Raw genomic sequence first — 109,193 nt, forward strand, 5'->3', positions numbered from 1 at the left:
ATAAAACTCTAACTTTTAGGGGTCACTACATTGTGGAGTACGCGTCCTACTTCTTTTTATCCGCCCATCAAGCATAATGCTCTTGGATCGCCTGGGTAATAGCAGGTTCTCGGATAGAATAATGGGTTGCCTGCCAAACTACATTTCCATTCTTCATCAAAAATAGTTGTGGTGATTCGTGGCGAATTTGCATATCCCGCTCGATTTCCCGAGATAGCGGCTTACTTTTTTGGACGATCAGATAATACTTGGGCAAATCTGTTTCAACACGCTGAAATGCGTCAAATGCAGCTAAACTGATTGGACAGGTAGAACTATGCTTCATTAACAGGATAGGTACTTCATTGGATTGATCAAGAAGATCATCCCATTGTTCTGTCGTAAAGATTTCATGCATATGGCAACACTCCTTTTTACTAGTATACCTCATCTCACTTCCACGGAAAAAGTGATTGAGCTCACAAATTCCAACCTATCACTGTACATTTTTTTTGCAATCCTTCACAATATAGTTACTATAGAAAGGATGTTATGGAACGTGCGTGACCTCTCACTTCGCCTATTGCTCACTTGGATTGCCAGTTTGATTTTGATGGGTTTATTTGTTTTTGTCTCTGCTGCTATTCACTTACATACGATCACTAGTTTTGATGAAGTGATTATCGCTTTCGTGCAAGGCTCTGAAGTTCCCTGGCTGACGGCCACGATGAAGGCTTTCACAACCATTGGCTCTACCGGCATCGTCGCACTCATCTCCTTCGCTAGTTTGGCGATCCTACTATGGAAGCGTCACCGCGCACAAGCTGTTTTACTAGTCGCGGTTATTGGCGGTACAGGAATTCTGAATCAAGTCCTGAAGTTCATCTTTAAACGAGAACGTCCAGAATTCCATCGTTTGATCGATATTGGGGGATACAGCTTTCCGAGCGGTCATACGATGATGGCATTTAGCTTGTATACCATCATCGCTTATATTGTTTGGCGCAACCTGCGGACTTCCTGGGGCCGTGCAGCAATTATCACAGCCGCTGCATTGATGATTATGATGATTGCGGTTAGCCGAATCTATTTAGGCGTACATTTCCCTAGTGATATTGTCGGGGGTATACTGGCAAGCGCTGTCTGGGTAATAGCTTCGATTGCCGTTTATCAACGTTTCCAACGTAAAATGCTAAGCGCTTGGAAAGAGTCCGGGGTTAATTGAATTTTGTTATAAAAGGAATGACTGTATATGTGGAAAGAGTTTAAAGAATTTGCGTTTAAAGGAAATATTTTTGATTTAGCTATAGGCGTTGTTATTGGAGCTGCTTTCAGTACGATCGTATCTTCACTTGTCGATAACATCATTGGACCGATTATCGGTATATTATCGGGTGGTCTAGATTTCTCAGGATTGAGCTTCGAATATAAAGACGCAGAGATCATGTATGGACTGTTCATTCAATCAATTATCAATTTCATGATCGTGGCGGCTTCACTCTTCTTATTCCTTCGGTTGCTCATCAAACTGAAAATAAAAAAAGAAGAACCTGTCGAGGAAGAGCCTGAAGAAAAGCCGTTAGACATTAAGGAAGAATTACTGACCGAAATTCGAGATCTATTGAAAGAGCAAAGATAAAAGAAGATGTGTAGAAGGCGGTCAATCCGCCCCTGCACCCCCACCTCCGTCACCTCCGCCTCCGCCAGAGTATACACCGCCTCCATCGTATGACGTTCCACCCGAACTGTCTGCTTGCACTTTTAGTGACGGTCCCCAATTAGAATATACAAATTGCAGCGGATCTTCAGGCAACATGAATAACGTTGCCAACGCTGTTGTCGCCGTTCCTACACCTGCTAATTGAGGCAGTTTCTTTTTAGAAGTTTTAAGCAAATAGGCTCGAATCAAAAATTGTTGCTGTTCTTCCTCTGACAATCCTTCAGGCATGCCATATTTCATCTGCCTGCGAAACTTATTCATGCTCATCTTTGCATAGAGTGCTGTCTTGGAACTAAGTATAGTCTTTGGAATTAAGTAAAATGCGATAAATGCCACTATAATAAAAATACTTAAAGCCGTTACTAACTCTCCATACTCTATAGAATTAACTAAAAATAACAACACGACGAAATAGATAATCGACGGCCATTTTTGGATCTTTTCTTTGATGCTATAGAGGGCTATGAAGAAGAAAATTGCCGGTAACACTAGGTTCCAACCCCACTCTTCATCACCTGTTACATAAAAAGCCCCAGCCGCTACAAAGCCAGTAACGATTAAAATTGAAAGCTTTAAAAGGTTTGAAAGCCGTTTGGACAATGTTCCCGAATCCACTAGTAACTCCTTAACTTCTTCATGCCATTTTCCATGTTCTACTTCAAATGCATGCTGTTTTCTCAAAGCTGCTTTGGATTCCTTACCTTCCGCAATATCGTGCAAATGAAACTGTCTTTGTGATTTCCGTATCTTAAATAACCACGTCACTAGTGTACGTTCAAACTCCGATAGTCCGCTTCTTCCCTTTAACAAATGAAATTGCAGCGACTTTGGAGGCGAGCCCGGATGGTCTAGAAAACGGTCAGCACTGTCCGCCAACTCTACATCGACCTCCCCTTTATCGACTAATGAAAACAAACCCGCCAAGAAACTGCTTCTAAACCAACTGCCGGAATGGTCCACAAAACTGAGGTATAAAGGATCCGTCTTCATCACATAGTCGACACTTCCAAAATATCCACGGCCAGGTGAACGCATCCAGATGAAAAAAGCTGCGAACAGCCCGAGAAGGACACTTAAAACTAGGGCAATCTTTTCGAGGTTCGGAATCTGCGCAGCCTTCCAAGCCTCATGCTCTGCCTTTTGTTGTTCTTCTGCCATTACTTCTTCCAATGGAATTGGTGCCTCACCTTTATTCTGAGCTGTCATTATAGATGAAGGAAACAGCATTCGTGTCGCTGTCAGGGTATTTGCTTTAGATACAGGCGTGTAAAACTGAATTCCATTTTCATGAACAACTGGCTCTTCTCCGTTAGAGGCCTGTAAATAGCCATGAAGATTTTGTTCACTTACGCCTTCCGGCAAAATAAAGGAAATCTGCAATTGTTTCATATCAATATTATGATTTGAACCCTTTTCGAAAAGGGTTAATTGCAGATCACTGTATGTATCATATGAAACTACCGCATTTTTCATGTAATAAATATACATTACTTGAATCGTTCCATCTGTTTGTGCTATTTTCGTTACCCAATTTTCTTTGTTTAATGAAACAGGAAGTCTGTGCATCTTACTTTCATCGACAAAGCCCACTTCCGCATGACCGTCTTGTACTTCAAATGCTTTGAATCCTGAAATTTGCTGTCGATGCTCAGCTGGAAAAGCTCGTGTCAGCTTTGTAAAATCTCCGTCAAATGAATAGGTGAATAATTCATTCACCAGCATCGTCCCGTCGCGATCAATCCATCCTCGGATCTGAACTTCATCTATCGAGTACGACTTCGCTGCTACCGAACCAATCGGCAGCCCTACAACTAATAAAAATACGCATACTGCGAAAATTCTCTTCATAACAACCCCTCCGCCACCAGTCTGTTGAATTGCTTACGAACCAAGTCATGCAACAGTTTCATCCACTGGTAAAGTTAGGAGTTAAGGGGGTAGTATATGCGGAAACAACTGTCTATTTTCCCACGGAAATGATCTATGCCTACAGTCGCACATCCGACACAGTTGTCCGGTGAACGCCATTGCAACGCACCTGCCTAGGTGATACAATAAAAGGCAGGATACTGATTAAAGGAGTGAATATTCATGTGGTTCATCTACATCATGTATGCGTTGTTCGCATTTATTCTCGGTGGAACAGTACTCGGCCTAGTTCGTACATTCAGTAGCGATAACTAAAACAAACAGCAGTGAATGAATTGGTAGTTACCATTTCATCTCCTGCTGTTTTTTGTTTATGCCCGAAAAAGAGAAACTAACCAAGAAGTCGCATCCATTCCATACACGTCGCGAATCTCGTCGATTTCCTTATGAGCCAGAATCCGTCCTTCCTTTAACACAATTAGCTCATCCAGCAGCGGTTCCACTTCTTTAATCTCATGCGTGGACATCAATACGGTTTGCCGTTCGGTATCTGTAAAGCGAATGAGACCTTTCGAGATATCTTCGCGAACCATCGGATCCAAGCCCGAAAATGGTTCATCCAATAAATAATAATCCACTTCCCGACCGAGTGTAACTGCAATTTTGACACGTCCCCGGTTTCCCTTCGACAGCGTACTGATTTTGACATCCAACGAAACTTTCAGAAAGTCTGCAATCTCTTTCGCCTTCTTTAGTTGAAAGTCTTCAAACTGCGAATCATAAAATTCAAATAACTGGCCCACTGTGAAATATGGGTAAAACAAATCGGTATCTGGCATATAAGCAATTTTCGCTGCAACTCTTCTTGTAATCGTCTTTCCATCTAATGCAACCACTCCTGCATTGGGTGACAGTAAACCTGCCATCAACTTGAGCACGGTTGTTTTCCCGCTTCCATTTTCACCAACTAAGCCGATGATTTTCCCTTTTGGCAACGCAAGCGTCACTCCGTTTAGTGCGTGCTTAAAACCATAACGCTTTGAGACAGTTTGCAATTCAATCATCATTCCCACCTCTTTTCGACAGATAGTTGACCATTTCATTCGTCGTAAATCCGAGAGCCTCTACATTTTGGATAAATGACTGCACGAGCTGCTCCTTCATCTCTTCACGAAGCTCCTCAATCCGCTCTTTATTCTCTGTCACGAATGATCCCTGCCCCCTTCTTGTCTCCGTAATCTCCATTTGTTCCAATTCTTTATACACGCGCTGCATCGTATTGGCATTGACACCGACTGCAACAGCATATTCTCGAACAGATGGCAGTTTCTCTCCAGCTGCGAGAGCCCCACGAATGATGTCACCGATAATATGATCGATGAGCTGCTGGTAAATGGGTTTATCCGGAAGAAACTTCATGCTCATCTTCACAACCTCACTTTCTTCTCAAACAACCTCGATCCAGCAGCCACTAATAAATAGCTGAGAACCAAGTAAAACAACAGACTTCCTATGGAAAATACGATTCCGTTCGGCACAAATCCTGTAAAAAAATAACTTGTTTGTTCATTATAAAAAGATTCATTCGTTAATCTCAGCGGCACTAATGTACGAAGCCAGTTAAAGAAGTTGTTTATCCTGAGGACTTCCCATAAAATACTTGCAACCACGAAGAGAAACCCTGTAATTGGTACAGCAAAGAAACTTGTTCGGCACCGCAACACTTGATATACGCTCCAGAAGAAAAACCCGATAGTCATAACGAAGATCAATTTCAATGAAATTGCCAGTAAAATGCTAACCAATGCCAAAAATCCTTGCCACGCGGAGGAAACGGTCCAATCTTCTAAGAAATAAAGTGTAACGCCTAGCAATGCTCCTCCGAAAAACAATGTAACAATTGATGTACAGGCAGCGAACAGCGACTTTGCTCCGACTAACTGCAACATAGATCTTGGAGAATGCAGCCACATTTCCGGGCTTTTCATTTCCTTCGTCAAACTTACGGACAAAATCCCAGCACCCATAAAGGTATAGAAAGCAAACCAGGTTCCACCTAGCACATATGTGTTTTCATACAATTTACCTGGAATGCCTACGAGGTTGCTGATTAATGAAGGTACCACTAAAATTACCAACACGTTCAGCAAAACAACCCATACCACCGTCCACTTCAACAAAATCCATTCTTTCTTGAACAATCCGCGCCATGTAGAATCCATTCTCATAACCTCACCTTCTTTTCAAATAGCCAAGCGGAGGAAACAAAGAGAAACGCTAGGAATCCGACTACTACAAAGATCTGCCCTGCATATAGCGCCATAGTACTTTGAGCAAAATAAAAATTTCCTACTGAGATATTTCTCGAGTCAGTATAAGTGGAAAATTGACCAAGATGAACAATCTTTTGATACAACTTGGATTCCAGTGCTGTCTGAAATAGCCACATCAAAATGAATAGAACAATCAGCCAGATGAAGAAAGCTCCCCGGCGAACATATGACTTGATCACTCGGTAGACAACTGCAAGAAATAAGCCAATCAGCATTAAACCGACTGCTCCTAAGTAAACCGAAGAGATGAAGGTATACATCATTCCGATAAACTTTGCCACCCCTACTTCTGTAATAGAAGCGTCAAAAATAGAGGCATATAGAGCAAGAGTAACGCCTGGGACAATCATGCTGACGAACCCAATGACTGAGGCAAACACCGTTTTACTTCCAAACAATTGGTAGATGGTTTGAGGAGAATGCAGCCACACATCCGGTCGTTTCCATTCTATCCATAAGCTATTCAGCAATAAAGACACCGGGACGCACACAACGATTAATGTCATCATCATCAATGAAATACCGAGCATAAATGAAATCACTAATTTGCCTTCAACTAAAAGTGACAATGCGGATGACGAAACAATGATTAACAAAATAGCTATAACCGTCGTTGCGGAAAGCCAGCCTCTCATCATCTGCCATTCCTTTTTCCATAACCCTTTCCAAGTCTTCATACTCTAATCATCTCCTTTCGTTCTAGTGTGTTAGTTACATAGTACACTATATGAAAAAAAGTAACAAGTGGTTACAAATTAAAAACGCAAGGATGGACAGAAAAACTGTTCCTTCCTTGCGTTATTTTAATGTTTCATCAAACGTCGTTGCTGCCGCAGCTCTCTTCTAGCCGGCGCCGAGTCGAAAAGACGCTTTTCGGCTTCTGTTTCCGGATAAATCGGCGCTACCGATATAGGTCGGTTCGTCTCGTCCACCGCCACCATCGTACAGAATGATTCGGTAGTTAACCTCACTTCTCCTGTCACCAAGTTCTTGGAATGGACCGATACGAACACTTCCATTGACGTATTACCAACAGAAGTGACGATCGCTTCCAATTCAATCATATCTCCCAGCAATGCTGGCGATACAAAATCGACTGAATCGATCGACGCCGTTACAGCTGCTCTCGTACCCGCATGTTTCATCGCAGCAATCGCAGCAATTTCATCAATATGGGCAAGCACTTTCCCTCCAAAAATGGACTGAATGTGATTCGTATCAGGCGGTAATACCAGCTTACTTTGAATGGTCCTTGATTGACCCATTGATTTTGGTTCAGACATTTTGACAGCTCCCTTATGTATTCCTTTTATCAGTATACCGAAAAAAGGTTGTACTTCTCCATTAAAGAATTAATTCAATAAGAATTTCTAGGCTCTTCAGAACATATAGAAACGAACACAAAAAACCGAACGCGCTACTGAGTTCGGTTTTTCCTATATTCAAAAAGAACACTACACGCCTCGACAACTCACTTGCACACTCTGCGTACACGGCATAATTTATCGGCATAAACAGATGAAGCCAGTTGAATTTGCTCTACTGACTTTCCAGTCGACGGTGCATGAAGCATCTGTCCATTCCCAGCATACATGCCAACATGGCTCACAATGGCATCTTCCTCTTCTCTGAAGAACAATAGATCACCTTGCCGCCATTCGGTCTGATTCAGCGAAACAGGTATCCCTGTCTTCTCCTGGTCAGATGCATCTCGTGGTAATAGGACTCCGCACGCCTTCCAAAGATTAAAGATGAAGCCTGAGCAATCAAAACCCCATGCTGACATGCCCCCCCATAAATAGGGAAGTCCTAAAAACTGTTTGCCTACAGTCAACGGTTTATCGCAAGATAATTCTTCAATCGGCTTGAACCGCTTCACATCTGCATTGCTGATCAGCTTCCAACCATGGGGTGTCCAGATATGCGTCCTGTCGGCTTGCTGTGCACCGCAAGGAAAAATTGTATTGAAAGATACACGCAAAAAAGGGTCTCCCGACTTCTCCAACACCCAAGCTTTGCGGGCAGACACGCGAACAAATTCTTCAGTGTGTACTTTTTTGGCTGCTGATAATTGTACAAGCGGCACCCAGCCAGGATAGCCGCGCGGATCTTTGCGAGACGGCTGTCGGCAAGCGATTACTTTCGCCCAATCCCCCACCACTTCATCAATTATCACCGACTCGCCATATAAAATCTGTGTTTGAATCTGACCTTTGTCACTTAAGGCTAAACGCTCTTCAAACGATAGCTGTGCTAACCACTTTTCCAACTGTACCGGGTAATTCAACGCAGGGAGATCTACGAGCCTAGGTGAATTCGGATCCGACCAAACCGTTGCTGCACTCACCGCGCACACCCACCGCTCATTCACAGGCATGTTCCTTCATCCACTGCCCCATCCGATTCGAGTCAAAACCTAATCCAGGTCCGCTGCCCAATTCAATGGCGGAACCATTGTATTGAAGACCGCCACTTTCAAAACCCTTCGACAATAAAAGCGGTGCATCTAAATCAACTCGTGTAATATTCGACTGACTCGCTGCAAAATGAGCAGCTGCTGTCACTCCTACAGCCGTCTCCATCATACTGCCCATCATGCATTCGATCCCAAATGCTTGAGCCAACGCATTGATCTTCAAGGCTTCGTGGATTCCCCCCGACTTCATCAATTTGATATTCAGAACATCGACTGCACGTATCTCCAGCAATCGTCTAGCATCAACAGTTGAAAATAGTGATTCGTCCGCCATGATGGATGTCTGTGTCTGCCGCGTCACTTCCTTCAACCCTTCGATATCATATGCAGCAACCGGCTGTTCGACCAATTCAATATCCATCCCGTCGTCTTCCAACTGCTGAATCATCCGGATGGCTTCTTTCGGTTTCCAACCTTGATTGGCATCGAGACGAATGACCACATCTGCCCCAACTTTCCTGCGTATCTCCCGAACTCGCTTTCTGTCCTCCTGAAGACTTCCTGTACCGATTTTCACTTTCAATGTAGTGAAGCCTTTTGCTACATGCTTTGCTGCCTCATGCGCCATTTCAATCGGCGTCCCAACACTGACGGTCAAATCGGTCGACAAGCTCTCGCGATATCCCCCTAACAATTGAACCAAGGGCAATTTGCATAGTTTTCCAAATAAATCATGAATCGCCAAATCAACCCCCGCTTTGGCGCTCGGATTGCCTACGAGTGCTCGATTCATGCGTTCAAATAAAATCTCGCGCTTTGTCACATCCTGCCCGATCAGCTCCGGCGCCAACACTCTTTCAACAGCATAGCGAATACTGCCAATTGAATCGCCAGTTATGACATGCGTCGGTACAGCTTCTCCCCAGCCGATCAACCCATTTTCTGCGGTCAATTTGACGATTACGGACTGCACCGTATGCACCGTCCGTAATGCTGTTACGAACGGTTTCTGAAGCGATGATTGCACCAAAAATGTTTCTACGGTGCGAATTTTCATTCATTCCACTCCCGGTAAGATAGTCAGCGTCTTTTCCTCCGCATTTAAACGTCCCTTTACACCGAGCGGGATTGCGATATTCGGTTCGCAATGCCCGATCTTAAATCCTTTAACAACCGGCTTGCCAAGCCCATCGAAGTAATGAGCGAACACTTCATCCAGCGACAGAGTTTTCTCTGGATTGGAAGGTTGTGCTTTCGCAAAATCCCCAATGATGATGCCCGCTGCTTCGCGGAGCTTTCCTGCCAAACGTAATTGATTTAACAAACGATCTACTTTATACGGCTCTTCTCCGATATCTTCAATGAAAAGCAATTTTTGGTTAGTTTTAATCTCTAACTCACTGCCGAGGCTGTTCGCAAGCTGTGTCAAATTACCACCGACTACCTCTCCTTCTGCTATTCCTCCACTCAGTGATTCTAGCGGTGAAATTTCTTCCGTGTAATGAACTTCCACAGGTTCAAATAGCTGTCCGAACATTTTCCCCGACAGTTCATGAAATTCATCCTTCGCAACACAGGAAGCGAGCATCGGACCATGAAAGGTCACAAGTCCGGAACCTTGTCGGATCACTGTATGTAAATAAGTAATATCACTGAATCCCCAAAACACCTTCGGATGCTCATGAATTAATTCCATATCGATTTGATCCGCGTAACGAGCCGAACCATACCCTCCACCCGCGCAAAAAATCCCTTTCACTTCAGGATTGCTGAACATATTATGCAAGTCGGCAAGACGCTCTTCATCAGAGCCTGCCAAATAGCCATTTACTTCGTATATAGACTTGCCCAATACATAGCGAAGTCCCAGCTGCCTGAGAAATGAAAACGATCGCTCTACATCTTCGCGCGCAACCGGGCTGGCCGGCGCCACAATCCCTATCAAATCACCTTTTACTAAACGCTTTGGACGAATCATCCTATTCATCACCCTTTCTACGTCCTACTCTATCATATTCAGAACAGGACAGAGATAATACCACAAAACGACGGTATGATACGTGGGGGATATGAGCGCAGGTGGGATGTTTAGGAGCGCGAGCAGAAGTATTATGATCGCTAAGGAAGATGGTATGAGCGAGTATGGATGAATTATGAGCGCCTGCACAGATATATGATCGCGTCTCAGGAGTTTATGATCGCCGGCCAAAAAAATTTATTACGCCGACACACCCCACTTCCACACATGACGATTTTCCGAATTTGCATCGATCGAATAATTCACCACTCGCGTATTCACGCCGATCAACTCATAACGGTACAATGTTGGCACCAGTGGGACGTCCTCCACCATCAACGCCTGCCATTCCTTATAAATTTCTCGTCGTTTCTCCGTATCAAACGCCTGTTTAGATGTGCCCGCTTCTAGCAGTGCATCATTCCTTTCGCTCGTATACCGAGAATAATTGAACAGCGCTTTGCGACCGTATAAACCGGACGGATCTGGATCGGAACCTGTGCCCCATGCTCCCTGGAAGATATCCACTTTCGGATCATCTGATTTTACTAGCTCATAAAACGCATTGAAATCGTGCAAACGGCCGTCCGTCAACTCTACTTTCAATCCGACATCCGCCCAGTTTTGTATATAGTACTTCGCGATCGGCTCAGCGACATCGCCTCCTGCCATTGACGCGAAGTGAAGAATGAATGGCTTGCCGGCAGGATCTTCACGAAAGCCATCTCCGTTCTTATCGATATACCCTGCTTCATCCAGCAAGGCCCTCGCCTTTTCAGGATCATACGGACGTCCGAGATTTTTTGCGTCATGATACGATTCAAATCCAGGTACGATGAGTGTCGTGGCAGGAAAGCGCAGATGATGATATAAATAGGTGCCGACTGACTCGTTATCCATAGCATGCCACATTGCTTGACGCACCAATTTATTGGCCAGTTTCGACTTTGGATCCATCCGGTTCTCTTTCTTTTCATCATCCCACTTGCCTATTTTGAATCCAATATAGCTATAAGCCAGATCCAAGTCACCGAGCAACTCGATATTGTCCAACTTCTTCACCGTTTCATATTGATCGGCAGGGACTTTCGCCAAATCTACATCCCCTTTTTTAAGCGACTCCACAACAATGGCTTCGTTCACTGTTTTCAATACCACGGATTGCAGCTGAGGTCGGCCTCTCCAATAGTCCTCGTTTCGTTCCAAGAGCACCGATTCACCCGGCACGATTTTCACTATGATATAAGGACCGAACCCGATCGGCGTGACACGAATTTTCTCAGACGACTCCAGTTCTTCCATCGTCAACTCGCCCGCCGTCACATCTCCTACGTGATGCCGCGGAACTGGAACGGACCAGAATCCCGTCAGAATGGAAGGAGATGCAGTTTTGAATGTCACGCTAATCGTCCGTTCATCGTGTACTTGAATTCCCGAAATTGTCTTCGTTCGCCCAGCATGATAGTCATCCATACCTTCGATGTTTTCGACTGTGAACGTATAGCGCTCTCCTGCATAATCGGGATGACCTAGCAATTCATAGGCATACAGTAAATCACTTGCCAAAACCGGCTCACCATCATGCCAATAAACTCCCTCTTTAATGCGAAGCGTAATCGTTCGTTTATCATCTGACAGCTCATACGTCGCTGCTCCTTCATTCGTAATCTCAAAATTACTGTCAGCGGAAAGTAGAGCTTCATCAAACCAATTCATAATTTCCGCGTCAAATGAACCGCTGTAAAAAGGCCGGCTTAGTGTACCTTCAAAAGGGTCTGAACTGACCAATGCAACAATCATCTCTCCATCCTCTATCGGCTTATCTTGATTGGATACTTCCAATGGAAATACAGGCGGTTCAGTCTCTCCTTGAACACGTGATTGTGCCTCCGAACAGCCCGCCACCACACACATTAGCAAGATGAGCATCCACTTTTTCTGCAAGCCATTCTCCTCCTTTACGCAATTCGCTGTCTCGCATCTGAAGCTCGTTTGACTGCTTGACCGATATAATTAATACATAGCATGATCACTAAAATGAGCAGTGCAGCAGGAAGCCAAACCCACCATTTGTTTTGGACAATATCAGGGTTCTTTGCCAGCGCAATCAGTGTGCCGAGTGATGGGGTCCCAGATGGCAGACCGAATCCGAGAAACGTCAAACCTGTCTCCAGCCCGATATTCCCCGCTAACGTCAGGGTCATGTTGACGATGATCAATGAACTCAAATTCGGCAACATTTCAAAGAGCATAATTTTCCAATCTGGTGTGCCGAGTGTTTTGGAAGCATGAATATAGTCCAGCTCTCGTTCCGCCAATCCTCTCGAGCGGATAAGGCGAGCCTTGCCGAACCAAGCAAAGATGCTCATAATCAGAATGAAATTGAAGACACTGTAATTCGGTACCATCACAACAAAAACAATGATGATCATCAAAGACGGTAAAATCATTAGAAAATCAAGTACCCTACAAATGATCTGATCAACAATTCCACCATAAAAGCCGGCAATCAAGCCAATCGTCAAGCCGTACAGACTTGCCAGTAATGTGACGCAAACTCCAATCGTAAACGAATTCCGTGCACCGAGCAGCAGCTGACCAAAGACATCCCGCCCTCCGTCATCCGTCCCAAGCCAATGCACAGCAGACGGTGCCAAATAAATGCTGGATAAATCGATTCTCGTCACACGGTCTATGGAAAGAAAGAAGGGGGAGATATACGCAATCCCTACGATGCAAACGAGCACGATCAACGATACTAACGCCATCCCGTCATGTCGAATTTCCCGCCAAGCCGCAGACAGAAACGATTGATTGTTCATTTTTGCCTGTCGCAAAACTTCATTCGTAAGCTCCATCTCCATCTCCATCTCCCTTTCATCCAAGACGAATCCGCGGATCCACCATGCGCAAAATAATATCCGACAACATCGTCCCTACGATAACCGCTGCGCCAGAAATAAGAACAAGTGCTGTGACCACCGTGAAATCACGTGTCATAATCGAGTCGATGAAAAGTCGGCCGAGTCCTGGATAACTAAAGATCGTTTCAATAAATACCGAACCTGCAATCAATCCCGTAATCTCATAGCCTAAAAACGCTGCAATCGGCAATATCGAATGCCGTAGGATATGTCGATGATACACTACATTTTCCGATACGCCTTTCGCACGAGCCGTCTTCACAAAGTCTTTCATTTTGGTCTCAATGATTTCATTGCGCAAATACTGCACAGTCGAATAAGTCAGCAACAGCGAGCCTGACAAAACAGGCAGCACCAAATGTTTCAGCTTATCCCACACATACTCTGCAGTTCCTTCCTCAACCCGGATGTCCACGCTGCCTCCGCTTGGAAACCAATTCAGCACAAAGCCAAAAACATATAACATCAATAAAGCGAAGACGAAAACAGGTGTTGCAAATGAAACATAGTTATACGTCACGATGAACTGATCCGCCCAGCTTCCAGTCCATCTGCCCGCAATCATGCCAAGCGGAATCGCAATCAAATACGTAACCACAAGCGTTGCCACCGACAGCCAGATCGTATTTTCAATACGCCCAGCCAGCAGTTGTGTAACCGGCTGCTTATGCACAAATGACTGCCCAAAATCTCCGCGTACTGCATCTCCTATCCAGCGCCCATATTGCACAATCCATGGATCATTTAAACCGTGCTGTTCACGGATCTTCTCCATTTGTTCTGCCGATACATTCGGTTTTCCCATGAATGCACCGGTTACTGCATCGCCTGGCATCTGTTTAGCCAAAAAGAAAATGAGGATACTCAGTAAAAGCAACTGCGGAATCATCAGTAAGGTTCTTCTTACAATAAAAACAAGCACTTCCTTACCTCCTCACTTCAAAGCTGCCCTGTGGGTATCTGAAATCTTCCGCAGCTCTATAATTCTGCCCGACGAATCAAAAAATTGATCTGCAGCCAGCTCATATTGCTCATTTATCTGCCGTCTTTGCTTCACTTTTTCCGAACGTTTTTCTGGATTCAATTCCGGCATCGCCGCCACTAGACGTTTAGTATATAAATGACTGGGTCGTTCATAAATGTCTTCGACTGTCCCTTCTTCAACCAAACGTCCTTTATACATGATGCCAATCCGGTCACACATATGGCGAACAATTCCTAAGTCGTGAGAAATAAATAACACTGTCAGATCAAACTCTTCTTGAATATCTTTCATGAAATTCAGTACTTGAGCCTGCACAGAAACGTCGAGTGCAGAAACCGGCTCATCCGCAATAAGTAACTGCGGACGCAATGCGAGCGCACGAGCAATGCCGATACGCTGCCGCTGTCCACCTGAAAATTGATGAGGATACTGATATATTGATTCAGCATTCAAACCTACTCGCTCCACCAACTCTTGAACTTTTGCCAGCTCTTCTTCTTTGGAGAGGCTTTCGAAATTACGCAGCGGTTCCGCAATAATATTCCAGACATTTTTTCGTGGATTTAACGAAGAATAAGGGTCTTGGAATATCATTTGGATATCTTTCATCCGCAATTTCCGTGACGCTCGAGACATCTGGTATAAATCGTCACCTTGGAATAAAATCTGTCCATTCGCTAACGAATTCAAGCCCATGATCGCTCTCGCTGTTGTCGACTTGCCACATCCAGATTCCCCCACGAGACCATAAACTTCACCTTGGAAAATTTGAAAACTTACTTGATCCACGACAGAACGCGGTGGAATAGTCCGTTTCAAAAAACCACCTTTCTCAGGGAATTGAACCGTCACGTCATGTAGCTGTAATAGAGGCATTGCTTTCGTCTCCCATTCTTTCCGCAGGCAAGTAGAAGTGTTCGTGACATCGACAACGAACGAAATGATCAGCAGCAATTTCATGCAATATCGGTTCGCCTTCATGCAGTTCATTCGAAATCCACGGAATACGAGAGGCAAAACGACAGCCATTCCTTTTAAGATGTTCAATGGCTGGAACAATGCCTTCAATGACATGCAATTTCTGCTTCTGACCGGTGGCCGAAGGAAGTGATTGAAGAAGCGATCTTGTATAGGGGTGTTTTGGGTTGTAGAACAACTCACGAACCGGTGCCAACTCGACAATTTCTCCTGCATACATCACTGCCACACGATCGGCCATCTCCGCTACTACACCCAAGTCATGCGTGATCAATAAAATACCCGCTTGCGATTGGCGTTGCAAATCTTTCATCAATTCCAAGATTTGCGCTTGAATCGTCACATCGAGGGCCGTTGTCGGTTCGTCCGCAATAAGCAGCACAGGATCACAGGCAAGTGCCATCGCAATCAGTACACGTTGCCGCATACCGCCAGACAGCTCGTGGGGATACTGTTGATAGACTTGTTCGTTATTTTGAATACCCACACGTTCAAGCAACTGTAATGTCCGATGCTTTTTCTCTTTTGTGGATAAGGTCAGATGTACATTCATTGGTTCTTCAATTTGCCTTCCCACAATCATTAGTGGGTGTAATGCTGTCATCGGATCTTGGAAAATCATCGCTAGTCGCTTTCCGCGGATTTGATTGAGTTCTGCTATCGGTAACTGCAACAGATTACGGCCTTGAAACTCGATAATGCCTTCCACAAGTGTTCTATCAGATGGATGTAAGCCCATGATTGACAACGCAAGCGCACTTTTTCCACAACCCGATTCACCAACGATCGCCAACACTTCATTTTTTTGAATCGTCAATGAAATTCCGTCAACGGCTGGGTAAAATTTTCCATGAATCTGAAAAGATGTCCGGAGTTTGTGGATAGTTAATAAGATATCTTCCATACCATCAACTCCTTTGCGGATAGTGTGAATAAGTAACGGGAAATTATGCGTTGAATTTTAAAAAGTTGCCCACATTCCCGTCGTTGTGGATAGTTTAGAACGTATAAAGTAATGTTCGTACATATTGTACACAAACAAAAAAACCGAACGACTGAATTTCTCCAGTCATTCGGTCTAGCATTATATTTGCGAAACTTGATTTTTCGAAGCATCGATCAGCGTTCGAATTGTCGGCAAATCACCTTCATGAAATGCACTCACAATCGCACTTCCGACGATGACACCGTCAGCTAACGCACCTAAACTTCGTACATGCTCTGGTGTGGAAATTCCAAATCCAGCGAGAACAGGAACGGAACTTGCAGCTTTCAAACGTTCCAAGTGGTCTTCTAAACCTTCAGTGAAGGAATCACGAACACCGGTAATGCCATTAACTGTCACAGCATAAATAAAACCTTCCGCCGCTTCAGCAATTGCGTTAATACGTTCAGCCGGACTCGTTAACGACACAAGTTGAATCAGCGCGATATCCGTACCTTCTAAAGCAGATTTCAGCAGACCACTTTCCTCTAAAGGCAGATCCGGCACAATCAGACCATACACTCCGCTGTTCTCACAGTCAGCAGCCATCGCTTGCAATCCGTAACTCAGGATAGGATTCAAGTACGTCATGATTACGAGCGGCACTGTCACTTCTTCTTTGAATGAAGCTAGTTCAGCCATCACTTTGCGAAGCGTTACGCCTTCTGTCAAAGCCCGCTCACCTGCTTGCTGGATCACTTCACCATCGGCCACCGGATCAGAAAACGGAATACCTACTTCAATCGCGGCTGCACCTGCCTCCTGCAAGAATAAAATATTCTTTTTTAACGTCTGCAAACCACCATCGCCTGCCATAATATAAGGAACAAACGCCTTATCGCCTCGTTCATTACATTGCAAAATTGCCTGCATTACCTTTTGTTTTGTCATTATGCTTGGCCTCCTAACGCATCCCGTACAGTTTGGACGTCCTTATCTCCACGGCCCGATAAACAGATGACGAGAATTTCTTCTTCCTTCATTTTTTTAGCCAATTGCACAGAATAATAGACCGCGTGCGCACTTTCAAGAGCAGGAATGATGCCTTCCACACGAGACAATAACTGCAAACCTTCTAATGCTTGTTGATCGGTCACAGAATCGTACTGGACACGATCAATATCGTGCAAATGGCAATGCTCAGGACCAACTGCCGGATAGTCTAAACCGGCCGAAATGGAATGTGCTTCCTGAATGAATCCATCCTCGTCTTGCAACACATACATATATGCTCCGTGTAAAACGCCTTCTTGTTTACCTGCAATCGCTGCCGCATGCTTTCCTGTTGAAATTCCGCTTCCTGCCGCTTCAACTCCATATAATTTAACATCTTCATCGTCAACAAATGGATGGAACATGCCAATTGCATTACTGCCACCTCCAATACACGCGACAACTGCATCGGGAAGGCGATTTTCCTTCTCCATTATCTGTTGTTTCGTTTCATTTCCGATGACGCATTGAAAATCACGGACGATTTGCGGAAATGGATGTGGACCGAGTGCTGATCCGAGAATATAATGCGTATCCTCTACATTGGATACCCAATAACGCAGTGCTTCATTGACCGCGTCTTTCAGCGTGCCTGCTCCTTTATCGACAGAAACAACGGATGCACCGAGCAGCTCCATGCGAAAAACGTTCAATTCCTGACGACGAATATCTTCTTTCCCCATGAAGACGACACATTCTAAACCAAGCAAAGCACAAGCCGTTGCCGTAGCGACACCGTGTTGACCAGCACCCGTTTCTGCCACGATCTTCTTCTTGCCCATTCGGATCGCCAGCAATGCCTGCCCCAATGAATTATTGATCTTATGCGCACCTGTATGATTCAAGTCCTCGCGCTTCAAATAAATCTTGGCTCCGCCTGCATGCTTCGTCAGATGCTCTGCAAAAAACAGCGGAGTCTCCCGTCCAACAAAGTCCTTCAAATAGCCGTTCAATTCTTCACTAAATGCAGGATCTTGCTGCGCTTCCTCATAAGCCGTTTCCAATTCCTGCAACGCTGTCATCAATGTCTCAGGAACAAATTGTCCGCCAAACTTTCCATAACGTCCTTTAGTTTCTGTCTTCTGCATCTTGATCACTCCTACCCTTCGCTCTATGAATAAACGCCCGAATACGTTCCGCATCTTTTTGCTTATCAATTTCTACTCCGCTCGATACATCTACCATATATGGATGCACTTGCTGGATCGCCCTTTGCACATTCCCGGCATGCAAACCACCTGCCAAAATCGTTTGCTCTAGTGAAACACCTGCGTCTGCGAGCAGCGACCAGTCAAACGTCTTGCCACTGCCACCTTTATACTCCACACCTGGCGTATCGAATAAAAAGTAATCCACATCATAGGCAGCAGCACGTTTAGCATCCTTTTCATCGCGGATCGCTAATGCCTTAATGGATGGCAAACCGACCTCCCGAATGAATTCTGGTGATTCATTCCCATGATACTGAATATAATCCAGAGGCACTTCCTTGAATGTTCGTTGCAGTTCTTCCTTTGATGCATTCACGAATACACCAATCTTCAGGACCGATTCCGGAATGCCTTTCGCAAGTTCCCGCGCCTGCTCAATCGTCACTTCCCGCCGACTCGGCGCAAAGACAAATCCTATTGCGTCTGCGCCTGCATCTACTGCCGCCCGCACATGTTTTGCCTGAATCAGACCACAAATCTTCACCTTTGTCATGAACGGATCCCTTGCTTTTCCACTTGTAGCGCCCGTAATGCATCTTTCACTGAATCACTGCGCATCAACGATTCTCCAACCAACACCGCGCTCGCCCCCGCTTTCGCAGCACGTTCCGCATCTTCAGGGTTCCAGATGCCGCTTTCACTGATGAAGACACGTTCTTCATCAAATGGGAACTGTTCCGCGATCAGCTCGGTCTGCGCTAAATCAACTTCAAATGTACGCAAATCTCGATTATTGACTCCAATAATTTTCGCATCAATTGCCAACGCACGCTGTAATTCCTCCACACTATGGACTTCTACTAACACATCCAATCCAAGTTCGTTTGCATACGTATACAGACTCCCAAGCGTCTGATCGTCTAATGCCGCAACAATTAATAAAATAACGGACGCCCCCGCACTTTTCGCCTGGTCGATCTGTATCGGATGAATTATGAAGTCTTTACATAACAACGCAATCGGAACCACGTCTGCGACAGCCGCCAAATCCTCAAATGAACCTTTGAAAAATTCATTGTCCGTCAGTACCGATATACACGCAGCGCCCGCTTCATAATAAGCAATAGCCTGCTTGACAGGATTAGCTCCTTCAGCAATTAAACCTTTAGAAGGCGATGCACGTTTCATTTCGGAAATCACTTGGAGCTTCTTTGCTTTTCGCAGTGTCTTATATAAGGATGGACGGGAAATTTCTCTCTCTGGAAAAATGACATTGCTCGCGAGCAACCGTTCCACTTCTATTTTCTTCTGTGCAATAATTTTATCTAAAATCGTCATTGGACAACCGCCTTTTGCCGAATCGTTTCGCTGAATGCGACAACGGCTTCTAATTTTTCTAATGCTCTTCCCGACAAAATACTATCGCTCGCTCGTTTAACGCCCTCTTGAATCGTCTTCACTCGACCGTTTGCAAACAATCCAATGCCGGCATTTAAGACGACTGTATCATACTTAGGACCGCGCACTCCGTTCAAAATCGCCCGGGTCGTTGCAGCATTTTCCACTGCACTTCCACCTTTGATTGCAGACAATGGTGCATATTCAAGCCCCACATCATCCGCTGTTAATGAAAATGGAATCAAATCGCCGTGATCCAACAGGACAAATTCATTCTGCCCGGCAAGAGAGGCTTCATCCATGCCGCCTGCTCCACTTACTACGATCGCCCGCTCACGACCAAGCATCCGCAACACAGACGCATATTCCATTATGAAGTCTGGGCGGTTGATGCCCGTGAACTGGGTTTCTAAGGAAACTGGATTCGTTAGCGGGCCGACTAGGTTGAAGATCGTCGGCTTGCCAATTTTATTGCGGATTGCGCCAATACGCTTCATTTTCGGATGAATCGCTGGTGCGAACAGAAATGCGATACCTTCCTGTTCCAGCAGACGCTGCATATCGTCTGTTTGGTAGTCGGAATGAATACCAAGTGCGTCAAGCACATCTTGGCTGCCGGCTGCACTGGAAATTTTACGGTTGCCGTGTTTGGCCACTTGTACACCTGCGCCTGCAAGTACAAATGCAGCGGTAGTGCTGATGTTGAATGTGTTGACGCCGTCTCCGCCTGTTCCGCAATTGTCTAGGTATCGTGCAGATGTTGGTGTTAGATCCATAGCGTATGATTTCATAACAGCTGCTAGTGCCGCAACTTCGTGTGAGGTCTCTCCCTTATTGGATAGGGCGATTAGGAATTGTATAATTTGTTCCTCATTGGTTTGTTCGCTGAATAGTAATTCGGCTGCTTCTCTCATTTCTTCGTACATTAAGTGACGTTTCTTCTCTACTATGCTCAAATACTTTTCCAAGCTCATCTCTCCTCATCTATATAAACTGAGATAAATAACTTACACTCAAAGTAAAATTTAGATCCCGTTGATTTCCATTCCAGGTGGACGCTTTCCGCGAGGCGTGGTCGAACCTAATCATCACTGCAAAAAACTATCGACTGTTCTAAACATAAAACTCCAACTACCATTTCATCTACAGATTTACAGGTTACTTCACCGTTTCAGTAGCCTCGAGCAATGAACGGGCTTTGTTGGACGTTTCTTTGTATTCAAGCGCCGGGACGGAAGCTTCTACTATTCCGGCTCCTGCTTGCACGTAAGCTTTCCCTGCTTTAACTAGCATCGTACGAATCGTCAGGGCGAAGTCGATATTACCGTTAAGGCCAATGTAACCGATCGCACCTCCGTAAATGCCGCGGTGCTGGTCTTCCAGTTCGTCGATGATCGTCATTGCTGCTTGTTTTGGTGATCCTGTTACGGTTCCTGCCGGCATTGTTGCTTTCAAGGCATCTAATGCATGTAAGCCAGGCGCTAGGTCGCCTTCTACTTCGGATACTAAGTGCATGACATGTTCGTATCGTACAGTTTCTAAGTACTTCGCTACTTCAATCGTTTCAGGGCGGCATACTTGCTGCATTTCTTTTTTGCTCACTTCTACTAGCATATCGTGTTCTGACAGTTCTTTCGGATCGCTGCGCAATTCTTTTTCCAGCCCCAGATCTTCCGCTCCGTCACGGCCTCTTCTTCGAGTACCAGCAATCGGATTCGTCAGCACCTTGTTTTCTGAGACACGCACTAAACTTTCCGGAGATGTACCGATAACGGTATGATCGTCAAATTCCATGTAATACATGTAAGGCGATGGATTGCTTCGGCGCAGTTTGCGGTACAGTACAAATGGATCGCCTGCAATATCTGCTTCTAATCGACGAGACAACACGACTTGTTCTGCCTGACCATCTTTTATTGCATCAACGACGAGTTGAACACGCCGTTCGAATTCTTCTTTCGAAATCGCACATCGATAATCCGAAAGCGCCACCTCTTCTTCTTTTTCTACCGAACCATTGATGATCATATCCTCGATGGCATCTAGATCAGGTGTTTCATAGACAGGATTGATCTCAGTATGCAGCAACGTCACTTCATGCTTATGATGATCGTAAATGACAACGGTATCGTAAATATTGAAGTAGACATCTGGTATATGCAGATCGTCCGCTGTGCGCTTTTCACCATTACGTGCGGCTCCATATCCTACGTAACCAACCGCACCGCCTGTGAAGGGGAATCCAGCATCTTCTGTAATACGTGGCATCAAGCGCTTCAATAATGTGTAAAGTTCTCCTTCATGCGTATACGTCTTATTTGATGAATAAACGATTTCCTCGACTACGCCGTCGCGTCCGCGGTACGCTTTCTGGGGATTCAGCCCAATAAAAGAATATCGTCCTGCCCCCCCTGCCTGCGAAGAACTTTCCAGCAAAAATTTATGGCTTCCTTTTAGTCTTCTGAAGATCAATATAGGCGTTAACGAATCGCCCTCAATTTTTCTTGCTGTCACTCGTAAGTTCTTCTTTTCTGTCGTCATGTCCATTCTCCTCTTTTCCACTAAATATCCGCCTAGTTTTCTCCAAATAAAAAGCCCTCTGCAAACAGACAGATTAAGCCTGTTGCAGAGGACGATCGATAACCGCGTTGCCACCTCAAATTGAAGCGCCGCAGCACTCCCACTTTATGTGTTTTCACACTGCCCTTAACGCGAGCACACGTCTGTTTTTCATTAGAAAAAACAGCTTCCATAAGTCCATTCACGACTGCCGTGTATCGGTTCCCACCATACACCGACTCTCTAGCAAGCACGCACAATCGCTACTCTTCTTATTCATATCTTTTCGCTATTCTCTTCTCATCTATCTTTGCTCGTCTACCGTGGACGATTCCGCTGTCGAAATCTTCTGTCCATCTTGTTAAGTACATTTATCTTAATATGCAGAATCTTTAATGTCAACATCTTCTTCAGTTACGAATAAGTAAAAATGATATAATCACCTTATCATAACAAGCTCGGAAGGGGAGTATTTATGCGTATCAATAAATTTTTAAGTGAAGCAGGCATTGTATCGAGACGCGGTGCCGATAAGTGGATTACTGACGGCCGTGTTAAAATTAACGGACAGCCAGCAGAGCTTGGCAGCAAAGTCGAATCAGGCGATCAGGTTGAAGTAGATGGTAAACAGGTACAAAAAGAAGAACAGTTGGTCTATATCGCACTTAACAAACCCGTCGGTATAACGAGTACAACGGAACGGCATATCGAAGGCAATGTAGTGGATTTCATTAATCACCCACTGCGCATTTTTCATATCGGTCGATTGGATAAAGATTCGGACGGATTGCTTTTAATGACCAATGATGGTGATATCGTCAATGAAATTTTGAGAGAAGAACATAATCATGAGAAAGAATACATCGTAACTGTAGATAGTCCATTGACTTCTTCTTTTATTTCAAAAATGGAGAATGGTGTGAAAATCCTCGATACTGTAACCAAGCCTTGCACGGTGACAAAGCTAGGTCCACGGACCTTCTCCCTCGTGCTGACACAAGGCCTAAACCGACAAATCCGCCGAATGTGCGCAGCTCTCGGCTATCATGTACGTCGTTTACAGCGAGTACGAATCCTCAACATCGAGTTAGGAAATCTGCCGATTGGCGAATGGCGTGAATTGACAGATTCAGAGCAGAAAGAATTATTTCATACATTGGACTACCAGCCAAAAAGATAAAAAAGAGGGAGGTAACTAATACTTCCCTCTTTCCATATTTTCAAAAGTAGTTATAATCTAACACTCAACCCTCTAAAAATCCTTATATTCCCTCTATAACTAGTTCAATACTCTCTTTTTTTATGGTATAATTATCTAAAATAACTGCATAATATGGCTTATTCAGTATATCAATATAACTTCAGGACTAATGTATGGTTCATACTTTGCGACAGGAGTCTTGAGAGAGGAAGTTAGTATGATGCCCTTACGAACGCCTACATTCAATCCATCTTTAACTACTTTATTTGAAGAAACATTCTGCGTCTCACTGATCGATCTAAATGGTCGTCTGACCTACGTGAATCAAAACTTCTGCAAACTGACGGGCTACAGTGAGGAAGAGCTAATCGGGAATACGTGGGAATTATTAAACAGAGGATTAACTATTGAAAACTCAATCCTTATTTTTGAAAAGCATTTTATGACCCATAAAGTATATCAGGAGTCCGTGCGGATTTTTTCGAAGGATGGAAGGAAGTATTGGCTGGATACAACGGTCGTTCCTATTTACGATGTCGATGGACATTTGACACATTATTTATCTCTGGATATTGATGTGACGGGACCTGAATTAGTTTCTCGTGAATTTGCAAAAGCACGTACTGACTTGCAAAATTTCAAATATGCGCTGGACGAATCGGCTGTTGTAGCGATTACCAATCCACAAGGCATGATTACTTATGTGAACGACCGCTTCTGTGAACTGTCAAAATACTCGCGAGATGAACTCATCGGCAAAACACATCGGGTTGTTAATTCCGGGACTCATCCTAAAAGTTTTTTTGAAGAGATGTGGAATACAATCCAGCAAGGAAAAGTCTGGCGTGGAGATATACAAAACTTATCCAAAGACGGAGAGTTTTACTGGGTCAACACGACGATTATCCCCTTTGTAGGAGCGGACGGAAAGCCATTTCAGTATATATCTATTCGTCAAGATGTCACCTCTCATAAAGCAGCTGAGAAATCCTTGGAGCTGGCGCTGAAAAACGACTTTACCACAACAGTAAAGAACCTTCAGAATGCGATTTTCAAATACTCGCTTGATAAATATGAACAAATTCACTTCACGTTACTCGAAGGAAAGATCACTGAAAAACTCGGCATGACCAAAGACACTCTTAATGCTTTTCTCTATGAGAAAAGTTTGAACTTGACGTCAATTAAACGGCATCTCCAAGAAGGACTGCATGGTCTTAGCTCGCAGTTCGAAATAGAGTATAAATCGTATACATTCCTCGTCTATCTGTCTCCGATTTTCGAAGAAGACGAAGTAGCAGAAGTCGTAGGTACTGCTATTGACATTACAGATCGAAAAGAAGCAGAGCGGCTAGTTAAGCATATGGCATTCCATGATCATTTAACAGATCTACCAAATAGACGCTTACTCAAGCAAACTGTAGAGAATGCGATCGAAGACCGAGCAAAAAGCAAAGAGCCTTTTGCCTTATTGTATATTGACTTGGACCGATTTAAGAATATTAATGATTCGATGGGCCACTACGTAGGTGACCAGCTGTTGAAATCAGTTGGAGAACGCTTAGGTTTACTCGTTCGGCAAAATGATCTAGTAGCAAGACTAAGTGGTGATGAGTTTATCGTATTATGTAAATCCACAAATAAAAATGGGGTTCGATTAGTTGCTAAGCGTATAGTTGAAGAAATATCAAAATCATTTCTCATCAATAATTTGGAGGTCTTTATCGCTCCAAGTATCGGAATCAGCTTATTTCCAGAAGACGGTGAAGATTATGATACCCTTATGCGCAACGCGGACTCAGCCATGTATTTGGCAAAACAATCCGGCAAAGGTACATATCAATTTTTCACTGAAGAACTTTATAATGATTTAATCGAACGGACCTTACTTGAGATGGAACTGCGACAAGCTCTCAAAAAAGACGAGCTGTCCCTCCATTACCAGCCGCAACTCGATTTCACGACCGGTAAAATAAAAGGCGTGGAAGCACTTTTACGCTGGAATCATTCTTCCCGTGGAATGATTTCTCCTGGTCAGTTTATTCCCATTGCAGAAGAGACGGGTTTGATACTGCCGATCGGTTTATGGGTGTTGGAGACCGCGTGCAAGCAGGCAAAAGAATGGCAAGACCTTGGATACCCTCCTCTCCGCATGAGCGTCAATGTTTCATTGCGTCAGTTTAAGAGCCATACATTTGTCTCAGATGTGAAAGAGACCTTGCGCACTACTGGATTGCAACCGAACTATCTGAACATCGAAATTACAGAGAGTATGACATCGGACGTAAACAACTGCCAAAGAGTGTTACAAGAACTGCGAGAGATTGGTATCAAAGCAAGCATCGATGATTTCGGAACCGGCTACTCGTCTTTGAGTTATTTAAGTAAGTTCCCGATTACTCACTTAAAAATTGACCAGTCATTCGTCAGAGAGCTGACCAACAATTCCGTTATCGTCAAAGCCATCATTGATTTGGCTAAGAACTTGCATCTTCAGGTAATTGCAGAAGGTGTGGAGACGATAGAGCAGGCGGAATTTTTGAAGACTCTTAATTGCGATGAAGCACAAGGTTTTCTTTATTCCCGACCAGTGCCAAGTGAAGAGATTGCAAAATTGTTAGAAGACAATATATTATAATATTGCAGCAACCCAGCAGACATTTCGTCTGCTGGGTTGTTTGTCTATTACAGAACAGATGTCTAGAACTCTTAGATCATTAAAATTGTTTTTGAATCCGCAAGTAACCATACTAATTCAATTGCTAGTGTGCTATAGTTTTCACTATATTTAAACTCTTTAATTAAGTCAAAAATCGTCAAAAAGTATTCACAGGGGGAGATGTTTGGTGGGAACAAATCAGATGCGGTATTCCATTACCGCGTTAGCAGGATTTCAATGGCTCTTTTTCATGTTTGCCAATACGGTCGTCATCCCGATATCAGTGGGCACGGCATTCGAACTAGAACAAATTGAAATTGTCTCTGCGATTCAACGTTCATTTATTTTCACAGGAATTGCCTGCCTATTACAAGGTACATTGGGACATCGTTTGGCATTGATGGAAGGTCAATCTGGACTATGGTGGGGAGTTGTACTTAGCTTGGCAGGAACAGCAAATGCGATGGGACTGAGCCTAGCCACTGTGGGGGGCAGCATTGCGGTAGGTGCAATGATTTCAGGCGTGCTCGTTGCCATTCTTGGCGTTCTAGGTATGGGGGAAATACTGAAAAAGTGGTTTACGCCAGCAGTGATGTTCGTCTTTCTATTATTATTAGCAAATCAGTTGATCACCATCTTCTTAAAAGGGATGATCGGTCTCAATAATGGAGATTACATAAATTTGCCGATGACGCTATTTTCATTTGCTTTAGCAGCCTTGACCATTCTTGTTCACATTAAAGGCAAGGGAATCATTAGCAGCTTGAATCTTTTGATTGGAATGACTGTCGGATGGATCAGTGCGGTGTTGATTTTTCCTCAAGAGGCCGCTGAAACGATTAAGACAACTCCCTTTATCCAGTGGTTCCCTTGGGGTGAGCCAACAATTGAAATGGGTATCGTCATCACTGTGATCATTACAGGGCTATTAAACACAACAAACACGGTAGCGACTTTAAAAGGGGCAGAGGACATTTTTGAAAAGGAAACAACAAAACAGCAGTACAAAACGTCTTTCTTCATCACAGGGGGGTTGAATGTCGGGGCAGGTGCTCTCGGGCTCGTACCGTACGCTCCTTACGCTTCTTCTATTGGTTTTTTGCAGTCCAGCGGTATTAAAGAACGAGCTCCTTTCTTCATTGGTTCGATTCTCTTCATCATTCTTGGGCTCGTGCCGCCTTTAAGTGCATTCTTTTCCACCATTCCACAAAGCGTTGGGAATACGGTACTTTTCGTAGCGTATTTGCAATTGTTCCGGTCTGCATTGCGTAATGTAGAAGGATTGACCTTTGAACCTAAGACAGTTTACCGCGTGGCATTGCCTGCATTACTTGGCTTGTCGATCATGACGTTGCCGGCAGATGTGTTTGCCTCGTTACCTGAATTGCTGCAGCCTCTTCTTTCAAGTGGACTGCTTGTCGGGATTTTGGCAGCGCTTCTAATGGAACTACTATTTTGGATTGGTCAACGTTTCAGTAAGCGCAACATTTTATAAACTTCAGACTGCAGCCAAATGTTAAAGTTATAAAGGAAGAAATGCAAGAAAAGAATACAGGGCGTGCGGTCCGGGGATTTATGCTCCAGATGGGACGCTTGCCGCCTGGCGTGCGGTGAGCCGCTTCCTTCTAAGTGCGTGTGCTCCTAACGCTTCGCTTTCGCTCAGTCCAGTGTCTCACCTGTCACGCTAATCCCGCTGGAGTCGCCCATCTTCCGCTACAATCCCTACGAAGTATGCTTTACTACATAGCGAATTCACTGTAAGTAGTGTGAGATTGTGCTGCCATTTCCTGAGACAAAAAAACGAAACACACATTCGCTTGGATGGTGCTTCTTGTGCCTACAACGCTCAGTGAATAGTCAATGGGCTCATTAACATTCTGAAAACACATTGAGCAATTGAAGTTTATCTAACGAAGCCTTTAACGTATTTTAACTGTGAGAAGGTAGGATGCCAATTATATACTACGAGCTAATTCTACCTTCTTAGATTTTAGAAAACTACAAAGGGCTTTCTATATGTTTACACTTCACAAACTAAGGATTGGAGTGAAAGACAGTCGAAAGGCAAAGATGTGCTCCCAACGCTTCGCTTATGCTCGCAAAAGCCGTTCTTCGTGACGGCTTTTCCTGGGGATTAGCGTGCGTCTTGAGACCCCACAGGAAGCGCAGCGAACGAGGAGGCTCAAGGCCACTCCCCCTCCCCCCCCCCCCCGAAAAGCGTACCGTCTGGAACGGAAATCCCGGTGCACTTGCTAGCTGTAATTCCACATATCTATTCGGATAAGTAACCACAATTCTTATCTTTTATTTTAACAAAACTCTTGATTAGAGGTAAAAAAGCGTCCGCCTGAAATATAGATCAACGGCGTCATTACCCACTTGCCAATTCTTTTATCCATAAACTTCAGCCCTGATCTAGTCGATCAGGGCTTTTTATAGGTGTAGACAATAAACCGTTCCTGGTCGTCATGGACCTGTAAATGGGCAATAGGGATTTCCGCCGTCTTTTCGAATAAAGAATGGTTGTGCAAAAGTTGTTCGTAGTCTGCCGTTGGATAATATAAAATCACCTCTACGGGACGTGCAACCAATTCGATCGAGCGCACAATATTTTGAATGACCCTCCGAAAAATATCGAGAGAAAAAGGATTGAAGAAATAGAAAGTAGAGGCATCGTCCGGGAGTTCATAACGTTCTGCTAAACAGCATTCGAATGACAGCATTCCTCTTTTTTTAGGAAAAGCTTGCCGATAGTCTATTAGATTGTTCATCGCATCCTGATATAAGACACTATTCATCTCAATCCCAATTACGTCTATCGAATAGCGATGATGCACATAAAAAGGTACTCGTCCTTTACCACATCCGAAGTCGACAAAACTACCACTTACCAGAATTTCATGCTGAGCAAATAAAAAATCCATCCCTTCATACGGCGTAGCTTCATAACGATTGTAATGTGATGACTGATGCACCCACTCACGCACCCCTACAGTTTGGATATGCAAACGTTTATCCAGCTCTCGTTCCTCCACCCTTTCATCTCCTTTACAAATTCTCCTGTCGACCGAGAAGACCACAGCATATATTACTTCTGCTGTGGTTCATCTGACACGACGACCGTTCTATTCCGACCCGTACGTTTTGCTTCATATAAACACCGGTCGGCCAGTTCAATGAGACGAGCAGGATGATCCGCATGCACGGGATATGCAGCTACACCTGAAGAAATTGTGACAACTTCTCCACATGGACTGACTGTGCTCTCTAATTTTTCACGAAGCCGCTCCGCTGTTAAAAAAGCCCTCACTTTATCCGCTTTTGGTAATAAAATCACAAATTCTTCTCCACCATAACGGCAACAGATATCATCTTTTCTTACAGCTTGCTGCATAAGATTCGCCAAATAGATTAGGACTTCATCCCCTACAGCGTGCCCATAGGTATCATTCACTCGTTTAAACTTATCGATGTCTAGGATGATCATAGAAAATGGCGTCTGATTCTCTATCCACTCTTTCACGTAATCATCCATCGACCTGCGATTCATCAGTTTTGTCAAAGGGTCTGTCGTCGACTGGTGAATGAAGTAGTTCATTTCTGTTTTGAAATAATCCAAACTATGCAGCATTGCTCCTTTTAACTGTTTGGCCTCATAATACCAATCAGAAACAGCTTCCATTTTCTCTTTATGATCTGTTTTCGTGCTAGTTTCAGTATAGTAAGCCAGCTTCTGCAAGGGCAGCGCAATTTTCTTCGATAAAAACCATACTAAGAAAAAAGCTAGCAACAACAAAGGCAGTGATTTCCACACCATCTCCAGTACCATGCTTTTTGCAGGAGCGACAGCAGCACTGATGGGCCGCTGGGATATGATGCCCCAATCAGCAATCGGTATATAAGAGTAGCCGGCGAGCATAGGAATGCCTTTCGTATTAACGATTGCCTGCGCACCGCTTCCTCCTGCTACGACCTTTTTAACTACTTGGTTCTCAGAAACGTCATCATTCAGCCGATCTTTAAGTTGGTGGTAAATCAATGTCCCCTTTCCGTCGACAACATAGACATATGATCCATTTTCATAGAAATGATCCCCAAGAATCTTTTCTAAGATATTCGGTTGATTCAAATAGATAGCTCCACCCAAAAACCCGCGATACACACCATCTTCTGAAATTAACGGGACACTGATGAATATCAAAAACTCTCCTGTAATCCCCATGTAGGGATGAGAAATCAATGGTTTTCTTTCTTTCATAGCCTGTTCCGCCCCCAAAGACGTCAATCGTTCACCAATCAAGTCTAGGCTCGGAGGGGAAATTCCTATTACCATACCCTCCGGGGAAGCAATTGCAACAGAATTGAAGGTACTCGTCTGTGTTCTAATTCGTTCTGCTATTTTATTTAACTGTACCTGAGAATCTGAGTTGTTGAGTAAGGGGATGACTTCTTCTGCATTCACTTGAAGTGTCTGAAGGATCTCACGTAAATATGTATCTGTTGTAGCAGACAATTTCTCAGCATATGCTTTGTTCGTCTCTAAAGTAGAATCGATTAAAGTTTGCTTGTGCACACGATAACCGACAGTTGTACTAGTAAGAAAGGTCAGAACGATTGCCAATAATGCCACGACCTGAATCAATTTTTTCAAAGACCATCTCATCTATCTTCCATTCTCCTTCTCCCTATGATGCTATCAACCTATTATATCATAAGAAAAAGGCAACGTTAGCAGTTATTCACCATGTTTTTGGTTCTAATGATTTATTCAAGAACAACTCAATTTCAAAATACCTTCATATCAATAGGAAAGTCCTATACGATGACCGATATGCTCTCCTGCAATCAATTCTCGATAAGCAAATTCTGCCGTATCACCAACCGAAATCTGTTTTCCATCAACCGGGAGGTAATCACGCTCTACGCGGTAATTTCCTACTGCTTCACCATCTGGCAAATATGTAGGACAGACAATCGTCCAGTCCAATGAAGAACTACGTAATATATCAAAGACTTTATGGTGTTCCTTTGCCGCGAAAGTGAGCTTACGATTAGAATCTCCTGCTTCGTATCGCAGCTTTGATGGATCGGTGCGACTCTGCAGTATTCCAGCAGTTCCAATAGTCAAAATACGCGCGACGCTATGAAGTTCCATCTCTTCTACGATTACCGGCATCGCTTCCGTCAGTGTAGTGGTCCGATCTGTCCCCAAGGCGCTTACTACAGCATTCGCCCCCTCAATCAATTGCTTCACTGTTTCAGTATCGCGTACATCTCCTTGAAACAAGGTTAAACCTTGACGCGGCGTACATTTCTCTGGCGTCCGTACAAGTGCTTTCACTTCATGGCCGTCCCACAATGCCCGACGAACGATTTCGCTTCCCGTCCGTCCCGTTGCTCCGAATATTACGATTTTCATCTGACATCCCTCCTCTTTTTACTTTACAATAGACTTCCGAAGCTTTGCATGCTCTACGCTTATATAAGAAAAGACGCTGCTCAGTTACCTGAACGGCGTCCTATAATTAATATGTTGTAAGCTTCACCCAGCGCTGTAACGCATAGATGCCTCGTTGGAAAAATGTCAGGCCGTTTTGAAACTCTTCTACATTCAAAGTATAAAGAGCATCCCCATTTTCCCACAGTCTATCAAAATAGTCATTAATTTCATTCGTCAACACACTGTCTGTTGGCGCAATAATCCTTAAATTCGCTTCTAAATTATAATCACGCAATGTACGTTCTGTTAAATTTGAAGAGCCATTTGTAATGAAAGTCTCCTCGTCTGTTTGGATTGTAACTAATTTCGTGTGATACTGTCCAATCACGGTATTATACCAGCGCACTTCAATCTTATTGTCAGTGTTTTCCCTTATTTCTTGGACAACCGGTCGATTTGGTAAGCCAGACTTTTTACTGCCGAATGAATTTTCATTAGGATCCAGAATCATTTCCACCTGCACGCCTCGATTCGCTGCGCTTACCAAAGGCTGAATAACTTGCTGTTCAGATAGATAGAACATTCCCATGCGGATACGATCACCTTTTTTCGCTCGTTCAATATCTTTCACTAACGCATCCAATACTTTACGTTCCGTCAAATACTGAACTTGATAAGGACCCGTTTCTTCTTCCAAATTCTCGACACGCGGCAACTTTCCGCCTTCCGTATACCGCACGACAGCTTCTTCTGCTTCCAATATATCGTTCTGCACTGGACCTTTGACTTTAAATGCCACATTTCCATGGAGACCACTGGCTGCGTGGGGATTAGATGATGTCACCAATGCTGCTTGATCCGTCACTATTGTTTTACGGTGATTGGATTTGACGTTCAACAGTTTTAAATAAGAAGTGAATTTTACATTTGGAGCATCACTTGCCAAGAAGTTTGGAAAATGGGATTTGCCGTCAATTTGTATCCATTGGAACAGCGTACGATATAATCCCGAATAAATCGGCATTGAGTCGCGTAACGGTTCCAAATCGGTATAGACTACCTGGACGCCAGCCTTTTCTAAGTCCTTGAACCAACTAGACTCATACGATCCATAACCCGTATTTAACGGATCGGTAATGTAGACGATGGGCATGTCCGGATTTTTCTTCTTTTTTTCTACAAGAGCATTTGTTAATTGATCAGCAAGCTGTGGGAAGTCTTCTTTCTCATCGTAATAATCATCCATCAAAAAGAAGTCTAGGACGATGAATTCTTTCGCTTCCTGAATCATTTTTGACACTTCATCGAAAATATGAAGTTCTGATTTGTACTGTTCTTTGGATTTTGACTTGGAGTAGGTCAGATCGTAAATAAATTCGATGTCTTCTACTTGATGTAGTTCTCCCTCATACGAGATGCCTGCAGGCAATGGTTTGTAAGTATGCCAAAGCATGACACCAGCGTAGAGAAGAGCAAATAGGAGCAAGGCATACGAAGCAATCCGTTTCTTCGTCCATTTTCGTTTCTTCTCCGCCATCGCATTGCTCCTTTCCGGAATATTCAGTCTATATGAAATTCCCTCTTCGCCTATCTATGAAAACTTTATTTAATGGAGAGGTACGGACGTTCTGCACGCCATTCTACAGATACTGGCACTTTGTAGGTTTCGGATAACAGCTCGTTGGTGAGGACTTCATGTTTTGGACCAGATGCTACTACTCTACCTTCTTTTAACAATAGTACGTGTGTCATCTCAGCAACTAGTTCTTCTATATGATGTGTGACGTAGACAAGGTGAACGTTGTTTTTCGTAGCAATCTCTAGCGCCTCTAAAAATTGCTCTCTCGCCAGAATATCCAGTCCAGAACATGGTTCATCAAGGATCAGCAAGTGCGGCTCACCCATTAGCGCCCTCGCAATTAATACTCGACGCTTTTCTCCTTCTGATAGTACCCTGAACTTTTTCTCTTTTACATGTTCCAGCCTAAATTCCTTCACTAAGTAATTTGCACGTGTCCAATCTTCTTCAATGACCTGTTCATAAATACCGAAGCTGGCGAACTTTCCACTGACGATGACTCGTTCGATCGTTTCATTCCAGAAAAAGTCCGAAAACTTTTCTAATGAACTGCTGACATACCCAATCTCCTTCCGCAACTCCGGCAAGTACGTACTGCCAAAACGATTTCCCAGCACTTCCACTTCACCTGAAGACGGGAATTCATATGTAGAAATAATCGATAACAACGATGTCTTTCCAGAACCGTTTAACCCGAGCATCCCCCATTGCTCTCCTTCTGAAATCTCCCAATCGAGACCTCGGAGTATTTCATTGTCGCCTCTTCTAAAATAGATGTCCTCAACTTTCACGACCGCCATTTGAATTCCCCTTTCCCTATACAGAAAACCGGCTCAAGCAGTGTGCAGCGAACCGGTCTACTATTTACCCTTCTTCGTTTTCGTTTTCTTTCTCTTTCTCGTATTCCTGGTATTTTTTCTTTTCAAGTTCTTGGTATTTCCTAGCTCTTTTTTCTTTTTCTCTCTGCTTTCTTTCTTTTTCCTTACGTTCTCTTTTTTCCTTTTCACTTTCTCTACGTTTCCGTCTCTTTTTAACTTCTCCTTCCACATGCTCGAATTGACGAATATCTGTTGGTCGGACCGTGATCGGTTCACGCACCAATAGCTTGCTCAATGAGAAGATCAGCAGCAGGAGAAGCAATGTAAACGGTAAAGCTGATACGAGGGAAGCCGATTGCAATGCTTCCAGTCCACCGGCAAACAGAAGAACTGCTGCAATTGCAGTCATCAAGAAGCCCCAGATAAACTTTACAACCAGTGGAGGAAACAAACTGCCACGAGTTGTCATACTAGCTAAAATATACGTTGCAGAGTCTGCGGACGTAATCAAAAATGTAAAAATAAGGACAATCGCTAAAAATGACATAACATTAGTAAATGGTAAATGCTGAAGTGTCGCGAAAATGGCAGATGTTACGTCCTGGTCAACAGCTTCGGCAATCTGCGTGCCATTACGCAAGTCACTGTATAATGCTGTTCCACCAAGTGTTGCGATCCACATACAGGAAAATGCCGGCGGAATAACCATGACCCCCATTATAAACTCGCGAATCGTCCGTCCTTTTGAAACGCGCGCTACAAAAGCGCCCACAAAAGGAGACCATGCAATCGTCCAAGCCCAATAGAAGATCGTCCAATCCTTCACCCACGTACCGCCTTGGTATGGCTGCAACCGTAAGCTATACGTAATGAAATTATTGATGTAATCACCAATGGCTAATGTAAATGTTTCAAGTATGAATACTTTCGGTCCAACAATGAAGAAAAACACCAGCATGGCAATCGCCATTCCGAGGTTAAAATTCCCCAAGTACGCAATCCCTTTACTCAATCCGGATGAAGCCGATGTCATATAGGCTACAAATACGACGGCAATTATGAGAAGCTGAATTGTAAATGTACTCTTAATGTTGAAAACGTATTCCATCCCGCCGCTCATTTGCAGAACGCCCATGCCAAGGGAAGTAGCAATCCCCATGACAGTTGCTATAACAGCAAACGAGTCAATCCCTGTTTTGAGATGGCGATTGCTGCCGATCAGCGGCTCTAAAGCGGTAGAAATCAGCCCATCCTTCTTCTTTCTAAACTGTAAAAATCCGATGACTAAACCGACAATACCAAAGATTGCCCATTGTGAAATACCCCAGTGAAAGAAGGAATAACCCATTGCGATCCGTGCCGCTTCCTCGGTCTGTGCCTCCACACCTGAAAGAGGGGAACTAAAATAATGACTCATCGGCTCTGCAACGCCCCAGAATACAAGCCCCACACCAAAGCCAGCTGAAAACAGCATACCAATCCAAGTAAAAAACGGATATTCGGGACGTTCGGTATCACCGCCTAGACGGATTGCCCCGAATTTACTGATGGCTAGTCCTACTAAAAATATAATAACAATAAAAACAACAAGCAAATAAAACCAACCAAATTTATCTGTCGTAAAGTGGTAGAGTTTTTCGGAAATCACTCCAAATGGTTTTGGCTTCATGGCACCTAATAGTACCAGTAGTAAGATAAATACTGCTGATATGGAAAACACGGGGTTTTTCCAAAACTTTTTATTCACAACTATATCGACTCCTAGTGTTCATTTGGTAACTTACTTACTAAACCTCATACCCTATTCTTAAGAAATGTAACGCATTTTCACTGGTACAATTATGATATGAAAAGCTACCAAATAGATTGTAACTGTTTATAATACACACCAAATAAGGCATCTTCAAGCGAAAATGCCTTTCATGATGTATTCAGCTAAAGTGTTCTTCAATTCCCTGCGACCAGCGCAAAGCACTCAAGGAAATTTCACTTAGTTTCTTTTTAGGGATTCTCAACTGCTCAGTCAGCTTCTTCACTTGTTCCCACTCAAAGCGCTCGACTGCTATAATGAGCTGCATGTAGGGAGTCATTTCGGTTTCTTTACCATTCAATGTATTAATAATGACATCTGACAGTGACAAGAGCGGTAAAATATCTTCCCATTTCCTACCCATGACTGCATCGATCATTGAAAACATCCCCGTCAGAAAATACTCATCCTTATTGGGCTTGCCTTTATATTTTGCCAATAGTTCACAAGCCCTTGCACGTCTAAGTGAAAGCTCTACAAGTGCCGTCACACGACCGCTTTGCAAGTCCTGCCCCAAATCATGGAGCATCAGTACTTGTAACCATTTTTTTGTTTCATTTAAGCCAATCAATACGATTGCTTGCTTGATCGAACTGATTCTTTTTGGCACCTCGAATGCCAAAGTGTTGATGAAACGCAAAAGTTTATAGGAGATCGATACGTCTCGCATAATCAATTCGGAAAGCTCGTTGATTGACTGTGTATCTTTTTGAAAAAACTCAATGATTTGCAAATGAACTAAAGTATTGGCTGGGATTTCTTTGCTTTTGATAATTTCTGGCTTGGCGAAGAAATAACCTTGGAACAAATCGTAACCACTTTTCAACGCCAGCTGATAATCCGCGTCTGTTTCTACTTTTTCAGCCAATAAAACAATCGATGGATATTTTTTGAAAAACTCCTTAATCTTTGTCTTTTCAGCCGTGTTAGTCATCATAAAATCCACTTTTACTATATCTACAAGTTCGAATAACTGAGGATATGCTATGTACTGGTCTTGTAAAACAAAGTCATCAAGCGCTAACTTGAAGCCTGCTTCCTTAAACATTTGCAAACGTCTTAACAGCGCAGGCGTAATTTCCACGTTTTCCAGAATTTCAATAACGATTTTATCCGGATTCAAACTCATGAATATATCCTGCGCCAATAATTCACCAGAAAAATTGATGAAGGAAGGCACACCACTAGTAACTTGATCAACCCCTATAGTCAGAAACGTATTGACAAGCAGACTGATTGTAGCCTGTTCAGGATTTATGTCTGGGAAAACATTCTTTTCACTGTTTCGATATAACAATTCATATGCATAGATATTACCTTGCCGCCCTAAAATGGGCTGTCTCCCGATAAATATCGAGTACTCATTCATTTAATTCATCTCCAAATCCCATTTTAAAGCTTGTGCAACCGTCCGACTACCTTGTTCTCTAGACGCTTCTCCCAAGAGTCTATCGGCTTTCTCTTCATTGTACGTGATCGAAAGAATTTTAGAAATATAAGTTGGGATAAAAGGATGTTTTTTCTATAATACCTTTGTCATAACATCCTGTAGCAGACAGCATACGCAACTCCTAAGAATCCTATCTAGTCCCAGTCCTATTATGGGTTTAGGAAATCATATTCTATGGTATGTTTTGTAAGGAGGGTGTACACGGAGGTGTTCTCTATGTTGAAAAGAAAAATGAAGAATGCACAACGTTCTCAAGAAATCTTAAATGTATTTTTAAAAAATGGATTTAGTCATGTTTTATTTCGATTAGGTATAACAGATCGTAAATTCTCCGCCACAGACGAGGAAGCGGATTTGAATTTATATCACGTCGGAAAAAAATTACGAATCGCATTGGAACAACTTGGGCCTACATTCGTCAAACTTGGTCAAATCGCCAGTGGACGACGTGACTTAGTGCCTGAAGAAATCGCAGTGGAACTTGAACAGTTGCAGGATCATGTGGAAGCATTTCCTTTTGTGGAAGTACGGGAAATTATCGAGCATCAGCTAGCAGGGACCATGGAAGAGTTTTTTCAAGAATTTGATGAAGAGCCTCTTGCTTCTGCATCAATCGGGCAAGTGCACCGAGCTCGATTGATCTCAGGTGAACTGGTTGCGGTGAAAGTGCAGCGCCCAAATATCCAGCGTCAAGTGGAAACAGATTTGGCGATACTGCATGATTTAGCGAGTTTTTTGGAGAAGAATATGGCGTGGGCCAAGACCTATCGTCTGCGTGATCTCATCTATGAATTTTCCCATTCATTGCGGGAGGAATTGGATTATCAGTTAGAAGCCCGCAATTCGGAACGAGTTGCCCGGCAATTCACGAAAGTACCCGAAATTCAAATTCCATACGTTTATGACGAGTATTCTACACGTACTGTGTTAACGACAGAGTTAATTACTGGTATAAAAGTGAGTAATACAAAACAGTTGGATGCGGAGGGCTATGACCGCCAGCTCTTAGCTGAACGAATAGCCGACTCCATGCTCTCGCAAGTGATGGAACACGGCTTTTTTCATGGCGACCCGCATCCAGGCAACATATTCGTGACCTCAGGAAACGTCATTTACTTTATAGACTTCGGTATGGTCGGTCAACTTAGCAAGGAAATGACATACCATTTTATCTCTCTTATGTTCGCTTTACGGAAAGGAAATATCGAGCGACTGATCGATGTGTTTTCTGACATGGATATTCTTGACGAAAACACCAATATTGCCGCCTTATATCGTGATTTGCAAATCATTCAGCGAAAGTATTACGAAGCTTCTTTGAACGACTTGAAACTCAGTGATGTGTTCATGGAAGTTTTTTCAATCGCCTACCGTTATCGCATCCGACTTCCAAATGAAATTGCAATTCTTTCAAAGGTCATTCTAACGTTGGAAGGTGTTCTCAGTAAACTAGATCCTTCCTTCAGCATTATGAAAGCCATTGAGCCTTATGGTAAGAAGATGATGCTAAGACAATTCGATCCCCGCTATCTAGTTGAAAATAGTTGGCATTCGTTAGTTAAGAATGCGGAAATCATAGCAGAACTGCCAAGCGATATTAAGAAAGCCGTCAAAACCATACAAAAAGGAAAAGTCGATTTGGACGTCGGGCTGAAAGAGTCAACCATCATTTTTCGACGATTTGACAAGATCGCTAATCGACTATCATTCAGTATCGTTTTGCTGGCGTTCAGTATCCTGATGGTCGGTCTCATCATCGGATCTGCTATCGCTGGTCAGACCGCCATGTTCTTCCGCCTTCCACTCATAGAAGTAGGTGCTTTGATTGCGACGCTTCTGTTTGCATATCTGCTGTTCTCTATTGTGCGTTCGGGGCGTATCTAGTTATTGTTTACTCCTATTTAATTCGGGAATAGAAAAGCAGACAACTATTTTACGTTGGGAGGATTTTTTGTGAACAACAATCGCAAAATAAACAGTAACAGCAAAAATAAACAGTTGGAAACCTTTCGTATACATGACCAAAAGAAACCGATGACGACCAATCAAGGTCTAAAGATTACGGAGGATGAACATTCATTAAAGGCAGGAACACGCGGCCCCACTTTAATGGAGGACTTTCACTTCCGTGAGAAAATAACGCATTTTGACCATGAACGAATTCCAGAGAGAGCTGTCCATGCACGTGGGTATGCCGCACACGGCGAATTCGAATTATATGAGTCGATGAAAAAATATACGAAGGCTGGTTTCTTGCAAGAGCCTGGCTCGAAAACACCGGTCTTCACTCGCTTTTCTACAGTAGCTGGAAGCAAAGGATCTGCTGAAACCGTGCGCGATGTACGTGGTTTTGCTGTGAAGTTTTATACGGAAGAGGGAAACTACGATCTTGTCGGCAATAATATGCCAGTATTCTTCATTCAAGATGCCATTAAGTTTCCTGATTTAATCCATGCAGTGAAGCCTGAGCCACATAACGAAATGCCGCAAGCCGCTTCAGCTCATGATACATTTTGGGATTTTGTTGCCAATAATCAAGAATCTGCACATATGGTCATGTGGCACATGTCCGACCGCGCAATTCCAAGAAGCTTCCGGATGATGGAAGGGTTTGGAGTTAATACATTCCGCTTTATCAATGAACAAGGCAAAGCACATTTCGTAAAATTCCATTGGAAACCGAAGCTAGGCGTTCATTCACTAGTTTGGGATGAAGCACAGAAGATCAGCGGGAAAGACCCTGACTTTCATCGACGTGACTTATGGGAATCAATTGAAAATGGCAATTTCGTGGAATTCGAGCTCGGCGTTCAGCTGTTAGAGGAGAAAGATGAGTTCAAATTTGATTTCGATATTCTTGATCCGACGAAAATTTGGCCTGAAGAAGAAGTGCCAGTGAAGATCATCGGGAAAATGACATTAAATCGCAATGTGGATAATGTTTTTGCGGAAACTGAACAAGTAGCATTTCATCCAGGCAGTGTGGTGCCAGGTATTGATTTCACAAACGATCCATTATTACAGGGACGATTATTCTCTTATACAGATACACAACTAATCCGGCTTGGGGGTCCGAACTTCCACGAGCTGCCAATCAACCGTCCTGTCTGTCCATTTCACAACAACCAACGCGATGGCTACGGTAGACAAACGATTAACGTAGGACAAGTAAGCTATCATAAAAACTCGCTCGCTGACAACAAGCCGAACACTTCTTCAGAGGAAGACGGCGGCTATGCGCATTACCAAGAAAATGTTGACGGACGGAAAATACAAGCGAGAAGTGATTCATTCAAAGATCACTTCTCGCAAGCCCGTTTATTCTGGAAGAGTATGTCCTTGGCAGAAAAGCAGCATATTATTGAGGCTTTTAGCTTCGAAGTTGGGAAAGTGAAGAACATGAATGTGCGACAGCAAGTCGTCGACATGTTTGCCAATGTGGATGTAGATATGATGACAAAGGTAGCACAGGCAGTCGGTGTCAATGCTCCGTTGAATGCAGAACAATCCGATGTAAGGAAAGCTTCCCCTGCCCTCAGCCAGGAAAACAAGGCGAAGTTGCCCGATACACGTAAAGTAGCGGTGTTGATTGCAGATCAGTTTGACGAAACTATTCTGGAGCCAATCATAAAAACGTCGTTGGATGCAGGCATGTCAATTCATATTATAAGCGAGAAATTCGGTACGTTGACTGGTAAAGGTGGATCGACAGTAGTTGTCGATGAAACTTTCTTGACTGTCCATTCTGTACTGTATGATGCTCTGTATGTCGCTGGCGGACAAGCACAGCAGCAAAATAAGTTTGAAAAGGATGTAGCTGATTTTGTGAACGAGGCATATATGCACTACAAGCCAATTGGCATAGCGCCAAATGCTAAAAGCGCTGTTTGAGAAAACGCAAGCCAAACCAGGGCCAGGAATACTGTTAGACTTGACTGTTTCAGGAGATGGCAAGCAATGGGTAAATACTGTTGCAGAGCACCGCTTCTGGAATCGTGAAATCTATTAATAAGAACATACTAAAGTCGGATGAATTTGATTCTATCCGACTTTTCTTATCTTTTTCCATTCAGTCTTTCTCAAGAATCTCAATGAATTTAGACGCGGAAGGTGACAAAGAAACACCTTTTAAATAGCATACTCCTATGCTTCTTTTCGGAATAGGTTCCAGAAACTCTACTTCCTGCAGCTTGCCTGAGTCCAGATAGTCTGCAGAAAACTCCTTGACCACACACGCAATACCTAAATTAATTTGCGCAAATTCCAGCAGCAATTCATGCGACCCCAACTCGAATTCGGGATAGATCTTCACTCCTTTTTCTGATAGAAAGTCTTCTACATATTGGCGCGAGTTAGATTTCGATTCCAATAAAATTAACGGCAACTTTGTTAACTCCTGTAATGGGACAGGTCGCAAGAATAATTTTTTGAATCGATCACCATAGACAAACGCATCTTGCACATCAAAGCATACTCTTTTTTCTAATGTTTCATCCTCTACAGGGAAATTGCAAACCGCGATATCCGCTTCTCCGGATTTTAAGGCTGCAATCAACTCCACAGTCGTTCCGTTAATAATTTTAAAACGAATACTTGGATAATTGGTATGGAATGCTTCCAAGTAGGGCAATAAATAGTAACGGGAAATAGTATCTCCTACACCAATTTTCAGTTCACCCGCCGATAAGTTCTTCAGCTCGTATAATTTTTCATTGCCTGCATCAATCAAATTTAAAGCTGAGTTGACATATTCGAATAGCAATGAACCTTCATCTGTCAGCGATACACCTTTAGATGTCCGGTTAAACAGCCGTGTATCCAGTTCTCGTTCGAGCTGAGATATGATCTGGCTGACGGCTGGCTGCGTCATGAATAATTGTCTTGCCGCCTTGGAAAAGCTCTCATTTTGGACGACTTTGCGAAAGACTTTATACCACTCCAAGTTAATCGACATATAACCACCCCTTATACCACCTATTAAGTATATTAATTTTACTTATATCACAAAAGCACGTTATAATACAAAGAAGAGTGATCAAATTAAGTTTCACTAAGGAGCGATTGATTTGGAAAGAGTAGTAGGGACGGTTGTCAGAGGATTGCGTTGCCCGATCATCAATGAAGGTGACAATATCGAACAGATCGTAGTAGACAGTGTATTGGAAGCTTCTAAAGTTGAAAATATTTCGTTTCAGGATAAGGATATTGTCTCGATTACTGAATCGATCGTGGCACGTGCACAAGGTAATTATGCAACGATTGACCACATCGCAAAAGATATCGAAACAAAATTCGGTGACGATACGATTGGCGTTATCTTCCCTATCCTCAGCCGAAATCGATTTGGGAACTGTTTACGTGGAATCGCGAAAGGCGCAAAGAAAATTGTTTTGATGCTTAGCTATCCTTCCGATGAAGTCGGTAACCACTTAGTAGAGCTTGATCGTTTAGACGAAAAAGGAGTCAACCCGTGGACTGATGTTTTGACAGAGGAAGAGTTCCGTGCGCATTTCGGCGATAATAAACACCCTTTCACCGGCGTTGATTACATTGAATACTACAAATCATTAATGGATGAATTCGGCGTCGAACATGAAGTGATTTTCTCCAACAATGCTAAAACAATTTTAGATTACACAAAAACAGTATTAACATGTGATATTCATACACGATTCAGATCGAAACGCATTCTTGAAGCAAATGGCGCCATAAAGATCTACAGCCTGGACGATATACTTACAGAATCGATTGACGGCAGTGGATATAATGAACAGTTTGGCTTGTTAGGCGCAAACAAAGCACAAGAAGATAGCATCAAGCTTTTCCCGCATAATTGTCAGCCTGTTGTGGATAATATTCAAGCCATGCTGAAAAAGGAAACAGGAAAACATATTGAAGTCATGATCTACGGAGACGGTGCGTTCAAAGATCCTGTCGGTAAGATTTGGGAACTGGCAGATCCTGTTGTTTCTCCTGCCTATACTGGTGGATTGGACGGCATTCCTAATGAAGTAAAACTGAAGTACTTGGCTGATAATGATTTCTCTGATTTACGTGGAGAAGAACTGAAAAAGGCAGTTTCAGCCTATATAGAGAAAAAAGACACGGACCTTATGGGCTCCATGGCTTCGCAAGGTACTACACCGCGTAAGCTGACAGACCTGATCGGCTCTTTATCTGATTTAACTTCAGGCAGCGGTGATAAAGGAACACCTATTGTCTTTATTCAAGGCTACTTCGATAACTATACGAACTAAACCACATTGGTTATGGCATTGCCTTTCCATACAAAAGACACTACGAATTTATCGTAGTGTCTTTTGATGTGAGTGCCCTTCATTTATTCTCATGATTATTCAACTGTTACTCGCTTGGACTTAGATTGTTGAATTTTACTAAACAACATAAATAGAGCAAGTGCCGCCAATACAACAATCATCAGGACTACATACAACTTCCGGTAACCGATGATCGGTACGAGTGACCCTATTACATATGGTCCGAAGCCAAAGCCGAAGTCCAAAAAGATGAAGAACGTGGAAGTAGCTACACCAAGACGTTCAGGTTTTACTCCCTGCAATGCAATCGCCTGTGCACATGACTGGAAATTACCAAAACCTAGACCCAAGATACCTCCAGCCAGAAGCAACATCCAGCCGGCTTGTGCTCCACTCAGTAATAAAAGGCCTCCTGCAAACAGAACAAGTGATGGATAGATAACGAACTTATTTCCTTTCACATCCAGCAACCGACCAGTAAACGGTCTAGAAAACAGCACGGCAACAGCATACACTAAAAAGAAGAAACTCGCGGCACTTACCAAATTGATTTCTTCCGCATAAAACGAAATAAACGATAATACACCTGAATAGGCAACGGCAGCCAATAACGTCACAAATGCAATAGGCAACGCCCTTCTTTCCAATAAACCATGTATCCCCAACTTTTCTGTTTTTGCTTGGATATTCTTTGCAGGCATGACCATTGGCGATTTCTTGACGAAAAAGAACATCGCTGCGCAACATATACTAAGCGCTAAACAGAACAAAAATAACACTTGATAGTCATAGTGTTGACTAAGGTAAATTCCAAAGAACGGACCAATTGCCGTTGCCAAAACTGCACTAAGGCTGAAATATCCAATTCCTTCGCCTCTTCGCGAAGGCGGCAGCATCTGCGCAACCATCGTACCGGTAGCTGTAGATGAAATTCCTAAACCGATTCCATGGAAAAATCGATTCGCCATCAGTAAAGGCAAGTTATCAGCTCCAAAATAAAAGACAGAAGCCAGAACAATGATCGCCAATCCGATCAATAAAAGTCTTCTGCTGCCGATTTTTTCAATTAGTCCACCGATAGCTAGCCGGGACATAAGAGTTCCGATGATGAATATGCCTGAGACCAACCCCGCCACGCCTGTTGATACACCATATTCTTTTACTGAATACGGCGCAATGGTCACCATTAGCAAATACATGACTAGCATTAAAAAGAAATTTATGATAGAAGTGACGATAAAGTCCCTTGTCCATATAGTTTTATTGTCCATTTAATCACTCTCTTAGTTGTTCAGATTTTTTCTCGCGAACTCCATAACTCGAATTGCAGATTCAAGCTCTTCAAGTTCAATTCCATTCAATAGTTCACAATACAATATTTCTAATTCCGCCATAATTGTCTCCACTGTATTCTGACCAGTCGCTGTCAAACCAATCCACTTTTCACGGCGATCTGTTCCAGGACGTACACTGACTAAATTCATTTCTACTAAACGTTGAACAATCTTTGTGACACTTGGTTTTTCTACTTGTTGACGTAAGGCAATTTCTGCCGAAGTCATTTCACCTTCCAGCTTCAATAGCTTCAATATCCCCCATTGAGAATGAAATAAATTGTGCGGCGCAAGTAGCATATTCAATCGATTCAGCACAGGACGATAGACTTGAAAATACTCTGTAAAAAACGTTTGTTGACGTTTCATATTTTATCTTCCTCTCAATGATTAGTTAGGCTAACTAATCATTATAGTAAACCATATATTCCTTTGTTTGTAAAGTAAGAATCAGAAGAAATCTAAAAAAAGGAAGGACTTGGTGTATCCAAGCCCTTCCTTTCTATTATTGTCCGATCGCTTCCAAGGAATTAACAATCATCTTCGCTGCGTGTGCTCGAGTCGTTGGAGCGTTCGGCATGAACTTCCCTTGATCTCCTGTTGCAATATTTAGCTGATACAATCCTGCGATTGCCCCTTGCGTTTCTTTTGCAAAGTTCTGGATGTCCTTAAATGGTGCAGCGATTGTAGGTGTGAATGGTTTTCCAGTAGTTGCTTCATAGGTACGGCTGAGCAATAATGCCAATTGTGCACGACTGATCGATTGATTTGGCATGAACTGCCCATTTACCCCGTTAATCAGTCCGTGATCGTAAGCGGCTTGAATATCTGCTTTTGTGCTATCTGCATAATATGCCAAATCATCAAATGGCATGTTGTTGCTCTTTGGCTTCAAATCCAATGCACGTACGATAATGGAAGTAGCCTGAGCGCGTGTCAAAGACTTGTCAGGACGGAATGTATGATCCGAGTAGCCTCCTACAATACCTTTCTCCGCTGCCAATTCAATCACATCTTTCGCCCAATGATTCGAAATATCTTTAAAAGTGACAGTTGGCTCTACTGGTACCTTTTCTAGTGTATACGACGTTTTGATGGTATGCATGCTCTTTTTACCATGCTGATCTACAGCTTGGATAGAGAATTGATATTCTTTGTCTGGCTGCAGGTCGCCAATTTCATAAGTTAAAACAGGGCCCATCACTTCGCCTACCATTTTGTCGCCATTGTACACTTGATACGTCATGATCATTCCTGTATCAATAACTGGCTCCCAATTCAATACGACAGTGGATTGATCTTTTGCTTCCGCTGTCAGTACATCTTTCGGAAACCACGGATAATTATTCATCAATGATTCTTGGAATGCACCTGCTACTACTTGGTAGCCCGCCTCACTTAAGTGAATATTTTTAGGGTTTGGTAAATACTTTGAAAAGTCCTTCGCAATTAATTCATCTGTTTGAACAAATTTAGCTGGTGTACCTTGCATTCCACCTTGAATTGCACCATTTAATCCCTTTACAAGCTGTGCAATTTGAGGTTGAAGCTCAGCAGGCATATGCGGGAATGAATTGTAATACCCCATCACATATACTTGTGCTTCAGGATTCAATTGATAGATTTTCGCCAAAATCTGCTGGATATTCCCCCCAACCTTCGTCATAGCAGCTTGAATCTCTTCCAGGTTGAAGTCTGGTTTCCCCGTACTTTCATCAAACTTGAAATATGGAAGCACATCATTGGCGCCAGCGGTCAATGTAATTAAATTAGCTTCCTTGATTGACTGATGAAGAGCCGCGGTTTTATCTTGACTGCCTGTACCAATTACGGGCTTTGAAATGTCTGTCTGCAAATCTTTCAGCACATCACTAGACGTATAGCCAGGAAACGAAAAACCTTTATTACTCGTTTGCAATACTTCCTGTTTTGCTAACTCATCCGCCAAAAAGTCCACATACCCTTTACCTGGCTCTCCCGTGGAATTAATACCAAAAGCCAATGAATCCCCAAGTGCTAAATAATTGATTGGAGCAATCCAAGTTGGTGACTTTTCAGGTTCTGCGGCAACGGTTTTCAATGGAAGCACAGCAAGCTGCAACAGTAGAGCGAATGCAAGCAACAGATGACCCCACGATTTCTTTTTCAATACATCGACCACCTTTCGTTTTCTGATTATTTTAATTTCTATCATAGTTGCTAGCTTGCCAGTCTGTCAAATTTTAGTACGCACGTCCCACAGCTCTGGAAAGAAGCGATGATCTAGTACAGACTTCAAGTAACTAACGCCTGATGAACCGCCAGTTCCTGTTTTGAAACCGATGATACGCTCAACAGTCTTCATATGTCTAAATCGCCATTGCTGATGACTGTCTTCAATGTCCACCAACTTTTCTGCAAGTTGATAAAGATCCCAATAGCGATCCACATCACGGTATACTTCAAGCCAGGCAGCTGCCACACTTGGATCACCTGCGTACGTAATAGAGAAATCGCGCTTCAGCAATTCAGGGTTGATCGGGAAACCTGCACGTGCCAAAGCTTGAATCGCCACGTCGTAAATACCCGGCGCATGATAGGCTTTTTCTAACGCCTCGGATAGTTTCGGATCCTTCTCATAAATTTGGATAATCTGCGGTTGCTTATAACCTAGTGCAAATTCGATCAACCGATTCTGATACGATTGGAAACCAGACGCACGCCCCAAACTATCGCGGAACTCCATATATTCTGCAGGTGTCAGTGTAGCGAGCACATCCCACGCTTGAATAATCTGGGTTTGGACTTTCGACACACGGGCAAGCATCTTGAAAGCTTCCGGCAACTCATCTTTCTGAATCGAATCAATCGCTGTTTCAAGCTCATGCAAAATTAATTTCATCCACAGCTCATTCACTTGGTGGATAATGATAAACAGCATTTCGTCATGGTGCCCCGATAAACGTTCTTGACTCGACAACACTTTATCCAAATTTAAATACTCACCATATGTCATCGACTCACGAAAATCTGTATGAATCCCTTTTTCCGTCATGATTCCCACTTCCTAACGACTGCACGAACCGGGCTGCCATCTGCTTCTGCCAGTGCTAAAGGCAAAGCGATCAATTCATACTGACCAGGCTCCAATGAATGCAATACTAAATTTTCTATAATGATGACATCATTGCGATATAGGGAATGATGCGCAAGCAATTCCTTACTATCCTCCGCATCAACGGAAGGTGTATCTACTCCAAGTAACCGCACACCGCGCTCTTTCAACAAGGGCCCTACATCTTCACCAATTACCGTGAAACGTTCCGGAAATTTCGTTGATGTCGGATGACTGCCTGTTCTCAATAAAATCCGTTCTGCCCCCTCGAAATTCACATGTTCCAAGTCTGCCCGCGTTACACAATCCACCCCTGCCACATCAATCAAACAAGCGCTGCCGATGTAAAGATCTATAGGCAAATCCAAGATCCGCAACCCTTCGGCGTCATAATGAAACGGCGCATCGGTATGTGTCCCAATATGGGTGCTCATCGTTAACTTGCCGATATTGACCGACCCAGACTGCTCCTTCGACACAGCTACTTCATACGAAAACGGAGTATCTCCCGGCCATTCTGCAATATTTTTAGTCAGCGGTTGTGTAATATCAATCCATTCACTCGTCATGCTACAACACCTCGTTCATTCGGAAATTGTTTATACGTCTCATCCTTCATAATTCTTTTTAAGATTTGCACTGTGTGCCACACATCTTCAAATGAATTATAAAGCGCAACCGGTGCCAAGCGAATACCGTCCGGCGCTCGGAAATCCGGAATGACACTTTCCGCTTTCAATGCCTGACAAATCCTTGCCGCCTCTTCATGCAGCAATAAAAGGTGACCGCCTCTTGTGGAATCAATCGGATTGCCGATGCCGAAAGAAAAATCGCTCAATTCGCCTTCGATGCATTCCAGCATATAGCTCGTGAGCGCAAGAGATTTCTCCCGAATTCGCTCCATTCCAAGCTCTTCAAATATCTCCAACGAACCGATCAGCGGCGCCAAGCTCAATATATGTGGTGTCCCAATCTGATATGCCCCCGCGTTAGCAGACGCTGTCATTTTATGATCCATGTCAAATTGCTTCGTCTTATCTGAGCCAAACCAACCTGCGAGTCCAGCCGCTTTTCCGAAATGCCGTTCATGAATGAATAATCCACCCACTGAACCCGGTCCGCCATTCAAATGTTTATACGTACACCAAAATGCGAAGTCTGCTCCCCAGTCATGAAGTTCATGAGGGATCGCTCCGATTGAATGACATAAGTCAAAACCGATGGGGATACCTTTTTCATTCGCAGCCTCTGTAAGCGCCTTCATATTCAGCACTTGTCCGCTTCGATAAAGCACAGCTGGCAGCACAATCAACGCCACCTCGTCCGTCATTGCCTCAATGATCCGTTTTTCATCGAGTGTCAACCCATCATCGCTTTTCACACGAACCAATTGCTCATCAGGGTCCAAGCCTTTCAAACGTATCTGACTTTGCAGTGCATAAATATCAGAAGGAAAATTCAATTCATCCGCCAATATTTTCGTTCGCTTACCTGACGGCTTATAGAATGTCGACACGAGCTGATGTAAATTCGTCGTCGTTGAACCCGTTGCGATTACTTCAGACTCTTTTCCACCTACCAATGTACACATCCGCTCTCCCAATCGCTCCGCCATATAAAACCATGGGTTCGCACCTTCCGTCCAACCGTCAATGCCTAACGTCTTCCATGAAGCAAGCAGTTCCAGTAACGTTCGTTCCGCCCTGCTCGACAACAAGCCAAGAGAATTTCCATCCATATAGATTTTCTGTTCTGGCAAATAAAATTCTTGCCGATATGAAGCTAATTGATCTTGTGAATCAAGTTTTTGGGCATATTCTAATGTGTTAATGTCCATTTACATTCCCCTTTCTAACTGTACATAAATAATAGCACATCATTTATCAAAAGTGGAAAGCGCCCGGGTAGGCTCGACAGGCGTTGGAAATGTGCGGTGTACGGCTGTTTTGGCTCGTTTGGAGAGGGGTTTGGTTCGGTACAACTTGTCAAATGCGCGGTACGCGATGAGGTTGGTTCGGACCAATGAAAATTTGGTGCGGTACAGCGAGACTTTGGCGCGGCCTCCTGCCATTTTCACTTGATCACGGAAGAAAAAGCTATTGCTCGAAGTAAGTTGGAGAACAAGAGGAAACTGCCAAGATAGAACTTGCAGATGACTATGGCTCATGTGACTTCTTCTATAATTTATGCTACGCTTTTTTAAAAAGGAGCAATATCTTGCAAACATTTACGGAAAGCACTGTGAAAATCATCCAACAAATCCCGCCAGGCCACGTCATGACGTATGGTCAAGTAGCTGCAGAAGCAGGAAATCCACGCGGTGCCCGACAAGTTGCACGCATACTGCATTCGATGAGTGCCAAGTATGATTTACCGTGGCATCGGATTATCAATGCAAAGGGAACAATCTCTACTCCAGAAAATGCCGAATCAAAAGGCGAGACGCAGCGAGAACGTTTGGAATCGGAAGGAATAGAATTTGATGCAAACAGCCGAATCCCGCTGGAAACCTATCGCTGGCACCCTCCTCTGCAATCTTAAAGATCAGACATAAAAAATGCTTGGCTGAATGAATCTCAGCCAAGCATTTTTGATATCACTGCAATAAACTCAAAAATTTCTTCGTCCGCTCATGCTGTGGATTGTTAAAGATATCCGCAGGCGCTCCTCTTTCTACAATAACGCCTCCATCAATGAAGATCACTTCATCTGCGACCTCCTGTGCAAATCGCATTTCATGTGTCACGACAGCCATAGTCATTCCTTCATGAGCCAAGTCTTTCATAACGCGCAGCACTTCATTGACCAACTCCGGATCAAGTGCAGACGTCGGCTCGTCGAATAACATCACTTTCGGATCCATTGCAAGAGCTCGTGCAATCGCCACACGTTGTTCCTGGCCACCCGAAAGCTGGTACGGATATTTTTCTTTATGATCAGCCAATCCCACTTTCGCCAGCAATTGTCCCGCAGTTTTCTCTGCTTCTTTCTTGGACTGCCCTTTGACCGTCGTCAATCCTTCAGTGACATTGCCCATTGCAGTCAAATGCGGGAATAGATTATAGCCCTGAAACACCATGCCCGTGAGCTGGCGAAACGCCCCAATTGCTTTTTTAGATACGGACTTGTTGAAATCCAACTGCTGATCGTCGATGGAAATGATTCCACCGTTCGGGGTTTCCAGTACATTTAGGCAGCGTAGTAATGTAGATTTACCAGAGCCCGAAGGTCCAATGATAACAACCACTTTCCCTTGCTCAATATCCAAGTCTACATTTTTGATAACTTCCATCGACCCGAAAGACTTTCTTAAACCCTGTATCGAAATCATGATAAACCTCCTGACTTGCCGACAAACCGATCCAGTCGCCCTTCAATTCTACCTTGAATAATTGATAGGATGAAACAGATCACCCAGTAGACAAGTGCAGCCATGGTATAGACGAATAAAAATTCGTAGTTCATCGATGCAATTTCTTGTGCTCGTCTAAACGTCTCTGCCACCAAAATTGTCGCGGCCAGCGAGGTGTCCTTAACCAATCCGATAAATGAATTGGAAAGCGGCGGAACAGAGACCCGCGCGGCTTGTGGTAACACGATTTTACGCAATGCCTGAGAATAATTCATGCCGATTGAATAGGCCGCTTCCCATTGGCCTTTAGGAATGGATAGAATCGCAGCCCGAATAATTTCAGAAGCATATGCGCCCACATTCAATGAAAATCCGATGACCGCCGATGGGAATGGATCGATAACAACCCCGATCGTCGGCAGTCCGTAGAAGATAATAAATAATTGCACTAACAATGGAGTACCTCGGATGATGGAAACATATACCCGTGCAATCCCGCGCAATATTTTGCTGGAAGAAATCCGTGCCAGAGCTGTAAAGATCGCAATGATAAGCCCAATGATGAATGTAATGATCGCCAAAGGTATTGTGAACTTAATAGCCCCTTCAATCAACGGCCCGATGGATGTTGATGCGATTTCTTGGAGTCTCTGTATCCGTTCGGGACTTAACGCAATACTATTAAGAAACATCTTCACCAAACCATTTTTCGGAGATCTCTTTCAACTTACCGTCTTCACGCATCGCATCTAACGCTTTGTTTATTTCATCAACTAAATCTTCATTTCCTTGTCTGAATAAAAACGCGTTTTCCGATTCATTTTCAGCTGAAGTATCTTCCTCTTCCACTATTTGAATAGGAGCGTCTGGTTTTTGCTGCAGGTAGTCTAGAGCGGAAATTTTGTCATTGTACGTACCATCCACCCGCTTGGAGACGATCAAATCGACCGCCTGATTAAAGCCGTCTACTTTGATGATTTCTGCACCATGCGACTTGGCTAGCTCACCATAGTTACTCGTCAATGTTTGTGCTGCTTTCTTACCTTCCATTCCATCAAATGCAATCTGCTCATCTGCATGAATGATCAGTACAGAATGAGAGCGTGTATATGGCTGAGAGAACTCGTACTTCGCCTTGCGGTCATCATTGATGCCGACTTGGTTGGCGATGACGTCAAAGCGCTTGGCATCCAACCCCGCAAAAATAGCATCCCACTGCGTTTCAAAAAACTTCGCTTCCACGCCTAAACGCTTTGCGACTTCTTCAGTCACTTCCACATCATAGCCCGTTAATTTTCCAGATTCATCGTGAAACGAAAACGGTGCGTACGTTCCTTCTGTTCCAATATTTAGTACACCTTTTTCTAACACTTCTTCTAACAGGCCATTATTTGCAGCGGAATCACCCGACGATTCTTCTGTAGGTTTTTCATTGGAACCGTTCGTCTTATCGTCCTCTTTCGTGCCGCAAGCAACCAAAACTGCGGACAATAAAATTAATAGAAATGGTAATAAAATCTTCTTCATTTCTTAAACCCCACTATTCTAATAAGTATTTGTTGTTTAGAATCATAAGAGATTGTGCAGACTCTGTCAACATTCAAAACTCTTCATGCAAGTAATTATACTATATAGAATTGACAAACTAAACAAATTACTTTAATCTATCGTTAGTTTAAAACCTATTAAACCACTTGGAAATAAGGAGGAATTATGTTGAGATTAAAAACGAAATTGATTCACGCAGGGATTTCAGGTGATCCACTGACAGGAGCGGTGACTGTCCCAATCTATCAGGTCAGTACGTTCAAACAGGATGCACCCGACAAAAACAGAGGCTATGATTACTCACGAGCCGGTAACCCCACACGAAATGCGGTGGAGCAATACATTGCCGATATCGAAGGCGGAAAACGCGGACTTGCATTCGCGTCTGGATTGGCCGCTTTGTCCTCTGTTCTTATGACATTTAACGCCGGTGATCACTTCATCATTAGCAATGACGTATACGGCGGTACATACCGTGTTCTCAATCAAGTACTAAATCGACTGAATTTAACATCAACTTTTGTCGACCCAACTGTTATCGAAAATATTTCAGAGGCAATCCAGCCAAATACGAAAGCGATTGTCATCGAAACGCCAGGGAATCCATTCTTAAAAGTAGTCGATATTGCAGCTCTTTCAAAAGTAGCGAAAGAGCATGACCTGACGTTGATTGTCGATAACACATTCCTGACTCCCTATTGGCAAAATCCTCTGGAGCTCGGAGCTGATGTCGTGTTCCACAGCGCCACGAAATACTTAAGCGGACATAGCGACGTCGTAGCAGGTCTCGTTGCCGTGAAAGATGAGCAGCTCGGAGAAGATATTCATTTGGTTCAAAAAGCCGTAGGCGCCATACTTGGTCCACAAGACTCCTATCTGTTGTTGCGTGGGATGAAAACATTGGGCATACGAATGGAAGAACATGAAGTGAACACGAAACGTATCGCTGAATGGCTGACGGAGCAACCACAAGTAAAAAAGGTCTACTACTCCGGACTCGAGAGCCATCCAGGGCATCAATTAGCCAAACAACAAGCACGAGGTTTCGGTGGTGTCTTATCATTTGAAGTGGATAGTGAAGAACTGGCCGAGCAAATTATTGAGAAAGTGAAGATTTTCCAGCTAGCTGTTAGTCTGGGAGCAGTGGAAAGTCTAATTTCTGTACCAGCCAAAATGACACATGCAACCATTCCCACTGAAGAACAAACCAAATTAGGCATCACGCCTAAACTAGTAAGATTATCTGTCGGCATTGAAGATGTGGAAGACTTGTTAGAAGATTTGCAGCAGGCATTTGAATGACTGAAGCCGAGGGCCAGGGAGACTGAAATCTTCCTGGTTTTTTCACATTATGTATCCTTCTAGTTATTTACAAGTTTTAAACCAAATTAAAAGGGGGAAACAATCGCTATACAACTGATAAGGGATTGATTCATATGGAACAAGGATCTGAGAATGCACGAAGGAAACTACATAAAACATTAAAACCATCATGGGTATTCGCGATTGCACTTGGCTCATCAGTAGGCTGGGGTGCTTTCATTTTACCCGGTGATTGGATTCGCGATTCAGGACCGCTTGGTGCGATCATCGGTCTAGGGATCGGTGCCCTTATCATGATGATCATTGCTTCGAGTTATGGTGTCATGATCAAGAAGTTTCCGGTATCCGGAGGCGGATTTACATATGCTTTTATCGCGGCTGGTAAAGTATGGGCGTTCATTTGCGGCTGGTTTTTATCACTCGGATATATTTCGATTGTAGCATTGAACGCCTCAGCGCTGACATTGTTGTTAAAGTTTTTGGCACCAGGTTTCATGAAGCAAGGCTATTTATACTCGGTAGCGGGATGGGATGTCTATGTGCCGGAAATACTGATAGCCAGTGTGTTGATTCTACTGTTCGCTCTCATTAATTCTACAGGAACCAGTGTTTCAGGAAAAATTCAGTTCTACTTCAGTGTGCTGCTTGTGGCAGGCGTGGTGCTACTAGGTTTCTTCACATTCAGCGTCGCCGATCAGCCACTTACAAACTTGCAACCTTTCTTTAAAGGCAACCAATCTATTTTAACTTCGGTACTCGTCATTCTGGCGATCGCTCCTTGGGCGTATGTTGGATTTGACAATGTGCCTCAAGCAGCTGAAGAATTTAATTTTTCTCCTCGAAAAGCTACAATGCTTATCGTCGCATCTTTATTTACATCATTCTTGATTTACGCAATTATGATTGGTTTAACCGGCTGGACATTCCCTTCTCTAACCGCAGTCGGGACTGGTGATTTGTGGTTGACAGGAGAAGTAGTCCGTTCCGCATTAGGAATTGGTGGGCTAGCCGTTATGGCAGTGGCAATTGTCATGGGAATCTTCACAGGACTCAATGGATTTTTCATGTCGTCTAGCCGCTTGCTGTTTTCTATGGCCCGCGCTCGTGCATTGCCTAACTTTTTCCGTACCATGACAAAGGAAAACCAGACACCTGTCTGGGGAATCTGGTTTGTGGCCCTGATCACATTGCCGACTCCGTGGTTCGGACGCCAGGCGCTCACATGGATTGTCGATATGTCCTCAACTGGCGTTTCAGTCGCCTATTTCTTCACTTGTCTAGCAGCTTATAAGGTGCTTGCTTGGAATAAGGAAAAAGCAGGCCGTGAGATAGCGCCAATGAAAAAATTTCTAGCATTGATTGGGATGATCGCCAGCGGAGCTTTCTTAGCTCTATTGCTCGTACCGAATTCTCCCGCTGCACTTTCTACACCCTCTTATATTTTATTGTTGGCATGGGCTGTAGTCGGCGGCATTTTCTATCTAGCTATCCGTAAGCGTTATAATAGCTTGACACAGGAGGAAACTGAATATTATGTGCTCGGTAAAACCATTGAATCCGAGGTGATGGATACAACAGACGAGCCGAAAAAGGATGACCGAGTACCGTTATTCAATGCTTCCTCCTAATATATATACACTCCTTTCCACCGTTAATTCGGATAATTCCCGGGTATACTTGGGTAAACGGAAAGGAGTTTTGATATGTCGAGAAAACTAGTAACTGCTATACGCGAGCAATCTATTCCTTTAAAGGATCCGATAGCTTTCGATCAATTGTTGCAAAAAGCTGGAGATGCGCAAGTTGTTCTGATCGGTGAAGCTTCTCATGGAACTTCTGAATTCTACCAGCTGCGCGCAGAGTTTTCCAAACGGCTGATTCAGGAAAAAGGCTTCTCTGCCATTGCCATAGAAGGTGATTGGCCTTCCGTTCAAGCTGTCAATAATTATGTTAAAGGTTACGAAAGTGCACAAGAGAACTTACGAGATTTATTGATTCGATCGTTCAGCAGATGGCCCTCCTGGATGTGGGCGAACACAGAAATCGAGTCGTTCGCAAGATGGTTGCAAGAGGTAAACCAGCTGCGTGCCCCTCAGCAGAAAGTTGGTTTCTATGGGATTGATTTATATAGCTTATACGAATCCATCGATGAAGTGTTAGGGTTTTTAGAAAGCAATGACTCGTATGGTGTTGATTTAGAACTTGCCAAAAAAGCTTTCTCCTGCTTCGAGCCCTATAACCGGATGCCCGAGCATTATGCACTTTCATCTGCCCATTTCACCGATGAATGCATAGGCGAAGTCACAAACTTGCTGCAGTCCATTCGTTCCAATGAAGAGCGCTATCCACACGCACATGAGCAGGACTTGAACTTGGAAATGAATGCGCTGGTAGCAAAAAATGCCGAGGCATATTATCGTGCGATGCTCCAAGACGATGCTCTGTCCTGGAATATCCGTGACACACATATGACAGAAGCAATTAAAGAAATTCACAACTACTATGGAAAAGACACGAAACTTATTGTTTGGGAACATAATACTCATATCGGGGACGCAACGGCCACATCCATGGCTGACCAGCAATTGATCAACGTAGGTCAATTAATTCGAGAGCAATACGGTAAAGAGAATACATTGGCTATAGGATTCGGTACTTACGAAGGAACAGTTATTGCGGGCAGCAGTTGGGGTGAGTCGTATGAAAGGATGACGGTGCCGCCTGCCAAATTCAACACGTGGGAGGGACAATTGCATGCCGCCGGTGCGGAGGACAAGCTGTTGATTTTCAACGATCAAAATCGACAGCAATTTGATGAATGGATCGGTCACCGCGCAATTGGCGTCGTCTATAATCCTGAATTTGAGGCGTACGGAAATTTTGTCCCTTCCCGTATCAGTCAGCGATACGATGCATTTATATACATTGACCAATCGTCTGCGCTAGCTCCATTGTCTGAGTAGAGAGTCATCAGAAAAGCAGAGGCACATTGCCTCTGCTTCAGACTGTATAAAAATGGAATGGTAAGTGGTTATGCTACCGTTGATCTACGTTACAGGCGGGCGCTTTCCGGGGGGCGTGGCTTGAGCCTCCTCGTTCGCTTCGCTTCCTGCGGGGTCTCAAGGCGCACGCTGATCCCCCAGGAGTCGCCGCCTTCCACTACGATCAACTAGCCCACTCCCCCAGCTTGAGTGAATTGATTATCTATCTGAAGAACTTTATAAGTAGAGTAGAGAAAGTTTCAATTAAAGTAAAGATATTTTTCTGTTTAAAGAAGTAATAACCCGATCGTTAGCAATATACAGTGAGTTTACTCTGTATATTAGTTTACTTTTTTAGTGATTGGAGCGGAAGACGAGTGAAATGCAAAGATGTGCTCCCAACGCTTTGCTTATGTTCGCAAAGGCCATTCTTAGCGACAGCCTTTCCTGTGGAATCTAGCGCGAATGACGAGACCCTGGACTGAGCGTAGCAAGAGAAGCGGATCAGCCGCGCCCCACGGAAAGCGTCCCTTCAGTAGCGCAAATACCGGAATACAAGCCTGTAGTGCTTACTTATTTTTTATTGTTAGATTATCTAAATTAATTTAGTTTTTGTCTACAAGCTGAAGCAGAGGCACATTGCCTCTGCTTTTTGTTCTTTCTATAAATTTTCACAACAGTCCTATCCATTTCCAATAGGTTGCACTGAACAGTAGGATCAGCAAATAACCGATAACTGTCAGCGGTATTCCTGACTTCAAGAAATCCTTCACTGAAAAGGCGCCTGTTCCGTATGCTAACATATTTTGTGGCGCACTCACTGGTAATAAAAAGCCGAAACTGATGACAAATTGCTGGATTAAGACAAAACCAACTTCATTGACATCCAATGCAATGGTTGAAGTCAGAGCAATAAAAATTGGGATAAGCGCAGATGATAAGCTCGTGGCGCTGGCGAATCCTAGATGAATTAGAATATTAAATAGCGACAGAAGCGCGATTGTTGCGAGCAACGGCATATTATTTAAGCCCATCGCCCCAAATACTTTATCTGACAGCCATTGTGCACCTGTCGTATCCAATAAAATGGTCCCTAAGGAAATACCGACTGCGAACACGATAATCGTTCCCCACGGAATCATCTGCTGCACAGTTTTCCAATCAAATACACCAATCTTCGGTGTCAATAAAATAGCGATTGCCACTATCGTCACTGTTGTCGTGTCGAATGAATGAAGCTTCTCCTCCGTGGCCCATAGAAACAGCAATATCAAAGAAATGATAATTAAGCGGAGTTCGGAAGACTTCATTTTACCCAATTCTTTTAATTGACCTTGGATCAACTCTTTTCCGCCCTCTATTACCTTTGTTTCGGGTTTTATAATTGCAAGCATGACGAAGTATAGAACAATCGACATGATGATCGACCAAGGAGCGGCGTAGAGGAACCAAGAACTCCAGGCAACGGAAACACCAAATTCTTTCTCGATAAATCCAAGTGCCACCATATTTTGTGCAGCGCCTGTCTTAATACCGATATTCCAAATCGATACAGATTGCACAGCAGTTATGACGAGTAACGCGCCTAATCGACTGTTTGCCGGAAGTCCGAAAGCCGCCACCATACCAAGCAAAATCGGAACAACCGCTCCTGCTCGCGCTGTAGCGCTCGGTACGAAAAACGCTAATATGATAGACACTACAATCGAACCAAAAATAATGGCGCCTGTTTTTACACCGACTTTCGATAAGATATACAATGCCAAACGTTTATGCAAATTGGTCGCTTGCATTGCCGTAGCCAAGAATAAGGCAGCTGCCACAAGCGCCACTGCTGGGCTGGAGAACCCCGCCAACGCCATTTTCAAGCCCTCTTTCGTTCCAAGCATTTCATCCGGATTTGCCATATCGGGTGCCAAACCCAACAACACTGCAGCCAAACCTAAAATCATAGCTGCACTCACAGGATACGGTACTGCCTCTGTCACCCACAAGATGACCGCGAATGCTAAGATGGCCAATGCACGTTGCCCCGTTACCGGCAAATCTGCGGGATTCGGAAGCAATACAATTGTTATAAGGACGACAAATGCTAGGATAATCCACAATCCGTTCAGGTTTCGTTTAGGCTTTGGTGCTGTTTCTTCAGATGTTTTCACAAGCTGCCCCTTCCTTTCCAAAACATAATTCTGTTCACTTACCTCATACTGCTTTTGGTTACCCATTAAAAACCGGCCACCTCTTCGCGGATGAATGGCCGGGCATCGATCAATTTTTTCGTTTCACATGTTTCAGTATAACTTCACTCTTTGGAATGCTCGGAATATCCACCAAACTGTAACTTAAATCTTGCGCCGGCACCTCAAATGTCATTCGATTTGCCAAGTAATCTAAGCTGACCTTCATCACCTCAAGCGTTACCCATTCTCCTGCGCAGCGATGATTTTGAATGTAATCCCCACCACCCTGCGGAATTAAGTTGTATGGCGTGATCGACTCCTCTGCAAATCTTGACGGATTAAACACTTCTGGATTATTCCATAATTTCGGGTCGTGATTCGTTCCGTAAAAGTCGAGAATCGTCAGCGTTCCCTTCTTAAACTCATAGTCTTCCCATTTAAAGTTCTCTTTTACACGTGCCGCATTAAATGGGAAGAAAGGATACAAACGACGAACCTCCTGAACAAAATCCTGCAGATCTTTTTCCTTACCAGAAGAGAGCTTTTTGGCCTCCTCAGGATGTTGGATTAAGGCATGTCCTGTAAATGCGATATATATAGCAATTGCTACTATTGGACGGACAATATTCAGCACTTCAACAGCGGCAATCTTTTCACTAAGCAGCTTGCCTTTCTCATCACGATGGAATGAAAAAACATGCATAGCCGTTCCTTCAAAAGGAATCAAATCTCCTTTACGGACAGATTTGATTAAGCCACCGATCCATTCTTCCATTTCTTCACGTGCTTTCTTACCTTTCCAATGCGTATAGCCCAGTGTTGCAGGGGTTTCAAACAACTGAACGATTGCCTCTTGCTTCTCTTTAATTTCTTTTTCTTTCAATGGAACACCCGCCCATTGACATGCAAGACGAAGCAGAAGTTCTTGAGCTTCTTCGTACAAATTCACTTCCCCTTGCTGTTCCCAGTCACGTAACTTTCTTTCCCACTGCCCAGCGGCCATCTCTTTCAGTTGCTGAATCTGCTCCGGTCCCATTAGCGACATGAATGCTTCCTTGCGTACACAATGAGCCTCTCCGTCCAGCGTCTGGACTCCTTTTTCACCAAGCAATGTTTGCTGGACACGTTTCGGTGCTGCCCCTTTGCGAATAAATTTATCCGTATCATAAAATAGTTCGGCTTCTTTCGCTCCCGACAGACAAATCACTTGTTCACCAAGTAAATGAGTCTCAAATACGTTAGAGTGCAGTCCTCTTCTTCGATTTCGCAAAAACTGATAGCCTTCCCTCAACATACTCGCTGTGTGATCTTTCCCTTCTAACTTCGGCATAGATTTAGTTTCCCGCAAACCCGTCACGTCCTTTCTGCTGCTTCTTTATTCTCTACCCATTTCAGTCTTTCTATAATCGTTCCATTCAGCTATTGACTTATCTGTTAGAAGTGGTTATATTCAAAACGGTATATCTTTCTGTAAACAAAACAAGGTCTTATATAAAGTGAAGCGTTGTCTTCAGTAATTTCATTCGCGGCAGCAACAAGAGACTGAACGGTAGGTGCAAGTTCAGGCGACGTATGAAATGAACTACACCAACGAGTTGTCTTCACATGCAATGGAGAGGATAGCTCAGGCTATCAATTAGGGTGGTATCGCGGAGAACTCCTTCGTCCCTTATGGGGGCGACAGGGGTTTTTCGTATTTATAGGGGAGGCATCTAGTCAGCATGTTGCAAATCAAAGCGATTCATAAACCAACTTTTAAGGCTTCTGTCAGTTTGTCCGTTGCCATTGTCGCACTTATCAGTATCTGTATCGTGCAGTTTAAATCTGCACCACATTTACCTATTTTATTGGCCATTTTATTGTTGTTTGGATATGGAATGTGGAATAAATTTACGTTTAAACAACTTGAAACAGGGCTAGTAAACGGCGCTAGTTCAGGTATGAGTGCCGTGTTCTTATTCTTCTTTATTGGCGTACTTGTCAGTAGCTGGATGATGAGCGGGACCATTCCTACTTTGATCTATGCTGGGTTTCAAATCATTACACCGGCCTACTTCTATGCCATCGCCTTTGTCGTTACCGCAATCATCGGTCTATCCGTCGGCAGTTCATTAACAACAGTTGCAACAGTCGGGGTGGCGTTTATCGGGATGGCTCACGTACTGGACTTGTCCTTGCCACTTGCTGCGGGTGCAATTGTGTCAGGCGCTTTTTTCGGAGATAAAATGTCGCCGCTTTCCGATACGACCAACTTAGCCTCTTCTATTGTTGGCGTGGACTTATTTGAACATATACGAAATATGGGGTGGACGACGTTCCCTGCTTTTTTCATCTCCCTAATACTTTTCGGCATACTCTCTCCCAGTACAGCATCTGGTGATTTTCAAAAGATTGAGACCTTTCGCGATGCATTAATGGGTACAAATATGATTCATTGGTATACTGTCATTCCGATTATCGTCCTATTCGTCTTGACATTTGCAAAGGTACCAGCAATTTTAACGCTTGCAGCCAGCTCGTTTGTCGCTGTGATCATTGCGTTTTTCCATACTCAATATGGTTTTTCGGAAGTACTAGAGATTTTATTCAGCGGTTATAAAGGATTAACTGGCGTAACCGAAGTAGATGAACTACTCTCTCGCGGAGGCATGGAAAGCATGATGTTCACCATCTCACTTGTACTGCTAGCTTTAAGTATGGGCGGTATGCTGTTTACGCTGGGAATTGTACAATGTCTGCTTGCAAAGATCGAAAGCTTACTGCGTAAAGTGTCTTCAGTTATCATGGCTTCTGCACTTACAGCAATCGGTATCAACGTACTGATTGGTGAGCAATATTTATCCATTTTACTGACAGGACAAGCATTCCAGTCATCTTATGAAAAAGTCGGACTGGCCAATAAAAACTTGAGCCGTGTTATGGAAGATGCCGGAACGGTCATCAACCCTCTCGTTCCATGGAGTGTGGCGGGAATTTTCATTACTACTGTGCTTGGCGTGCCGACACTTGCCTATTTACCGTTTACATTTTTCTGCTTATTGAGTCCTGTACTGACAGTGCTCTTCGGATACTTAGGGAAGACATTGACACGTATTTAAGATTTTAAAGGAAGCTGTATGGGTTCTAATGAGTTGTTCTGCTTTTAAGGAACATCTTTCAGAACACTATACAGCTTTTTTTGCGTTTTCATTATCGAAATTATCAAGCAAGCTTTCCAACACCCCATTACCACGTATCCTTATAAAGATTCCCGATGACCATGCATAAGACCTTTTGATTGACCAATACTAAATGGAAATCTTGAATTGGCGGTGAATGAAGGCGTGGATTTCAATTTTATTTGGCAAGCTGTGCTGATCATCGTTGCAGGTATCGTTCTCTTGCACATCTCAGGACGAAAATCCATTTCGCAAATGACAATCGGACAAACCGTGTTAATGGTCGCTGTTGGAACACTCTTGATCCAGCCAGTAGTCAGCAAGAACCTTTGGCACACATTATTGACCGCTCTCGTTCTTGTGTTAACGTTATTGGTAATCGAATACCTATCTTTAAAAATTAATGTATTCGAACGTCTGGCAAGGGGAAGTTCAAGAGTAATCATTGAAAATGGCATACTGAAGCTACAAACGATGAAAAAATTACGAATGACAGTCGACGAACTAGAAATGCATCTCCGCCAAAAGGGCATAGATAAGGCAGAAGATGTTAAGTATGCCACCATCGAGATGAGCGGACAGCTCGGCTATTCGTTAATTGACCGAAAAAAGTATGCAACAAAAGAGGATATTGATCGTATTCAACTAACCTTAGAGGAAATGAGTCGTCAGCTAAATTTACACTTAGCTTCCGAGCAAAGTCCTCCTCCAATCCCAGAAACCACTAACTTGTTCTCTGAAATTGTAGAAGGTCATTCTCACCCCGTGCCAAAGCGTCTAGAATAAGTTTAGAGTATGTAGATAAAGGGAATTTATCCATAACAACTCCATAATGAGAGGAAGTTTTCTATATGAAAAGATTAATAAAAAGCGTAATAAAATGGGGACCTCTGCTGTATCCTGTCATAAAAAAGATTATGAATGAAAAAAATAAGAAAGAGGATTATTCACGCGGAAAGAACGCAAGATAATGATATATGAAAAGCACTGACAGACTGTATTTTGTCAGTGCTTTTATTTTTATATGGATAAAAAAATAAAGTATTTTGTTCAAATTGGTTTATTTTCTTACTGAAAAGAGTATACTAGTGTTGAGGATTTTTTTCTGACCTCTTTTTTCCTCTCTATGTTTGATCCCCAAACAAAAAGCTCCAGGTACACCACATTACCTATGGAGGAGAATTAACCACATGCATTGGTACAACAAATTGAAAGAGTATTTTCCGATTGAAGAGATGAAGTCAAAAGAACATATGGAGACATTGCTGATTGATAAAAGAAATGTCTATCATAAGGAAGAAGGACCGAAACATGTACTAATGTACGTGGAGACGGAGGATTTTGTTTTCGTGGATTATCTTTTCGTATCTTCTGCTGCGCGCGGCGAAGGTCTCGGAAAAAAACTACTGGATTCGTTGAAGACCAAAAATAAGCCGATTTTATTGGAAGTTGAGCCTGCTGTTGAAGAAGAACCCGATACGGGTAAACGACTCAAATTCTATGCTAGAGAAGACTTCTCTCACGCACAACAAATTAGTTATGTGCGTCGTTCACTGGCAACCGGAGAAACAAACAACCTCGAGATTCTTTATTGGTCACCCGCAACACCTGCCAAAGTGGATGAAAAGGTCATCTTCAACGCGATGAAAACCACCTACGAAGAAATTCACACTTACAAAGATCAGCACTTTTATGGAGCCTCATACGAACCTACAGCACAAGTGCTTCAATTTTATATGAAACCGAAAATAAATATTTTGGAAAATTTTGATGCCGTCAGTGTATAAGGCAGAAAAATAGTTCCAATCAAGCGTCCAAGCTAACATGCTGGGCGCTTTTTATTTGGCTTTCATTTACTTGTTTTGACTATTTTGCTTATCAACTTGACAATTATACTAGTCAAATTGTAAAGTATAATATGTATTCAACGTATTTAGAATCTGATTTATAATCTAATTGAATAAAAAAGGTGGGATGATGTGATGAAGACGAGACTGAAGGAACTTCGTGCAAGAGAAGGATTCAATCAAACCGAGCTGGCTAAACGCGCTAGAGTCTCCCGGCAAACGATCAGTTTAATCGAACGGGAAGACCTGATGCCTTCCTTGCTGATTGCTGTACGTCTGTCTCATATTTTTAATGAACCAATTGAAAAGATTTTTATTTTCGATGAGGAGGAATTATCATGAAAACAATAGGAAAAATGTTAGTCGGGGCGATGATCGGTTTTTTTGCAACATACACGCTGCTAGCCTCGGATTTTGAAAAGACAATGGAAAGTATCGGGTTGGAGATGACTGTAGTGCTTGGCGGAGTATCTTTTTTTCTGGGGCTGCTATGTATAATGAACATCTGGCAAATTAAGAAAAAAGCAACTGCTTCTCTAACCGGAGAAGAGGAAGATTTACGGGATGAATGGCAATATAAAAAATATAGCGACGCGACATTGGCTGGCAATAGCAGTCTCATCTTTGCTATCAGCACATTAGGAATCGCACTCGTGACAAAACAATCTTTGGCACTGATTATTGGCGCATTACTGCTAGTGATCACAACCCTTATCTGTAACACGGCGGGATTATCAGTAATAAAATTTGTATATCCTGACCGTAACTTGCCAGAAGCCTCAGATAAAAATTATGCGAAAAAGTTGCTGGCTGCAACTGACGAGGGAGAACGGCACGTTATGTTGGAAGGACTCTATTCAGCATACAACAGCACAAACATATTATTAATTGGCGCGATGGGTTTGTTCATTATCTACTCTGTCGGATCAGGTAACTCACAACTATTTGCTATTCTTGTCATTGCAATCGTGTTAGTTACCGTTAATACACAATATATGTTTAAAGTACGAAGTAAATAATGTAGTGTGATGAATCGTTTAAGAGAACTTAGGAAAAATATAGCACTCCTAAGTTCTCTTTTTTATGGTTTCTATTTCTAGACTACTTTATTTCCTTCTAGTTGACTTTCCTCTAAATAAGTAACCTAATAGTTGATTGAATCACCGAATGATTGACCTTACACTAATTATAAAGCAGAAAGGACGTGAAAAAATGCTGCAAATCGGGTCGATCATATTAAAAGAGAGAAAACGGCTGCAGGTAACACAGGATACGCTGGCTGCCTATTGCCAGGTCTCAAAAGCATCGGTATCCAAGTGGGAGAAAGGACAAAGTTATCCTGACATCACGTTGTTGCCGAAGCTGGCTTCTTATTTCAAACTAACAGTGGATGAGCTACTTGGCTATGAACGTCAATTGTCAAAAGCAGAAATTCAGAAACAGTATTACGAATTTGCTGAACGCTTTGGGATAGAACCGTTTGAACAAGTTTATGATGAAGTAGACGAACAGGTGAAGTCATTCTATCACGATCCTTCATTTCTATTGCAAATGAGTATTTTAATGCTTAATCACCATATGCTAAGTGATGAAAGCCCTCATATCTTGCAAAAGACTAACCAATGGCTCGAGCGTATCCGCCAATTAAGCGAAGACGTCTGGATGTTGCGCCAAGCCAATTCCTTGCAGGCAACCATCGCGCTCATGCAAGCTGATCCAAACACAACACTTCATTTATTGGATGGCGTAATTAAACCAAGTATTGGTGATGAAATTTTGCTGGCGACTGCTTATGAACAAGTGGAAAAGCAAGACGAAGCCTTGCGTGTGATCCAAGTTATGATGTACCAGAACATCATCCAGCTAGTTGGAAGCAGTCCGATTTACTTACGACTGACTACAGCCGATTCGAATGCTTTTGAAGAAACGATTCGCCGAATGAATGGATTGATCGAATTGTATTCACTAAGAAAACTGCATCCGAATATTTGTCTGCAATTTTATTTTGGCGTAGCTCAATGTGCTGCAGCGTTGGAGAAACGCGAGTTGATGTATTCGTATTTGAAGAAGTTTGTTGAAGTCTGTATCGAAGATTTGTTTCCCATTAAGCTGCGGGGCGACGACTATTTTGATTTATTGGAAGACTGGTTGGCACAATTGGATTTAGGCCCCAATGCCCTGCGCAATACGAGTATTATTAAGCAATCGGCTTTGGAAGCTATCGAGGCACCTTTCTTCGCACCTTTCCAAAATGAGGAGGAGATGAAGGAATTAATTGAAAAATTACGCTGGGGATTGGAGGGCATTCAATGAATACGGACGTAGAGATTCTAATCGAGTATTTGCCTTTTCTAATTCCTCTTATCCTATTACAAATCGGACTCGGGATATTTTCAGCTGTCCACGTCATCCGAAATCCCCACTATCGTTTTGGTAATCAGGTAATGTGGCTGCTAATTGTGTTATTCATTCAGTTTATCGGTCCATTAGTTTATTTTGTCTTCGGAAGAGGTGATGATCATGGTCGTGCAAATTGAAGGTGTAACAAAACGCTTTGGAAGTCGGGACGTACTGCATGACATTCATATGCATATTCCTGAGCATTCTATTTTCGGATTTGTCGGTGCGAATGGAGCCGGCAAGACCACTTTGATGAAGTGTATGCTTGGTCTGCTCCCACTCACTGCTGGAGCGATTACGATCGCGGGTGAAAAGGTGACGTTCGGAGAAACGAAATCAAACGCACATATTGGCTATTTACCGGACGTTCCGGAATTCTATCCATTTTATAACGCGAGACAATATTTAGAGCTTTGCGCGGTGGTTACTGACATGCCGAAAAAGGAATGGAAACAACGGATTGATGAGCTGTTGGAATTAGTCGGACTAGCAGATGTAACTTCCTTGATTCGCACCTATTCAAGGGGTATGAAACAGCGTCTCGGTATCGCGCAGGCCTTGCTTAACCGGCCAAAGCTGCTCATTTGCGATGAGCCGACTTCTGCGTTAGACCCGGCAGGTCGCGCACAAATTCTTTCGATATTGCAAAAAGCGAAAGCTGAAACAACTGTTTTTTTCTCTACACACATCCTATCTGACGCGGAACAAATCTGTGATCATGTCGCGATGCTACATAAAGGAGAAATTATTTTTCAAGAAGAACTGACAAAATTAAAACAGCAATTTCACGACCAATTTGTCTATACATTCACAGTTCCTGCGAAGGAAGCTATGAAACAACTTGCATCCACTCAAGCCAAAATGCATATTGAAGATGATACTTTAATTGTCAGCTTACCGAATGACAGGGCACGTTTGGTGTTCATGCGTGAGCTGACACAGCGAGAACTCATCGTACAGTCCATACATCCACAAACTCGAATGTTGGAACAAGTCGTACTGGAGGTGCTCGGATGAATAGCTGGGTTGGATTTTTCAAGAAAGAATGGTTCGAGAGCGTGAAGACATACAAACTCCTGCTTGTGCTGGTCATTTTCTCGATACTTGGTGTGCTGAATCCTTTCACGGCTAAAATTACCCCCGTCCTAATGGAGAATTTTATGCCTGAAGGAGCTGTGCTAAATTTGCCTGAGCCTGCTGCGCTTGACTCTTGGCTGCAGTTTTACAAAAATGTACCGCAAATGGGCTTGATCGTCTTCATTTTATTATTCAGCACGATGATGTCGAAGGAGCTGGAAAAAGGTACACTTGTGATTTTGCTTACAAAGGGATTGCATAGAAGTACAGTCATTACAACGAAGTTTTTTATCGCACTTTGTTATTGGACGCTCGCTATCGCTTTATCGTTCAGTATCACATACGCCTATACAGCTTACTATTGGGATCAAAACAGCCTGCATCATCTATTCTTTGCTGTCAGCTGCCTTTATGCATTTGGCTTACTGCTTCTCGCCATCACATTATGGGGGAACACATTTTTCGCGACTTCCTCCGGCGGAATATTGGTCACTCTACTTTTCATGATCAGCTTATTTATCTTTGCTATTTTTCCGAAATCTCATTCATGGAGTCCGCTTGAATTAATGGCCACTCCTCCGGAAATACTAACTGGTGACGTGATACCGTCAGATCTAGTAATTCCTTATGTCTTAACTATCGGATTGACTCTATTTTTTGTCTGGTTAACGACTACCCATTTCAAGAAAAAGTTGCTGTGATTTATTTTCCAAAAACCTCTCTGAAAACGTTGACATCCAGTTGCAAGCGCCAGCTTCTCGGGACGTTTCGAAGTTAGACGGCGCTTTCCACTTTTGTTGACATTTAGTATAGATTCAGGTAAATTACTAAAGGACGAACAATCCAGTGATTTTAAATGAAAATATTCGTTTATAGAGGTGATTGTAATGGATACAGTATTTGATTATGAAGATATACAGCTAGTTCCTGCAAAATGTGTGGTTGAGAGTCGTTCGGAATGCGATACTTCAGTTACGTTAGGCGGACATACTTTCAGATTGCCTGTCGTACCTGCCAACATGCAGACCATCATTGATGAAAAGATTGCGATTCAACTTGCAGAAGAAGGCTATTTCTATATTATGCATCGTTTTAACCCGGAAAAGCGTGTAGATTTTATTAAGGATATGCACGCACGCGGTTTAATTGCTTCTATTAGCGTGGGCGTCAAAGAAGAGGAATACGGATTTGTTGAACAGCTCGCTATCGACGCTCTCGTTCCTGAATTCATCACGATCGATATTGCGCACGGTCATTCCAATCAAGTCATCCGAATGATCCAGCATATCAAAAAGCATTTGCCAATGAGCTTCGTCATCGCAGGAAATGTCGGTACACCAGAAGCAGTTCGCGAGCTTGAAAATGCTGGAGCGGATGCAACGAAGGTGGGAATTGGACCGGGAAAAGTATGTATCACGAAAATTAAAACTGGCTTCGGTACTGGCGGCTGGCAATTGGCGGCAGTTCGTTTATGTGCAAAAGCGGCGTCTAAACCGATTATTGCAGACGGCGGTATCCGCACAAATGGGGACATCGCAAAATCTGTTCGTTTTGGTGCCAGCATGGTCATGATTGGCTCGTTATTTGCTGGACATGAAGAGTCACCAGGGCAAACCGTGGAACAGGATGGACAGAAGTATAAAGAGTACTTCGGTTCTGCGTCAGAGTTCCAAAAAGGTGAGAAGAAGAACGTCGAAGGTAAAAAGATGTTTGTGGAATACAAAGGTCAGTTGAAAGACACTTTGATTGAAATGGAACAAGATCTGCAGTCCTCTATTTCATACGCAGGCGGCAAAAAGCTTGAGGCCATTCGCAATGTGGATTACGTGATTGTGAAGAACTCAATTTTCAATGGGGATAAAGTGTTTTAAATGAGCATAACTGTTCGGAGACTATCCTCTAGGTTGCTCTCCGGATAACCAGGCCAGCCTTTCATACATTATCTAAGTAAAAACACTCTCTTCCAATGACGAAGAGAGTGTTTTCGTTATGGTTGCACATCCTCTTCTTCAATCCGAAATTTATTCTCAAACAAACTCGCCATCAACGCACCGATCGTCAAGTTCATCACCATATTAGCGACTGCAGGAACTGCAGCAAGCGATCCAAAATGCTCCATTGCGAGTGTCGCAGCTAAAGCCGAGTTACAGATCCCTGTATGGAATAAAATTGCGCGCGCGTTGCGTTCGGCTACGCCCATCCATCTGGCAATGAAATATCCCGACATCATCGGAATACAGACTTGCAAAGTAACCGCCACGAAAACAAGCGGCAACACCGACAGATTTTCAGAAAGTGCCTGCTGTGCGTTGGAAATAACGGACAGGATAACAATGAATAAAGCGAGTTGCGATAAAACCGGCGTATACGGCTTCACTGTTTCCACCTGCCGTTTCCACAGCCACTGTACAAATAATCCTGCCAACAAGGGCAAAAATACAATATAAATTATATTAAGGAATAATGGCCAAAATTCAATTGGAATGAAGCGTCCTGCAAAAACTTGCAATAAAACAGGTGTCAACACAGGCGAGATAAATGTATCCAATGTCGCCATCGTAATGCTTAGGGCGACTTCTCCGCCTGCGATAAATGTATAAATATTCGCAGATGTCCCACTTGGTACGGTCCCCGACAAAATGATGCCTGTTGCGATTTCAGCTTGATTGCTAAAGAATAGATACGCAATACCAATCGATACACCAACCATAATGGTCCATTTCAGGAAGACGCCAAGCAGTGCATATTTTGGGTTTTTAATAACTTCTAGCAACTTTTCTGACGATAGGGATAACCCCATCAGGAAGAAAATTGTTCCTAATCCGAATCCCGTAAGCTGTCGGATAGAAACAAATGCATCTGGGGTAGCGTAAGCAATAATGGATAAAAGTACAATCCAGATTGGCAAGTATTTCGAAATAATTTTTGAAATGATTTGAATCGTTTTCACACACAACTCTCCCTAACGAGCAAAACTTGTACTTGGCACAAGTAAGTTCATGCCAAGCACAAGCCGTTGACACTTTACTTGGATCTTAACACATATGCGTATGAGCGGCTGACCGGAGTTTATGAGCGCAAACGAGCTATTTATGAGCGCGGCCCACTTTGCAACCATCCCCCCCTATTATTTCGTATAAACATACGCGCCATTCTCCACATGATCCAAGTCAACTGCATCCCCTATCGACACTTCCGAATTCATTCGCACGGTCACTTTTACTTTGGCTTCGTCGAGCTGAACGAGTACAACTGTGTAAGGGGCAAGATGTGCGAATTCAGCCGGTGCGATGTGGATATCCGTATAGCTATAGACACTACCCTTCGAAGAAACTTCCTGTTCCTGCAACGAGCCGGTTCCGCAGCTCGGGCATCGATATTTGCTCGACACACTGGCATACTCGCAATGAGCGCATTGATAAACTTTCATCTCTTCACAACCTTTCCAGTATATGAACGGTAGAATACGAACCGGTTCCGCCTAAGTTTTGCGCCAATGCAAGCCGAGCGCCTTCAACTTGGTTCGGAGCAGTACCGCGCAGCTGCTGGACGAGATGATAAATCTGGGCAATGCCTGTCGCCCCGATAGGATGGCCACGCGATAGCAATCCACCACTTGTATTCACTGGTTTGCCGCCCGTCACTTTCGTCTGACCTTGTTCTATTGCGAGCCAGCCTTCCCGTTTATTAAAGAAACCTAGTTCCTCAATCGCTAACATCTCCGTCATGGAGAAACAGTCATGGATTTCGACTACATCGATATCGTCCGGGCTAACTCCCGCCTTTTCATATGCCAAACGACCAGATTCCCGAACTGCTGGAAGCGACAACAAATCAGCAGCGTCCTGCATTTGCGTAGGACCCGAACTTTGTGCAGACGCTCGAATATGAACGCCTCCTTTTTTCCGTGAAATAATTAATGCAGCCGCTCCGTCAGTGGTTGGTGAACAATCGAATAAACCGAGTGGCGACGTTATAATTCGTGCCTCCATGATCTCTTCCATCGTTGTCGGCTTCCGGAACTGGGCCAATGGATTGTTTAAAGCATTTTCTCTATTCTTCATTGCAATCATCGCCAAATGTTCTTTGGTCGCCTCTGTCTCATAGAAATAGCGATTCGCCAGTACTCCGAAAAACCCAGGGAAGGTCAGACCTGCCTGTTTTTCATTGGAATCGGTATCCATCGCTGCGTTAATGGCCTGGGTTACGTCTGCGGTAGAAGCGTGTTTCATCTTCTCCACACCTGCTACTAACACGGTGTCATACTCACCGCTTAAGATGCCCATAATTCCTTGGCGCAACGCAATTCCTCCTGAAGCACATGCACCTTCCACTTTGGCTGTCGGAACATAGCCAAGTCCGAGTTCATTCGCGACAATTGCACCAAGGATTTCTTGATTGGATATTGAGCCGCCCATGAAATTTCCGACAAATACCGCATCGACTTTTGGATTCCCTGCGTCTTCCAGCGCTTGAATGGAGGCTTCGAGTAACAGCGATTTCATGGATTGATCCACAAACTTCCCGAACTTGGTCATCCCGATTCCTTGTATATAGACATTCGTCACGACTGCACCCCCTCGTGCTGATTGCGCAACTCACGCTTCAATATTTTGCCGTATGAACTTTTTGGCAACTCCTCCACCAGGTGAATTTCCTTCGGCTTTTTGAAACTTGCCATATGATCTAGACATAGTTGAATCAATTCTTCAGTTGTAACAGTTTTCGTTCCGTTCGGGACTACATAAGCAATGACATTCTCACCCCATTTGTCATCCGGCACACCGATGACACACGTCTCTTTGACTCCAGCATGCTTGTTGAGGACTTCTTCGACTTCTCTAGGGTAAATATTGACACCGCCTGAGATGATGACATCTTTCTTGCGGTCGACAATATGCACGTAACCTTCTTCACTTTGCCAGCCTAGATCCCCTGTTTGTAGCCAGCCGTCAATCAGCGTTTCATTCGTCGCCTTTTCATTGTTCCAATAGCCTTTCATGACAAGGGAACCTTTGCAGACAATTTCTCCGACCTCTCCCGCCGGCAGTTGAGCTCCTTGATCATCGACGATTTTCACATCTACGAACGGTCCTGTGCGCCCGCATGATTCCAAATGTTCACCAAGTTCCCGTTTCGGCATCATCGTAATGCACATCGGTGCTTCCACCTGTCCGAATGTCTGCGCGAAAATAGGTCCCGTCAAAGCGAGTGCTTGCTCAAGTTTACTCGCGGCTATTGCCGATCCTGCCATATTGATCGATTTCAGCGTGGAAAGATTTTTCGGTTCAAATTTTGGATGTTGGACCATCAAATTTACCATCGTTGGCACTAAGAAGATAACGGTGATATTCTCTCTCTTCAGGTCCAGTACAAACTCTTCCGGTTCAAACTTACTGAATACCACTTGCGTCAGACCATACAGCCAAGCGACATGCGAAAGGAAATTACTGCCGTGCGTCAATGGAGCAACGTGACCAATGACATCGTCATAATCCGTTTCACATGCCAACGCGAGCGACAATGCACCTGAAATGACGTTACGATGACTCAACATAACACCTTTCGGATTTCCTGTAGTGCCCGAGGTATACATGATGGCAAATGTATCATCTTCATCTACTTCGGCAATTGAATGAGCGCCTTGGCAGCTCTCAATCGTTTTTTCGTATACCTCTCCAATTGGCAACACTTCCAATACCACATCAATTGATCGGATTAATTGCTCTTCTCCGATAATCAATTTCACATCGGCATCTTCCAGCATATACTCATGTTCTTTCGGGTGAAGCCGATAATTTAACGGGACTTTGATGACGCCAGAAATGGCTGCCGCTACGTCTAGCTCAATATGCTCCAGACGATTCGACATCAGAATTGCAAAACGATCTCCTTTTTTTAATCCTATCTTCTCGAAATACGCAGAAAGCGCAAATGCTCGGTCCATCATTTCTTTATACGTAAATGATCGTTGCTCATCTTTCACCGCTATCTTATTCGGATACGCAGCTGCTGATTTCATTGCCAGTTTTCCGATTGTTTCCAAATCTTCTCACTCCTTCTTTAAAAAGTGAAACAGTGGTATGCCCAACATCTCATCCGGTTTCCGCTGCATATTTACGTCGAATACTGGAAATACAATAAACTCTACCGTAATCGCAACTGGATTATTGCCTCGGATGAAATGACCGCCGTTAATCTTCTTATCACAGTCAACGAATATGCCATGGAAATGGATGTCTAGCTCCCCTTCCGCACTATAACCGAGAAACCCTGTACCAGACAGCAACTCAACAGGTGTATCTGTCACGATTTGATCGGAGTATTGTAAGCTCTTATCCTCATTTTGATGCGGTTGTACAATTGTCGCATGTGCGAGGGAACCCATACATTGAAACTGAGCTGCCTCGACTCCATATTCCTTACATACTTCAATAATGCCTTCAAATAAATCGATTTCTTTCTTCAAACGGCCAATAATGCGATGAGTTTTGTTGTCATACACCGCTTGAATGCGATTATCCAAAACTGTATCCCCCGTCTACTTTCAAAACTTGTCCTGTTGTATAGCCTGATTCGGATGTTGCAAAATACAAAATAGCCTCAGCAATATCGGAAGGTGTACCAATCCGTTTAATCGCTTGTCCGCCGACATCGTATTCCACGCCTGCTGTAATTGCACTTTCCGTTGCGCCAGGTGCTACAGAATTACATGTGATGCCATGCTCACCGAGCTCCTTGGCCACCCATTTAGTTAATGCGATGATTGCACCCTTTGAAGCGGAATAGGCTGGTCCAGATCTGCCGTCCTTCTTACCTCCTGAAGTCACGCCTCCGTTAAGCCCTGAAACGGAACTGATATTAATGATGCGCCCGTATTTCTGCTCGATCATATGTGGATAGACAACCGATTGAATGAATAAAAACGCAGCCTTTACATTCGTTTCCATATCGCGATCCCACATATCCAGCGTCATCGTATCCAATCCTAGCCGACTGCAAGTTCCCGCATTGTTCACTAAAATATGCAATTCTCCAAACTTATCAGAAGCTCTGGCAATGGTCGCGCTGACAAACTCCGGATCTCTTATATCTCCTAAGCACTCCAAAAAGACTGCATCTTTTCGAGTTTCTTGAATAGCTGCAAGCGTTTTACTGCAGCTATTCAAGTCCACCAAAACAACATTGGCCCCTTCTTGCGAAAAAAGGAGGGCCGTCTGGGCACCAATTCCACTAGCCGCCCCTGTAATGATTGCCGTCTGTCCTTTCAGTTTCACAAGCACCCCTCCACTACTCTATTTAATATTTAATAGGTCTGGTAAAAATGTTGATATTTGCGGAATAAACGTAATGAGCAACAAGATGATTACGGAAGAGACAACGAAAGGAAAGACCCCTCTCGATATTTGCCCAATCGATGTATTCGATATCCCGGCGGCCACAAATAAATTGAGACCTACAGGTGGTGTAAAGAGCCCAATCGCCAAGTTGACGGTCATAAACACACCGAACACGGTTGGGTCTACATCGAACATCAACACAATCGGCAATAAAATTGGAACGAAAATGTAATACGCAGAGATTGCATCGATAAACATTCCAGCAATCAATAAAATCATATTAATTAATAGTAGAATAATAATTTTATTATCCGAAAAACTTAACATTACGTCAGAAACTTGGCTGGCGATCTGCTCTGTCGTAATAATATACGCATAGACACTGGCCGCACTAACGATGAACATGACAACTGCTGTCTGAACACCCGCCGCAACCAAAATATCGTACAGTTTCTTCAACGTCAATTCACGATAGATGAAAAATCCAATGAATAAGCTATAAAAGACTGCAACAACCGCAGCTTCTGTCGGTGTAAAAAATCCGCCGTAAATTCCGCCCAAAATAATTACCGGAATCAACAAGCCCCAAATCGCACTTATAAACGCTTGAAAACGTTCTTTGCCTGTCGCTGGTTCAGTTTTCTGCTGAGCCGCCACTGGACCTTCCTGTTTTTCCTGACCACGTCTGACAAACATTGCTGCGAGGATGAAACCGAGACCTAAAAGTAATCCAGGAATCACACCCGCCATAAACAGACGGCCAATTGAAACCGGAATCTGATCACCAGCTACCACTGCGAAAACGATAAATGCAATGCTGGGCGGTATAATAATTCCAATGGCTCCCGAACTTGCAACTAAGCCAGCAGCTGTTTCTACCTTATATCCATTTTTCACCATGCCGGGAATGAGAATGCCACCAATTGCTGCTACAGTTGCAGGTCCAGAACCCGAAATAGCCGCAAAAAAGATTGCGGTCATGACTGTCACAAAGATGATTCCACTTTTCCGGTGACCGACCAACGCTTGAGCAAAATCTATCAAACGTTTGGAAATCCCCGCGTATTCCATAATGACGCCCGCTAAAATAAAAAATGGAATTGCAAGCAACGTGAACTTTGCTACACTCGTGTACATAATATCCGCTACCAATTCCAAGCCAAACAAGCCGCTTCCCGTAAATAGTACCGCAATGGACGATATGGCAAGGGCTACAGCAATCGGCATTCGAAGCATGACGAGAATGAAAAACAAGCCGAATAAAATTAAAGCTGTCATAATGGCTGCTCTCCCTTCCCATTTTGCTCACGGAATTCAGTAATCGTTACTTGGATTGAACGAATCAAACAAAACAGTGCCCCAATTGGCATCGATGTCGAGAACCACCATTGCGGCCATCCAAGTGAAGGTGTCTTCTGACCCATATCCACCTGATACTGCACCATCTTAATCCCGAAATATAATAGAATAACAAACAATAATACCATCATTAAACCTACCAGGATCGTAATAATATTCTTCAGCAATCTATTTCCCATATCATAAAGTAAGGTAAAACCAAGGTGCGCGTATTCACGCACACCAATGGCCGTTCCGACGAATGTTAACATGACAAACAAATTGACCGTGATTTCCTCTGTAAAGGAAAATGAATAATTGGCAAATCCTCTGGAAAGCACATTTACGAATGCAATGGTGGACATGATGGACAACACGATGACAACAATCCACTCTTCTAATCTATTGAGTATTCTTCCCATACATCCACCCTCCAGTTTTTATTGGTCGCGGAACTTGTCTAACAGATCCTTGCCCCAAATGTCTTCGTATTTATCGTAAACAGGCTGTACTGCTTCTGCGAATTGCGCCAACTCCTCATCGGTCGGTGCATAAAATTGCATGCCTGCATCCTTCAGTTCATCAATTTGCTTCGCTTCTTTTTCACGTGCCAATTCTACTTGATATTCCGCTGCTTCCTTACCTAACTTCTTAACTAGCTCTTGATCTTCTTTGCTCATGGAATCAAACAATTTTTTGTTAATTCCAAGCACCAATGGATCGTAAGAGTAATTCCAAGTCGTTAAGTAATCCTGTACTTCATCCAATTTAGAGGAATGGATAACGTCGATTGGATTTTCCTGTCCGTCAATTGTTCCTTGCTGCAAAGCCGTAAAGACTTCTGAAAATGCCATAGTCGTCGGGTCAGCACCTAATGTACGGTACAAGTCGGTATACATCGTAATTCCAGGAATTCGAATCTTCAGACTCTTCATATCAGCCGGTGTCTTAATCTCATGTTTACCGTTCGTAATTTGACGGAAACCATTTTCACCAAACCCTAGTAACTCTACGTTCTTTTCATTCAGAATTTCTGCAATAGCTTCGCCGCCTGCACCGTTAAACACTTTGTCAACGCCGTCTTTATCTTTAAATAGGAATGGTGCGCTCGCTACTCCGAAACGGTCATCCAAAATGGAGTAAATGATTGTGGAGTGAAGACTTAAATCGGTCTGCCCTTTTGTCAGAAGCTCGACACCCTTGCCTTGATCTCCATTTGATAGTTGTTCGTTCGGGAAGACTTCGATTTTAATTCGGCCATCTGTCTCTTCATCTAAATCTTGCGCCAGTTTGTCTGCCGCTTGATACCAAGTGGATGAGTCATTGACCGTTACAGACATTTTCAGTTTGTAGGATTTCCCATCTGAATCTGCACCGCTGCTGTCAGCGGAAGTTGACCCTTCTTTATCCGACGAACAAGCCGCCAACATGAGCATAGCCGATAAGCCGATAGCTCCCAATACACTTTTTTTCTTCATTTTCATCTTCATTTCCCCCTAGTTTTTATCTAAGTACAGTCATCCAAACACCGTTGATTTCCGTTCCAGACGGACGCTTTCCGCGGGCATGGCTTGAGCCTCCTCGTCCGCTTCGCTACCTGCGGGGTCTCAAGACTCATGCTATTCCCGCTGGAGTCGGTTTTGCCGCGGGCTCACACGAAGTGAGTCATGCAGCCGTTGCCGCAGGACGCGGCGATTTTAGGCTGCCTTCCACTACAATCAACTAGTATCTGTCCTTGCAAAAAAATTTAGTCTATTTAACTTACTTAAATAGCTTCTCATGTACTAAATCAACGATATGTACAGCTCTCGAAGTTTGTGCTAACCCTTCTCTCTCCACACCTACTTTCATCTGCAGCAAGCAACCGGGGTTGGTTGTGACGATGGTGGTTGCTTCGATTTCTCGTACTTCTTCCATTTTGGCATCCAGGATCGTCATCGCCATCTCGGGCTGCAATAAATTATATATACCGGCGGAGCCACAACATAGGCGGGCGCCGGGTAATTCCACGAATATTGTATCGTTAATTGCTTGTAAAATCCGCCTTGGTTCATGGATGACACCATTGACGTTACGCAGGTGGCAAGAGTCTTGATAGGTGATCAATTCTTTTATTTCGGAAGCTGGACGCGCAGCCAGTTTCTCAACAATGCCCAATTGCATGAGCAAGGAGGAAATATCGATTTGTTTTGCAACAAACACTTCGGCTTTTTCCAAGAGCACCTTGTCCTTTTCGAATAAACGATCATACTCCGCTAAAAATGCCCCGCAGCCGCCTGCATTATTGACAATGTAGTCTACATTGTCAGCATCAAATGCTTCTAAATTAACTCGCGCATTGCGGCTCGCACGATCCATCTCCCCACTATGACCTTGCAACGCACCACAGCATTGCTGGTTTTTCGGGATAACAATCTCGCAGCCTAAAAACTCCAGCAAATCGATCGTATGTCGATTCGTTTCCTGAAACATCGTATCCATCAAGCAGCCAGTAAAAAATGCCACCTTGGTCTTCTTTTCTTCTGAATGAACGAGCACTTTCGGCCGTTTCGGTGGATCAGGCAGGACCTTTTCCATGTCTCGCATCATAGATGGAAACAGATCCAGAAAACCGACTTTTCTGACAATGCTTTGCAAACCGGATTTCTGATAAAACCTTACAAGCCCCACTGCCTGCTTCATTCGCTTCTGGTCGGCGAATAAATGATCAAACGCGCCTTTTCGGATGACTTTCTCCTGCACAGAAAGCTGCTTAGCTGAGACGATTGCATCACGCGTCTCTTCAATCAACGTACCGTACTGGACACCCGCCGGGCAAGCTGGTTCGCACGCGCGGCAACCAAGACAGAGATCAAATGCCTCCTCAACTGAACCGTCCCACGCAATGACTCCATCTCGTACGGCTTTCATCAAAGCAATACGTCCACGCGGTGATTGTGTTTCGTCATACCCTGAATGAATATATGTAGGACAGGCTGGCAAACAAAACCCACATCGCATACAGTCCATCAGCCGATTTTCATCCACGTGGGTGACAAATGCTTGGCGGATTGCTTCTGGTTGTGCGCTACTCATGATGCACCACAATCCTTTTCTTCGTATCCTTCGCAAACATCTTTCCCGGGTTCATAATATTAAGAGGATCCATTGCCTGTTTAATGCTTTTCATGACCGCCATACCTTCAGCACCAATCTTCCACTCAAGATACGGGGATTTCATTTCGCCTACCCCGTGTTCACCCGTAATTGTGCCGCCCAGCTGAATTGCACGGTCAAAAATTTCAGCAAACGCGGCTTCTACTCGGCTCATCTCTTCTTCATCTCGTTCATCCGTCAAAATGGTCGGATGCAAGTTGCCATCCCCTGCATGTCCGAACGTACAAATTAGCAAGTCGTATTTGACTGCGACCTGTTGAATTGTCTTAACCATCTTGGCAATCTCGGAACGTGGTACCGTCGCATCTTCCAAAATCGTCGTCGGCCGCAATCGAGCAAGTGCAGATAATGCAACCCGACGTGCGATACTGAGTTGTGCCGCTTCTTCAGCTGATTTTGCCATTTGCACGGACGTAGCACCATGCTCCAAACAGAGCTGATGGACAAGCGCCATATCCTTTTCGACTACCGCCGGATCACCATCTTGTTCAATGAGCAGCATCGCTTCACAATCCGCCGGTAGGCCGATATGCATGAAATCCTCTACTGCCTGAATGGTCCCTTTATCCATGAATTCAAGAGTCGCCGGCACAATCTTCGCCGCAATAATGGAAGACACGGTCTCGGCGGCTTGTTCCAATTCATTATAAAATGCCAGCAGCGTCTTCTTCGTTTCAGGTTCAGGAATCAAACCAAGCGTAATTTCCGCAATGACACCGAGCGTTCCTTCCGATCCGACAAATAAACTCGTCAAATCATAACCCGCTACGTCCTTCGCTAACTTACCGCCCGTCGTAATCACTTCACCAGTGGGCAAGACGACTTTCAAGGCTTTGACGTAATCTCGTGTCACGCCATACTTTAGCCCTCGCAGCCCCCCTGAGTTCTCACTGACATTGCCTCCAATCGTGGAAATACTCATCGAACTCGGATCAGGCGGGTAAAACAGACCGCTCGACGCGACCTTTTCATTGATCGCCTGCGTAATGACACCGGGCTCCACTGTAATTGTAAGATTCTCTTGATCCAACTCTAAGATTCGGTTCATCCGGTTAAATAGAAGTACCACTCCGCCAGATGTCGGTGTCGTGCCTGCTGCCAAATTGGTTCCGGATCCTCGAGAGACAATCGGTATCTGATGCTTCGCACAAACTTTGACGATCTCTTTTATGTCTTCAATTGAAGAAGGCGACAATACGATATCCGGCATGGCCTGAAAGTTTGCAGTCGCATCATAAGAGTAAGCAAGCTTCTGCGCAACCGTCGTTTTGGCATGCGAGGTTCCTGTAATGGCGACCAATCGCTCCAGCACGTGAGTATCCACCCAACCCCCTCCCTTTCAAAAAATCCAACTTATTAGTCTAATTCTAATAGTCTAACTATTTAATTCATATAGACAAAAGTACAATGTTGTATTTAATTTTCATTGGATTCTTGTGCAAAGGTACAAATATAAGCATGAAAACAACTAAATCATTCCACCTACGGACAGTAAACGCTTACATTTTCAAATGTAAAAAAGAGAAGCTATTAAGGGCTTCTCTCGCTTTAACTCTTCCTACTTTTCTCTTGTCTTGACCAAAAAATACGCATTGATCCAGGAAGCAATCGGTATCACCAAGGCGACCCCCATTCCTGCACAAAGTATCAAGATCATCTCAGAACTAAATATTTTCGAATTGACGATTTCTCCAATGGAATAGTTCAGATCTTTAAACCAAATAAGCAATGCCAAATATCCTCCGAAAAACGCAAAGAACAATGTATTTGTATCGGTTCCTAATATGTCCCTGCCAATACTGACTCCAGATTTGAACAGCTCTTTTTTGCTGAGGAGTGGATTGTGTTTAAATATTTCATGCATGGACGAAGCAATCGAAATGGCCACATCCATAATGGCACCGATTGTACTCATGATAATAACGGAAGCTCCAATCTTCATAAAGTCCACACCAATATAAAGGGACAGACCGCTAATCGCCTCTTCCTCCTCTTCACCAAAACCTTGAATCATTAATTTCTGCGATACGATCACAATGAAAACCAATAAAATTACGATGGTGACCATAGTAGAAATAAACGCGATCGTCGTTTTACCGTTCACTTCATTAATAAAAAATAGACTAACACAGCCAATCAATATGCTCGCAATGAATGTGATCAAAATCGGATTGACAGCCGGATCCATCATAAACATCACAGTTAGAAATATGACCCCAAAATTCAAGAATAAAGAGAGAAAAGATCTAGCTCCTTGTTTTCCACCCACCCATGCCATCAATAGAAGTAAAATCGCTGCGAGCCATACCAATACGTTCATACTCTCGCCTTCTTTCGCTTAACGAAAAATACTGTCGTATACAGACCAATCGGTATCGTAAGAACAATCCCTATTCCGCCAGCCAGTGCACGGGCCAATTCCAATGAAAGATTCATCGAAAGAGCAAAACCCAATGGAGAGGCGTTTTTCAAATACAAAATCAGCATTGGAATCGAACCACTGATGTAAGCGAAAAATAAAATACTCGTGATCGTTCCCATAATATCTTTCCCTATATCCATTCCAGAAGTCTTCAGCGATTTGATCGATATATCGTGGTCCCTTTCATATAAGGCAAAGATCGAGGAAGACATCGTAATCGCAACATCCATAATGGCGCCTAACGAACCGATGAACAGTCCTGCCATGAACACTGTATGATACGGTCGCGTCAAAAACTGCATTTCCTCATAGCGCAGACCGCTTCCCGACGTGAGCCAGATGACAAGAGAAGTAATAGACAGCGATGCCACTGTTGCGATGAGCGTCGCCACAATCGCTGCATACGTTTTTTCATTGAAGCCACTAACGAGCAATAACGATATGGCGGTAAATAAAAGAATGCATAACCCACAAATCAGCAGCAGACTGACCCGTGAATAATGTACATAAATATCTAAGGCGAAAGACAGCAGCAGGACATTGATCACAAAACTGACAATCGCAAGCAGCCCCTGCTTATGTCCAACGATCAATAACGTAAAGATAAAAATCCAAGCAACAACCAGCACATATTGATCACGTTTTACATCTGTGATACTGCCTGCTATTTTCTCTCCTGTCTCCGAATCAATGGAGACAAACAGTTTATTTCCTATATGATATTGCTGATCATATGCTCCTGAAGTGGAATACTGATTCGTTAAATGAATTTGCTGACCCTTCTCTTCCCCATTTTTTAATATAGCTACGATATGCTGAGTAAACAGAGTATCTTCATTGCCATGCATATCCTTCGTTTTCGTTGTATCTTCCAATGTCGTTTGAACCACTTGAGCAATTGGACGATCATAAAATGAATAGTTGTGATTCACAAATAGAAGGGAAGAGGCCAAGCAAAATAATAGAAGGATATATAGGATCCAGCGTTTAGTCGTCCTGTTTCTAGTTTTATTTATCATCCACAATCCCTCCACTGCTTAAAGGATAGAGCACATAGTAAGCCTACCATGTATAGGACGTATAATTCACAAAAACGATCATTGTTTCTTAAAAGACTATATGAGTAGGCTGCCAACGATAAAAAGCCCCATTCCCATAAAGGAAATGAAGCAAACTTTTCACTCATTCATTATTTGACAATTGCTCTTCCATCAAACACAATGCCAAGTACAGCAAAAACACATCATGTGTACTCCATACAGATAACCCCGTTAACTGCTCGATTTTTTGCAGACGATAAGACAATGTGTTCTTATGGATATGCAAACGCTGTGCTGTATTTTGCATAGATTGATTCTCTGAAAACCAGATTTTCAAATTGTTCATCAGCTCTTCTTCTTTAATAAGTGGAGCTACCGTGCGGCCCAAAAAATCCGCACGCACGGCTTCTGGGATGCTTTGCAAAATAATTTCGAGACGCAGCTCATGTTCGAAGACAATCTCGCCCGATTTTTTTGAGGCATTGACTGCACGTTCTGCTTGTGCGAATGATTTGGCTAAGTCAAAATAATGTGTTGGCGCACCGATCCCTGCAACAACTTGTATTTTTTTGCGTCGTTTCATATGAAGCAATAAGAACTTCAATTCATGCTCAAGCGTCTCTTGATTCATTTCTGGAAGCAACAACAAGATTTTATTCTGTGCCCAGCGGATCATTTTCATGGAATCATGGATATTCTGAATGGACGCAAATGTTTCCATTTCCTCAACCGAAAACTGCTCTAGTAAATCGACCACTTCCAGAACCGCTACCTGCCGATAAAGCGTAACGTCAATTCCAAGCAGTGTACCTCTTTCCATAAACCGCTCATCTTTTCTCGTACCCGTCAGCCAATCAAATACGAAAAACTCCATGTCCCGTACTTTTTCATCTTTCTGCTTTCGTTTCAATGAATCTTGGATAAATAGTTCTGCCACCCGTAAGATCAACTGTGCTTGCGGACGGATCATCTTAGGTTCGCCTGTGATACCAAGCGCGGCAATCGGCTCACCTTCAATGAGGATTGGCAGCACAATACCTTTACGTACACCACGCAACCGTTCTACTTCCTCATCTGCCATATAGAGCATTTCCTTTTGGCGAATGCATAGTAATGCGCCTTCATGGAACTGATTGAGCCGTGTAACGTCCGTGCTGGCCTGAATGAAGCCTCTCCGATCCGTTAAAATCACTTCTTGCTGTATTAAATTCGAAAATTCCTTCACCATTTCCTGCCCTAGTGTATCAAACTGGAACATCTACCTCACCTCGGATGAAAACTGCTAGTTATCTTAACTTTACGCCAGTTCAGTCTTCATCTCAATAGGCGGGACCATTACTTTATATGAACTTCTTTGATTCCGCAGTTCCACGCTTTCATGAGCAACTGCAAAAGTTCTGCCGTTTCTATGAAAGCAGACTTCTCCAATGTGATTGAGCCGCCGACATCCGTGTGGTTCTGTTGCACCGCAAGCCGGTTAATCATCGACAATTGTTGGTGCTTTGTTAAGGAATATCCAGACAAACTTTCAGTATCTGACGCCTTCCGTAAGCAGCCGTTCCGGATTCCGTTCCCTGCAATTTCATTCCTTACTTTTTGCCACTCTTCTGTTGTATAACTACGCTGTTCAAAGTAGCTTCCACTCTGCCAATTTGAGCCTTCAAATTGAAGATACGGACCTTTTTCCTTCGCCAGTTGCAATGAAGTTTTTATCACATGTAGATTAATTTCTTCAGATAGTTCTTCAATGAATGACACTGCCTGTTCCGAATGTAAGCTAATTCGTTGATCTGCAAGCGCTTCTTCCCATCCGGCTGCTTCAATTTGCAGATCTCGTCTATTGTCTTCTCGTTCCCATACATCCAAAATGCCATTAAGCAAACGGACATGAATTCCACAAACACGAGCCAAGACGTTTCTCCGTAGCACTTTCGACAGCTGGATATGCGAATGCAATCCTTTTGTTCCACGCTGAAAGTCATCGTCAAAATGGAAAACGATGCCGTCACTAGCTAACAGCTGCTTCATCAGTCCGATAGCGGAAAGCCTTTTGTGCGTGATGGATGGGTTCGCAACGGCCCGACGGAACGACTCACTGCCGACGTCCTGCAGAGAACCATTCATCACGCGACGTACTTCCTCCATATCAAATACGAGCCAAGATCCACATGCCTTCACCTGTTCCATAAATGTAGTAGGTATACGGATGTGCTTTTCCTTCACTTGACTGGCCAAAAATGATGGAATCCGTGAATCCAAGAGGTTCATTGAATGAAGACGACGTACAGGTTGCCCTGGATAGAATGTCTTGCCGAAAAACGCCATGATATCATCCGGTAACGTCACATACCCCATACTCAAGACCCAATAGGCTTCTCGTACTTTTTGCAACCGTTGCACAGTTTCATCCCGCATGGCTGCCATCGCAATAAGCATCAGCCGTTCTTGCGGCAGTCCCAGTCTTCGATCATAATGATTGCAAGTGACAAATTCTTTCATATACTGAAGAAGCTGTTTAGCGGATAGCAATTGATCTCGCTCCGGCATAATTTGCAATCCTAGCCATTTGATTTCATTGGATGAATAGTGATTGATCCAGCTTCCATATAAACCGTCACTCACCAGCTTCCGCACTACTTGATGAAATCCTTGGTATGCTGGCTTTTTGTGCAATTGTTCCGCTTGTCTATACAAAACTTCGAGCAACGCACGTTCATGTGTACGTTCGTCTGATTGTTCGAGAACTCTCATTTCGCCGTCTCCTTTCCTATACAACAAAAAAACAATCATCCTGGCTCTTCGGCAGGATGATTGTAATAGTTGTGATTGAGGAAACAAAAATAGGCAGCTCTAAAGAACTTCATGCAAATCGCATGAACCGCAGAGACCCTTTTGCCCCCACCTCTCAACCCCCGAAGAAAGTGTTGCTTTGACGATGTCTGGCAGGTCTCCTGGCTTCACTTCATCCTTCCGCCAAGCCTTCCCATGTCTCCATAGTGGCTTTTCTCAGCGGTCGTCCGTGTGTACAGTTGCGGGGACAGCTCCGATTTTCGGATTCCCTTTTACACCTTGATAGGTACCAACGCATCGTGCAAACTCATTTAGTATTTTATTTATTCTAGTTTACCATGAATAGTCGGAGAGGTGGTAGAAATAGTTGTTGCCTTACCTTTCGTTTAAGGGGTGTGATCATTTGGAGGCTGCATCACAATTGAGTTATTCATGACAAGCATGCGAAAAAGAAGTATAATATCTATGGTTGACTCGTATGTTTAAGAGAAAAAAATAATCTACTCGAAAGTGAGAATAGGAATGACATTCATCCAAAACATAATAAGCTTTATCTTACACATTGATGAACACTTGATTGAAATTATTCAAAACTTTGGAAATTGGTCCTATGTTATTCTATTTTTAATTGTGTTTGTTGAAACAGGTATTGTTATTTTTCCTTTTTTGCCGGGTGATTCACTTTTGTTTGCAGCTGGTGCTCTCGCTGCGATGGATGCATTTAATATTGTCCTATTAATCTTAGTATTCTTTGTAGCCGCAGTATTAGGGGATACAATAAATTATCATATCGGTAAAGCAGTAGGAACAGCAATCACTCAAAATAGACGGATGGGTAAATTTATTGACCAGAAAAAGATGAGAAAAGCTGAGGATTTCTTTAATAAGCATGGTGGTAAAACGATCGTCATTGCTCGTTTCATGCCATTTGTCCGTACGTTTATACCGTTTATTGCAGGCTCAAGTCGAATGAACTATCGATATTTCTTCGCTTACAATGTAATTGGTGCTGTACTATGGGTGGGACTATTTACAACAGTTGGTTACCTGTTTGGAAATATCCCGTTTGTTAAAAATAATTTCTCAACCATTATTCTGTCAGTAATTTTTCTCTCCGTTCTGCCAGTCTTCTATTCTTTTGCAAAGAGTCGTTTCCAAATACAAAAGAATTGAGCAATCGTTGAAGCAAGTTCTGTGTAAATAGTGCACACCAACAATTGAACGATGGAGCAGTACAGATTGGTTCTAACAGAAAATGGTCGTTACTGATAATCGTGAATTTCTCTACTTCTTTATAACCATCTATACGACTCTTAACAACCGCTGCCTTAAGAAGGGTGGTTGTTGGAGTCTATTTTTTCCAATCGTCTTTTGGTTACCTACGGTGCGAAATAGTTACCTTAAATACCGATTTATTTTTTCGCTGAATAACTCTAACGTATTAACATATTTTATTATACCGAACAATGATGCAGCAAGAACTTTTAAATTTCTATTACATATCAACAATTATTATATCTATACTTCGTTCTTCCCCTCTCTTTGGTAGAAGCAAATTTTACAACTTTCACATTCATTTCCACATTTGCTTTTTCCTTCTACTTGCTTCTCAGAATTTACTATTTTAGTATCTCTTACCCTCATTACCTGCTCTGCTTGTTTCGTACTTTCCACTTTCCTCACTCCTTATCCTAAATTTATAAATTAAATTTAACAGAATACCGAAGTGGTTTACCTTATGTTTTTTCATAATGTAGAATAGACAGAATATTTAATGTCTTTTAAGAGCGCATGACATTACTGTATTCTCTCCATTTGGAAATACAAATAACTTTTACAATAGACTTAGCAATAGAATTATCAAATTTCAATATATCCTAATTCCTTTGAAATCAATTGCGCTGTGTTCATAACGCTTTGGATCATCTGTGTGCGCTGAGTTCCTTGCATATAAGAGGATAACCCTACTAAATTCACGGCTGCTATTACTCCGCCAGAGTAAGAAAAAATAGGCGCAGCAATGCCGTACATGCCGTCAGAGTTTTCACTGTCACTAATTGAATATCCTTTTGTGCGAATATCTGCTAGCTCTTTCTTTAAATTGCTTATATCTGTAATTGTATTTGGGCCATCATGTGCCAAGCCCTGAGCCACTGTTTCTTTTAAATAAGCGGGATTATTTGCCAAGAGTACTTTCCCCGAACTCGTTGCATAAGATGGTTTTCTTGATCCTAAATACGTTTGGATAGAGGAAGCGTCATGGGAGGACACACGCAACACAAATACAACTGTCCCTTTATCAAACATCGCAATATGGGCAGTACCTTTATACTGGGATATGAGGTCTTTCACAAAAGGCATTGCCTTGTCGTAAACGTCTTGCTGGAACATTACATGATTATTCCATTCAAGCAACCTCCAGCCCAATCGATACTTTTTCTGATGGTCTTTCATTAAAACATTTTCTTTGCACAGAGTACTGACAATATGATGCGTTGTACTGACAGGCATATCTAGTAGCTCAGCAATTTCTCCAACGCCAAGAGCTGGATCGTCATTTGAAAAACAGCTAATTACTTGGCAAGCTTTTCTTATGGATGCAATCATCTATATTCCTCCTCATCAACTATGTCGGAATTTTATTATTCATTGTATAGCAAATTTAAAGTTTTTCATAGTGTGAAAATTCACATTATAGTAAAGAGACTATAATTTTTTTACTACTTGAGAACAGAAGGATTTTCGGTGATGTCAGGAAATTTAGGTTGCCTGTTCCACGGGGCATTTTAAGGATTTGGAGTAGTGAAAAAGGGAGTTGAAAACTGAGGAATGAGGAGACTTGGTATATGAAGAGACAATAAAAAGGATGCCTATGTGCAAAACAAACGTGAATGTTTGGACAAACACCTTTGTTTCTTGCTAGGCACCCTGTATGGAGCTTTCTATACTGCCACTTACATCATCTGCTGATCGCATAAATAGCCACACTCCGCTAGTCCTTCAATGTAAGCTTCTTCCCATGTAATGCCATGGATGAAGCCACCTTCCGAATAGCCTGTGATTAAATAGAATTGCTCATTTTGCTCGGGTAGTGAAGATGCTTGGTGAGAGTTGTTGTTGTTTTTCATAGGATGACCTCCTGCTTTTTTGTATTTTGCATAGTATATGCAAGAACAGTGAATTTGAAAACCACTTTTATCTTTATTTAATGTAGCTCCACACTCGTTAAAATACTCAGTCTTCCTAAACATATCCGAAATGACAGCGCTTACATTAAAAAATAAAGATACATGGAATTCCTTGTTTTTTGCTTGCATAATCACTTGCACATTTTAATTCTTCCTATTCAGTCTATTATACTCAAGAATTACCTAAAAGTCCACAAGAAAATTACCTAATTAAATTACCACTAGCATATTTTTTAGGCTTCTGCTAAATGGGAGTTTACTTACTTTCCTTTCCTACAGAAGAATAAAAAACTGTTCACTACCTAAATTCATGGATAGTGAACAGTTTTTTAAATTTATTTACTTCCTATTCTAATCGAAAGCGGTCTACCACTGTCTGCAACTCTTCAGCAATTTCTTTCATTCGATTAGTCGAGTCTGCTACACGCTCTACTTCGGTTTGCTGAGCGGCGGACGAGGCGCTGACTTGTTCAGCGGACGCTGCGGTTTCTTCTGATACTGCAGAGACGCTTTGTATGGCCAGCATTGCTTGATCTTTGTGTACAAGCATTTCTTCCAACTCCGCACTCAATTCCATAATCGCTTGACGCATTTGGTTCGTCAATTCGACATTTTGCGAGAAGGATGCTTCTGTACTCGTGACGGATTGGTTTTGTTCTACCATCACTTGCATATTTGTTGCGATCACTTCTGTCGTATGCTTAGATTCGTCTACAATTTCCTGAACGATCCCTTGGATAACACTTGTTTCTTTTTGTGACTGTTCAGCGAGATTCCGTACTTCCTCTGCCACAACTGCAAATCCTTTACCATGCTCACCCGCTCTCGCCGCTTCTATACTGGCGTTTAGCGCGAGTAGATTCGTTTGTGCAGTAATATCATGAATCGAAATGATTACTTGATTGATGGCACCAATTTTATTCGACAGCGTCTCCATTTGAAGTTGAACTTTTTCTGTCATTTCATTTGCGGATGCATTATGTTCGCGCAACTTAATCACTTCGTTCATCCCAATTTCCGTTGAGGAAACAGTCTGTTCGGATAACTGATTCATGTTACCGGACAACTCAGACAGTGCTTTAATTTGATTAGCCAATTCGGACATTCGGTTGCTCGTTTCCTCGGTATCTTCAGATTGCTTGGAAGCACCATGTGCAATTTCATTTGTTGCCAATGAAACTTCTTCACTAGCCGCCACAATTTCCTCAAATGCCTGATGAACATGTGTGGATGATTCATTTAGACGGGTGGCTGCCTCACGGACAGCATGAATGGCGTGATTGGTTTGATCGAGCATATTATTGTATGCCATGGATACTGCGCCGATTTCATCATTGCGGATCAACTGCTCTCCCACATTCTGCGTCATATCCCCTTTTGCAGCTGCTTCAATGGACTGTTGCAGAGAAGATAAAGGTTTTAGCTGTTTGAAAATAAATCCTGCTGTGACAGTAGTCATTAAAATGATCATCAAAATTGCTGCTCCGATGGTAATCCATAAAATTTTATTGTATGTTTCTAGAATTTTTGACTTTGGCACAACTGTTTCCACAGACCATTTCTCATCGATTTGATCGAGTACGATTGGTGCGAAAGTATTAAAGGCTTGTTCATTCAATAAACTAGAGTCTATATATAATTTACTAGTTTCATAATTGTCGAGCTTTTGCTTAACAGGATCCCAGTCGATAAGCTGTTTCATGTTCGTTCCAACTAGTTCATCCTTTAAACTACTGGCTGTTAAATTCCCTTTCTCGGATATAATGGAAGCATACCCGCCTTCAGGCTTTATTTCATTTACGAGTTCATTTAAAAACTCAATAGATAAGTCTGTTGTCAACACGCCGAAAAACTGACCGTTTTCACTGACTAGCGGCACAGACAAAGTCGTGATGAGGATGTTCTGACCTCCAACTTTGTACTCATATGGTTCAGTCATGATGGCACGGTTTTCTGATTTCGGAATCAAATACCAATCTCCTACACCAGGCGTCTCATACTCGCTAAGCGCCTCTATGCTAATACTGCTGCCTTCTTTATATAGATATGGTATGAAGCGTTTTTGAGAATCGACTAAACTTTGATTCAACTGTTCATCTAACGTTATAAAGCCTTTTTCGAATATTGCTGACATCCCCATTCCATCCGCATTCTTTTTTAAGTTATTTTGAATGATAGCAAGGATTTCATCTGTCGTTAAATCTCCTTGTGACTGCAATGTCTCTAAAATATGCTTTGTCGTGTGCAACATTTCATTTGTCTTATTAAATCGTTCACTCAGTTTTTTTGCATTTAACTGTGTATTTTCCACTGCATATTCTTCGGCATCCGACGTACTTTGTTTATGTAAAATTGTGCTTGTGCTCAGTGTGTAAATTAAGAATAAAAGCACAAATACCCCAATAATAATTCCAGACAATTTCCAAGCAATACTTTTAAATTTCGACAACTGGTAGGACCTCCTGATAACTCGTTCATTAGTTCTTCATTCTTATCTAAATTAAAGCGTAAAAATATCTCTCTAAGTTTCGACTTAGAGAGATATTTTTTGTTGACTCGTTATTACATTTGACGTTCGCAAATTTCAATGACTGACTTCACAGAGTCTGCCGAATGATCCAGTGCTTTTTGCTCGTCCACTGTCAGTGGAAGTTCAATAACACTTTCTATTCCATTCCCGCCAAGGACCGTTGGAACACCCAAATAGATGTTTTGGTAGCCGTATTCGCCTTCCAAGTACGCGATGGACGGTAAAATTCGTTTCTTATCTTTGATGATTGCTTCCGCCATCTCAACTAAAGCCGCTGCAGGTGCATAATATGCACTGCCGTTCCCTAGCAATCCCACAATTTCCCCGCCGCCTTTTCGCGTACGCTCGACAATTGCTTCCAGACGATCAGAAGGAATAATTTTATCCAATGGAATACCGCCTGCGTAGGAATACCGAACAAGAGGAACCATATCGTCTCCATGCCCGCCTAAGACGAAACCAGAAATATCCTCAACAGAAATATCTAATTCTTCTGAGACGAATGCATTGAAACGCGCAGTATCGAGCACGCCTGATTGACCGATAACACGGTTTTTAGGGAAACCAGTCGTCTTGTAACAAACGTAAGTCATCGCATCGACCGGGTTACTCAAAACTAACACAGTACTTTCTGGTGCGTAGCGTTTCACTTGTTCGGAAACAGAACGCATGATTTTTGCATTGGTCGCGACTAAATCATCCCGGCTCATGCCTGGTTTCCTCGCTACTCCTGCTGTAATGATGACCATGGCAGCGTCTTGAATGTCCTCATAATTAGATGTCCCTGTAATTCGAGAGTTGAACTGCTGGACAGGGCTAGTTTGGAGGAGATCCAATGCCTTCCCTTTGGTCGGATTGGAGAGATCCGGGATATCGACTAAGACGACGTCGCCCAATTCTTTCTGGGCAGCCATCAATGCTACAGTCGAACCTGTGTGACCTGCTCCGATAACTGCAATTTTATGTCTTTTGAAAGCCATGGAAATAACTCCTTTCTAAATAGAATGCATTGTGTAGAGCAAACGCTTGCGCTCATAAAGACAACGCAAGCGCTCATAAAAATGTTTATCCGCTCATAAAAGCAAAAACTCGCTCATAAGTACACGATCACTGCCCATAAAGACGCGTTCGCGCTCATAAGCCAATACAACTTAGTCTTTCTTCGGTGTTTTCGCCTTCGGTTCCGCTACTTTCTTCACTTCTGGAACAGCCGGCGCAGGTGGTTTCACCATGCCATATACTGAATCGTCTGGTCGCGGGATTACATGCGCACCAAGCAATTCGCCAACACGTGATGCTGCGTCTCGTCCTGCATCGACAGCTGCTTGAACTGCCCCGACGTCACCTTGAACGATGACCGTCACAATTCCGCCGTCGACCATTTCCTGTGATACTACTTCCACATTCGACGCCTTCACCATCGCATCTGCTGCTTCAATCGATCCAATTAAACCTTTTGTTTCAATCATTCCGATCGCTTGACTCATGTATCTCACCTCTCTTTACTTCTGTCGAATCAATAATTCCGATAATAACCGCATCAATCGGAATCGGGTTCTCTTTCGGCAAAATGAAACGTGAGGCGCCTCCACTTGTAATGAGTACCTCATCGCCAATTCCTGCCCCAATCCGATCGGCGGCTACCAAATGGGTCTGTATATTACTGCCATATGCATCTATTGGTTGGACAATCAATAGCTTAAGCCCTGCCAGTCCATCTTCTTTGCGAGTTGCCCACACATTACCGATCACTTTCCCCATTCGCATGCATAATCACCTTTTTCTACTTTCTGACGGTTATCGTTTTTCCGAGTTCCCGAGCAGTATCTTTTGCAAGCGCTGTGACAATCGTACCTTTTGGAACTATAATCTCATCTTCTGTAATTGCAGCTAGATCCTCAGTGGATAAGAGCTTCTTTGTAAATTCATATGATTTTGGAGCAACTGTCTTTGCCAGACTAGGGGCATTCACTGTCGTCGATACAGGTAATGAACAACCAACAGGTTCAGTCGCCTCGTTTGGTTTTACCAGACGACCGATCGTCCCTTGTGTAATAAACCCGGCATTCGCTTCGTCGGTATCGATATGCATCTCCAAACGATAGCGTTCATTCACTCGGATCCGTACATTACGGAATGAAATCGGACGGATTCCATCCGCTTCCACTGTGACGTACTCACCATCTTGAACGCCAAAACGCTGCGCATCTTGGGTCCCCATATGGATATGCGATTGCGCAATAATGAGGCCTTGCTCAATATGCACACTGCCTTTTGGACCGATCAATGTAATCGGTGCCGATCCTTCGATGTTGCCGGATTCCCGAAGTGGGGGCTTGACGCCGAGCTTCATGGCATCCGTAAAGCTGACCTCAACTTGGGTCGCTTTTCGGACAGGTCCTAAAATCCGCACACGTTCGATACTGCTTTTAGGTCCCGCAATCATCACCGTTTCATTTGCGGCGAATTGGCCCGGCTGTGAAAGCTCGGACCGTTGTGTCAATTCATACCCTGCGCCAAACAATACTTCCACATGTTCAGGCTGTAAATGTACGTGACGGGCGGAAACCGCAATGGGAACCGCTCGTTCCGGCAATTGAGTAGGGTTTTTCCCCAGCTGTCCGAGAACCTCTCCGACAATCTGTTCAATCAATTGCTGATTCATTTAGTTCACGCCTTTCTGTTGTTTCCGAACAAAATCAATTACGCCTCGGCGTAATTGCGTCTGAATTTTGAATTGAGGTCTGCATGATGCAGATCATGCAGTCGTTGCCGCAGGACGCGGCGACCTTAGACTGCGTTCCTTTTAACTCCTTTCAAAATTCGTGACATCCGCCGGAGGCTTCATCTGAATTCTATTGAATTCAGATGAATTATTCGCTTTTTGGCAAGATCATTTCAAGTTCGTTATGTGGTCTTGGGATTACGTGAACAGAAAGCAATTCGCCCACACGTTGTGCAGATGCTGCACCTGCATCTGTTGCTGCTTTAACTGCGCCTACATCACCGCGTACCAATACAGTTACAATTCCGCCGCCGACATGTACTTTGCCGACTAAGTTAACGCTTGCTGCTTTCACCATTGCGTCTGCTGCTTCAATTGCACCGATCAAACCTTTAGTTTCTACCATTCCTAATGCTGTACCTTCTCTGTTCATAATTGTTTCCTCCTAATAGGGTTTTATTTTGTAAGTTGTTTAACAATTTCACTGACTAAGTTTTGCACTAATGCTGGATCAATATTACTGTTTGTTGAAGATGAAACATTATTGATGACTTCTGAGACGAGCTCATCCTTCGTGCTTGCTACTGTTGTTTCGGAATGCTTCGGCAATTGGACTTCTTTTGTTCCGTACGCCATCCGTTTAATATTCAATAAATGCTTCGCCGTTACGTTATCCGATGTGATATTTCCACCGAATGATCCACAACCTAATGTAAATGATGGCATCAGACCCGTCGTTCCACCAACTGCTCCGACAGAAGACATCGTGTTTACCATAATACGTGATACTGGCATTTCCATCGCAAATTCACGCGCTACCGCGTCGATTTCCGTATGGAGCGACAAGCTATGTCCACGTCCGCCGAGGTTAAGCAAATCGAGACATACTTCCTTCGCATGCTTCACGCCATCCACGATATACATCGCAAAGATCGGTGAAAGTTTTTCCAATGAAAACGGAACGTCCTTACCGACTTTTGTTTCCATACCAATGATCAGGCGAGTGCCTTCTGGTAAGGAGATACCTGCAAGGCTCGCAATGAACTGCGGGCTCTTACCGACTACTTTCGGATTAATTTTGCCCGGTGCCGGTGAGATAACGCCTTCCATGACCTTCTTCTCTTCATCCGTTAAGATATATGCACCGTTTTTCTTCAACTCACGAGTGACAAGATCGACAACATGCTTATCTACGACAATCGCTTGCTCTGTCGCACAGATCGTGCCGTAATCGAATGATTTACTGTCGACAATATCTTTGACAGCTTTTTCGATTTTTGCAGAACGCTCAATATAGACTGGAACGTTCCCTGGACCTACGCCGTATGCTGGTTTTCCAGAGCTATATGCTGCTTTTACTAGCGCACTGCCGCCCGTTGCCACAATCAGATTGACATCTTTATGTGACATCAATTGCTGTGTCGCTTCCATAGAGGCGAGCGTCAAGCATTGGATTAAACCTTCCGGAGCACCTGCGGCAACTGCTGCTGCATCACAAACTTTAAGTGCCTCCTGTGTACATTTTACTGCGTATGGGTGAGGACTTACAACAATCGCGTTACGTGTTTTCAAAGAAATCAACGTTTTGAAAAACGCAGTGGACGTTGGATTTGTTGTCGGGATAATCGCTGCAACCACACCAAACGGAGCTGCAATTTCCACGACTTTATTTAAATGGTCTTCTTTGACGATGCCGACCGTTTTTAAATCTTTAATGCTCTCATAAACGTCACGAGAACCGACTTCGTTCTTGATTTTCTTATGAGCTGCTACCCCCATGCCAGTTTCTTCTACTGCCATTTGAGCGAGACGACCAGATTGTTCAAAGGCTGCATCTGCAACCGCTTTGACGATTTTATCGACTTGCTCTTGGGTGTAGCTCATGAATTTTTCTTGTGCTTCTTTTGCAGTTTGAACGGCCGAGCGCATTTGCTGCAGGGCCAATAAATCTTTATCTACTAACTGAACCAAGCCAAAACACTCCTTCCTAGTTAATTCCGTGAATTCAATAACTCATCGGATCATTTACCATGTTCTGTACAGCTTCTCTAAACGCGTCGGCAGCTGCCTGGCAGGCAGATTGACTACCTGTCAATAAGCCCCCGCCGAAGTTCGTTTCGGAGGGAGGAGCGTATAGTTCACACAGCGTTACATCTGCCGCTTTTAATGCAGCATCCAAGCCGATAATGGCTTCGATTGGCGGTGCAATCAAGTAGGCCAATGATTGTCCGATTGGAATACCCGCCATTTCAGCTAAATAACTTCCGCAACTGGAAATGGTATGTGCATAAAATGCATGGTCAGGATTCCCATTGATCGCTTCAAAATATGCTTCATGTTCAATGGTAACCCGAATCGAATCCAGACCACTTTTTACTTCTTCTGGCGAGGGTCCGGCAATAATTCCGATAAACTCACCAGATAGCGGTCCGGATGAATGAGCAGCCCCTGCATAAAAACTTTTTGCATAGACGACTTCTACATCCGTGTGCTTCGTCGCCGCATCAATCGCTGTATAGCCCACATCATCTATAGTGGTTGTCACTAAACCCAAACTGCGTTGATACGGCTTTAGCTGGAACTTTTCCGCCAGATCATCGCTGACGTTCGGAATGACCTGCATCGACAATATATCCGCAAGAATCTTCATCCGATCCGCCTCCTTAGCCTTCTTTTTGAACAAGCGCCACTCCACTTGCTTCATATTTCAAGATCTTTTGAATAACCGTTCCTAGATATGCACCGGCTTCGACAGGAGGTATCCCGCCTTTGTGGATATTCGAGATAACCATTCGATCTGCCTCAATCGTGCCATGTCTTGGCTGATAACATAAATAAGCACTCAGTGATTCAGCAGAAACAAGCCCAGGACGTTCTCCAATTAACATGACAACGACATCCGGTTTCAACACTTCACCGATATCATCCATCACAGCGACTCGCCCTTTATCCACATAAAATGTTGTACCCATATCGATATTCAAGTTGTTGAGTGATTGCTCAAGCGACAAATAGACATCTTCAAGATTTTCCTCAATCGCTTTTGCACTCAGACCGTTAGAAGCTACAATTTGAACAACCGGTGATGTTTTACAACGCTCTTGAATCAATGCCTTTCCTTCATCGGAAAGCTTTCTGCCGAGATCAGGACGTCGGATATATTCTTCCTTGTCCGCTACTTTTGAATGCACTTGGAATAATCCCAAACGATCGAGTAGCTCATCCGGCACTTCTCCGTACACCGCATCTACTGCCGCCGCATGATCCAGTCGGAACTGCAGCCACGTTTTCGTTTTGGGACGAGAACCCGCACGACCTACTGCAATGCGAGCAGGAGTCTTTTTACGATACTCCGCCAATTGATCTTCTGTTGGAGTAGTCGTTTCGGCTTTTGGTTTGCCGTATGCCGTAGTAGGTTTCGGTTTGATAGTCGCAATATTTCGTTGCGGCTTCGCTTCATTCGTCGTACTATGGAACGTTACTGCACCGCTTGGTGATTGTTGCGGCCTTTCAGCTGCCAAATGGCCAATCGGTTCCTGTGAAAAGAGCTGTACTTTTTGTTCGTTGCTAGATTGCTGTGACGTTTGTCCGCCACTAGCTGCCTCAAGTTTTTCAACAACCATCTTTGTGATTTGCTGAATTAATTCTTCGTTCAAATCCATCCACCTCCTATCGATTGAACATAGTAAGATCGCCTGCACGCTTGCTCAGTTTTCCATTTTCGTAAATCCCCATCTTCTCAAGCCATTGCAAGTACTCAGGTGCTGGAGTTTTACCTAATGTCTGAAGGACTGTAGCGACATCGTGATAGCTCATGGACTGGTAATTCAACATAACGTCATCGCCCATCGGTGCTGCAATAATGAAATTCACGCCTGCTGCAGTCAGCAAGATGCTTAAATCTTCAATATCGTTTTGATCTGCTTTGATATGATTCGTATAACAAATGTCTACACCCATCGGCAGACCGTGAAGCTTGCCCATGAAATGATCTTCCAAACCTGCACGGATTACTTGCTTGTTGTTATACAAGTACTCCGGTCCAATAAATCCAACCACCGTGTTGACAATATATGGATCGTAGTGTCTCGCGAAGCCGTAGTTACGAGCTTCCATCGTCACTTGGTCCACACCATAATGCGCTTCTGCTGATAGCTCAGACCCTTGCCCAGTTTCGAAATACATCAATTGCGGGCCCGTACCTGTTCCTTGTTTCATCGCCAAGTCTTTTGCTTCAGCGATTAACTCTGCCGAAATACCAAATGAACGATGTGCTTTTTCAGTTCCCGCAATACTTTGGAAAATCATATCGGCAGGTGCACCTTGCTCAATTGCTTTCATTTGCGTAGTAACGTGCGCTAACACACAGTTTTGGGTGGGAATTTCCCACTCATTGATGAAATCCTTCGTAGCATGCAAGACACGTTTTACACTCTCAACAGAATCATCTACCGGATTAATTCCGATAACCGCATCGCCAATCCCATAAGATAATCCTTCTTTTAGTGAAGTGATGATTCCATCGATATTATCTGTTGGGTGATTCGGCTGTAATCGAGACGAAAGCGTTCCTTTTTGACCAATCGTAATATTACAGGTCGACAAGATTTCAATTTTATTTGCCGCGTGTACCAAGTCCAAATTGGACATTAGCTTGGTGACAGCTGCGATGACTTCCGATGTCAAACCGCGGCTAAGACGTTTCAGTTCGCGGTCGCCGACTTCATTGCTTAAAATGTACTCACGAAGTTCTGCGATACTCCAATTTTGAATTTCACCATAGACCTTCTCGTTAATATCATTTTCAATAATGAGTGAGACTTCGTCGCTTTCAATCGGGATCAATGGATTGTTACGAATATCACTCACTAGTAGCTCACTGACAACTGTTTTTGCCGCAATACGCTCTTGGACGGTTTCCGCTGCAATTCCTGCCAAACGGTCGCCAGATTTCTCTTCATTTGCTTTTGCAAGCACTTCTTTTAAGTCGTTGAACACATATCGTTCCCCGCCTAAAGTGGTCGATAAATTCACGTTCGAGGCCTCCTTTACGTTGTGTGGAAGGTTAATGTCTTCACCACGACAGGCACGACACCTGAAGTTAATGCTTTCCCGATGTCAATATAATCGCCTGTTTCCACATTGATTTGGTCAATGCAAATAATGCTTTGTTTTACTTTCAACGCCGCTAATGTCTGACCAAGCACTTTGGCATGGTCAGACTGGATTACCAAAATGACGGGCTGTTCAGGACGTGGTCGTTGATTCATGATCTGCACAATTGCTTTTGCTAATGTTTGCACGTCTCGAAACCCGAGATACGGCAAATTGGATAAATACAGCGCAAAATTTTGTCCTTCTTTCGCGGAGTCATATAAAGCAACCGCTTGTTGAACCGCATTTTCAAAGTTAGATAAACCCGCCTCTAAATCCGCTTCAAAGTCATATTGATAGATCGGTATATTTTTTAGTGGCAATTCATGTGGCGCAACTTGGATTGTCGCTCCGCTAATCTCAGTCGTCTGCGTTCCTGCACCCAACACCGTCGCACGCACAGTCTCAATTGGTTCTTGCCATTCAAAAATTTGCAGTGATTGATTGCGCAATAACGCCTCTGCAAGCTGAATTCCAATATCATCGTACCGGGCAACCTGCTCTTCATCTGAAGCATGACGATACATACACTCGGAAATCCCGCCCGAAAAAACAATTGTATCAACAGGCTGTTTCCAATTCGGTTCATGACCTAGCAATAATACATGATCTTGTGCATGCACTTCTTTTTTCAAGATGCGCGCCATCGCCTCTGCCATATACGTTGTGACGAATTCAACTGCTGCTGCATCTTGTGGATCACCAACTTGCAAAGTGTAGCCTTGCTCTTCCAGCAATCGTTCAACAGGCGGAGAGATTGTTCGCACTTTGCCTTGTTCGAATTCGATCAATCGCCCGCCAATGTGCATCGTGCACGTGCCAAGCAACTGTTTGTCCTGAAATACCGCAATATTGGCTGTCCCGCCGCCAATGTCGATGTTGGCGATGACACGGCCACCTTTGCCCGACTCTTCGTAGCTGCCTGAACCTTTTGCCGCGATGATTCCTTCTAGGTCAGGTCCTGCTGTTGCAACAAGGAAATCTCCCGCTTCATCTGATAACTGATGAAGCATCTCACTGGCATTTCGTTTGGTAGCCGTTTCGCCTGTAATGATGACAGCGCCTGTCTCTATTTGAGCCGGCTGAATGCCAGCCTTTTCATATTCAGAGCGAATAATCTCCTGGACACCTCTAACGTTAATCGTTACCGCATCTTGCAACGGTGTACGGAAGACTGGGCTTTTGTACAATATTTCTTTGTCTGTTATTTCAATTCTCGGCACATGCGTCGCCCCTGCGACATTTCGCAAAGAAAATCGACTGATAATCAGCTTTGTCGTGCTTGTGCCAATGTCAATGCCTGCACTGATGATTGTCTCGTGCTTATTGAAATTGCTCACTCCCACACCTCTTTCTGATTTACCACCTAGTTCAAAGCGCCAGTCTCTCGGGTCACTTCGGCCTTTTCGTAAAGGTGCAAAGTACGCACCTTTGTCGATAAGTCCTCCAGTGCCTGTCGAGACTATACGGCGCTTCTCACTTTTGATTTACCATCCAGTTCAAAGCGCCAGTCCCTCGGGTCACTTCGACCTTTTCGAAAGGGTGCAAAAAAACGCACCTTTGTCGATAAGTTCTCCAGTGCCTGTCAAGATTATACGACGCTTTTTACTTTTGATATAAAAAACGCCTTTACAGACCCATGGAAAACCCGTGGGACGTAAAGGCGTCATTGCCGTTTTTATTCACTTGTATGAGCCCTACTATATCAAATTCTCTGATACGTGTAAAGAGTATCAACCTAGGAATAATAAGTGCTCGTCATCTGTTTGCTGTACATATTGCCGCATGGCAGCCAGGTCGTTCAATTTCGTCAGTTCTCTCAAATGGGCAATCCCCTTACCTGTCACCGAGGAGGTAACAACAATCGGCCCTTGATTCATGACAATTTTCAACATGCCGAGTGCTCGATCAATATCGGCTTTTGGATGATCACACTTTGTAATGACACCAATTGGCAGCTTAGAGATTCCCATACTGAAACCTGGTGGAAAAATCAGCTTTTCACTGGTCGCGTCTTGGAGATACAGTACATGTGTCACCTCTAACGCGGTTGCCATAATATTTTTATAAAACATCGGGTTTTCCGTGTACTCGCCAGGAGTGTCGACAATCCAATCGTAATAATTGAGCGTTTGCGTTTTGACCGCTTCGACCTTACGACCTAACAAGGCATTTGTCAACGTAGACTTCCCTGCTCGAACCGCACCGACTAGCATTGCCTTGTTTTTCATCGGCACCACTCCTTATGATTTCGTAATAGCAGAAGGTGTATAACCAAGCATTTCGGATAAAAATCGATTGATCTCCTGCATGGCCATCTCCACCTCGGAAACACTGCCGACAATTACTAAGCTTCCTGTAAATCGATCCAAGAAACCGATATGGACGTTTGCTGCTTTTGTCGCTAAATCTCCCGCAATGATAACTGTTTCACTTGGTGTACAAGTAAGGATGCCTAAGGCACCCGCTTCTTGTATTCCTAATTTCTGAAACATATCGGGATCGGGATTTGCAATCAAGTGACTGAGGGTAAGCTGTTTACCCGGAACAAATTCCTGTATAAACCGTTTCTTTTCTTCACTCATTCTATATACACTCCCTATCTAACTGATTATGTTCTTATGCCTTTGCAGTAGGAGTTTCTGTTGTTTCTTCATATTCACCTGGACGGATGATTCCAGCCTCACGATCTTGCTTTTCCAACTTCAAAGCAGTTGGAACAGATAACTTATATGCAATGATAATCGCGATGATCCCTGCACTGAATTTCCCAAGAATGACGGGAAGAATAATATTCGGTTGGAAATTCGCTGTAAAGGACAAGTGGTCACCAAGCAAGAATGCGGAACAAACAGCAAATGCAATATTGATGACTTTGTCTTTAGGTCTCATGTAACGAACCAACGAGAACATTGCCAAGATATTTGCGACAGTTGCAAGCAGACCAGCACTACCTTCAGGAGATAGTCCAATTTTTTGTCCAAGCGCTTCCAAAGGTCGAGCCATATACTTTCGAATCAAATAAATCATTGGGAAAGCACCTGCTAGCATGATACCAATATAGCCGGCTGTTTCAAGCGCACGGAATTGGTCCGCTTCATCGGCCATAATCGGGTCAAAGCCCCATGCACCGAAGATTGTTGTGAAAATACCTGTAAATACTTCTACAATTGAGAACACTAACACAAGTTTAATCGCCGCGTCCATTACGCGACCGAAAATCATAAATCCATTGATCATCATGCGAGGGAAAAACTTCAATCCCAAAGCAATCAAGACAACAAAAATTAGTAAAGGCAATAAGTTTATGAAAATCTGTAAATAACTAATTGCAAACTCGTAATTCGATGAAGCTGTAGTGCTGATCACATCACGTACATCTGTGTTAAACAATACTACCAAGCTAGACGCAATAAATGCACCAATCGGAATCGTCAGTACACCTGACATAATACCAAGCGCCATATATTTATGATCTCGCTTATCGAGCATTGCAAGGCCCATCGGAATGGAAAACACGATTGTTGCACCCGACATAAAGCCGACAATTAACGCCATTACCCATCCTTCGTTCGTAACTTTTAATGCTTCAGCTAGCTGATAGCCACCCATGTCTGACGCCAAAATTGTTGTCGCAGCAATCGCTGGATCGGCTCCAATCGAATCAAATATTGGTCCAATAAATTTACTGATAAACCATGTCAAATACGGAATAGATGCCATGATCCCTGCCGCCGGAACAAAAATATGCCCAACTGCGTGTAGGCCCGACATGAATTCTTTACCTAATCCTTCCTCCGGATTTTTGATTGAAGCAAATGCACCTGCTATCGCACAGGCCATAATGATATATACGATCACCGTACCAATCATTTCCATATAATTCCCTCTCCCTATCTCTTATATTGTGTAACTAGTTGCCACCCTATACCTACAGACAGTACACCACCGCCTTCAAATTATAAAAATTCGCAATATGTAGAAAAATATAAAAAACAAAAAGGCGCTTAAAGAACCTACCTCTTTAAGCGCCTTTGCTTTAATTTATTTACTTGTATTTGTCAATAATTTCTTTGGCAAGCGACTCCATTGTCATTTGCCGAGACATACTCGCATCGCGCATTTGTTTAAATGCTTGTTGCTCGGTTAATTGCTCAGCGTCCATTAAGATCCCTTTTGCCCGCTCTACAATTTTCCGTTTTTCGACTTCCTGTTTTGCTTGTTGGACATTCTCTTTCAGCCGCTTCGCTTTATCCGATTGATGAAGCGCAACTTCTACAGCTGGTATTAAATTGGATTCGGAAATAGGCTTTACCAAATAACCAACCACATTGTCCTGCTGTGCCTTTTCCACGAATTCCTTTTGGCTGTATGCTGTGATGATCAAGATAGGCAAATCCAGTTGCTCTCCAATAATGCGGCTTGCCTTCAAACCGTTCATCTTCGGCATCTTGATATCCATTAAAATCAAATCCGGTTTATGCAGGAAAGCCAGTTCAATGGCCCTGTCTCCGTCCCCCGCTTCTCCCACCACTTCATAGCCATGATCTTGCAGGGTCATTTTCAGGTCCATCCGAATAATCGATTCATCTTCCGCTATGACAATCCGTTTTCTCATCAAAAATTTCCACCTCCGCACCCACTGGAAAAACGATTACTGCGTGGGTTCCGATCTCCCTAGGCACATACAAAAATTCACCGTTCAAATCATTTATCACTAGGTTATGGATGATTTCTGTTCCCAATGAAGTTTGCGGTTTCTTCATTCCAACGCCGTTGTCGGAAACATGAAGTTCTACAAATTCATTGTCCACCTTAAATTCTACATCAATAACCCCGTGTTCTCTACCTATAAATGCGTGCTTTAAGGAGTTTTGTATGAGTTCATTTATGATGAGTGCGATTGAAACCGCTTTCTTGGAGGTTGTTACTATTTTATTGCCATTCGGCTCAATAATCAAGTCTACTTTTAAGTTTAATTCATTCAACACCATTGTTGAACAAATTTTCCTTGTTAAGTTTATAATATTTACATCGTCATCGTCTGCATGTTCTTTAGCAAGAATAATTTCATAAACTGAAGAAATACTATAGATCCTGTTCAGTGTTTCCTCAAAAGCGGCTCGTCCCTCTGTCGGCACGCCGTTGCGCATCTGCAATCGCAGCAAGCTTGCAACCGTTTGTAAATTATTTTTAACCCGATGATGAATTTCTTTTATGACGACCGATTTCATCATCAATTCTTTTTCTTTCGTACGGAGTTCTGTGATGTCTTGAATAATCAACAATGTCTCCTGCGAATTATTTTTCTCACGCATTTTTATCTTTTTCACAATTAAACTTTTACGTTCAATCGTCATTTCAAATACAAATACGTCATCCTTCTGCTCGTATACCTTCTTAAGGAACGGAAGCATTTCCAACAAATCTCTATTCATGATGTCATCGCTTCCACTCATTTCGGAAATAAGTTTTAAGCCGGATGGATTGGCGTACACTAGTCGATTGGAGGAATCTGTCAAGATCAACATTTCCATCAATAAATCCGAAACTACACCAAGCCCCGAATTTGTCATCTGATCTTCCGCGGATTCAGTGACAACTGAAAAGTTCGGCAACTGTTGATCAGTAAGCGGTGGTACGACTTCCTTCTCTTGGATTAGAACTCCAATCACTTGATGGCATGTATTCTTAATTGGCACAACAGTCTGATCCACTACTTTACCTTCCTGTGTCACTGCATGCCGAATAATTGATTTTTTCCCATTCCAATATGAATAAAAGACACCCGGCTCGAACGATTCGAAGACCACTTTACCTACGACGGAATTGTCGTACACCGGTGTACATCCTGGAGGAAATGCTTCTGCCACTACTATCGCCTGGTTGGCTGGTTTAAGTTTACAGTCAATGAACATATAAGCCCCCGATAAGTCTGCATATGTCTGCAAACTAAGTGCCATTTCCTGCAAGATATGAATATCTTCGTCCGTCAAGTTCGTATGCTGTTTGCACAACTGTTCTACTGTAGCTTTGACCAAAGCATCACAACCTCTTTCCAAGAAAACATTTCTCTCAAGAATATAAAATAATTATAGTGTTGTTTTTTGAATAGGTCAATTGGAGGGTTTTAGCAATCTGAAAGGTGTTAACACTTTCAGCCCAAATTCATTTCAAATGGAAATAAAGTGAAGCAATTGGATTAAAAAGATGCCAGGCTCCAAATAAATTCGGGGCCCGGCATTTTCGATTAGTTATTTACTATGGAGGGTAAATGAATGCTTAGAAAATCATTTATTTTCGCCTTATAAGCTCCCTCGTCCATCACAAATGCTTCTCCATGATTCGCGCCATCCACCAAGAATAGTTCTGCGTCACTTTTCGTGACTTCATACAATTCCTTCGTCATATCGGTAGGTACAAATGTATCCGCATTGCCGTGAATATAGAGAATCGGCACATTTGCCTTTTTTACTGCATTTAATGCGTCTGCTTCCTTCAATGAATAGCCTGCTCTAGCTTTGGTCAACACGCTCATATTATCCAGCAGTGGAAATGCGGGCAAATGGAACATCCGATCCATCTGATACGCGAATAACTGGTAGACGGACTGATATGGACTATCTGCAATGATCGCTTTCACCTGTCCAGGAAGCTCCTCTTCTCCGCTAGTCATCAAGACCGTCGCTGCTCCCATTGACAAGCCGTGATACACAACCTCCGTATCTGATCCAAGTTGCTTTACTAAATGTTTTGTCCAATCAATAATATCCAAGCGATCCGGCCAGCCAAAACCATAGTAGTCACCGCCACTTTTTCCATGGCCTCTTGCATTCGGCATGAAAATATTATACCCGAGTTCTTCGTAATAATATTGACCATATAACCCCATCTGTTTCGCATGCCCCAAGTAACCATGCGTCAAAATAACCAGCTTATTTGTTGGTAGTTTAGCCGGCAAATAATAGCCCATCAATTCTAGACCATCCCTTGACGTCAACTTCATTTCTTCATAGTCTTGCTCCTCCACCCACTGGCGCCAATCACCGTTTAGAAACACTTCCATCGTTTCAGCGGATACTTTCAAATCCGCATTCCCAGTGAGGAAATCTTTTGGACCTCTTTTGATGGCCAAGTTGTAAAAAAAGAAACTACCTGCTATTTGAAAGACAATAAAGAAGGCGACAACAAAGATCAGCATCTTCTTCCAGCCTATTTTTCTCATATTCATTTCCCTCGTTCTCTCTGTATAAGCACTTTTTCTTATTATACAATGAAAACGAAAGATTGTTTATGACAATTTAGTGAGAAAAGCCCCACCGGATGAATTGTATCCGATAGGACTCTCGCTTAAATTTCCTCATTTATTTTTTGGATTTCTGGTTATTCTCGTGTTCGGTTGCTTTATCTGCTCTTTTAAAATCCTCAGCGTAATGCACTTCTTGAGCGGCTTTAAGACCGTTGTTTTTTTCTGTTAGCGTCTCGTGTGGTGGTTTCTTTTCACTCACTAAACAGCACTCCTTTCCATTTAACTATAGTCTTCCACAGTTTTTTAAAATTAAACACAGCAAGGATTTTGACGCCCATTGGATTTAATTTCAAAACAACGTATACTGACTGCATAAGGAGCTGATAAAATGAAATTTCATATGACAGAAAACGGTTTTGATACAGAAACAGAATTCGGTACATTACACATTTCCTCGAATGAAGAAAAAGGGTTTCGACCATACCAACTCATGGTTGCTTCCATCGGTGCATGCGGAGGTGGCGTTATGCGCAAGATTCTCGAAAAAATGCGTATGCCCGCTGATGATATCTCGATTGAAGTGAAAGAAGTCGTGCGTTCACAAGACGATGCAAGCCGCTTGGAGAAGATTCATCTTCATTTTACGATCATTGGCTCAGCTATTAAGGAAGAAAAAATGCCGCGGATAATGGATCTTACAGAGAAGAACTGTTCTATGTTGCAATCGGTGATTGGTTGTATTGATGTCGTGAAGACTTACGAGATAGGTAAGTTAAAATGATTACGAAGTCTCCCACTTATCGCTTTGCGTTTGAAGTGGGAGACTTATTTTTTGTAGCTGTTAAATCTCTAAATAAATACGATTTCCAGAAGGATCATAGGTAATAAACGATCCTCTCTCTTCCGTTACAGATGCACCGATACTCTTTAACTGCGCAATAGTATAATCCCTCGTTGCCTCATCTGCCAAAACGATTGTAAACGACTCAAGACCCACACTGTTTTCAGAGGGCGTTGGGGCACCAACTCCAACCCAGGTGTTTAAGGCAATTTGATGATGATATTTGCCCGTAGAGAGGAAAAGCGCCTGATTACCATATCGGTTCACCACTTCGAAACCAAGTCCCTTACTGTAAAATTCCTCAGCCTTTTTCAGTTCCGCAACGTGTAAATGAATATGTCCCATGACTGTCCCGGCAGGCAGGCCACTCCACGACTGCCGTTTTGTTACAGAAAGAAGCTCTTCAAAGTTTAATGGATCCACCGTCATTGAAACTTCGCCATTATTCCAAGTCCATTCAGAAGGATCACGGTCTATATAAATTTCGATCCCATTTCCATCCGGATCTGACAGGTATAACGCTTCACTTACAAGGTGGTCCGATGACCCATAACGCAAACCAATTTCTGCAAAGTGATGAACGATGTCGGCTAAATCAGAACGTTTGGGCAGAAGAAGAGCAAAATGATATAGGCCTGTGGTTCTTCCTTGTTTCGGAATAACGTTTTCTGGTTGCTCAATTGATAACACACTCGTTATTCCATCTGTTGTTAGTTTAACTGCCTTTTCAGTTTTCTCTAATATTTCAAAACCGAGAACCTCCTGATAAAAAACAAGTGAACGATTTATATTTTGCACCTTTATATTTACATGTCCTACATAAGTGTTTGGTTTACTATGAAACTTCATATTTATAACCCCCATTTTCTCTTCCTATGCTTTATTCATTTTCTTGTTTCTCTTTTAAAGTTAGTTACTTTATGTAACTAACTTTAAAAGAGAAACTTTAGTTCGTCAAGTAAGTTGATTACATTTAATTTCAACTCATCATGTTATATACTACATATAAAGGAGTGAACAAAAGTGAAGCAAGCCAATATTTGTCCCCGATTTGAAAAAGCCATCTCGCTTTTAAGTCAGCGTTGGACAGCTTTGATCATCAATCAAATGTTATCAGGACCACATCGGTTTTGCGCTCTCCAATCTTCTATTGGAATTAGCGGAAAGGTCCTGTCGGAACGCTTAAAAGACCTAGAACAGAAGGAAATTATAAAACGTAAAGTTATACCTGAAACTCCTGTTATTATCGAGTATTCTTTGACGGAAAAAGGGTATTCATTAGAGCCGGTTTTGAAAGAAATAGAAAATTGGTCTCAAGCGTGGTTGGATATAGAGCGCGCGGAAAACATAAAGTAGAGGCAAGTCCGAATTTACAATAAAAAAACGGGGCTGGAACGGAGGGCGACTCCAGCGGGAGGTAGCGCAAATGGTGAGACCCCACAGGAAGCGAGGAGGCTCACCTGCGCCCCGCGGAAACATACTAACATTAGTAGTACAGACCAAGGCCATGGTTTGTGCTACTATTTTTTATGGTAGAAGTGAAGGAAAGTCGCAGGGACGCTGGGATCTTAGAATCCGTACAAG

The 109,193-nt window shown here is 43.2% G+C and carries 101 protein-coding genes, 1 riboswitch and 1 other annotated feature; of the genes, 25 read left to right on the forward strand and 76 right to left on the reverse strand.

Annotated elements, in window-relative coordinates; all coding sequences use genetic code 11:
• Nucleotides 1–67 precede the first annotated feature (67 nt).
• Nucleotides 68–397, reverse strand: coding sequence for a bacillithiol system redox-active protein YtxJ (gene ytxJ, locus H7J92_RS10575; RefSeq protein WP_078818651.1), 330 nt, complete (start codon nucleotides 395–397; stop codon nucleotides 68–70).
• Nucleotides 398–538: 141 nt separating this feature from the next.
• Between ytxJ and H7J92_RS10580 the strand changes: the two genes are divergently transcribed.
• Entirely contained in the window at nucleotides 539–1,204 is a 666-nt protein-coding gene (locus tag H7J92_RS10580) for a phosphatase PAP2 family protein (RefSeq protein WP_221836895.1), read from the forward strand.
• Nucleotides 1,205–1,231: 27 nt separating this feature from the next.
• Nucleotides 1,232–1,618, forward strand: a complete 387-nt coding sequence (gene mscL / locus H7J92_RS10585; RefSeq protein ID WP_078818653.1) for a large conductance mechanosensitive channel protein MscL — start codon at nucleotides 1,232–1,234, stop codon at nucleotides 1,616–1,618.
• A gap of 21 nt (nucleotides 1,619–1,639) precedes the next feature.
• On the opposite strand, the gene H7J92_RS10590 is transcribed toward mscL, so the two are convergent.
• The 20 genes from H7J92_RS10590 to H7J92_RS10685 all read right to left on the reverse strand — a co-directional run bounded on the left by H7J92_RS10590 (nucleotide 1,640) and on the right by H7J92_RS10685 (nucleotide 22,289).
• Nucleotides 1,640–3,547, reverse strand: coding sequence for a DUF2207 domain-containing protein (locus H7J92_RS10590; protein WP_221836899.1), 1,908 nt, complete (start codon nucleotides 3,545–3,547; stop codon nucleotides 1,640–1,642).
• Between the two features lie 392 nt (nucleotides 3,548–3,939).
• Complete coding sequence (locus H7J92_RS10595; RefSeq protein ID WP_078818655.1) at nucleotides 3,940–4,632, reverse strand: ABC transporter ATP-binding protein; 693 nt, start codon at nucleotides 4,630–4,632, stop codon at nucleotides 3,940–3,942.
• The gene (locus tag H7J92_RS10600) at nucleotides 4,625–4,993 is read right to left on the reverse strand and encodes a GntR family transcriptional regulator (protein ID WP_040759947.1); all 369 of its coding nucleotides are present in this window, start codon (nucleotides 4,991–4,993) and stop codon (nucleotides 4,625–4,627) included. Before H7J92_RS10600 ends, H7J92_RS10595 begins: the two co-directional genes overlap by 8 nt.
• 2 nt (nucleotides 4,994–4,995) lie before the next feature.
• Nucleotides 4,996–5,790, reverse strand: a complete 795-nt coding sequence (locus tag H7J92_RS10605; RefSeq protein ID WP_221836902.1) for a hypothetical protein — start codon at nucleotides 5,788–5,790, stop codon at nucleotides 4,996–4,998.
• 2 nt (nucleotides 5,791–5,792) lie between these two features.
• Nucleotides 5,793–6,578, reverse strand: a complete 786-nt coding sequence (locus H7J92_RS10610) for a hypothetical protein (protein ID WP_221836906.1) — start codon at nucleotides 6,576–6,578, stop codon at nucleotides 5,793–5,795.
• Nucleotides 6,579–6,704: 126 nt separating this feature from the next.
• On the reverse strand, nucleotides 6,705–7,184 hold the full coding sequence (locus H7J92_RS10615) for an acyl-CoA thioesterase (RefSeq protein ID WP_078818658.1): 480 nt from the start codon (nucleotides 7,182–7,184) through the stop codon (nucleotides 6,705–6,707).
• Between the two features lie 188 nt (nucleotides 7,185–7,372).
• Complete coding sequence (locus H7J92_RS17855; protein ID WP_221836909.1) at nucleotides 7,373–8,272, reverse strand: C40 family peptidase; 900 nt, start codon at nucleotides 8,270–8,272, stop codon at nucleotides 7,373–7,375.
• Nucleotides 8,265–9,374: a mandelate racemase/muconate lactonizing enzyme family protein gene (locus H7J92_RS10625; protein WP_221836911.1), complete on the reverse strand. Its 1,110-nt coding sequence runs from the start codon at nucleotides 9,372–9,374 to the stop codon at nucleotides 8,265–8,267. The genes H7J92_RS17855 and H7J92_RS10625 overlap by 8 nt, the downstream gene beginning before the upstream one ends.
• Nucleotides 9,375–10,304: a S66 peptidase family protein gene (locus H7J92_RS10630; RefSeq protein WP_221836913.1), complete on the reverse strand. Its 930-nt coding sequence runs from the start codon at nucleotides 10,302–10,304 to the stop codon at nucleotides 9,375–9,377. It lies immediately after the preceding gene.
• A gap of 231 nt (nucleotides 10,305–10,535) precedes the next feature.
• Nucleotides 10,536–12,278 (reverse strand): oligopeptide ABC transporter substrate-binding protein, encoded by a 1,743-nt coding sequence (gene opp4A, locus H7J92_RS10635; RefSeq protein ID WP_221836916.1) that lies wholly within the window; start codon nucleotides 12,276–12,278, stop codon nucleotides 10,536–10,538.
• 14 nt (nucleotides 12,279–12,292) lie between these two features.
• Nucleotides 12,293–13,204 (reverse strand): ABC transporter permease, encoded by a 912-nt coding sequence (locus H7J92_RS10640; RefSeq protein WP_425516859.1) that lies wholly within the window; start codon nucleotides 13,202–13,204, stop codon nucleotides 12,293–12,295.
• 7 nt (nucleotides 13,205–13,211) lie between these two features.
• Entirely contained in the window at nucleotides 13,212–14,180 is a 969-nt protein-coding gene (gene opp4B, locus H7J92_RS10645) for an oligopeptide ABC transporter permease (protein ID WP_078818663.1), read from the reverse strand.
• A gap of 12 nt (nucleotides 14,181–14,192) precedes the next feature.
• On the reverse strand, nucleotides 14,193–15,119 hold the full coding sequence (locus H7J92_RS10650; RefSeq protein ID WP_221836917.1) for an ATP-binding cassette domain-containing protein: 927 nt from the start codon (nucleotides 15,117–15,119) through the stop codon (nucleotides 14,193–14,195).
• Complete coding sequence (locus tag H7J92_RS10655) at nucleotides 15,097–16,125, reverse strand: ABC transporter ATP-binding protein (RefSeq protein WP_009499129.1); 1,029 nt, start codon at nucleotides 16,123–16,125, stop codon at nucleotides 15,097–15,099. The genes H7J92_RS10650 and H7J92_RS10655 overlap by 23 nt, the downstream gene beginning before the upstream one ends.
• Nucleotides 16,126–16,305: 180 nt before the next feature.
• On the reverse strand, nucleotides 16,306–17,097 hold the full coding sequence (gene trpA / locus H7J92_RS10660; protein ID WP_009499130.1) for a tryptophan synthase subunit alpha: 792 nt from the start codon (nucleotides 17,095–17,097) through the stop codon (nucleotides 16,306–16,308).
• The gene (gene trpB / locus H7J92_RS10665; RefSeq protein ID WP_078818666.1) at nucleotides 17,097–18,287 is read right to left on the reverse strand and encodes a tryptophan synthase subunit beta; all 1,191 of its coding nucleotides are present in this window, start codon (nucleotides 18,285–18,287) and stop codon (nucleotides 17,097–17,099) included. The genes trpA and trpB overlap by 1 nt, the downstream gene beginning before the upstream one ends.
• Nucleotides 18,268–18,903 (reverse strand): phosphoribosylanthranilate isomerase, encoded by a 636-nt coding sequence (locus H7J92_RS10670; protein WP_221836919.1) that lies wholly within the window; start codon nucleotides 18,901–18,903, stop codon nucleotides 18,268–18,270. The genes trpB and H7J92_RS10670 overlap by 20 nt, the downstream gene beginning before the upstream one ends.
• Nucleotides 18,900–19,688 carry an indole-3-glycerol phosphate synthase TrpC gene (gene trpC, locus H7J92_RS10675; RefSeq protein WP_078818668.1) on the reverse strand — a complete coding sequence of 263 codons (789 nt, stop codon included), beginning with the start codon at nucleotides 19,686–19,688 and terminating at the stop codon, nucleotides 18,900–18,902. The genes H7J92_RS10670 and trpC overlap by 4 nt, the downstream gene beginning before the upstream one ends.
• Entirely contained in the window at nucleotides 19,685–20,722 is a 1,038-nt protein-coding gene (gene trpD / locus H7J92_RS10680; RefSeq protein ID WP_221836921.1) for an anthranilate phosphoribosyltransferase, read from the reverse strand. The genes trpC and trpD overlap by 4 nt, the downstream gene beginning before the upstream one ends.
• A 184-nt stretch (nucleotides 20,723–20,906) precedes the next feature.
• Nucleotides 20,907–22,289 carry an anthranilate synthase component I family protein gene (locus H7J92_RS10685; RefSeq protein WP_246602812.1) on the reverse strand — a complete coding sequence of 461 codons (1,383 nt, stop codon included), beginning with the start codon at nucleotides 22,287–22,289 and terminating at the stop codon, nucleotides 20,907–20,909.
• An 84-nt stretch (nucleotides 22,290–22,373) separates the two neighbouring features.
• Nucleotides 22,374–22,594: a binding site (T-box leader), on the reverse strand.
• A gap of 188 nt (nucleotides 22,595–22,782) precedes the next feature.
• Between H7J92_RS10685 and H7J92_RS10690 the strand changes: the two genes are divergently transcribed.
• The 3 genes from H7J92_RS10690 to H7J92_RS10700 all read left to right on the forward strand — a co-directional run bounded on the left by H7J92_RS10690 (nucleotide 22,783) and on the right by H7J92_RS10700 (nucleotide 27,662).
• A complete protein-coding gene (locus tag H7J92_RS10690; RefSeq protein WP_009499137.1) occupies nucleotides 22,783–23,487 on the forward strand; it encodes a pseudouridine synthase in 705 nt (234 codons plus the stop codon).
• Nucleotides 23,488–23,725: 238 nt separating this feature from the next.
• Nucleotides 23,726–26,146 carry an EAL domain-containing protein gene (locus tag H7J92_RS10695; protein ID WP_246602816.1) on the forward strand — a complete coding sequence of 807 codons (2,421 nt, stop codon included), beginning with the start codon at nucleotides 23,726–23,728 and terminating at the stop codon, nucleotides 26,144–26,146.
• A 208-nt stretch (nucleotides 26,147–26,354) separates the two neighbouring features.
• Nucleotides 26,355–27,662 (forward strand): uracil/xanthine transporter, encoded by a 1,308-nt coding sequence (locus H7J92_RS10700; RefSeq protein ID WP_245799554.1) that lies wholly within the window; start codon nucleotides 26,355–26,357, stop codon nucleotides 27,660–27,662.
• Nucleotides 27,663–28,590: 928 nt separating this feature from the next.
• Here the strand turns inward: H7J92_RS10700 and H7J92_RS10705 are convergent.
• From H7J92_RS10705 to H7J92_RS10735, 7 genes are all read right to left on the reverse strand, one after another.
• Nucleotides 28,591–29,202 (reverse strand): class I SAM-dependent methyltransferase, encoded by a 612-nt coding sequence (locus H7J92_RS10705; protein ID WP_040759953.1) that lies wholly within the window; start codon nucleotides 29,200–29,202, stop codon nucleotides 28,591–28,593.
• A 53-nt stretch (nucleotides 29,203–29,255) separates the two neighbouring features.
• Nucleotides 29,256–30,830 carry a sensor domain-containing diguanylate cyclase gene (locus H7J92_RS10710; RefSeq protein WP_221836925.1) on the reverse strand — a complete coding sequence of 525 codons (1,575 nt, stop codon included), beginning with the start codon at nucleotides 30,828–30,830 and terminating at the stop codon, nucleotides 29,256–29,258.
• A 138-nt stretch (nucleotides 30,831–30,968) separates the two neighbouring features.
• Nucleotides 30,969–31,586: an NAD(P)-dependent oxidoreductase gene (locus tag H7J92_RS10715; protein WP_221836928.1), complete on the reverse strand. Its 618-nt coding sequence runs from the start codon at nucleotides 31,584–31,586 to the stop codon at nucleotides 30,969–30,971.
• A 106-nt stretch (nucleotides 31,587–31,692) separates the two neighbouring features.
• Nucleotides 31,693–33,144, reverse strand: coding sequence for a phospholipase D family protein (locus H7J92_RS10720; protein ID WP_221836931.1), 1,452 nt, complete (start codon nucleotides 33,142–33,144; stop codon nucleotides 31,693–31,695).
• A 65-nt stretch (nucleotides 33,145–33,209) separates the two neighbouring features.
• Nucleotides 33,210–33,986, reverse strand: coding sequence for an ABC transporter ATP-binding protein (locus H7J92_RS10725; protein WP_221836934.1), 777 nt, complete (start codon nucleotides 33,984–33,986; stop codon nucleotides 33,210–33,212).
• A gap of 64 nt (nucleotides 33,987–34,050) precedes the next feature.
• Nucleotides 34,051–35,751 (reverse strand): BCCT family transporter, encoded by a 1,701-nt coding sequence (locus H7J92_RS10730; RefSeq protein ID WP_221836936.1) that lies wholly within the window; start codon nucleotides 35,749–35,751, stop codon nucleotides 34,051–34,053.
• A 184-nt stretch (nucleotides 35,752–35,935) separates the two neighbouring features.
• A complete protein-coding gene (locus tag H7J92_RS10735; RefSeq protein ID WP_221836939.1) occupies nucleotides 35,936–37,183 on the reverse strand; it encodes an EAL and HDOD domain-containing protein in 1,248 nt (415 codons plus the stop codon).
• A 297-nt stretch (nucleotides 37,184–37,480) separates the two neighbouring features.
• Here H7J92_RS10735 and H7J92_RS10740 point away from each other — a divergent pair, with 297 nt between their 5' ends.
• A complete protein-coding gene (locus H7J92_RS10740) occupies nucleotides 37,481–39,148 on the forward strand; it encodes an ABC1 kinase family protein (protein WP_221836941.1) in 1,668 nt (555 codons plus the stop codon).
• Nucleotides 39,149–39,217: 69 nt separating this feature from the next.
• On the forward strand, nucleotides 39,218–41,155 hold the full coding sequence (locus H7J92_RS10745; protein WP_221836943.1) for a catalase: 1,938 nt from the start codon (nucleotides 39,218–39,220) through the stop codon (nucleotides 41,153–41,155).
• A gap of 178 nt (nucleotides 41,156–41,333) precedes the next feature.
• Here H7J92_RS10745 and H7J92_RS10750 read toward each other — a convergent pair whose 3' ends face one another.
• Nucleotides 41,334–42,218, reverse strand: coding sequence for a LysR family transcriptional regulator (locus H7J92_RS10750; RefSeq protein ID WP_009499150.1), 885 nt, complete (start codon nucleotides 42,216–42,218; stop codon nucleotides 41,334–41,336).
• A 112-nt stretch (nucleotides 42,219–42,330) separates the two neighbouring features.
• Between H7J92_RS10750 and H7J92_RS10755 the strand changes: the two genes are divergently transcribed.
• Nucleotides 42,331–43,521 carry a coenzyme F420-0:L-glutamate ligase gene (locus H7J92_RS10755; RefSeq protein WP_009499151.1) on the forward strand — a complete coding sequence of 397 codons (1,191 nt, stop codon included), beginning with the start codon at nucleotides 42,331–42,333 and terminating at the stop codon, nucleotides 43,519–43,521.
• Between the two features lie 95 nt (nucleotides 43,522–43,616).
• Here H7J92_RS10755 and H7J92_RS10760 read toward each other — a convergent pair whose 3' ends face one another.
• The 6 genes from H7J92_RS10760 to kynU form a co-directional block, all read right to left on the reverse strand.
• Nucleotides 43,617–44,813, reverse strand: coding sequence for an MFS transporter (locus H7J92_RS10760; protein ID WP_009499152.1), 1,197 nt, complete (start codon nucleotides 44,811–44,813; stop codon nucleotides 43,617–43,619).
• A gap of 12 nt (nucleotides 44,814–44,825) precedes the next feature.
• Nucleotides 44,826–45,245, reverse strand: a complete 420-nt coding sequence (locus H7J92_RS10765; protein ID WP_221836945.1) for a MarR family winged helix-turn-helix transcriptional regulator — start codon at nucleotides 45,243–45,245, stop codon at nucleotides 44,826–44,828.
• A 136-nt stretch (nucleotides 45,246–45,381) separates the two neighbouring features.
• Nucleotides 45,382–47,025, reverse strand: a complete 1,644-nt coding sequence (locus H7J92_RS10770; protein WP_221836947.1) for an S-layer homology domain-containing protein — start codon at nucleotides 47,023–47,025, stop codon at nucleotides 45,382–45,384.
• A 66-nt stretch (nucleotides 47,026–47,091) separates the two neighbouring features.
• Entirely contained in the window at nucleotides 47,092–47,910 is an 819-nt protein-coding gene (gene kynA, locus H7J92_RS10775) for a tryptophan 2,3-dioxygenase (RefSeq protein WP_221836948.1), read from the reverse strand.
• Nucleotides 47,907–48,539, reverse strand: coding sequence for an arylformamidase (kynB, locus tag H7J92_RS10780; RefSeq protein WP_221836950.1), 633 nt, complete (start codon nucleotides 48,537–48,539; stop codon nucleotides 47,907–47,909). The genes kynA and kynB overlap by 4 nt, the downstream gene beginning before the upstream one ends.
• A complete protein-coding gene (gene kynU, locus H7J92_RS10785) occupies nucleotides 48,536–49,807 on the reverse strand; it encodes a kynureninase (protein WP_221836952.1) in 1,272 nt (423 codons plus the stop codon). The genes kynB and kynU overlap by 4 nt, the downstream gene beginning before the upstream one ends.
• Before the next feature lie 380 nt (nucleotides 49,808–50,187).
• Here kynU and H7J92_RS10790 point away from each other — a divergent pair, with 380 nt between their 5' ends.
• Nucleotides 50,188–50,511 carry an MGMT family protein gene (locus H7J92_RS10790; RefSeq protein WP_009499158.1) on the forward strand — a complete coding sequence of 108 codons (324 nt, stop codon included), beginning with the start codon at nucleotides 50,188–50,190 and terminating at the stop codon, nucleotides 50,509–50,511.
• Between the two features lie 55 nt (nucleotides 50,512–50,566).
• Here the strand turns inward: H7J92_RS10790 and H7J92_RS10795 are convergent, their stop codons facing one another.
• Genes H7J92_RS10795 through H7J92_RS10805 form a run of 3 tightly spaced genes read right to left on the reverse strand, consistent with a single transcriptional unit; the run spans nucleotide 50,567 to nucleotide 52,849 of the window.
• A complete protein-coding gene (locus H7J92_RS10795; protein ID WP_009499159.1) occupies nucleotides 50,567–51,301 on the reverse strand; it encodes an amino acid ABC transporter ATP-binding protein in 735 nt (244 codons plus the stop codon).
• Nucleotides 51,298–52,014: an amino acid ABC transporter permease gene (locus H7J92_RS10800; protein ID WP_009499160.1), complete on the reverse strand. Its 717-nt coding sequence runs from the start codon at nucleotides 52,012–52,014 to the stop codon at nucleotides 51,298–51,300. The genes H7J92_RS10795 and H7J92_RS10800 overlap by 4 nt, the downstream gene beginning before the upstream one ends.
• Nucleotides 52,004–52,849: an amino acid ABC transporter substrate-binding protein gene (locus H7J92_RS10805; protein ID WP_009499161.1), complete on the reverse strand. Its 846-nt coding sequence runs from the start codon at nucleotides 52,847–52,849 to the stop codon at nucleotides 52,004–52,006. The genes H7J92_RS10800 and H7J92_RS10805 overlap by 11 nt, the downstream gene beginning before the upstream one ends.
• A 189-nt stretch (nucleotides 52,850–53,038) precedes the next feature.
• Between H7J92_RS10805 and H7J92_RS10810 the strand changes: the two genes are divergently transcribed.
• The 3 genes from H7J92_RS10810 (at nucleotide 53,039) to H7J92_RS10820 (ending at nucleotide 57,156) form a co-directional block, all read left to right on the forward strand.
• A complete protein-coding gene (locus H7J92_RS10810) occupies nucleotides 53,039–54,172 on the forward strand; it encodes a bifunctional cystathionine gamma-lyase/homocysteine desulfhydrase (protein ID WP_221836954.1) in 1,134 nt (377 codons plus the stop codon).
• 134 nt (nucleotides 54,173–54,306) lie between these two features.
• A complete protein-coding gene (locus H7J92_RS10815; RefSeq protein ID WP_221836957.1) occupies nucleotides 54,307–55,821 on the forward strand; it encodes an APC family permease in 1,515 nt (504 codons plus the stop codon).
• 75 nt (nucleotides 55,822–55,896) lie between these two features.
• Complete coding sequence (locus tag H7J92_RS10820) at nucleotides 55,897–57,156, forward strand: erythromycin esterase family protein (protein ID WP_078818679.1); 1,260 nt, start codon at nucleotides 55,897–55,899, stop codon at nucleotides 57,154–57,156.
• Nucleotides 57,157–57,845: 689 nt separating this feature from the next.
• Here the strand turns inward: H7J92_RS10820 and H7J92_RS10825 are convergent.
• Both H7J92_RS10825 and cypC read right to left on the reverse strand, forming a co-directional pair.
• Entirely contained in the window at nucleotides 57,846–59,354 is a 1,509-nt protein-coding gene (locus H7J92_RS10825) for a DASS family sodium-coupled anion symporter (protein ID WP_425441361.1), read from the reverse strand.
• An 88-nt stretch (nucleotides 59,355–59,442) separates the two neighbouring features.
• A complete protein-coding gene (cypC, locus tag H7J92_RS10830; RefSeq protein ID WP_078818708.1) occupies nucleotides 59,443–60,684 on the reverse strand; it encodes a CYP152 family fatty-acid peroxygenase CypC in 1,242 nt (413 codons plus the stop codon).
• Nucleotides 60,685–61,075: 391 nt separating this feature from the next.
• Here cypC and nhaC point away from each other — a divergent pair, with 391 nt between their 5' ends.
• The 10 genes from nhaC to guaC all read left to right on the forward strand — a co-directional run bounded on the left by nhaC (nucleotide 61,076) and on the right by guaC (nucleotide 69,707).
• A complete protein-coding gene (nhaC, locus tag H7J92_RS10835; protein WP_078818680.1) occupies nucleotides 61,076–62,452 on the forward strand; it encodes a Na+/H+ antiporter NhaC in 1,377 nt (458 codons plus the stop codon).
• 213 nt (nucleotides 62,453–62,665) lie between these two features.
• Nucleotides 62,666–63,298: a DUF421 domain-containing protein gene (locus H7J92_RS10840; RefSeq protein ID WP_078818709.1), complete on the forward strand. Its 633-nt coding sequence runs from the start codon at nucleotides 62,666–62,668 to the stop codon at nucleotides 63,296–63,298.
• A 404-nt stretch (nucleotides 63,299–63,702) separates the two neighbouring features.
• Nucleotides 63,703–64,299 carry a GNAT family N-acetyltransferase gene (locus tag H7J92_RS10845; RefSeq protein ID WP_009499172.1) on the forward strand — a complete coding sequence of 199 codons (597 nt, stop codon included), beginning with the start codon at nucleotides 63,703–63,705 and terminating at the stop codon, nucleotides 64,297–64,299.
• Nucleotides 64,300–64,494: 195 nt separating this feature from the next.
• The gene (locus H7J92_RS10850) at nucleotides 64,495–64,701 is read left to right on the forward strand and encodes a helix-turn-helix transcriptional regulator (RefSeq protein WP_009499173.1); all 207 of its coding nucleotides are present in this window, start codon (nucleotides 64,495–64,497) and stop codon (nucleotides 64,699–64,701) included.
• Nucleotides 64,698–65,378 carry a DUF3169 family protein gene (locus H7J92_RS10855; protein WP_078818681.1) on the forward strand — a complete coding sequence of 227 codons (681 nt, stop codon included), beginning with the start codon at nucleotides 64,698–64,700 and terminating at the stop codon, nucleotides 65,376–65,378. Before H7J92_RS10850 ends, H7J92_RS10855 begins: the two co-directional genes overlap by 4 nt.
• Nucleotides 65,379–65,571: 193 nt before the next feature.
• Nucleotides 65,572–66,672 (forward strand): helix-turn-helix domain-containing protein, encoded by a 1,101-nt coding sequence (locus tag H7J92_RS10860; protein WP_040759964.1) that lies wholly within the window; start codon nucleotides 65,572–65,574, stop codon nucleotides 66,670–66,672.
• Nucleotides 66,669–66,896 carry a PLDc N-terminal domain-containing protein gene (locus H7J92_RS10865; RefSeq protein ID WP_009499176.1) on the forward strand — a complete coding sequence of 76 codons (228 nt, stop codon included), beginning with the start codon at nucleotides 66,669–66,671 and terminating at the stop codon, nucleotides 66,894–66,896. Before H7J92_RS10860 ends, H7J92_RS10865 begins: the two co-directional genes overlap by 4 nt.
• The gene (locus tag H7J92_RS10870) at nucleotides 66,880–67,776 is read left to right on the forward strand and encodes an ABC transporter ATP-binding protein (protein WP_221836959.1); all 897 of its coding nucleotides are present in this window, start codon (nucleotides 66,880–66,882) and stop codon (nucleotides 67,774–67,776) included. The genes H7J92_RS10865 and H7J92_RS10870 overlap by 17 nt, the downstream gene beginning before the upstream one ends.
• Nucleotides 67,773–68,537: an ABC transporter permease gene (locus tag H7J92_RS10875; RefSeq protein ID WP_009499178.1), complete on the forward strand. Its 765-nt coding sequence runs from the start codon at nucleotides 67,773–67,775 to the stop codon at nucleotides 68,535–68,537. The genes H7J92_RS10870 and H7J92_RS10875 overlap by 4 nt, the downstream gene beginning before the upstream one ends.
• A gap of 186 nt (nucleotides 68,538–68,723) precedes the next feature.
• Nucleotides 68,724–69,707 carry a GMP reductase gene (guaC, locus tag H7J92_RS10880; RefSeq protein ID WP_221836962.1) on the forward strand — a complete coding sequence of 328 codons (984 nt, stop codon included), beginning with the start codon at nucleotides 68,724–68,726 and terminating at the stop codon, nucleotides 69,705–69,707.
• Between the two features lie 116 nt (nucleotides 69,708–69,823).
• Here guaC and H7J92_RS10885 read toward each other — a convergent pair whose 3' ends face one another.
• The 15 genes from H7J92_RS10885 to H7J92_RS10955 all read right to left on the reverse strand — a co-directional run bounded on the left by H7J92_RS10885 (nucleotide 69,824) and on the right by H7J92_RS10955 (nucleotide 85,883).
• Nucleotides 69,824–70,786 (reverse strand): bile acid:sodium symporter family protein, encoded by a 963-nt coding sequence (locus H7J92_RS10885; RefSeq protein WP_221836964.1) that lies wholly within the window; start codon nucleotides 70,784–70,786, stop codon nucleotides 69,824–69,826.
• A 177-nt stretch (nucleotides 70,787–70,963) separates the two neighbouring features.
• Nucleotides 70,964–71,266, reverse strand: coding sequence for a Zn-ribbon domain-containing OB-fold protein (locus H7J92_RS10890; RefSeq protein WP_040759965.1), 303 nt, complete (start codon nucleotides 71,264–71,266; stop codon nucleotides 70,964–70,966).
• Nucleotides 71,267–71,270: 4 nt separating this feature from the next.
• A complete protein-coding gene (locus tag H7J92_RS10895; RefSeq protein ID WP_078818684.1) occupies nucleotides 71,271–72,404 on the reverse strand; it encodes a thiolase C-terminal domain-containing protein in 1,134 nt (377 codons plus the stop codon).
• Nucleotides 72,401–73,882, reverse strand: a complete 1,482-nt coding sequence (locus H7J92_RS10900; protein WP_221836967.1) for a class I adenylate-forming enzyme family protein — start codon at nucleotides 73,880–73,882, stop codon at nucleotides 72,401–72,403. The genes H7J92_RS10895 and H7J92_RS10900 overlap by 4 nt, the downstream gene beginning before the upstream one ends.
• Before the next feature lie 6 nt (nucleotides 73,883–73,888).
• Entirely contained in the window at nucleotides 73,889–74,362 is a 474-nt protein-coding gene (locus H7J92_RS10905; RefSeq protein ID WP_009499184.1) for a PPC domain-containing DNA-binding protein, read from the reverse strand.
• Nucleotides 74,355–75,113 carry an SDR family NAD(P)-dependent oxidoreductase gene (locus H7J92_RS10910; RefSeq protein ID WP_040759966.1) on the reverse strand — a complete coding sequence of 253 codons (759 nt, stop codon included), beginning with the start codon at nucleotides 75,111–75,113 and terminating at the stop codon, nucleotides 74,355–74,357. The genes H7J92_RS10905 and H7J92_RS10910 overlap by 8 nt, the downstream gene beginning before the upstream one ends.
• Nucleotides 75,114–75,131: 18 nt before the next feature.
• On the reverse strand, nucleotides 75,132–76,454 hold the full coding sequence (locus tag H7J92_RS10915; protein ID WP_078818686.1) for a TRAP transporter large permease: 1,323 nt from the start codon (nucleotides 76,452–76,454) through the stop codon (nucleotides 75,132–75,134).
• Complete coding sequence (locus H7J92_RS10920; protein ID WP_009499187.1) at nucleotides 76,451–76,936, reverse strand: TRAP transporter small permease; 486 nt, start codon at nucleotides 76,934–76,936, stop codon at nucleotides 76,451–76,453. Before H7J92_RS10920 ends, H7J92_RS10915 begins: the two co-directional genes overlap by 4 nt.
• An 18-nt stretch (nucleotides 76,937–76,954) precedes the next feature.
• A complete protein-coding gene (locus H7J92_RS10925; protein WP_009499188.1) occupies nucleotides 76,955–78,004 on the reverse strand; it encodes a DctP family TRAP transporter solute-binding subunit in 1,050 nt (349 codons plus the stop codon).
• A gap of 271 nt (nucleotides 78,005–78,275) precedes the next feature.
• Nucleotides 78,276–79,589, reverse strand: a complete 1,314-nt coding sequence (locus H7J92_RS10930; RefSeq protein WP_221836970.1) for a (Fe-S)-binding protein — start codon at nucleotides 79,587–79,589, stop codon at nucleotides 78,276–78,278.
• Nucleotides 79,582–80,994, reverse strand: a complete 1,413-nt coding sequence (locus H7J92_RS10935; protein WP_221836972.1) for an FAD-linked oxidase C-terminal domain-containing protein — start codon at nucleotides 80,992–80,994, stop codon at nucleotides 79,582–79,584. The genes H7J92_RS10930 and H7J92_RS10935 overlap by 8 nt, the downstream gene beginning before the upstream one ends.
• Nucleotides 80,995–81,228: 234 nt before the next feature.
• A complete protein-coding gene (locus H7J92_RS10940; RefSeq protein WP_009499191.1) occupies nucleotides 81,229–81,990 on the reverse strand; it encodes a YibE/F family protein in 762 nt (253 codons plus the stop codon).
• On the reverse strand, nucleotides 81,987–83,111 hold the full coding sequence (locus H7J92_RS10945) for a YibE/F family protein (RefSeq protein WP_221836973.1): 1,125 nt from the start codon (nucleotides 83,109–83,111) through the stop codon (nucleotides 81,987–81,989). Before H7J92_RS10945 ends, H7J92_RS10940 begins: the two co-directional genes overlap by 4 nt.
• 163 nt (nucleotides 83,112–83,274) lie before the next feature.
• A complete protein-coding gene (locus tag H7J92_RS10950; protein WP_078818691.1) occupies nucleotides 83,275–84,390 on the reverse strand; it encodes a CdaR family transcriptional regulator in 1,116 nt (371 codons plus the stop codon).
• A 77-nt stretch (nucleotides 84,391–84,467) separates the two neighbouring features.
• Nucleotides 84,468–85,883 carry a ribonucleoside-diphosphate reductase subunit alpha gene (locus H7J92_RS10955; protein ID WP_221836975.1) on the reverse strand — a complete coding sequence of 472 codons (1,416 nt, stop codon included), beginning with the start codon at nucleotides 85,881–85,883 and terminating at the stop codon, nucleotides 84,468–84,470.
• 173 nt (nucleotides 85,884–86,056) lie between these two features.
• A riboswitch (cobalamin riboswitch) is annotated at nucleotides 86,057–86,232 on the reverse strand.
• Between the two features lie 212 nt (nucleotides 86,233–86,444).
• Here H7J92_RS10955 and H7J92_RS10960 point away from each other — a divergent pair.
• Nucleotides 86,445–87,095 (forward strand): DedA family protein, encoded by a 651-nt coding sequence (locus H7J92_RS10960; RefSeq protein WP_078818693.1) that lies wholly within the window; start codon nucleotides 86,445–86,447, stop codon nucleotides 87,093–87,095.
• A 687-nt stretch (nucleotides 87,096–87,782) separates the two neighbouring features.
• Here H7J92_RS10960 and H7J92_RS10965 read toward each other — a convergent pair.
• From H7J92_RS10965 to H7J92_RS11060, 20 genes are all read right to left on the reverse strand, one after another.
• On the reverse strand, nucleotides 87,783–88,529 hold the full coding sequence (locus tag H7J92_RS10965) for an IclR family transcriptional regulator (protein WP_078818694.1): 747 nt from the start codon (nucleotides 88,527–88,529) through the stop codon (nucleotides 87,783–87,785).
• Nucleotides 88,530–88,876: 347 nt separating this feature from the next.
• A complete protein-coding gene (locus tag H7J92_RS10970) occupies nucleotides 88,877–89,050 on the reverse strand; it encodes a hypothetical protein (RefSeq protein WP_171805952.1) in 174 nt (57 codons plus the stop codon).
• 406 nt (nucleotides 89,051–89,456) lie between these two features.
• Nucleotides 89,457–91,559, reverse strand: a complete 2,103-nt coding sequence (locus tag H7J92_RS10975; protein WP_221836977.1) for a methyl-accepting chemotaxis protein — start codon at nucleotides 91,557–91,559, stop codon at nucleotides 89,457–89,459.
• 113 nt (nucleotides 91,560–91,672) lie between these two features.
• Complete coding sequence (gene mdh, locus H7J92_RS10980; RefSeq protein ID WP_009499201.1) at nucleotides 91,673–92,620, reverse strand: malate dehydrogenase; 948 nt, start codon at nucleotides 92,618–92,620, stop codon at nucleotides 91,673–91,675.
• A 171-nt stretch (nucleotides 92,621–92,791) separates the two neighbouring features.
• Complete coding sequence (locus tag H7J92_RS10985; RefSeq protein ID WP_009499202.1) at nucleotides 92,792–93,127, reverse strand: BMC domain-containing protein; 336 nt, start codon at nucleotides 93,125–93,127, stop codon at nucleotides 92,792–92,794.
• Nucleotides 93,102–93,407, reverse strand: a complete 306-nt coding sequence (locus tag H7J92_RS10990) for a EutN/CcmL family microcompartment protein (RefSeq protein ID WP_009499203.1) — start codon at nucleotides 93,405–93,407, stop codon at nucleotides 93,102–93,104. The genes H7J92_RS10985 and H7J92_RS10990 overlap by 26 nt, the downstream gene beginning before the upstream one ends.
• Before the next feature lie 16 nt (nucleotides 93,408–93,423).
• The gene (pduL, locus tag H7J92_RS10995) at nucleotides 93,424–94,305 is read right to left on the reverse strand and encodes a phosphate propanoyltransferase (RefSeq protein ID WP_221836979.1); all 882 of its coding nucleotides are present in this window, start codon (nucleotides 94,303–94,305) and stop codon (nucleotides 93,424–93,426) included.
• Between the two features lie 208 nt (nucleotides 94,306–94,513).
• Nucleotides 94,514–94,798, reverse strand: a complete 285-nt coding sequence (locus H7J92_RS11000) for a BMC domain-containing protein (protein WP_009499205.1) — start codon at nucleotides 94,796–94,798, stop codon at nucleotides 94,514–94,516.
• Between the two features lie 23 nt (nucleotides 94,799–94,821).
• The gene (locus H7J92_RS11005; protein ID WP_171805961.1) at nucleotides 94,822–96,294 is read right to left on the reverse strand and encodes an aldehyde dehydrogenase family protein; all 1,473 of its coding nucleotides are present in this window, start codon (nucleotides 96,292–96,294) and stop codon (nucleotides 94,822–94,824) included.
• A 76-nt stretch (nucleotides 96,295–96,370) separates the two neighbouring features.
• Nucleotides 96,371–97,015, reverse strand: a complete 645-nt coding sequence (eutL, locus tag H7J92_RS11010) for an ethanolamine utilization microcompartment protein EutL (protein WP_078818696.1) — start codon at nucleotides 97,013–97,015, stop codon at nucleotides 96,371–96,373.
• Nucleotides 97,016–97,028: 13 nt separating this feature from the next.
• Nucleotides 97,029–98,027, reverse strand: a complete 999-nt coding sequence (eutC, locus tag H7J92_RS11015; RefSeq protein WP_221836981.1) for an ethanolamine ammonia-lyase subunit EutC — start codon at nucleotides 98,025–98,027, stop codon at nucleotides 97,029–97,031.
• Nucleotides 98,028–98,034: 7 nt separating this feature from the next.
• The gene (locus H7J92_RS11020; RefSeq protein ID WP_009499209.1) at nucleotides 98,035–99,399 is read right to left on the reverse strand and encodes an ethanolamine ammonia-lyase subunit EutB; all 1,365 of its coding nucleotides are present in this window, start codon (nucleotides 99,397–99,399) and stop codon (nucleotides 98,035–98,037) included.
• A 14-nt stretch (nucleotides 99,400–99,413) separates the two neighbouring features.
• The gene (locus H7J92_RS11025; protein WP_221836982.1) at nucleotides 99,414–100,859 is read right to left on the reverse strand and encodes an ethanolamine ammonia-lyase reactivating factor EutA; all 1,446 of its coding nucleotides are present in this window, start codon (nucleotides 100,857–100,859) and stop codon (nucleotides 99,414–99,416) included.
• A gap of 393 nt (nucleotides 100,860–101,252) precedes the next feature.
• Nucleotides 101,253–101,750 carry a EutP/PduV family microcompartment system protein gene (locus tag H7J92_RS11030; RefSeq protein WP_009499211.1) on the reverse strand — a complete coding sequence of 166 codons (498 nt, stop codon included), beginning with the start codon at nucleotides 101,748–101,750 and terminating at the stop codon, nucleotides 101,253–101,255.
• Between the two features lie 12 nt (nucleotides 101,751–101,762).
• A complete protein-coding gene (gene eutS / locus H7J92_RS11035; protein ID WP_009499212.1) occupies nucleotides 101,763–102,104 on the reverse strand; it encodes an ethanolamine utilization microcompartment protein EutS in 342 nt (113 codons plus the stop codon).
• Between the two features lie 34 nt (nucleotides 102,105–102,138).
• Nucleotides 102,139–103,398: an ethanolamine utilization protein EutH gene (gene eutH / locus H7J92_RS11040; RefSeq protein ID WP_009499213.1), complete on the reverse strand. Its 1,260-nt coding sequence runs from the start codon at nucleotides 103,396–103,398 to the stop codon at nucleotides 102,139–102,141.
• A gap of 169 nt (nucleotides 103,399–103,567) precedes the next feature.
• The gene (locus H7J92_RS11045; RefSeq protein WP_078818697.1) at nucleotides 103,568–104,137 is read right to left on the reverse strand and encodes an ANTAR domain-containing response regulator; all 570 of its coding nucleotides are present in this window, start codon (nucleotides 104,135–104,137) and stop codon (nucleotides 103,568–103,570) included.
• A complete protein-coding gene (locus H7J92_RS11050; RefSeq protein WP_246602820.1) occupies nucleotides 104,106–105,560 on the reverse strand; it encodes a PAS domain-containing sensor histidine kinase in 1,455 nt (484 codons plus the stop codon). The genes H7J92_RS11045 and H7J92_RS11050 overlap by 32 nt, the downstream gene beginning before the upstream one ends.
• Nucleotides 105,561–105,769: 209 nt before the next feature.
• A complete protein-coding gene (locus H7J92_RS11055; protein WP_221836984.1) occupies nucleotides 105,770–106,750 on the reverse strand; it encodes an alpha/beta hydrolase in 981 nt (326 codons plus the stop codon).
• Nucleotides 106,751–106,883: 133 nt separating this feature from the next.
• On the reverse strand, nucleotides 106,884–107,027 hold the full coding sequence (locus tag H7J92_RS11060) for a YfhE family protein (RefSeq protein WP_009499217.1): 144 nt from the start codon (nucleotides 107,025–107,027) through the stop codon (nucleotides 106,884–106,886).
• A gap of 129 nt (nucleotides 107,028–107,156) precedes the next feature.
• On the opposite strand from H7J92_RS11060, the gene H7J92_RS11065 reads away from it, so the two are divergent.
• A complete protein-coding gene (locus H7J92_RS11065; protein WP_221836985.1) occupies nucleotides 107,157–107,549 on the forward strand; it encodes an OsmC family protein in 393 nt (130 codons plus the stop codon).
• 60 nt (nucleotides 107,550–107,609) lie between these two features.
• On the opposite strand, the gene H7J92_RS11070 is transcribed toward H7J92_RS11065, so the two are convergent.
• Nucleotides 107,610–108,458, reverse strand: a complete 849-nt coding sequence (locus tag H7J92_RS11070; protein ID WP_078818698.1) for a VOC family protein — start codon at nucleotides 108,456–108,458, stop codon at nucleotides 107,610–107,612.
• Nucleotides 108,459–108,632: 174 nt separating this feature from the next.
• Here H7J92_RS11070 and H7J92_RS11075 point away from each other — a divergent pair, with 174 nt between their 5' ends.
• Nucleotides 108,633–108,965, forward strand: a complete 333-nt coding sequence (locus H7J92_RS11075; protein ID WP_078818699.1) for a winged helix-turn-helix transcriptional regulator — start codon at nucleotides 108,633–108,635, stop codon at nucleotides 108,963–108,965.
• The last annotated feature ends 228 nt before the right edge of the window (nucleotides 108,966–109,193 follow it).

Source organism: Sporosarcina aquimarina, from assembly GCF_019748715.1.
Taxonomy (GTDB): Bacteria; Bacillota; Bacilli; order Bacillales_A; family Planococcaceae; genus Sporosarcina; species Sporosarcina newyorkensis.

Bases quoted from the DNA above. Each gene is read 5' to 3' on its own strand.
- trpA (WP_009499130.1), bottom strand. From the start codon at position 17,097: ATGACAAAACAAAAGGTAATGCAGGCAATTTTGCAATGTAATGAACGA.
- H7J92_RS10805 (WP_009499161.1), bottom strand. From the start codon at position 52,849: ATGAAGAAGATTTTATTACCATTTCTATTAATTTTATTGTCCGCAGTT.
- H7J92_RS11055 (WP_221836984.1), bottom strand. From the start codon at position 106,750: ATGAATATGAGAAAAATAGGCTGGAAGAAGATGCTGATCTTTGTTGTC.
- H7J92_RS10985 (WP_009499202.1), bottom strand. From the start codon at position 93,127: ATGAGTCAAGCGATCGGAATGATTGAAACAAAAGGTTTAATTGGATCG.
- H7J92_RS10865 (WP_009499176.1), top strand. From the start codon at position 66,669: ATGAATACGGACGTAGAGATTCTAATCGAGTATTTGCCTTTTCTAATT.
- H7J92_RS10725 (WP_221836934.1), bottom strand. From the start codon at position 33,986: ATGGCGGTCGTGAAAGTTGAGGACATCTATTTTAGAAGAGGCGACAAT.
- H7J92_RS10720 (WP_221836931.1), bottom strand. From the start codon at position 33,144: ATGGCGGAGAAGAAACGAAAATGGACGAAGAAACGGATTGCTTCGTAT.
- pduL (WP_221836979.1), bottom strand. From the start codon at position 94,305: ATGAATCAGCAATTGATTGAACAGATTGTCGGAGAGGTTCTCGGACAG.
- H7J92_RS10695 (WP_246602816.1), top strand. From the start codon at position 23,726: ATGATGCCCTTACGAACGCCTACATTCAATCCATCTTTAACTACTTTA.
- H7J92_RS10610 (WP_221836906.1), bottom strand. From the start codon at position 6,578: ATGAAGACTTGGAAAGGGTTATGGAAAAAGGAATGGCAGATGATGAGA.
- H7J92_RS11065 (WP_221836985.1), top strand. From the start codon at position 107,157: ATGAAATTTCATATGACAGAAAACGGTTTTGATACAGAAACAGAATTC.
- H7J92_RS10965 (WP_078818694.1), bottom strand. From the start codon at position 88,529: ATGATTGCATCCATAAGAAAAGCTTGCCAAGTAATTAGCTGTTTTTCA.
- trpB (WP_078818666.1), bottom strand. From the start codon at position 18,287: ATGCAGAAGACAGAAACTAAAGGACGTTATGGAAAGTTTGGCGGACAA.
- H7J92_RS10595 (WP_078818655.1), bottom strand. From the start codon at position 4,632: ATGATTGAATTGCAAACTGTCTCAAAGCGTTATGGTTTTAAGCACGCA.
- H7J92_RS10625 (WP_221836911.1), bottom strand. From the start codon at position 9,374: ATGAAAATTCGCACCGTAGAAACATTTTTGGTGCAATCATCGCTTCAG.
- eutH (WP_009499213.1), bottom strand. From the start codon at position 103,398: ATGGAAATGATTGGTACGGTGATCGTATATATCATTATGGCCTGTGCG.
- H7J92_RS10735 (WP_221836939.1), bottom strand. From the start codon at position 37,183: ATGAATGAGTACTCGATATTTATCGGGAGACAGCCCATTTTAGGGCGG.
- H7J92_RS10710 (WP_221836925.1), bottom strand. From the start codon at position 30,830: ATGAGATGGTCTTTGAAAAAATTGATTCAGGTCGTGGCATTATTGGCA.
- H7J92_RS11070 (WP_078818698.1), bottom strand. From the start codon at position 108,458: ATGAAGTTTCATAGTAAACCAAACACTTATGTAGGACATGTAAATATA.
- H7J92_RS10890 (WP_040759965.1), bottom strand. From the start codon at position 71,266: ATGAAAGTTTATCAATGCGCTCATTGCGAGTATGCCAGTGTGTCGAGC.
- H7J92_RS10870 (WP_221836959.1), top strand. From the start codon at position 66,880: ATGGTCGTGCAAATTGAAGGTGTAACAAAACGCTTTGGAAGTCGGGAC.
- H7J92_RS10655 (WP_009499129.1), bottom strand. From the start codon at position 16,125: ATGGAAGATATCTTATTAACTATCCACAAACTCCGGACATCTTTTCAG.
- H7J92_RS10690 (WP_009499137.1), top strand. From the start codon at position 22,783: ATGCGTATCAATAAATTTTTAAGTGAAGCAGGCATTGTATCGAGACGC.
- ytxJ (WP_078818651.1), bottom strand. From the start codon at position 397: ATGCATGAAATCTTTACGACAGAACAATGGGATGATCTTCTTGATCAA.
- H7J92_RS10860 (WP_040759964.1), top strand. From the start codon at position 65,572: ATGCTGCAAATCGGGTCGATCATATTAAAAGAGAGAAAACGGCTGCAG.
- trpD (WP_221836921.1), bottom strand. From the start codon at position 20,722: ATGAGCTTGGAAAAGTATTTGAGCATAGTAGAGAAGAAACGTCACTTA.
- H7J92_RS10955 (WP_221836975.1), bottom strand. From the start codon at position 85,883: ATGAGAGTTCTCGAACAATCAGACGAACGTACACATGAACGTGCGTTG.
- eutS (WP_009499212.1), bottom strand. From the start codon at position 102,104: ATGAGTGAAGAAAAGAAACGGTTTATACAGGAATTTGTTCCGGGTAAA.
- H7J92_RS10650 (WP_221836917.1), bottom strand. From the start codon at position 15,119: ATGCCTCTATTACAGCTACATGACGTGACGGTTCAATTCCCTGAGAAA.
- kynU (WP_221836952.1), bottom strand. From the start codon at position 49,807: ATGGACATTAACACATTAGAATATGCCCAAAAACTTGATTCACAAGAT.
- H7J92_RS10930 (WP_221836970.1), bottom strand. From the start codon at position 79,589: ATGAGTAGCGCACAACCAGAAGCAATCCGCCAAGCATTTGTCACCCAC.
- H7J92_RS10875 (WP_009499178.1), top strand. From the start codon at position 67,773: ATGAATAGCTGGGTTGGATTTTTCAAGAAAGAATGGTTCGAGAGCGTG.
- H7J92_RS10850 (WP_009499173.1), top strand. From the start codon at position 64,495: ATGAAGACGAGACTGAAGGAACTTCGTGCAAGAGAAGGATTCAATCAA.
- cypC (WP_078818708.1), bottom strand. From the start codon at position 60,684: ATGCCGAAGTTAGAAGGGAAAGATCACACAGCGAGTATGTTGAGGGAA.
- H7J92_RS10630 (WP_221836913.1), bottom strand. From the start codon at position 10,304: ATGAATAGGATGATTCGTCCAAAGCGTTTAGTAAAAGGTGATTTGATA.
- H7J92_RS10715 (WP_221836928.1), bottom strand. From the start codon at position 31,586: ATGAAAATCGTAATATTCGGAGCAACGGGACGGACGGGAAGCGAAATC.
- H7J92_RS10915 (WP_078818686.1), bottom strand. From the start codon at position 76,454: ATGACAGCTTTAATTTTATTCGGCTTGTTTTTCATTCTCGTCATGCTT.
- H7J92_RS11000 (WP_009499205.1), bottom strand. From the start codon at position 94,798: ATGAACAGAGAAGGTACAGCATTAGGAATGGTAGAAACTAAAGGTTTG.
- H7J92_RS10760 (WP_009499152.1), bottom strand. From the start codon at position 44,813: ATGGACAATAAAACTATATGGACAAGGGACTTTATCGTCACTTCTATC.
- H7J92_RS10590 (WP_221836899.1), bottom strand. From the start codon at position 3,547: ATGAAGAGAATTTTCGCAGTATGCGTATTTTTATTAGTTGTAGGGCTG.
- eutC (WP_221836981.1), bottom strand. From the start codon at position 98,027: ATGGATTTGAACGAAGAATTAATTCAGCAAATCACAAAGATGGTTGTT.
- H7J92_RS10845 (WP_009499172.1), top strand. From the start codon at position 63,703: ATGCATTGGTACAACAAATTGAAAGAGTATTTTCCGATTGAAGAGATG.
- H7J92_RS10960 (WP_078818693.1), top strand. From the start codon at position 86,445: ATGACATTCATCCAAAACATAATAAGCTTTATCTTACACATTGATGAA.
- H7J92_RS10800 (WP_009499160.1), bottom strand. From the start codon at position 52,014: ATGTTTCTTAATAGTATTGCGTTAAGTCCCGAACGGATACAGAGACTC.
- H7J92_RS10740 (WP_221836941.1), top strand. From the start codon at position 37,481: ATGTTGAAAAGAAAAATGAAGAATGCACAACGTTCTCAAGAAATCTTA.
- H7J92_RS10640 (WP_425516859.1), bottom strand. From the start codon at position 13,204: ATGGAGATGGAGATGGAGCTTACGAATGAAGTTTTGCGACAGGCAAAA.
- eutL (WP_078818696.1), bottom strand. From the start codon at position 97,015: ATGAAGATTCTTGCGGATATATTGTCGATGCAGGTCATTCCGAACGTC.
- H7J92_RS10795 (WP_009499159.1), bottom strand. From the start codon at position 51,301: ATGATTTCGATACAGGGTTTAAGAAAGTCTTTCGGGTCGATGGAAGTT.
- H7J92_RS10685 (WP_246602812.1), bottom strand. From the start codon at position 22,289: ATGACGACAGAAAAGAAGAACTTACGAGTGACAGCAAGAAAAATTGAG.
- H7J92_RS10925 (WP_009499188.1), bottom strand. From the start codon at position 78,004: ATGAAGATGAAAATGAAGAAAAAAAGTGTATTGGGAGCTATCGGCTTA.
- H7J92_RS11030 (WP_009499211.1), bottom strand. From the start codon at position 101,750: ATGAAAAACAAGGCAATGCTAGTCGGTGCGGTTCGAGCAGGGAAGTCT.
- H7J92_RS10815 (WP_221836957.1), top strand. From the start codon at position 54,307: ATGGAACAAGGATCTGAGAATGCACGAAGGAAACTACATAAAACATTA.
- H7J92_RS10990 (WP_009499203.1), bottom strand. From the start codon at position 93,407: ATGCGAATGGGGAAAGTGATCGGTAATGTGTGGGCAACTCGCAAAGAA.
- H7J92_RS10820 (WP_078818679.1), top strand. From the start codon at position 55,897: ATGTCGAGAAAACTAGTAACTGCTATACGCGAGCAATCTATTCCTTTA.
- H7J92_RS10615 (WP_078818658.1), bottom strand. From the start codon at position 7,184: ATGTCTGAACCAAAATCAATGGGTCAATCAAGGACCATTCAAAGTAAG.
- H7J92_RS10750 (WP_009499150.1), bottom strand. From the start codon at position 42,218: ATGTCGATTAACTTGGAGTGGTATAAAGTCTTTCGCAAAGTCGTCCAA.
- H7J92_RS10940 (WP_009499191.1), bottom strand. From the start codon at position 81,990: ATGAACGTATTGGTATGGCTCGCAGCGATTTTACTTCTATTGATGGCA.
- trpC (WP_078818668.1), bottom strand. From the start codon at position 19,688: ATGACGATTTTAGATAAAATTATTGCACAGAAGAAAATAGAAGTGGAA.
- H7J92_RS10945 (WP_221836973.1), bottom strand. From the start codon at position 83,111: ATGATAAATAAAACTAGAAACAGGACGACTAAACGCTGGATCCTATAT.
- H7J92_RS10600 (WP_040759947.1), bottom strand. From the start codon at position 4,993: ATGAGCATGAAGTTTCTTCCGGATAAACCCATTTACCAGCAGCTCATC.
- mscL (WP_078818653.1), top strand. From the start codon at position 1,232: ATGTGGAAAGAGTTTAAAGAATTTGCGTTTAAAGGAAATATTTTTGAT.
- guaC (WP_221836962.1), top strand. From the start codon at position 68,724: ATGGATACAGTATTTGATTATGAAGATATACAGCTAGTTCCTGCAAAA.
- kynA (WP_221836948.1), bottom strand. From the start codon at position 47,910: ATGACGGAAAAAGGGATTCATACAGATTTTCGTGAGTCGATGACATAT.
- H7J92_RS10670 (WP_221836919.1), bottom strand. From the start codon at position 18,903: ATGACAAAGGTGAAGATTTGTGGTCTGATTCAGGCAAAACATGTGCGG.
- H7J92_RS10970 (WP_171805952.1), bottom strand. From the start codon at position 89,050: ATGAAAAACAACAACAACTCTCACCAAGCATCTTCACTACCCGAGCAA.
- kynB (WP_221836950.1), bottom strand. From the start codon at position 48,539: ATGACGAGTGAATGGATTGATATTACACAACCGCTGACTAAAAATATT.
- H7J92_RS11045 (WP_078818697.1), bottom strand. From the start codon at position 104,137: ATGAGAAAACGGATTGTCATAGCGGAAGATGAATCGATTATTCGGATG.
- H7J92_RS10855 (WP_078818681.1), top strand. From the start codon at position 64,698: ATGAAAACAATAGGAAAAATGTTAGTCGGGGCGATGATCGGTTTTTTT.
- H7J92_RS10605 (WP_221836902.1), bottom strand. From the start codon at position 5,790: ATGGATTCTACATGGCGCGGATTGTTCAAGAAAGAATGGATTTTGTTG.
- nhaC (WP_078818680.1), top strand. From the start codon at position 61,076: ATGTTGCAAATCAAAGCGATTCATAAACCAACTTTTAAGGCTTCTGTC.
- H7J92_RS11005 (WP_171805961.1), bottom strand. From the start codon at position 96,294: ATGCGCTCGGCCGTTCAAACTGCAAAAGAAGCACAAGAAAAATTCATG.
- H7J92_RS10765 (WP_221836945.1), bottom strand. From the start codon at position 45,245: ATGAAACGTCAACAAACGTTTTTTACAGAGTATTTTCAAGTCTATCGT.
- H7J92_RS10920 (WP_009499187.1), bottom strand. From the start codon at position 76,936: ATGGGAAGAATACTCAATAGATTAGAAGAGTGGATTGTTGTCATCGTG.
- mdh (WP_009499201.1), bottom strand. From the start codon at position 92,620: ATGGCTTTCAAAAGACATAAAATTGCAGTTATCGGAGCAGGTCACACA.
- H7J92_RS10950 (WP_078818691.1), bottom strand. From the start codon at position 84,390: ATGTTCCAGTTTGATACACTAGGGCAGGAAATGGTGAAGGAATTTTCG.